The sequence below is a fragment of the Streptococcus sp. 1453 genome (assembly GCF_013276955.1).
Classification (GTDB): Bacteria; Bacillota; Bacilli; order Lactobacillales; family Streptococcaceae; genus Streptococcus.
This window is the reverse complement of the sequence record NZ_VMLZ01000001.1, coordinates 1-115,343: the sequence shown is the minus strand read 5'-3', so window position 1 is coordinate 115,343 and position 115,343 is coordinate 1. Positions and strand designations below refer to the sequence as shown.

Genomic DNA, 115,343 nt, shown 5'->3' with positions numbered 1-115,343 from the left:
TTCATCACCAGCTTGGATTTCGATGACTTTATTTGAAAGGAAGTGAGCTTCCGCATCAAAGATATCTACGCCTGTACCAGCAACAGTAGCATAGTTTTTACCGTTAAGGCGACCAGTGATAGTGTTTTTGGTAGCAATGACTTCTTCAAAAGACAAGCCCTTCTCAGCAGCAACTAGCAAGGTTTTAGTTGGGATACAACCGATGTTGATACAAGTTCCACCGTACATAGCTTTGCTACGTTCAACGAGGGCAACTTTTTTGCCAGCTGAAGCCAATTTACCTGCTAGTGTTTTACCAGCTTTACCAAATCCGATAACGATTAAATCATAAGTTAACATTTATCTTCCTCCTATTCGAATTTCATTCTAGCACAAGAAAAAAACTTTTGCACAATTCTGCTACGAAAAAGACAGAAAAAGATAAAAACGCTTTCCAGACAAAAAACTAGTAATTTTTTGACAAGCTTGATAAACTAAAATCCTATCTATTTTTATATAAGATAGAATAAATGTTCGAAAATAGGAGGTTTTATGAAATCGAATCGTTATATTATTGCCTTTGCTGGGGTCATTTTACACTTAATGCTGGGTTCGACTTATGCTTGGAGTGTTTATCGCAACCCTATTATTGAAAAAACGGGATGGGATCAGGCTTCTGTTGCCTTTGCCTTTAGTCTAGCAATCTTTTGTTTGGGCTTATCGGCTGCATTTATGGGGCGTTTGGTAGAAAAATTTGGTCCGAGAGTCATGGGGAGTCTATCTGCCTTTCTATACGCAGGTGGAAATATCTTAACAGGATTTGCAATAGACCGTCAGGAACTGTGGTTGTTGTATCTCGCTTATGGTATTTTAGGTGGGCTTGGTTTGGGAGCCGGCTATATTACTCCTGTGTCAACGATTATAAAATGGTTTCCTGATAAACGTGGTCTCGCAACAGGTTTAGCGATTATGGGGTTTGGTTTTGCTTCTTTATTGACTAGTCCCATAGCGCAACATCTCATCGCAGGGGTAGGGCTTGTAGAAACTTTTTATATTTTAGGTGCAAGTTACTTTATTATCATGCTCCTAGCTTCACAATTCATTAAGCGTCCAAATGAGCAAGAGCTTGCAATTTTATCTGTTTCAGGGAAAGAAAAAATAGCCTCTTTGACGCAAGGAATGGCTGCAAATCAGGCCCTGAAAAGCAATCGGTTTTATATACTCTGGATTATTTTCTTTATCAATATAGCTTGTGGTTTAGGCTTAATTTCAGCGGCATCGCCAATGGCACAGGAGATGGCTGGCTTGTCTACAAGTCATGCAGCAGTAATGGTGGGCGTTTTGGGGATTTTCAATGGGTTTGGTCGCTTGCTCTGGGCGAGCTTATCTGACTATATCGGTCGCCCCCTAACCTTTAGTATATTACTGCTTGTCAATCTTTTCTTTTCTCTCTCACTTTGGCTCTTTACAGATTCCGTTTTATTTGTAGTCGCTATGTCTATTTTGATGACTTGCTATGGAGCTGGTTTTTCATTGATTCCAGCTTATCTCAGTGATATTTTTGGAACAAAGGAATTGGCCGCTCTGCATGGTTATATTTTAACAGCTTGGGCAATGGCTGGTTTAGCAGGACCTATTTTATTAGCAGAGACTTATAAAATGGCTCATTCTTACACACAAACCTTGTTCGTTTTTATCATTTTATATAGTATTGCCTTGGCTTTGTCTTATTATTTAGGTCGTTCAATCAAAAAGGAAAGCCAAAAACCGCTTACATGATTTTCTAGAGAAATTGGGCTATCTTTTGCTCTGGTCTTGTGTTATACTAGATAAGTTGCAAAGAAAACAGTACTTTTCTTTTGTGGAAAAGAAGCAACACGATTTTGTATCCAGTATATGAAAATACGTCATAAAAAGAAAAGTATAAACTAAGCCCTATAGGGTGGCTTCGCACCACCTTTAGAAAGAAGAATAACGTGAAATTTAATGAATTAAACTTGTCTGCTGATTTGCTAGCAGAGATTGAAAAAGCTGGTTTTGTAGAAGCCAGTCCGATCCAAGAACAAACTATTCCCTTGGCCCTTGAAAGCAAGGACGTTATCGGTCAAGCTCAGACTGGTACAGGAAAAACTGCAGCCTTTGGCTTGCCAACCCTTGAAAAAATCCGTACAGAAGAAGCGACCATCCAAGCTTTGGTTATCGCTCCAACTCGTGAATTAGCTGTGCAAAGTCAAGAAGAACTCTTCCGATTTGGTCGTAGTAAGGGAGTCAAAGTACGCTCAGTATATGGCGGATCAAGCATTGAAAAACAGATTAAGGCTCTTAAATCTGGTGCCCATATCGTGGTGGGAACTCCAGGTCGCCTCTTGGACTTGATTAAACGCAAGGCCTTGAAATTACAAGATATTGAAACTCTTATCCTTGACGAAGCCGATGAAATGCTCAACATGGGCTTCCTTGAAGATATCGAAGCTATCATCTCCCGTGTCCCTGAAAACCGTCAAACCTTACTTTTCTCAGCAACTATGCCAGATGCTATCAAACGTATCGGTGTTCAGTTTATGAAAGAACCTGAGCATGTCAAGATTGCGGCTAAGGAATTGACAACAGAATTGGTTGACCAATACTATATCCGTGTTAAGGAACAAGAAAAATTTGATACTATGACTCGTCTTATGGATGTGGAACAGCCTGAGCTTGCTATCGTATTTGGTCGTACAAAACGCCGTGTAGATGAATTGACTCGTGGTTTGAAAATTCGTGGCTTCCGTGCAGAAGGAATTCATGGCGACCTAGACCAAAACAAACGTCTTCGTGTCCTTCGTGATTTTAAAAACGGTAATCTGGATGTTCTAGTTGCGACGGACGTTGCAGCGCGTGGCTTGGATATTTCAGGTGTGACCCATGTCTATAACTACGATATTCCACAAGATCCTGAAAGTTATGTTCACCGTATCGGTCGTACAGGTCGTGCTGGTAAGTCAGGTCAGTCTATTACTTTTGTTGCTCCAAACGAAATGGGCTACCTCCAAATCATTGAAAACTTGACTAAGAAACGCATGAAAGGTCTCAAACCTGCAAGTGCAGAAGAAGCCTTCCAAGCAAAAAAACACGTAGCTCTCAAGAAAATTGAACGTGATTTTGCAGATGAGACTATCCGTGCCAACTTTGAGAAATTTGGTAAGGATGCTCGTAAGTTAGCTGCCGAATTTACTCCAGAAGAATTGGCAATGTATATTTTGAGTCTGACAGTCCAAGACCCAGATAGCCTTCCTGAAGTGGAGATTGCGCGTGAAAAACCACTACCGTTTAAACCGTCAGGTAATGGCTTTGGTGGTAAAGCTAAGGGAGGTCGTCGTGGAGATGACCGTCGTGATAATCGCCGTGGAGACAACCGTCGTGGTGGTCGCCGTGATGATTTCAAAAAAGGAAGTCGTGTCAATGACCGTTTTGATAAAGACAGACGTTACCGTAATAAAGACAATAAAAAACCACGCAATACTTCAAGTGAAAAGCAAACAGGCTTTGTTATTCGTAACAAGGGCGATAAATAAGAAAAAGCGATTCAAAATGAATCGCTTTTTTATATAAGGAGACCGAATGTGAAAAAAGATAAATAAAATTGTTGTATTATCTTTTTATAATGTTATGATACACAAAAACAGGCAACTTGTCAATAGAAAAGGGAAAATTTAATTAAAAATATTCTGGTTTTTAAAAATTGCAAGTCAATAAGGAATTTTCAGATAATTATTGAAAAAGAGACGTTTTTATGTTATAATGATAGCGATTAAATTCGAGGTGAAAAATGGCACATTTATTAGAAAAAACAAGAAAGATTACATCAATTTTGAAGCGCTCAGAGGAGCAGTTGCAGGATGAGCTTCCTTACAACGCTATTACGCGTCAGTTAGCGGATATTATTCATTGCAATGCCTGCATTATCAATAGTAAGGGACGTCTGCTTGGCTATTTTATGCGTTATAAAACAAATACAGATCGCGTAGAGCAATTCTTCCAAACTAAGATTTTCCCAGATGACTACGTTCAAGGGGCTAATATGATTTACGAAACAGAAGCAAACTTGCCTGTTGAGCATGATATGAGTATTTTCCCTGTTGAGAGTAGAGATGATTTTCCAGATGGCTTGACGACCATTGCACCGATTCATGTATCGGGGATTCGCCTTGGTTCTTTGATTATTTGGCGTAATGATAAAAAATTCGAAGATGAAGATTTGATTTTGGTTGAGATTGCCAGTACCGTTGTTGGGATTCAGCTTCTTAACTTCCAGCGTGAAGAAGATGAGAAAAATATCCGTCGCCGTACTGCTGTTACCATGGCGGTTAATACCCTTTCTTACTCCGAACTCCGTGCTGTTTCAGCAATTTTAGGGGAGTTAAATGGAAATGAAGGGCAGTTAACTGCGTCTGTAATTGCAGACCGTATCGGAATTACCCGCTCTGTGATTGTCAATGCCCTTCGTAAACTTGAGTCTGCGGGAATTATTGAAAGTCGATCACTTGGAATGAAGGGAACCTACCTTAAGGTCTTGATTTCAGATATTTTTGAAGAAGTGAAGAAAAGAGATTACTAATGACTAAAGCTTTGATTTCGATTGATTATACAGAAGATTTTGTTGCCGACAGTGGTAAATTGACAGCAGGTGCTCCAGCTCAAGCTATTTCGGAAGTCATTAGCAAGGTGACTCGATTAGCTTTTGAACGCGGTGATTACATCTTCTTTACCATTGATGCTCACGAAGAAAACGATTGTTTTCATCCAGAAAGTAAACTATTTCCTCCTCATAATCTGATTGGGACTAGTGGACGCAATTTATACGGAGACTTGGGGACCTTTTATCAAGAGTATGGTTCAGACAGTCGTGTCTTTTGGATGGATAAACGCCATTACTCAGCTTTTTCAGGGACTGACCTGGATATCCGTTTGAGAGAGCGTCGAATTTCTACAGTTATCTTAACAGGAGTCTTGACGGATATCTGTGTCCTGCATACAGCTATCGATGCCTATAATCTAGGTTATGATATCGAGATTGTTCAACCAGCTGTTGCTTCCATCTGGCCTGAAAATCACCAATTTGCCCTAGGTCATTTCAAAAATACACTTGGAGCTAAGTTAGTAGATGAAAATCTAAATGAACTTTCTGAGCAATTTGGTTGATGAAATAGAAAATTTTTGAAAAAAAGTGTTGACAAGGATCCCAAAAGTTGATATACTAGTAAAGTAATCGACGCGGGGATGGCGGAATTGGCAGACGCGCAGGACTAAGGATCCTGTGACCGCTTTAGGTCGTGAGGGTTCAAGTCCCTCTCTCCGCATAGGAAAAGAGTTAGCTTAGGCTAGCTCTTTTGTATTTCTCTAAAAAATTAGAATCCAGTCAAATGTAGTGGAGAATCAGCGAAAATATGGGAAAACTAATCCTTGTTTCTGCTTTTGTATAGAAGAATAATAAAGATTATCTTCTTCAAATTCTCCGATATTCTCTAAAGTTTTGTGCAAGTTGCACAGAACTTTTTTGTTTTTTTGGTCACCTTGCCATAGAAATGTAAAGCGTTTTCATATATAATGTAATTATCAAAAGACAAAAGGAGTTCACCTCATGGTAGAATTAAATCTTAAAAATATTTACAAAAAATATCCAAACAGCGAACACTATTCAGTTGAAGATTTCAACTTGAACATCAAAGATAAAGAATTTATCGTTTTCGTAGGACCTTCAGGATGTGGTAAATCAACTACACTTCGTATGATTGCTGGTCTTGAAGACATCACAGAAGGTACTGCATCTATTGATGGCGTGGTTGTCAACGACGTAGCTCCAAAAGACCGCGACATCGCCATGGTATTCCAAAACTACGCTCTTTACCCACACATGACTGTTTACGATAACATGGCTTTCGGTTTGAAATTGCGTAAATACAGCAAGGAAGATATCGATAAACGTGTGCAAGAAGCAGCTGAAATTCTTGGATTGAAAGAATTTTTGGAACGTAAACCAGCTGACCTTTCAGGTGGTCAACGTCAACGTGTTGCCATGGGTCGTGCGATCGTCCGTGATGCAAAAGTATTCTTGATGGACGAACCTTTGTCAAACTTGGATGCTAAACTTCGTGTATCAATGCGTGCTGAAATTGCGAAAATCCACCGTCGTATCGGAGCTACAACTATCTACGTAACTCACGACCAAACAGAAGCGATGACACTTGCAGACCGTATCGTTATCATGTCAGCAACTAAGAACCCTGCTGGTACAGGTACTATCGGACGTGTAGAACAAATCGGTACTCCTCAAGAAGTTTACAAAAATCCAGTGAACAAATTCGTTGCAGGATTCATCGGAAGCCCAGCTATGAACTTCATCAACGTGAAATTGGTTGGAAGCGAAATTATTTCAGACGGTTTCCGTTTGAAAGTTCCAGAAGGAGCATTGAAAGTTCTTCGCGAAAAAGGCTACGAAGGTAAAGAATTGATCTTCGGTATCCGTCCAGAAGACGTGAATGCAGAACCTGCTTTCCTTGAAACATTCCCAGACTGTGTTGTAAAAGCGACTATCTCTGTATCAGAACTGCTTGGTTCAGAATCTCACCTATACTGCCAAGTTGGTAAAGACGAATTTGTTGCTAAAGTTGATGCTCGTGACTACTTGCAGACAGGTGCAACAGTTGAGCTTGGATTTGACTTGAACAAAGCACACTTCTTTGATGTAGAAACTGAAAAAACAGTCTATTAAAATAAATAAAATTCAAAGCACTACAAGAAAAGATATCTCTTTATCAATTGTAGTGGAGAGATATCAGTTAATCTAGGGAGAGAAACAAAATGCTTCTCTCCTTTTTGCTAGGGAAGTCATATTATGCATCTATCTTGTGATGTCCCTGAGATAAAAATGATCATCTTATTTGGCTTATAGGGTGACTAGCAGATGAAATACGGTTTTCTCTTTCTTCTTTACTAGAAAATATGGTATAATAGAGAGTAAAAACTTTGAAAGAAAGAAAAAGATGAATTTAAAAGATTACATTGCAACAATTGAAAATTATCCAAAGGAAGGGATTACCTTCCGTGATATTAGTCCTTTGATGGCTGATGGGAATGCTTATAGCTACGCTGTTCGTGAAATTGTTCAGTATGCTACTGACAAGAAAATCGACATGATCGTGGGACCTGAGGCTCGTGGTTTTATCGTGGGCTGTCCAGTTGCCTTTGAGTTGGGAATTGGTTTTGCGCCTGTTCGTAAGCCAGGAAAATTGCCACGCGAAGTCATTTCTGCTGACTATGAAAAAGAGTACGGTGTTGATACCTTGACTATGCATGCGGATGCCATCAAGCCAGGTCAACGTGTTCTTATTGTAGATGACCTCTTGGCAACAGGTGGAACTGTTAAGGCAACCATCGAGATGATTGAAAAACTTGGTGGTGTTGTAGCAGGTTGTGCCTTCCTTGTTGAATTGGATGAATTGAACGGCCGTGAAAAAATCGGAGACTACGATTACAAAGTTTTGATGCATTATTAATGAAAAACAGTCCCTAGGGCTGTTTTCTCTACATTAGGATATAAAAATAGACTATAGCTAGTTAGAGAAAAACTATAATTGAAAACTATATCTTCTTACAGTATAATAAAAGGAACAAGTGTTTGAGATTTAGTTTCATACTCAATGAAAATCAAAGAGCAAACTAGGAAACTAGCCGTAAGCTGCTCAAAGTACAGCTTTGAGGTTGCAGATAAAACTGACGAAGTCAGTAACATATACGTACGGCAAGGCAACGTTGACGCGGTTTGAAGAGATTTTCGAAGAGTTTCAAACATATGCAATGATTCCTGAAAGAATACAGTTAGGAGAGGGTTATGCCGATTCGAATTGATAAAAAATTGCCAGCTGTTGAGATTTTGCGGACAGAGAATATCTTTGTCATGGATGATCAACGTGCTGCCCACCAAGATATTCGCCCTTTGAAGATTTTAATTTTAAATCTCATGCCACAGAAAATGGTCACAGAAACCCAGTTGTTGCGCCATTTGGCTAATACACCCTTGCAACTGGATATTGATTTTCTCTATATGGAAAGTCATCGATCTAAAACAACTCGTTCAGAGCACATGGAGACCTTTTATAAAACCTTTCCTGAAGTCAAGGATGAGTATTTTGATGGGATGATTATCACGGGTGCTCCAGTTGAGCATTTACCATTTGAGGAAGTGGATTATTGGGAAGAATTTAGCCAGGTGCTTGAGTGGTCCAAGACCCATGTCTATTCGACCCTTCATATCTGTTGGGGTGCTCAGGCTGGGCTTTATCTGCGCTATGGAGTGGAAAAATACCAGATGAACAGTAAGTTATCGGGTATCTATCCTCAGGACACCTTAAAGGAAGGTCATCTTCTTTTTAGAGGCTTTGACGATAGCTACGTAGCTCCTCATTCTCGGCATACGGAGATTTCTAAGGAAGAGATTCTGAATAAGACCAATCTCGAGATTTTATCAGAGGGACCTCAGGTTGGGGTTTCGATTTTGGCCAGTCGTGATTTGCGAGAAATTTATAGTTTTGGGCATTTGGAATATGACCGTGATACCTTGGCAAAAGAGTATTTCAGAGATTGTGATGCAGGTTTAGATCCTCATATTCCAGAAAATTATTTTAAGGATGATGATGTTAATCAGACGCCTTGTCTTTGTTGGTCTTCATCGGCAGCCCTCTTTTTCAGTAACTGGGTGAACTATGCGGTCTATCAGGAAACTCCTTTTGACTGGAGAAAAATAGAAGATGATGCATCTGCATTTGGGTATTTATAAGAGGAATTATGACATATTTAGACGCTTTTAAATCAGGGAACTTGGTTTTACCGAGTACCCTGCTCTTGCATTTTAAGGAACTCTTTCCTTCTAGCGACGATTTTCTGGTCTGGCAATTTTTCTATTTGCAAAATACGACAGGCTTAGAAGAAATGTCACCAAGCCAGATTGCTGAAAGGATTGGCAAGGAAATTTCAGATGTCAACCAGTCCATTTCCAATCTGACGGAGAGGGGACTGCTTCAGTACCGTACTATCGAATTAAATGGCGAAATCGAATTGCTTTTTGATGCTAGTTTGGCTTTGGAACGTTTGGATGACTTGCTTGGAGCTAGTGCTTCGAGTTCAGACCAGTTGACACCTCAGAATCAGCTTAAGGATTTGGTGGAAACCTTCCAGCAGGAGTTGGGACGCTTGTTGACACCTTTTGAGATTGAGGATTTGACCAAGACACTAAAGGAAGATGGGACCAGTGCTGACTTGATTAAGGAGGCTCTTCGTGAAGCTGTTTTAAATGGAAAAGCAAACTGGAAGTACATTCAGGCGATTTTGAGAAACTGGCGCCATGAAGGTATCAAAAGTGTGGCTCAAATCGAGGCTAAGCGGGCAGAAAGAGAAGCAAGCAATCCTCAGTTGACACAGGTATCTGCAGATTTCAGAAATGCTATGGATCTCTGGAAGGATTAATCCATGCAAGCAGGCTTGAAATCCGAGTAAGATTTGCAAGCTGTGTCTAATTGTGATAAAATAAATAGAAAATAAATTGAAAAAAGAGGTATGTGAAATGTCACGTAAACCATTTATCGCTGGTAACTGGAAAATGAACAAAAATCCAGAAGAAGCTAAAGCATTTGTTGAAGCAGTTGCATCAAAACTTCCTTCATCAGATCTTGTTGAAGCAGGTATCGCTGCTCCAGCTCTTGATTTGACAACTGTTCTTGCTGCTGCTAAAGGTTCAAACCTTAAAGTTGCTGCTCAAAACTGCTACTTTGAAAATGCAGGTGCCTTCACTGGTGAAACAAGCCCACAAGTTTTGAAAGAAATCGGTACTGACTACGTTGTTATCGGTCACTCAGAACGCCGTGACTACTTCCATGAAACTGACGAAGATATCAACAAAAAAGCAAAAGCAATCTTTGCAAACGGTATGCTTCCAATCATCTGTTGTGGTGAGTCACTTGAAACTTACGAAGCTGGTAAAGCTGCTGAATTCGTAGGTGCTCAAGTATCTGCTGCATTGGCTGGATTGACTGCTGAACAAGTTGCTGCCTCAGTTATCGCTTATGAGCCAATCTGGGCTATCGGTACTGGTAAATCAGCTTCACAAGACGACGCACAAAAAATGTGTAAAGTTGTTCGTGACGTTGTAGCTGCTGACTTTGGTCAAGAAGTTGCGGACAAAGTTCGTGTTCAATACGGTGGTTCTGTTAAACCTGAAAACGTTGCTTCATACATGGCTTGCCCAGACGTTGACGGTGCCCTTGTAGGTGGTGCGTCACTTGAAGCTGAAAGCTTCTTGGCTTTGCTTGACTTTGTAAAATAATCAGTAAGTAGCAAAAGCTAGGTGGAACAGCATTCAGGTGCCTGTTCCATTTTTTATAGGAGAGGAAAGATTGAAAACAAAATTTGTATGTATAGGGCTAGCAAGTCTTTGCTTACTTGGCGCAAGAGTTTCAGGAATTGCGGCAGATGAAACAAGTGGAAGCACAGTTTCAGAAAAATCTAGTTTATCAACAGGAACTTCATCAACTAGTAGCAATGAACAGAGAAACAGTGTCTCTGCCCACTGGGATGGAGATTATTATGTAAAGGCTGATGGTTCTAAAGCTCAAAGTGAATGGATTTTTGACAACTACTATAAGGCTTGGTTTTATATTAATTCAGATGGTCGTTACGCGCAGAATGAATGGCATGGAAATTACTACCTGAAATCAGGTGGATATATGGCCCAAAACGAGTGGATCTATGACAGTAATTACAAGAGTTGGTTTTATCTCAAGTCAGATGGGGCTTATGCTCATCAAGAATGGCAATTGATTGGAAATAAGTGGTATTACTTCAAGGAGTGGGGTTACATGGCTAAAAGCCAATGGCAAGGAAGTTATTTCTTGAATGGTCAAGGTGCCATGATGCAAAATGAATGGCTTTATGATCCGGCTTATTCTGCTTATTTTTATCTAAAATCCGATGGAACTTATGCCAACCAAGAGTGGCAAAAAGTGGGCGGCAAATGGTACTATTTCAAGAAGTGGGGCTATATGGCTCGGAATGAGTGGCAAGGCAACTACTATTTGACTGGAAGTGGTGCCATGGCGACTGACGAAGTGATTATGGATGGTGCTCGCTATATCTTTGCGGCTTCTGGTGAGCTCAAAGAAAAGAAAGATTTGAATGTCGGCTGGGTTCACAAAGATGGTAAACGCTATTTCTTTAATAATAGAGAAGAACAAGTAGGAACCGAACATGCTAAGAAAGTTATTGATATTAGTGAACACAATGGTCGTATCAATGATTGGAAAAAGGTTATTGATGAAAATGAAGTAGATGGTGTCATTGTTCGTCTAGGTTATAGCGGTAAAGAAGACAAGGAATTGGCGCATAACATTAAGGAGTTAAACCGTCTGGGAATTCCTTATGGTGTCTATCTCTATACCTATGCTGAAAATGAGACCGATGCTGAGAATGACGCTGAACAGACCATTGAACTTCTGAAGAAATACAATATGAACTTGTCTTACCCTATCTACTATGATGTTGAGAACTGGGAGTATGTAAATAAAAGTAAGCGTGCTCCGAGTGATACAGGTACTTGGGTTAAGATTATTAACAAGTACATGGAGACGATGAAGCAGGCTGGTTATCAAAATGTGTATGTCTATAGCTATCGTAGTTTATTACAGACGCGTTTAAAACACCCAGATATTTTAAAACATGTAAACTGGGTAGCGGCCTATACCAATGCTTTAGAATGGGAAAACCCTCATTATTCAGGAGAAAAAGGTTGGCAGTATACCTCTTCTGAATACATGAAAGGAATCCAAGGGCGCGTAGATGTCAGCGTTTGGTATTAAGCGATGATTTGAAAGAGGGATGTGATACTAGCACCCTCTTTTTCTTTGTTTTATGATAGTTTATCCTCGAGTAAATTCAAGATCTTGCTAGGAAATGAATCTTATATAGTAGATTGAATATAGACCAGGACATTGCGGTTGCTAAAATATTTTTAGAAATTCATTTGTCTTTCCTAATCGACTTGGCTCCATCTTATTTCAATCTATTATAGTCTTGGGGAATTTCTTCAAACCACATCAGCGTGCTCAGTTCTACCTGCGACCTCAAAACTTGTGCTTTGGTCAAGCTGGGTTTGGCTTCCTAGTTTGCTGATGGATTTCCATGGACTATAAGCATCCAGACCTCTTTTTCGTCTTCTAAAGAATTCTTAAATTATCAGTCTATTGCAACTTTTCTCATGTGGGTCATTTGGCTTGCTATTGTCTTTCCTTAGTAGTATACTAAGGTAGTAATCATTAAGAAGTGGTTACAAAAAATAATGAACGAGGTAAAATAAAATGGTAGAATTGAAAAAAGAAGCAGCAAAAGATGTCGCAACATTAACAAAAGCAGCGCCAGTAGCATTGGCAAAAACAAAGGAAGTTTTGAATCAAGCTGTTGCAGATTTGTATGTAGCGCATATTGCTCTTCATCAAGTACACTGGTATATGCGTGGTCGTGGTTTCCTTGTATGGCATCCAAAAATGGATGAGTATATGGAAGCTCTTGACGGTCAATTGGATGAAATCAGCGAACGCTTGATCACACTTGGTGGAAGCCCATTCTCTACATTGACAGAATTCCTTCAAAACAGTGAAATCGAAGAAGAAGCTGGTGAATACCGCAATGTTGAAGAAAGCTTGGAACGTGTTCTTGCTATCTACCGTTACTTGTCAGAACTTTTCCAAAAAGGTTTGGATGCCACTGATGAAGAAGGTGACGATGTGACAAACGGTATCTTTGCAGATGCTAAAACTGAAACGGATAAAACAATCTGGATGCTTGCAGCAGAACTTGGACAAGCACCTGGTTTGTAAGAAACAAGGCAACATAGATAAATCTGTAGGAAATTTCTTACAGATTTTTTCTATTTTGTAAGCTATTCCAAACCAGTCTTTTTTTGAGTTTTTTGATAAAATAGTACTATCAGTAAAAAGGATGGAAGCATGACTAAGAAAATCGTAGCTATTTGGGCCCAGGATGAAGAGGGTGTGATTGGTAAGGACAATCGTCTGCCTTGGCATTTGCCAGCAGAACTGCAACATTTCAAGGAAACAACTCTGAATCATGCTATCTTGATGGGGCGCGTGACCTTTGATGGGATGGGGCGTCGCTTGCTTCCAAAACGTGAGACCTTGATTTTGACACGTAACCTAGAAGAAAAGATAGATGGGGTTGCTACTTTTCACGATGTCCAGTCTGTCTTGGACTGGTATCAGGTTCAAGAAAAGAATCTCTACATTCTCGGTGGGAAGCAGATTTTTCAGGCTTTTGAGTCCTATTTGGATGAAGTGATTGTGACTCACATTCATGCTCGGGTGGAGGGAGATACCTATTTTCCTGAGGAGTTTGACTTATCTCTTTTTGAGACAGTTTCAAGCAAATCCTATACCAAAGATGAGAAAAATCCTTATGATTTTACCATCCAATACCGCAAGAGAAAGGAAGTCTAATGGAACGGAGTTTATTTGGTTTATTCACGGCTTTTCTGTGTTTCATCTGCCTTCTGGCAGGAGCACAGGCTTTTCGTAAAAAGCGTTACGGGCTTTCTATCCTGCTCTGGTTAAATGCCTTTACCAATTTGGTCAATAGTGTCCATGCCTTTTACATGACCTTATTTTAGATAGAATGACAGTATAGAATAGAACGGAAGGAAATCATGCCTACAACTAGGAAAAATGATATGATGGTTTATTGCTCATTTTGTGGCAAAAGCCAAGAAGAAGTACAAAAAATAATCGCTGGCAACAATGCCTTTATCTGTAATGAATGTGTGGAGTTGGCCCAGGAAATCATTCGGGAAGAGTTGGCTGAGGAAGTCTTGGCAGACTTGTCAGAAGTTCCAAAACCAATCGAACTCCTCCATATCTTGAATCACTATGTAATCGGTCAAGATCGTGCCAAGCGTGCTTTGGCAGTGGCGGTTTACAACCACTACAAACGTATCAATTTCCACGATACGCGTGAAGAGTCGGAAGATGTGGATTTGCAGAAGTCAAATATCTTGATGATTGGCCCAACTGGTTCGGGGAAAACTTTCCTTGCTCAGACCTTGGCTAAGAGTTTGAATGTACCTTTTGCGATTGCAGATGCGACAGCTCTGACGGAGGCTGGTTATGTGGGTGAGGACGTGGAAAATATCCTCCTCAAACTCCTGCAGGCTGCTGACTTTAATATTGAACGTGCAGAGCGTGGGATTATCTACGTGGATGAAATTGACAAGATTGCCAAGAAGAGCGAGAACGTGTCTATCACACGTGATGTTTCTGGTGAAGGGGTGCAACAAGTCCTTCTCAAAATTATCGAGGGAACTGTTGCTAGCGTACCACCTCAAGGTGGACGCAAACATCCGCAACAAGAGATGATTCAAGTGGATACCAAAAATATCCTCTTCATCGTGGGTGGTGCTTTTGATGGTATTGAAGAAATTGTCAAACAACGTCTGGGTGAAAAAGTCATCGGATTTGGTCAAAATAATAAGGCTATCGATGAAAATAGCTCTTACATGCAAGAAATCATCGCAGAAGATATTCAAAAATTTGGTATTATCCCTGAATTGATTGGACGCTTGCCAGTCTTTGCAGCTCTTGAACAGTTGACAGTAGATGATTTGGTTCGTATCTTGAAGGAACCAAGAAATGCTTTGGTGAAACAGTACCAAACCTTGTTATCTTATGATGATGTTGAGTTGGAATTTGACGACGAAGCTCTTCAAGAGATTGCCAATAAAGCCATTGAACGGAAGACAGGGGCGCGTGGTCTTCGCTCCATCATCGAAGAAACCATGCTAGATGTCATGTTTGAAGTACCGAGTCAGGAAAATGTGAAATTGGTCCGCATCACTAAAGAAGCTGTCGATGGAACGGATAAACCAATCCTAGAAACAGCCTAGAGGTGACTATGGAACTTAATATACACAATGCTGAAATCTTGCTCAGTGCGGCTAACAAGTCCCACTATCCGCAGGATGAACTGCCAGAGATTGCTCTTGCAGGGCGTTCAAATGTTGGCAAGTCTAGCTTTATCAATACTATGCTGAATCGTAAGAATCTAGCCCGAACATCAGGGAAACCTGGTAAAACTCAGCTGCTCAACTTCTTTAATATCGACGACAAGATGCGCTTTGTGGATGTGCCTGGTTATGGTTATGCCCGTGTTTCCAAAAAGGAACGTGAAAAGTGGGGGCGCATGATTGAGGAGTACCTAACGACTCGGGAAAATCTCCGTGCGGTAGTCAGTTTAGTTGACCTTCGTCATGACCCGTCAGCAGATGATGTACAGATGTACGAATTTCTTAAGTATTATGAGATTCCAGTCATCATTGTGGCGACTAAGGCGGACAAGATTCCTCGTGGTAAATGGAACAAGCACGAATCAGCAATCAAAAAAAAATTAAACTTTGACCCAAGTGACGACTTCATTCTCTTTTCATCTGTCAGCAAGGCAGGGATGGATGAGGCTTGGGATGCAATCTTAGAAAAATTGTGAGGAAAAGAAAATGGCAAAAACAATTCATACAGACAAAGCTCCAAAGGCTATCGGACCATATGTTCAAGGAAAAATCGTTGGCAACCTTTTGTTTGCTAGTGGTCAAGTTCCTCTCTCTCCTGAAACTGGGGAAATCGTTGGAGAAACGATTCAAGAACAGACAGAACAAGTCTTGAAAAACATTGGTGCTATTTTGGCAGAAGCAGGAACAGACTTTGACCATGTTGTTAAAACAACTTGCTTCTTGAGCGATATGAACGACTTCGTTCCTTTTAATGAGGTTTACCAAACGGCCTTTAAAGAGGAATTTCCAGCTCGTTCAGCTGTGGAGGTAGCTCGTCTTCCTCGTGATGTAAAAGTCGAAATCGAAGTCATCGCAGAGATTGGATAAGCTAGTTGAAGTTTGGTGTTGCCAAACTTCTTTTGATATAAGGAGAAAAAGATGACAAAGAAACAACTTCACTTGGTGATTGTAACAGGGATGAGTGGTGCTGGGAAAACCGTGGCCATTCAGTCCTTTGAGGATTTGGGTTATTTTACTATTGATAATATGCCGCCAGCCCTCTTGCCTAAGTTTTTGCAGTTGGTGGAAACAAAGGAAGACGACCATAAGTTGGCCTTGGTAGTGGATATGCGTAGCCGTTCTTTCTTCTCAGAGATTCAAGCTGTTTTGGATGAGCTGGAAAATAAGGAAGAACTGGACTTTAAAATTCTCTTTTTGGACGCAGCAGATAAGGAATTGGTAGCCCGTTACAAGGAAACCAGACGAAGTCACCCACTAGCAGCAGACGGTCGGATTTTGGATGGAATCAAGCTGGAACGTGAGCTCTTGGCACCTTTGAAAAATATGAGTCAAAATGTGGTGGATACGACTGAACTCACTCCACGTGAGCTGCGTAAAACCCTTGCAGAGCAGTTTTCAGATCAAGAACAAGCCCAGTCTTTCCGTATCGAAGTCATGTCTTTCGGCTTTAAATATGGAATCCCAATTGATGCGGACTTGGTTTTTGATGTGCGCTTTTTGCCAAATCCATATTACCTTCCAGAGCTGAGAAACCAAACGGGTGTGGATGAACCTGTTTATGACTATGTCATGAATCATCCTGAGTCAGAAGATTTTTATCAGCATTTATTGGCTTTGATTGAGCCGATTTTGCCAAGTTACCAAAAGGAAGGGAAGTCCGTTTTGACCATTGCCATGGGTTGTACGGGCGGACAACACCGTAGTGTAGCCTTTGCTAAACGCTTGGCGCAGGACTTATCCAAGAATTGGCCTGTTAATGAAGGGCATCGCGACAAAGAGCGAAGAAAGGAAACGGTAAACCGTTCATGAGAAAACCAAAGATAACGGTGATTGGTGGAGGAACTGGGATCCCCGTCATTCTTAAAAGTCTGCGTGAAAAAGATGTGGAAATTGCTGCTATCGTAACGGTGGCGGATGATGGTGGTTCATCAGGTGAACTCCGAAAAAATATGCAGCAATTGACACCGCCAGGTGATCTTCGTAATGTCCTTGTGGCCATGTCGGATATGCCTAAGTTTTATGAGAAAGTCTTTCAGTATCGCTTTTCCGAGGATGCCGGAGCCTTTGCTGGCCATCCATTGGGCAATCTCATTATTGCAGGTCTGTCAGAGATGCAGGGTTCGACCTATAATGCCATGCAGTTATTGAGCAAATTTTTCCATACAACTGGGAAGATTTATCCTTCCAGTGATCATCCTTTGACCCTTCATGCAGTCTTTCAGGATGGAACAGAAGTGGCTGGAGAGAGCCATATTGCAGACCATCCAGGCATGATTGACCATGTCTATGTGACCAATACCCTCAACGCTGATACGCCTCTGGCTAGCCGTCGAGTAGTCCAGACCATTCTTGAAAGTGACATGATTGTCCTCGGGCCTGGTTCACTCTTTACCTCAATTTTACCCAATATCGTGATTAAGGAAATTGGGCAGGCGCTTTTGGAAACTAAGGCAGAAATCGCCTATGTCTGCAATATCATGACCCAACGTGGGGAGACAGAACACTTTACAGATAGTGATCACGTGGAAGTCTTGCATCGTCACCTTGGCCGACCTTTTATCGACACTGTCTTGGTGAATATCGAAAAAGTGCCTCAGGAATACATGAATTCCAACCGTTTTGATGAATACTTGGTGCAGGTGGAACACGATTTTTCTGGTCTTTGTAAGCAAGTTCCGCGTGTGATTTCATCCAACTTCCTTCGTCTGGAAAATGGAGGTGCCTTCCACGATGGGAATTTGATTGTAGACGAGTTGATGCGGATTATACAGGTGAGAAAATGAGTTTCACAGTAGCAGTAAAAGAAGAAATCTTAGGTCAGCACCATCTGAGCCGGCATGAATTATCTGCCATTATCAAGATGTCTGGCAGTATCGGTCTCTCGACATCGGGCTTGACCTTGTCCGTCGTGACAGAAAATGCTAAACTAGCTCGTCACCTCTATGAGTCCTTTCTCCATTTCTACGGAATCAAATCAGAAATTCGCCATCACCAACGGAGCAATCTTCGTAAGAATCGGGTCTATACCGTTTTTACAGATGAAAAGGTGCAGGATTTGTTGAGTGATTTGCACTTGGCAGACTCCTTTTTTGGTTTGGAAACAGGTATTGATGAGGAGATTTTATCAGACGAGGAAGCAGGCCGTGCCTATCTCTGTGGTGCTTTCTTGGCAAATGGAAGTATTCGTGACCCTGAGTCAGGCAAGTACCAGTTGGAAATCAGTTCGGTTTATTTGGACCACGCGCAAGGGATTGCCTCTCTACTCCAGCAGTTTTTGCTGGATGCCAAGGTGCTTGAGCGCAAGAAGGGAGCTGTGACCTATCTCCAGCGTGCCGAAGACATTATGGACTTCTTGATAGTCATCGGAGCCATGCAGGCGCGTGATGATTTCGAGCGGGTTAAGATTTTGCGAGAAACCCGTAACGATCTCAATCGGGCCAATAATGCCGAGACAGCTAATATAGCTCGGACAGTTTCTGCCAGCATGAAGACTATCAACAATATCAGCAAAATCAAAGATATTATGGGCTTAGAAAATCTGCCAGTGGATTTGCAGGAAGTAGCGCAGTTGCGGATTCAGCACCCAGACTACTCTATCCAGCAGTTAGCAGATAGCCTCAGCACCCCTCTGACCAAAAGTGGTGTCAACCACAGACTCAGAAAAATCAATAAGATAGCCGATGAACTATAAAACCAGGCTCTTGTTTTGCGAGGTTCTTTTTTGAAATAAAAAGAGGTTGGGCAAAAGCAATGTCATTAAGTTAAGAAATTTGGCTCTTTAAAATCAAAAACGCATAATATCCGGTGTTGACTTGAACCGTAATACTATGCGTTTTATTGTGAGAAAATTTATTTCATTTTCTCCTGAAATTGAGTTTTTACCCAGTCTCTAATGAGTTATTTCCAAGTGACCAGTTCGCTCCAAACGCTAACATTCGATATAGTAGAGGTTTCACCAGCTGGAACCCATTTGTTGGTGCCTAAGTATCTAACTTCTAGTTTACGAACGTTTACTGTGTAAGATGCTTTTAGTCTAATATAACCATAAGTGTAGGGTGGTACGTTATGGGAGACTGAGTGATTTAAACTAAGTCCAGCTCCAGACTCCGGAGCAGAAAAGCTAACACCTGCACCTACAGTCAGAGTAGCTCCAGCTTTTCCACCATAGGCAGTTGAACTTACAGGACCTGATGTGGTGCTTTTCTTGTAAGAGTGAGAGTATTTAGTTCTATAGTCTGCAACACCAGTTGCATTAGAACGAGTCTGATACGTAGATTTAGACTCTAAATAGGCGTCTCTAAGTTCAGTCGTATAAAATGACAATAACTCTCCTGTGTTGATATCTTTTACAATACGATTAGATACAATTTCATAATTTGTACCAGGATAGACATCAGCAAAAACCGTAGATGTTGTGACTAAGAATAATAGACTTGATAGTAGAGAGAAAAACAATAGTTTCAGTTTAATCATAACAAATTTTCTTTCTTCATGAGTAAAAGATTATTTTTTCAATCCTTTGAAAGTTATAATGCAACCCGAAATAATACTGAGAGTTCCTACAGGTCTCCAATATAGTTGCCAAAAGAATAAATTTATTCTTTCTTTCAGTGTCGCATAGGGTTCGGCATAATAGGGGTTGATGTGAAATAATAAAAAACCAAAACATAAAACTATGATTCCAGTTAAGAATAAAATGTCCTTATTTACTTTCCTCATAAAACCTCCTTTTATTTTATTTAAAGCGCTTTCTATTATTAGTATACGTCAAAAAAAGAAAAAAACAAGTCTATTTATTTATTTTTTTATATGGTATAATAGAATAGTTGGAGAGTTTTTATATAGCTTTAAAAGGCTGATATGAATACTTTGTATAATCTAATGATTCTTCAAAAAATTTCTTATTCAAACAAGAGCAAAGAGAAGGTGGGCTGCATATCAGAAGTTAGATGTATTTCTGTCTAACTTTTGAGGTGTAGTTCATTTTAAAACCACGAATCCTATGTGACTCGTGGTTCTTTTTTATAAACTAGTAGAGTGTTTTGGTTGTACTTTTTGTTCAGGGTCAATGTAGTTGATGGCATTATTGACAGCAGTTGGAGCTTCTCCAAGCCCTGTCGCAATCAGATCAATTTTTCCGTCATAGTAGCAGCAGTCACCGATAGCATAGATACCTGCTTGGCTGGATTCCTGTTTGCTGTTGACAATAATCTTGTGGCGGTTGAGGTCGAGGCCCCAGTTTTTAAGATTACCAACAGAAGATTTGAAACCATAGTTGACAAAGAGGTGATCTAAGTCAATCATTTCTGTTTCATCAGATTTGACTTTTGTGATTTCAAGTTTATCAAGCGTTTTTCCATCTCCAAGGAGTTGGCTAGGGACGAATGGTGTCTTGATGGTTACAGATGATTCTTGCAAGGCTTGAACACTGTGCTCCAAGGCACGGAAATTATCTCTGCGGTGAACAAGGGTAGTTGGTGCAATTTTTTCAAAAGCCAAAGCCCAATCAACAGCCGAGTCTCCTCCACCAAGAATCGTCACTTTCTTACCAGCATATTGCTGGATGTTGGAAACGTGGTAGTGGATATTTTCATAGCCCTCAACCCCTTCTAGTTCCAAAGGACGTGGTTTGAAAGCACCGCCACCCATAGCGATGATAACTGTTTTAGTCAGGTGACTTCCTTTAGAAGTCGTGATAGTAAATCCTTCTTCTTGTTTTTCAATCTCAAGAACCGTTTCATTGAGATGAATAGGGGTATCAAATCCATTTAGCTGTTCAATCAAGCGATTAGTCAACTCTTCTCCAGTCAGGTTTGGGAAGCCTGGGACGTCTAGGATTTCCTTTTCAGGATAGAGAATAGCAGGTTGTCCACCTAGTTGGGGAAGGGAGTCGATGATTTGGACCTTGGCTTGGCGTAGGTGGGCATAAAAGGATGCAAAAAGCCCGACAGGACCACCACCTACAATGGTAATATCATAGAGTTGAGACATAGTTTCTCCTTTGTTTTTTCTAGTCAGTTTATTTTATCATATTTTTGCTCAATGTAAAATGAACTAGGATAGGGAAAAAAATGCCAGAAAATGGTATAATAGGACGAAAGTGTTTTGATAGGGAGGATATCAGGGATGAATTTTCAACAATTATCCAATCTGCAATATTGGACCAGTTTGTTTGCAAGTCCATGGACGATAGCTATCAATCTGATTGATATTTTGATTGTTGCTTATATTTTATACCATTTTACAAAAGCTATTGCAGGAACCAAGATTATGATTTTGGTACGTGGAGTTTTGGTGTTTATTTTAGCTCAAATCCTTGCAAATATGATTGGCTTGACTACGATTTCTTGGTTGATCAATCAAATTATTACTTATGGGGTTATTGCGGCGGTTGTTATCTTCTCTCCAGAGATTCGGACTGGTTTGGAACGTTTGGGAAGAGCGACAGATTTCTTTTCCAATGCCCCTATTAGTGCTGAGGAACAGATGATTCGTGCCTTTGTTAAGTCTGTTGAATACATGAGTCCTCGTAAAATCGGTGCCTTGGTTGCTATTCAGCGTGTACGTACCTTGCAGGAGTATATTTCGACAGGAATTCCCTTGGATGCTAAGATTTCTGCAGAACTTCTCATTAACATTTTTATTCCCAACACACCCCTACATGATGGTGCGGTGATTATTAGAGAAGAACGTATCGCTGTGACGTCTGCCTATCTGCCCTTGACAGAAAGTACAGGAATTTCCAAGGAATTTGGGACCAGACACCGGGCGGCTATCGGTTTATCAGAAGTCTCAGATGCCTTGACTTTTGTCGTATCAGAGGAAACGGGAGGAATTTCGATAACCTATAATGGAAGCTTTAAGCACAACCTAACACTTGATGAATTTGAAACAGAATTACGTGAAATCTTACTTCCAAAAGAGGAAGCAGGTCTTAGTTTTAAAGAACGATTGCTAGGAGGATGGAAACATGAGAAAAAATAGTTTATACATCATATCCTCACTCTTTTTTGCTTGTGTCTTATTTGTCTATGCTACGGCGACGAATTTTCAAAACAGTACCAGTGCTAGGCAGGTAAAAACGGAAACCTATACGAATACAGTAACAAATGTCCCTATTGACATACGCTATAATAGTGATGAGTATTTTATTAGCGGTTTTGCTTCAGAAGTATCAGTGGTCTTGACTGGTGCAAATCGCCTATCGCTAGCTAGTGAAATGCAAGAAAGCACACGTAAATTCAAGGTTACTGCTGACCTAACAGATGCCAGTGTTGGAACGATTGAAGTTCCTTTGAGCATTGAAGATTTACCCAATGGGCTGACCGCTGTGGCGACTCCGCAAAAAATTACAGTCAAGATTGGTAAGAAGGCTCAGAAGGATAAGGTAAAGGTTGTACCAGAGATTGACCCTAGTCAAATTGATAGTCGGGTACAAATTGAAAATGTCACAGTGTCAGATGAAGAAGTGTCGATTACGAGTGACCAAGAGACATTGGATAGAATTGATAAGATTATCGCTGTCTTGCCAACTAGCGAACGCATAACAGGTAATTACAGTGGTTCGGTACCTTTGCAGGCAATCGACCGCAATGGTGTTGTCTTACCGGCAGTTATCACTCCGTTTGATACAATAATGAAGGTGACTACAAAACCAGTAGCACCAAGTTCAAGTACATCAAATTCAAGTGCAAGTAGTTCATCGGAGACATCTTCGTCAACGAAAGCAACTAGTTCAAAAACGAATTAAAAATAGAAAAAGGATTTTATAAAAATGGGTAAATATTTTGGGACTGATGGAGTCCGTGGAGAAGCTAATGTAGAACTTACTCCAGAATTAGCTTTTAAGCTAGGACGTTTTGGAGGCTATGTTCTCAGTCAACATGAAACGGAAGCACCGAAAGTCTTTGTAGGACGTGACACACGTATTTCAGGGGAAATGCTGGAATCTGCCCTGGTAGCTGGTCTTCTTTCAGTTGGTATTCACGTATACAAACTAGGCGTTTTGGCAACACCAGCAGTAGCTTACTTGGTTAAAACTGAAGGAGCAAGCGCAGGTGTCATGATTTCTGCTAGCCACAACCCAGCCCTTGATAACGGAATCAAGTTCTTTGGTGGTGACGGCTTCAAACTAGATGACGAAAAAGAAGCAGAAATTGAAGCCTTGCTAGACGCTGCAGAAGACACTCTGCCACGTCCAAGTGCAGAAGGCTTGGGAACCTTGGTAGATTACCCAGAAGGCTTGCGTAAGTATGAAGGCTACCTTGTTTCAACTGGAACTCCTCTTGATGGAATGAAGGTTGCCTTGGATACAGCTAATGGAGCAGCTTCTACCAGTGCCCGTCAGATTTTTGCTGATCTTGGTGCTCAGTTGACGGTTATCGGAGAAACACCAGATGGTCTTAACATCAACCTTAATGTTGGTTCAACCCATCCAGAAGCCCTTCAAGAAGTGGTCAAAGAAAGCGGGTCAGCGATTGGTTTGGCCTTTGATGGAGACAGTGACCGTTTGATTGCTGTCGATGAGAATGGCGACATTGTCGATGGTGATAAGATCATGTACATCATAGGAAAATACCTTTCTGAAAAAGGACAATTGGCCCAAAATACAATTGTGACAACTGTTATGTCCAACCTTGGCTTCCACAAGGCCTTGGATCGTGAAGGCATTAACAAGGCAGTCACTGCAGTTGGCGACCGCTACGTTGTTGAAGAAATGCGAAAATCAGGCTACAACCTTGGTGGTGAGCAGTCTGGGCACGTTATCTTGATGGATTACAATACCACTGGTGATGGTCAATTATCTGCTGTCCAATTGACAAAAATCATGAAGGAAACTGGTAAGAGCTTGTCAGAGTTGGCAGCAGAAGTAACCATTTACCCACAAAAATTAGTTAATATCCGAGTGGAAAATGCCATGAAGGAAAAGGCTATGGAAGTGCCAGCTATCAAGGTTATCATCGAGAAGATGGAAGCTGAAATGGCGGGGAATGGACGTATCCTTGTTCGCCCAAGTGGAACAGAGCCTCTCTTGCGTGTTATGGCAGAAGCTCCTACAACAGAAGAAGTGGACTACTATGTTGATACCATCGCAGACGTAGTTCGAGCTGAAATCGGGATTGACTAAATCCTAGAAAACTAGATGAAAATAAAAAATTATGGTACAATAGCTTATAATATTGTAGCCAAGGGAGAAAGACATGAATCTTAAACGTGAACAAGAATTTGTTAGTCAGTATCATTTTGATGCGCGTAATTTTGAATGGGAAAATGAAAATGGAGCTCCTGAAACTAAGGTGGATGTGAACTTCCAATTGCTCCAACATGATCAAGAAAATCAAGTGACTTCCTTGATTGTCATCTTGACCTTTATGATTGTATTTGATAAGTTTGTCATCAGTGGAACCATTTCACAGGTAAATCATATCGATGGCCGTATTGTCAATGAACCAAGTGAATTGAGCCAAGAAGAAGTGGAAACTTTGGCTCGCCCAAGTTTGAACATGCTCAACCGTTTGACTTACGAAGTAACTGAAATTGCATTAGACTTACCAGGAATCAATTTGGAGTTCTAATATGAAACTAGCTGTTATCACAGATTCCTCTGCCTATCTCAGTGCAGAGACCTTGCAAAGAGAAGATTTATTTGTCTTGGATATTCCTGTCAATATTGATGGTGAGGAATATGTCGAAGGTATCAATCTGACTGCTGAGGAATTTTACCAAAAAATGGCTCAGGCTTCTGAATTGCCTAAGACTAGTCAACCAAGTATTGCCAAGTTAGATGAAATCTTGACTTCGCTCAAAGAACAAGGCTATACCCATGCCTTGGGGCTTTTCCTATCTTCTGGAATTTCAGGTTTTTACCAAAATATCCAGTATATGATAGATGACTATGAGGGCTTAACCATTGCTTTTCCAGACACTTTGATTACAAGTGCTCCTCTGGGTATCATGGTTGAAAGTGTCTTTAATTGGCGTGACCAGGGCGATGATTTTGTCAGCATTCAGGATAAGCTAGCCATTCAAATCAGTCGTACGTCAGCCTTTATCATGGTAGATGATTTGGATCATTTGGTGAAAGGTGGACGCCTTTCAAATGGGGCTGCTATTTTGGGCAATTTGCTTAGTATTAAGCCAATCCTTTATTTCAACGACCAAGGTGTGATTGAAGTTTACGAAAAAGTTCGTACTGAAAAGAAAGCAACCAAGCGCTTAATTGAAATTATCAAGGAAGCAACAGCTTCAGGGCAATACCGGGTCATTGTTATTCACGGAAATGCCCCTGAAAAGGCTGAGGAATTGCGCCAGCACTTGCTAGAATCTGGAGTGGGTTCGGATATTTCACTTGCTACATTTGGTAGTGTCATTGGAACTCACCTAGGAGCAGGAAGTATTGCTCTGGGGTATATTCCAGTGATTTAGTTGGCGCTTCTAGGCTAGTTAAGAAGTTAGCAATTGAACACGTCTGGAACCCTGTGTGAAAAAGATAGTTCTTCCAAGGAGTAGACACTTCTTGATCAGAACTCCTATTTTCACTTTGTGTTCCTACAGGCTTTGTATCTTAGAAATTGAACATGGACTACCTGCCTCTTGAAAAAAGATGTTTGTCTTGCCTTTTGTGGAAAGTCAGCGCCATTCCCTATTTTTCATGGGCAGCTAAGGTCCTTTGTATCTTAGACAGGAGTAGAGATGAGTATTCGAGTAATTATTGCCGGTTTTAAGGGAAAGATGGGCCAAGCTGCTTGTCAGATGGTCTTGGCTGATCCAGACTTGGACTTGGTAGCAGTTTTGGATCCTTTTGAGTCTGAGTCAGAATGGCAGGGAATTCCTGTTTTCAAGTATAAGGCTGATTTGGCCGGTTTTGAAGCGGATGTCTGGGTAGACTTTACGACACCAGCTGTTGCCTATGAAAATACACGCTTTGCTCTTGAAAATGGCTTTGCTCCAGTAGTTGGAACAACAGGCTTCACAAGTGAAGAAATTGCAGAGTTAAAAGAATTTTCCCGTGCCCAAGCCTTGGGTGGCTTGATTGCCCCTAACTTTGCCTTGGGTGCTGTCTTGCTTATGCAATTTTCAAGGCAGGCTGCCAAATATTTCCCAAATGTGGAGATTATCGAGCTCCATCATGACAAGAAAAAGGATGCTCCGAGTGGAACAGCTATTAAAACAGCTGAGTTGATGGCAGAAGTTCGAGAGTCTATTCAACAAGGTGCAGCAGATGAGGAAGAATTGATTGCAGGTGCCCGTGGTGCTGACTTTGATGGCATGCGCATCCACTCAGTTCGTTTGCCAGGCTTGGTAGCCCATCAGGAAGTCATTTTTGGCAATCAAGGAGAAGGATTGACCCTCCGTCATGACTCCTATGATCGCAGCTCCTTCATGACAGGGGTGAATTTGGGAATTAAAGAAGTTGTCAAGCGTCATGAGCTTGTCTATGGATTAGAACACTTATTATGAGATTAACGCAAATGCCTTCTGAATTTCAGAAGGCTTTACCAGTATTAGAAAAAATCAAAGAAGCAGGTTTTGAGGCCTATTTTGTTGGAGGTTCTGTTCGAGATGCCCTCCTCAATCGTCCCATCCATGATGTGGATATTGCGACGTCTTCTTATCCAGAAGAAACCAAGCAGATTTTTCCGCGAACAGCCGATATCGGAATCGAGCATGGAACCGTCTTGGTTTTAGATGGGGATGAGGAGTATGAGGTAACCACCTTTCGAACTGAAGATGTCTATGTGGACTATCGCAGACCCAGTGCGGTTTCCTTTGTTCGTTCGCTAGAAGAAGACCTCAAACGCCGTGATTTCACAGTCAACGCTTTTGCCTTGGACGAGACAAGGGAAATCATTGACTTGTTCCATGGTTTAGACGATTTGGAAAATCAAGTCTTGAGGGCAGTTGGAGTGGCAAGTGAGCGTTTCAACGAAGATGCTTTGCGGATTATGCGTGGCTTCCGTTTTCAGGCCAGTCTTGGTTTTGAACTTGAGCCAGAAACATTTAAAGCTATGAAGACCTTGACGCCACTTTTAGAGAAAATTTCTGTGGAGCGTACCTTCGTCGAGTTTGATAAACTCTTGCTGGCTCCATTTTGGAGAAGAGGTTTGGCTTCCATGATTGAGAGTCAAGCTTATGATTATCTCCCTGATATGGAATCTAGCCAGGACAAGCTCAATAGACTGTTTGATTTGGAGACTGATTTTATCTTTGAATCCTCTGAACAAGCTTGGTCGGCTCTACTGTCGGCTTTGGAGATTGAAAATGCGCAGCCATTTTTGAAAGCTTGGAAGACCTCACGTCAGTTTGCCAAGCAAGTTCAGGATTTGCTGACTATTTTGGCTCTGCGTGAAAAGGGAGAATTGAGCAAGCGAGATTGTTATCGCTTTGACTTGGATTTGCTTTTACAGGCTGAAAGTCTTCGTCAGGCCCAAGGAAAAGAAGTTAACCCGCAAGCCATCACAGAAACTTACCAGAGTTTGACCATTCATGATAAGAAAGAAATCCAAATCAACGGTGGTATTTTGATCAAGGAATATGGTTATCAGCCTGGCCCAGACTTGGGAGAGATTTTAACAGAGATTGAGTATGCCATTGTTGATGGAGAATTGGAAAATGACCGTCAAGCCATCCATGCTTATCTGAGGGAGAAAAAATGAGTGATTTTATCGTTGAAAAACTAAGTAAATCCGTCGGTGACAAGACCGTTTTTAAGGATATTTCCTTTATTATCCATGACCTAGACAGGATTGGTCTGATTGGTGTCAATGGAACTGGTAAGACCACCCTTTTAGATGTTCTTTCTGGTGTTTCTGGCTTTGATGGGGATGTCAGTCCTTTTTCAGCAAAGAACGATTACCAGATTGGTTACTTGACCCAAGATCCTGATTTTGATGATAGCAAGACGGTTTTGGATACGGTCCTATCTAGCGACCTAAAAGAAATCCAGCTCATTCGTGAGTATGAATTGATCATGCTCAACTATAGTGAGGACAAGCAGGCACGTTTGGAACGGGTCATGGCAGAAATGGACTCTCTCCAAGCTTGGGAAATTGAGAGTCAGGTCAAGACGGTTCTTAGCAAGCTGGGGATTCAGGACTTATCTACTCCTGTTGGGGAATTGTCAGGTGGTCTAAGAAGACGGGTCCAGTTGGCGCAAGTTCTTCTTGGTAATCACGACCTCTTGCTGCTGGACGAGCCGACCAACCATCTGGATATTGCGACTATTGAGTGGCTGACCCTCTTTTTGAAAAATTCTAAGAAGACGGTTCTCTTTATCACCCATGATCGCTATTTCTTGGACGCTTTGTCAACTCGGATTTTCGAGTTGGATCGCGCAGGCTTGACCGAGTACCAGGGAAATTACCAGGACTATGTTCGCCTTAAGGCGGAACAGGACGAGCGAGATGCTGCTTTACTCCACAAAAAAGAACAACTTTATAAGCAAGAATTGGCCTGGATGCGCAGACAACCGCAGGCGCGTGCGACCAAACAGCAGGCTCGTATCAATCGTTTCCACGACTTGAAGAAAGAAGTCTTAGGTGGCGTTGCTGAAACAGATTTGACCATGAACTTTGAAACCAGTCGGATTGGGAAGAAAGTCATCGAGTTTCAGGATGTTTCCTTTGCCTATGAAAACAAGCCTATTTTGCAAGATTTTAATCTCTTAGTTCAGGCCAAAGACCGTATCGGAATCGTTGGGGACAATGGTGTTGGAAAATCAACTCTCCTTAACTTGATTGCAGGCATTCTTGAGCCGACAGCAGGACAAGTTGTGATTGGGGAAACTGTTCGCATCGCCTATTTCTCTCAGCAAATTGAGGGCTTGGATGAAAGCAAGCGTGTTATCAATTACCTGCAGGAAGTGGCAGAAGAGGTCAAGACCAGTGGTGGTTCTAGTACTTCGATTGCAGAGCTGCTGGAGCAGTTCCTTTTCCCACGTTCGACGCATGGAACCTTGATTGAGAAATTGTCTGGGGGAGAGAAAAAACGTCTTTATCTCCTCAAATTGCTTTTGGAAAAACCAAATGTTCTTCTCTTGGACGAACCGACAAATGACCTAGATATTGCGACCTTGACAGTTTTGGAGAATTTCTTGCAAGGCTTTGCTGGTCCGGTTTTGACTGTTAGTCACGACCGCTATTTCTTGGATAAGGTAGCGACTAAGATTCTGGCTTTTGAGGATGGCAAGATTCGTCCTTTCTTTGGTCATTATACCGACTATCTTGATGAAAAAGCCTTTGAAACAGAGATGGCCAATCAAGTGCAAAAGGCCGAAAAGGAAAAAGTGGTCAAGGTTCGTGAAGACAAGAAACGCATGACCTACCAAGAAAAGCAGGAGTGGGCAAGCATTGAAGGTGATATTGAAACCTTGGAAAATCGTATCGCTGCGATTGAAGAGGAGATGCAGGCCAATGGTTCTGACTTTGGTAAGCTGGCTACTCTCCAAAAAGAACTGGATGAGAAAAACGAAGCACTCCTTGAAAAATACGAACGCTATGAATACCTAAGTGAGTTTGATAGCTAGAAGAATAGAAAAATCCCGTCTCATGACAGGATTTTTCTATTCTTTTTTGGTTTCTTGATGAAAGATATTTTGCCAAGTTTCGTGGCGACGCCAGATACTGGTATGGACAATTCCGTCCAATTCATAGCTGATGAGTTTTGTTTTCTGACTGATGGAAGTGATTTGGATGTCCTTGATAGCTGAATTCAAGTCTTTTTCGGCTTTATAGGCCTCTTTATCCATCTGCTCTCCATCCTGACGAATATAGACAAAATCATCAGCTAAGAGTTCTTCCAGTTGATTTCCTTGGTCAATCAATTGTTCACGCATGAGCAATTTTTTATAGACATTGTCTAAAACTTCATCCTCAGGGATAGGTGCTGGCTCGATATGGACATCGGTATCAAAGACGCCAAAACGTTCCTCCAGCATAGACTCGACTTGATCCGCGATTTCATGACTCTCAAAAACAGACAAGTCAGGATTCATTTCTAGCGTAATATCAAGGTAAATGTTGCTACCGTAGGTACGACCTCTTTGAGATTTAACCTTACTGATTTTAGGAATTTCCATAATGGCCTTTTGGTATTCCTCAAGCAGACGATCGTCAAAACCATCTGAGAGACTAAAGGAAGACTCGATAAAGATATCATAGGCAGTCTTCAAGATAAAGAAAGTGATGATAATGGCAACCAGTTTATCCACAATGGGATAATTGAAACTGCTGGCTAGGATGGCAATGGTAGTACCAAGTGAGGTGACAGCATCAGAAAGATTGTCCTTGGCGGCAGCCTTTAGTGCCTTGGAATTGGATTTCTTACTGAGGCGAGTATTGTAGAGATAGACCACAAACATAATCGCTGCAGAAATGATTCCCAGAGTTGCACCAAGAGGATCAATGACCGTTTCTTCACGACTGATAATCTTTTGAATGGTGTCCCTCAGAACATCAAAACCAACATAGAACATGATAATAGAAGTGATCAAGCTAGCCAAATCCTCAATCTTCCAGTGGCCAAAACGGTGGTCTCGGTCAGCAGGTTGGCGTGCCATTCGAATCCCGATTAAGAGGGCCACATTTCCAATGATGTCCGAGACGTTGTTAAAACCATCGGCCACCAAACTGGATGAATGAAGGAGATGACCAGTCGCTAACTTGGCTGCCGATAAGAGCAGGTAGGTCGAAATACTGATAATAGCCCCACGCTCAGCTAACTTGAGATTTGAGATAGATTGCTTCATTCAACTTCCTTTCTAGTCACATAGCATTCTACCATTATACTGGTTTTCAAGGGAAAATTCAAATAGGATGGATAAAATTAAGAAAATACAAAGCAGAAAATGCTTTTTTTTTTTAGGAAATATGATAGACTGATAAAGTGAAAAGTTGAGGTAAATAAAATTGAAAAAAATGAGTATTTTAGCGATGAGTATTTCTTTGCTCTTTACTGTTTTAGTCTGGTTCTCGATGGTAACAAATGTCAAACAAGGAATACCGTTTTCAGATGCTAGTATTTTTGAATATTTTGGGTATGCAATGAATCGAGGAGAATTGATGTATGCAGACTTATTTGATCATAAGGGGCCAGTTGTTTTTTTACTGAACTACCTAGGATATCTTATTGGTGGTGCATTAGGAATTAAATTTTTATACCTATTTTGTACATTTCTATTCTTTATAGCTAGCTATAAGATCTCAAGATTATTTACTGGGAATAAGCAAACAATTTTAACTTTAGCAATTATCTTTATAATTTATGAGTATTTTTTTGATGGCGGTTGGAGTTTAGAAGGTTTTATTTTACCTTTTTTGTCTTATTCATTATACATTTTTTTAAAATTATTTATACAAAATGATTTCAGTAAAAATGACATCGTAGTATCAGGTGCGTTTTTCGCTATTGTATTTTTTACGAAAGCAAATATGATAGGGATTTGGCTAGTATTTTGTATTTATGTATTGATTGATTTTATACTAAAGAAAGCATACAGGGAATTGTTTTCTTTGATAGGATTATTTTTCGTTGGAGTATTAATACCAACTATCCCTTTGTGCCTATATCTGTTATCAAAGGGCATCTTTATTGAAATGGTATACCAGTCGATTGGAATTAATTTTATTTATGCTACAGAGTCTAATAACGTTTCGATGTATGAGATTATCAGATGGTATATTTCCCAAACAAATCTCTTAAGTCTTAATTTATTGATGTTATTTTCCTTGATACCACTATGGAAGAAATTTGGAATAAAATCAATCTACTATCATTTTGTTTTTATTGTTTGTTTACTTCTGGCTCTTATCTCAAAAAGAAGCTATGGTCATTACATTTTAGTAATGCTCCCGATTTTGATTCCATATATTTCCTATTTATTTCATAGCATATCCAAGAAAATGTCTTTTCAAGTATTTTTTGTCTTATTCTTAGGATTTATTATTGTATACCAGAATGATGTAAAATCCATCATGAAAAGTATGAATACAAGATATCTGAATAGATCTGAGAAACAGCAACGCGTTGCTAGCTATATAGAGAAAAATACGTCGATGGATGATCGAATTTATACACACCGTCAAAATGGAACAATTTATTTGTATAGTGAACGGCTAGCTAGTACAAAATTTTTCTTTATTCCAGCTGTGACAGATGATCGAGTTATTATTGATGAGTTTAGAAAATCTATACAAGAAAATCCTCCTATCTATATTGTATTTGATACTGAATGGGATTATGGTAAGAGAACTGACTCTTTTATTAAGGATTATATTAAAGTAAATTATCACTTAGAAAAACAGATTGATACAGCTATGATTTATAGAAAAGGAGGAGAATAGCGTGAGCAGGAAAAAGCCAATTTTATATATAGTTGTTCCGTGCTACAACGAAGAAAAAGTCTTACCACATACTAATCCAATGTTTGTTGAAAAAATTGAACAATTAGTACAGAAAGAAGAAATCCATCCTCTTAGTAAAATCATGTATGTAAATGATGGTAGTAAGGATCGGACTTGGGAACTAATAGAAAGTTATGCTAATTCCATTCCTTCTGTAGTTGGTGTGTCGCAAAGTCGTAATAGGGGGCATCAGAGTAGCGTTCTTGCAGGTATGTATGAAGCTATTCAGTTTGCTGATATTGTCATTACCATTGATGCGGATGGACAAGATGATATTAACTGCATGGATAAGATGGTTTCGGAGTATAAAAGTGGTTCTGAAATTGTATACGGTGTACGTGATAATCGTGATACGGACTCTGCTTTTAAACGAATTACAGCCGAAGGTTTTTATAAAGTGCTACGCCTATTTGGAGCAGAAGTTGTTTTCAATCATGCCGACTATAGATTGGTATCAAAAAGATTTCTGCAGGAATTAGAAAAATTCACTGAAGTGAATCTTTTTCTTCGTGGTTTAATGCCTTTAGTTGGTTTTAAATATTCTTATGTTTCATATAAGCGTCATGAACGAATTGCTGGTGAGAGCCATTATCCACTGTCCAAAATGCTTGGTTTGGCTATGGATGGTATTACCAGTTTATCAATCAAACCGATTCGGTTGATTACAAGTTTTGGGGTCTTGACATCACTCTTTAGCTTTCTATTGATTATTTGGGTTTTATGGAGTAAGTTTGCTGGTACGGTTGTGGCAGGTTGGGCAAGCACCTATGCAATAGTTAGTTTACTTGGTGGAGTACAATTGATTAGTTTGGGAGTAATTGGTGAGTATATTGGAAAGATTTACCTAGAAACGAAACGTCGTCCGAGATATATTATCAGTGAACGTACTTTTGATAAGGATAGAATTTTATAGAATCTTTACTCTTTGAAAATTTTTCAAAATTTGGTATAATAGTACTACTCAAGGGAGTAGCTGGCAGAAACCTGTGATAGTGTCGTCATTCCGAATTTTATACTGAAAAGTATGCTTTCCGGCACTATCTTAAACAGCGAGACTTGTTATGATTAACAGGTCTCTTTTTGTTTGTCGTGAAAAGATATGACAGAAAGAGAGTCTGTTTTGCACACAATGTCAAGGAGGAGACACATGTCAAAAGAACAAAAACGCCAAGCGTTTTACACTCAGAGTCCTGAAGAGGTCTTGAAGGCTGTGGATGCGACCGAGCAAGGTTTGTCATCAAGTGAGGCAGAAAAGCGCCTTGCCGAATTTGGCCACAATGAACTCGAAGAAGGCGAGAAACGATCAATTCTGGTCAAGTTCATCGAGCAATTTAAGGATTTGATGATTATCATCCTAGTTGCGGCAGCTATTTTGTCAGTCGTGACTTCTGGTGGGGAAGATATCGCAGATGCCATTATCATCTTAGCCGTGGTTATCATCAACGCTGCCTTTGGTGTTTACCAAGAAGGGAAAGCAGAAGAAGCTATCGAAGCCCTCAAATCCATGTCTAGTCCAGCTGCCCGCGTTCTTCGTGATGGGCATATGGCTGAGATTGATTCTAAAGAATTGGTACCAGGTGATATTGTTGCCCTTGAAGCTGGCGACGTAGTACCTGCAGACCTACGTTTGCTAGAAGCCAACTCTCTTAAAATTGAAGAAGCAGCTCTTACAGGTGAGTCTGTGCCAGTCGAAAAAGACTTGACAGTTGAACTTGCTGCAGATGCTGGTATTGGTGACCGTGTCAATATGGCCTTCCAAAACTCAAATGTGACTTATGGTCGTGGTCTTGGTGTTGTTGTCAATACAGGGATGTACACGGAAGTTGGTCATATCGCTGGCATGCTCCAAGATGCGGATGAGACGGATACACCACTCAAACAAAACTTGAACAACCTTTCTAAGGTCTTGACCTATGCTATCTTGGTCATTGCCCTTGTTACTTTTGTAGTTGGTGTTTTCATTCAAGGCAAAAATCCACTTGGTGAGTTGATGACCTCTGTTGCGCTTGCTGTTGCAGCCATTCCAGAAGGGCTTCCAGCTATCGTAACTATCGTTCTTGCTCTTGGTACTCAAGTGTTGGCCAAACGAAACTCTATCGTTCGTAAGTTGCCGGCAGTAGAAACACTTGGTTCAACTGAAATCATTGCTTCTGATAAGACTGGTACGCTGACTATGAACAAGATGACAGTCGAAAAAGTCTTTTACGATGCGGTTCTACATGACTCAGCTGATGACATTGAACTGGGTCTTGAAATGCCCCTTCTACGTTCAGTTGTCTTGGCTAATGATACGAAAATCGATGTGGAAGGCAACCTGATTGGTGACCCAACCGAAACAGCCTTTATCCAATATGCCTTGGACAAGGGCTACGATGTTAAAGGTTTCTTAGAGAAATATCCTCGTGTGGCTGAGTTGCCATTTGACTCTGAACGTAAGCTCATGTCAACAGTTCATCCACTTGCAGATGGACGCTTCCTCGTAGCTGTTAAAGGTGCGCCAGACCAACTTTTGAAACGTTGTGTTCTTCGTGATAAGGCTGGGGATATTGCTCCGATTGACGAGAAGGTTACAAACCTCATTCACACAAACAACTCTGAAATGGCTCACCAAGCCTTGCGTGTCCTTGCAGGTGCTTATAAGATTATTGACAGCATTCCAGAAAATCTCACTTCTGAAGAACTTGAAAATGATTTAATCTTTACTGGTTTGATTGGAATGATTGATCCTGAACGTCCGGAAGCTGCTGAGGCTGTTCATGTGGCTAAGGAAGCTGGAGTCCGTCCAATCATGATTACAGGTGACCATCAAGATACTGCAGAAGCTATTGCCAAACGTTTGGGAATCATTGACGCAAACGATACCGAAGGCCACGTTTTAACTGGTGCTGAACTCAACGAACTATCTGATGAAGACTTTGAAAAAGTCGTTGGTCAATACTCTGTTTATGCCCGTGTGTCTCCAGAACACAAGGTTCGTATCGTCAAGGCTTGGCAAAAACAAGGTAAAGTCGTTGCCATGACAGGTGACGGTGTCAATGATGCTCCGGCTTTGAAAACAGCAGACATCGGTATCGGTATGGGAATCACTGGTACAGAGGTTTCTAAGGGGGCTTCTGACATGATTCTTGCAGATGATAACTTTGCGACTATCATTGTTGCAGTTGAAGAAGGACGTAAGGTCTTCTCAAACATTCAAAAGACTATTCAGTACCTACTTTCTGCCAATACTGCTGAAGTATTGACCATCTTCCTATCAACCTTGTTTGGTTGGGATGTCTTGCAGCCAGTTCATCTTTTGTGGATCAACTTGGTAACGGATACCTTCCCAGCAATTGCACTAGGTGTTGAACCTGCTGAGCCTGGTGTCATGAACCATAAACCACGTGGACGCAAGGCAAGCTTCTTCTCAGGTGGTGTTTTGAGTTCTATCATCTATCAAGGTGTACTCCAAGCAGCTATTGTTATGAGTGTTTATGGACTTGCCCTTATTTACCCGGTTCACGTGGGTGACAATCATGCCATTCATGCTGATGCCCTTACTATGGCCTTTGCAACCCTTGGTTTGATTCAGCTCTTCCATGCCTACAATGTCAAGTCTGTCTACCAATCCATCTTGACAGTTGGTCCATTCAAGTCTAAGACCTTCAACTGGTCCATCTTGGTATCCTTCATCCTTCTTATGGCAACAATCGTTGTAGAACCGCTTGAAGGAATCTTCCACGTAACCAAACTAGATTTGTCACAATGGGGAATCGTTATGGGCGGAAGCTTCTCAATGATTATTATCGTCGAAATTGTTAAGTTTGTTCAACGTAAACTCGGTTTTGACAAGAATGCGATTTAAAAAAGTCATCTTCGGATGGCTTTTTACTACAGTTGAGGGAAAGGGCTTGCAGTTATCAGCTTTTGTGCTATAATTGCTATAATATAGTAAAAAGCAAGAGGAGTGTGAGGAAGTGGAAAAGAAAATTGTGAAGGATATTTTGTTTTTATCTCAGGTATCTCAGCCGGCAAGTCAGGAAGACCTGTATCTTGCCAGAGATTTGCAGGATACACTCTTAGCAAATCGAGAAACTTGTGTTGGTCTGGCTGCCAATATGATTGGAGTGCAGAAGCGCGTGATTATCTTTAATCTGGGCTTGGTTCCTGTGGTCATGTTTAACCCAGTGCTCCTATCCTCTGAAGGACCTTATGAGACAGAGGAAGGCTGTTTGTCCTTGGTAGGTGTGAGACCTACTAAGCGTTATGAAACCATAAGGGTTGCTTATCGTGACAGCAAGTGGCAGGAACAGACCATTACTTTGACAGGTTTCCCGGCCCAGATTTGCCAGCATGAACTGGATCACTTGGAAGGACGAATCATTTAGGAGGACAGCAAATGAAACGGATAATCTTTGAACTTATTTTTATCGCAACGACCTGGTATATCTTTTTACCACCCCTTAACCTGACTAGCTGGGAATTTCTCTTTTTCCTCTGTGGGCATTTGTTAGTTGTGGCAATCTTATTTGGCTTTGGCAAGGGAATCAATCTGGTCAAAACGGTTCATGTGCGCCACGGCAAGGCGGAAGCTGCCTTAAATCTTGAGGGTTTCAAAATCAATCGGTTAGGAAAAATCCTTTTAGCTTCTATTGGAGGAATTCTTCTCTTAGCAGCCTTGGTTTCCTTGGTGACTTCCAGCATTTTTCAGGCTAAAAATTATGCCAATGTAGTCACGGTTACGGAAAAAGACTTTACTGAATTTCCTAAGACTGACACCAGTAAGGTTCCTATTTTAGATAGAAGTACTGCTGAAAAAATTGGTGACCGCTACTTGGGTTCCCTAACAGATAAGGTATCGCAGTATGTAGCGGCAGATACCTATACTCAATTGACGATTGATGGGAAGCCTTATCGGGTTACACCATTAGAATACGCAGATCCTATCAAATGGTTTAACAATCAGGCCAAGGGAATCGGCGAGTATATCAAGGTGGACATGGTAACTGGTAATGCGGACTTGGTGGACTTGAAGACACCAATCAAGTATTCTGATTCGGAGTATTTTAACCGCGATGTCAAGCGTCACCTGCGCTTGAAGTACCCAACTAAAATCTTCAAGACTCCATCTTTTGAGGTGGACGATGAGGGCAATCCTTTCTATGTGGCGACGGTTTACCAAAAGCAGTTTGGACTTGCGGTTCCTCGTCCTGTTTCAGTCATTATCTTGGATGCTACAAATGGAGAAACCAAGGAATACAGCTTGGCAGATGTTCCGGAATGGGTGGACAGAGTTTATCCAGCTGAGGAAACCATTGAGCAAATCAACTACAACGGCAAGTACAAGGATGGTTTCTGGAATGCCATGATTTCCAAGAAAAACGTGACCCAGACTACCAAGGGCTATAATTACTTGTCTATCGGCAATGACATCTATCTCTACACAGGTGTGACGTCGGCTAATGCAGATGAAAGTAATCTTGGTTTCATCCTTGAGAATATGCGAACAGGGGAAATCACTAAGTACAGCTTGGCTTCTGCGACCGAAGAATCGGCCCGTGAATCAGCCGAAGGTGCTGTTCAGGAGAAATCCTACAAGGCGACCTTCCCAATCCTTATCAATCTCAATGACAAGCCTCTCTACATCATGGGCTTGAAGGACAATGCTGGCTTGGTCAAAGAGTACGCTTTGGTAGATGCAGTCGAGTATCAAAATGTTATCGTAGCTACGACAGTGGAAGAGATGCTCAGTAAGTATGCCAATAAAAACGACCTTGAAATTGACAGTGCAACAACAGAAAGCATCAAGGGTGTGGTAGCAGACCTCAAATCAGCTGTTATCAAGGGAGACACCGTCTACTTCTTTAAAATTGATGGCAAGATATACAAGGTCAAGGCCTCTGTATCAGATGACCTTCCTTACCTTGAAAATGGTAAAAACTTTGAAGGTCAAGTAGGAAAAGACAACTATCTCAAGACCTTTAAAGTACAGTAAAAAAGGTTTATTTAAAAAATATATGTTATAATAAGGTGAATTAAGCCTAATGGAGGACAAAGAAATGGGTTTTTATTTGATGCTTGCTTCAATGCTACTCGGACTGCTTGCTTTGAAGATAGGTTTTTCTCAGTTCAAGGAGAACAAAGATAAATTCTTATCTATCTTAACAAGCTTAGCTGGGCTAGCCCTTGTTCTCGTGGCTGTCTGGTTAGGATGGCCAAAATAAATAGAGAAGCCTCGGTCAAACCGAGGTTTTTCAGATGAATTTCTTGGTTGTGGTTAAAAAATATGCTACACTATCAATATGAAAATTTTAATCCCAACAGCAAAAGAAATGAATACAGATTTGCCAAGTATTGAAGCCACTCCTTTAAAACCAGAAAGTCAGGCTGTGCTGGATGCCTTGGCTCTCTATTCTGCTAGTCAATTGGAGAGTTTTTACAAGGTATCAGTTGAAAAGGCGGCGGAAGAATGTCAACATATCCAAGCTTTGAAAAGGCAAACTGCTCAACACTACTCAGCTCTGAAACTTTTTGATGGGCTCATGTACCGCCACATCAAGCGAGATAAATTGACAGAGGCAGAACAAGCCTATCTTGAAAATCATGTCTTTATTACTTCGGCTTTGTACGGTGTCGTTCCAGCCTTGTCACCTATGGCACCTCACCGTTTGGACTTCTTGATGAAGTTAAAAGTCGCAGGTAAGACTTTGAAGAGCCATTGGAAGGCAGCCTATGATGAAGCTGTGAAGCAGGAAGAAGTGATTTTCTCCCTTTTGTCGTCCGAGTTTGAGACCGTATTTTCTAAGGAAATCAGAGAAAAGATGGTGACCTTCAAATTCATGGAGGATAGAGGCGGCCAGCTGAAAATTCACTCAACCATTTCCAAGAAAGCGCGTGGTGCTTTCTTGACAGCCCTGATAGAAAATCAAGTACAGACGGTGGAGAAAGCTCGTCGCTTAAGCTTTGCAGGATTTAACTACCGAGAAGACCTGTCACAGCCACAGGAATTGGTTTTTGTAAAGAAAGTATAGAAATCAGATATTTTGTATTTGACAATATGTATCCTCAGTTATTGTAGTTTATAAATGAGAAAAAAGCGAACAAGCTAGACTTCTGAGTGTCAGAAAAGTAGTCTTGTTCGCTTTTATTATGTTAGTTTAGTTACTTGATAGCATTGACCAAGTCTTGAGCTTGTTTTTCAAGTGAGTTTAGGACTGTTTCTTCGAGAACCAATTTTCCGTCTGCCCAGGCAGAGTCATTAACACGTGCAGCAGTAAAGTCGCCAATGACTTGTGTACGGATAAATGGCAAGAGGTCTTTGTAGATAGCAAAGAGTTGATCATGACCTGCATTGGCTACAGATGATACTGTGACAAACTTGTCTTGAAGGGCAGAAGCGCTACGTGTATCAGACAAGTCAAGGGCACGAGATAGCCAGTCAAGCAAGTTTTTCACTGTACCAGGGATAGAGAAGTTATAGACTGGAGAGAAGATCCAGATAGCATCCGCAGCGAGAACTGCTTCACGAGCAGTCGCTACAGCTGGATGTGTTGGAACTTCCAAATCTTGGCTGAAGAGAGGAAGGGCTGAATAATCAAGGTAGCTAACTTCCGCTTTACCAGCAAGTGCTTTCTCAGCTTCGAGGGCCATTTGGTGGTTGAAAGAACCTTGGCGTAGGGATCCGACGATAAATAAGACTTTTTTAGACATGATGTGTCTCCTTTTTCTTTAAATTTACGAGAATTTTCTCGTTGTTATAAAATATATTACAACAAAACAAAAGGACTTGCAAGAAATTTGCTCAAAGATAAGTAAAACTATAAAATTGCCGAAACTCTAGTCACTTGCGACTGGAATGCATTTGATTTTCGAAGAGTATTCTAACATTCTCTTGTAATGTGATGATATAAGTGATAAAATAAACAAGAAAACTCGCAATAGAAACCGCAGAACAGCTATTTTCCGATATCATTTCATAAATCATTAAAGGAATAATAATGGCATTGAAGAATGCTTCTAAAAAGGGGTGGAGATCATGTAAGGCACAGATTAACAAGTGACGGACAAAAGAAACAATAATACACTTGTTAAAGGAGAAAAGATGTTAATAAGAAATTATCGGAGAAATATTGGCCTGATGGCCGGAGTTGAGTTTTTTGCATTTTTAGGGATTACCAGTTTTTGGATTCTCTTTCTCAGTCAAAATGGAATGTCTCTTTGGCAGATTGGACTTCTGGAGAGTATTTTTCATACGACCAGTCTTCTCTGTGAAATTCCATCTGGAATGTTAGCTGATCGTTATTCCTATAAGACCAATCTTTATTTAAGTCGAATAGCGGGAATTGTGTCTTCCGTTCTCATGTTAGTAGGGCAGGGGAATTTTTGGATATATGCACTAGCTATGGCGGTAAGTGCCTTGTCTTATAATTTTGATTCAGGAACAAGCGCAGCAATGGTCTATGACTCGGCTGTAGAGGCTGGACTAAAGGAGCGTTATCTATCCATTTCAAGTTTCATATCAGGAGTGTCAGAAGGAACCCAGTCTTTGGGAACAGTGCTAGCAGGATTTTTTGTTCATGGTCAATTGCACCTGACCTACTATATCATGATTGCCACTTCTATCATAGTTCTTTTCCTGATTTGGATGCTGAAAGAACCTAGTGTCAAGCTAGAAAAAACTGATAGTGTGACCATGAAACAGATTATTTGGACTGTTAAGGAAGAGTTGGAGCGAAATCCCATGCTCTTCAACTGGATGATTTTATCTCAGATTGTCGGAACACTCATGTGCATGTTTTATTTTTACTATCAAAATCAGTTACCGGATTTAAGTAGCTGGCAAATTTCAGCAGTTATGCTACTTGGTAGTCTCCTGAATATCCTTGCAGTCTATCTAGCGAGTAAGATTGGAAAGAAATATGCTGCCTTGAAAATTTTCCCTCTTCTCGTCCTGCTGACTGGAGTCACCTATATGCTGTCCTACTTTGGAACACCTCTAATCTATATTTTGATTTATTTGATTAGTAATGCTCTATATGCTCTTTTTCAGCCGATTTTTGACAATGATTTGCAAGAGCGGCTCCCAAGTGAAGTAAGGGCAACCATGCTGAGTGTCTACTCTATGATGTTTAGCCTTAGTATGATTGTCTTCTTTCCACTGACAGGCTGGTTGATTGACCATTTAGGCTTTGTGCTAACATTTCTTTATCTAGGATCCTTTTTAGTCATGATTAGCCTTCTACTGGCTATATTTTTAGGAAAAATGGCTAAAAGAATGGATGATAAAATGATTCCATAGATCAAAAAAACTTACGAAAACTTGAGTGCCAAGCTCAGGTTTTTTAATAGGTTGATTTTGGAGCTGTCTTTACTTTTCTTGATCGGTTTTAATCAAGAAAAATCGGTTTGCTTTGAAGGAAGAAATAATATAGGTTTGTTCTTGCATTCACTTGTAATAAAGCCCAATAGATGGTAAAATAGACGAGTGAAAAAAAGACAAAACAAAGCAAAAAATAATCTACTGTGGCAGTATGGTCTAGGGATGACGATTTTGTTTGTGGTTATCAGTGCTTCCTTTCTGTATCTAGTGTTTCTGAGTATGAAACCTTATCAAACTGCTAAAAGTGAAGGAGAAAAATTAGCTCAGCAGTATGCAGGATTAGAGCAGGCTGATCAGGTTGACTTATACAATGGCTTGGAATCCTATTATAGCGTTCTTGGCCGTAATAAAAAACAAGAAGCACTTGCTGTCCTGATTGGAAAAGATGACCATAAGATTTACGTTTATCAGCTAAATCAGGGTATTTCACAAGAAAAAGCAGAAACGGTTTCTAAGGAAAAGGGAGCTGGCGAAATTGACAAGATTACCTTTGGTCGTTACCAAGACAAACCAATCTGGGAAGTCAAGTCAGGATCTGATTTTTATCTAGTAGATTTTGAAACAGGAGCATTGGTCAATAAGGAGGGCCTATGAAACTATCCAACCGTGTTTTAGAAATGGAAGAAAGTGTGACCTTGGCTGCTGGAGCCCGTGCCAAAGCACTCAAGGCTGAGGGAAGAGATATCCTGTCTCTAACCTTAGGTGAGCCAGATTTCACTACTCCGAAAAATATCCAAGATGCCGCCATTGCATCGATTCGAGATGGGCGTGCTTCTTTTTATACAGTAACCTCAGGTCTGTCAGAGCTTAAGGCGGCGGTCAATAGCTACTTTGAGCACTTTTACGGTTATTCTGTTGCACCAAATCAAGTGACAGTCGCTTCTGGAGCCAAATATTCTCTCTATACATTCTTTATGGCTGTGGTCAATCCAGGTGATGAGGTTATCATCCCAACCCCTTACTGGGTCAGCTATGGAGACCAAGTCAAGATGGCTGAGGGAGTTCCCGTCTTTGTTCCTGCTAAGGAAGACAATCACTTTAAGGTGACTGTAGAGCAGTTAGAAGCAGCTCGCACAGACAAGACCAAGGTTTTGGTGTTGAATTCACCATCTAACCCGACAGGTATGATATACACTCGTGAGGAACTCTTGGCAATCGGAAACTGGGCTGTAGAAAAGGATATTCTCATCCTAGCAGATGATATCTATGGCCGCTTGGTTTATAATGGTCATGAGTTCACACCGATTTCTAGCCTATCTGAAGCGATTCGTAAGCAAACAGTGGTCATCAATGGTGTGTCTAAGACCTATGCCATGACCGGTTGGCGGATTGGCTATGCTGTCGGTGAAGCAGATATTATTGCTGCCATGTCTAAGATTGCTGGTCAAACAACCTCTAATCCGTCAGCTGTAGCTCAGTATGCAGCAGTTGAGGCCCTATCAGGAGAGCAAGATACTGTAGAAAACATGCGTCAGGCTTTTGAAGAACGTCTCAATACTATCTATCCCCTTCTTGCGGAAGTGCCAGGATTTGAAGTAGTCAAACCGCAAGGGGCCTTCTATCTCTTCCCAAATGTCAAAAAGGCAATGGAGATGAAAGGCTATACCGATGTGACAGACTTTACAACCGCTATCTTAGAAGAAGCCGAAGTGGCCTTGGTAACAGGAGCAGGTTTTGGAGCGCCAGAAAATGTTCGCCTCAGCTATGCGACAGACCTAGATACGCTTAAAGAAGCAGTTAGTCGCTTGAAAGCATTTATGGGTAGTGAGAATGATTGATCATTTTGAAATTAAGGTAAAAGATTTACAAATTTCAGAAGGATTTTATAGGAGATTTCTCGCTCCTTTGGGCTATAAATTAGCTTTTAAGACTAGTTCTCTAATCAGTTTTCTTGCCCCAAATAGCCCTCATCCTGGTGGTGATTTTTGGCTGGCTCAGGGGACACAAGATCCTATTCACTTTGCTTTTTTAGCAGAAAATAAGGAAGAGGTTCAAGCTTGTTATGAGGCTGGCTTAGAGGCAGGTGGGCGAGACAATGGGGCTCCTGGTTATCGCAGTGAGCAACCGATTTACTACGCTGCTTTTGTGATTGACCCAGATGGGAACAATATAGAAGTGGTTTGCCATAAAGAATAAAAAAGAAAAGGAAAAATAATGACAAAACGTGTAACGATTATTGATGTAAAAGACTATGTTGGTCAGGAAGTGACGATTGGCGCTTGGGTTGCCAATAAATCAGGAAAAGGAAAAATTGCTTTCTTGCAATTGCGTGATGGAACAGCCTTCTTCCAAGGTGTAGCCTTTAAACCAAACTTTGTAGAAAAATTTGGTGAAGAAGTGGGACTTGAGAAGTTTGATGTTATCAAACGCTTGAGCCAAGAAACTTCTGTTTATGTGACAGGAATTGTCAAAGAAGACGAACGTTCTAAATTTGGTTATGAGTTGGACATTACAGACATCGAAGTGATCGGTGAATCTCAAGACTACCCAATCACACCAAAAGAACACGGAACAGACTTCTTGATGGACAACCGTCACTTGTGGCTCCGTTCTCGTAAGCAAGTGGCCGTGATGCAAATCCGTAATGCTATTATCTATGCAACTTATGAGTTCTTTGACAAGAATGGTTTCATGAAGTTTGATAGCCCAATTCTTTCAGGAAATGCAGCAGAAGATTCAACTGAACTCTTTGAAACAGACTACTTTGGAACGCCAGCTTACTTGAGCCAATCAGGTCAGCTTTACCTAGAAGCAGGCGCTATGGCTCTTAGTCGTGTCTTTGACTTTGGTCCAGTATTCCGTGCTGAAAAATCAAAAACACGCCGTCACTTGACTGAGTTCTGGATGATGGACGCAGAGTACTCATACTTGACACATGATGAGTCTCTTGACTTGCAAGAAGCTTATGTGAAAGCTCTTCTACAAGGTGTTCTTGACCGTGCGCCTCAAGCCTTGGAAACATTGGAACGTGATACAGAACTCTTGAAACGCTACATTGCAGAGCCATTCAAACGTATCACTTACGATCAAGCCATTGACCTCTTGCAAGAGCATGAAAATGATGAAGATGCTGACTACGAGCATCTTGAGCATGGTGATGACTTTGGTTCACCACACGAAACGTGGATTTCAAACCACTTTGGTGTGCCAACGTTTGTCATGAACTATCCAGCAGCCATCAAGGCCTTCTACATGAAACCAGTTCCTGGAAATCCAGAGCGCGTGCTTTGTGCAGACTTGCTTGCTCCAGAAGGCTATGGAGAAATCATCGGTGGATCTATGCGTGAGGAAGACTACGATGCTCTTGTAGCTAAGATGGATGAACTTGGCATGGATCGTACAGAGTACGAATTCTACCTTGACCTTCGTAAATACGGTACAGTTCCACACGGTGGATTTGGTATCGGTATCGAGCGTATGGTAACTTTCGCAGCAGGAACAAAACACATCCGTGAAGCTATTCCATTCCCACGTATGTTGCATCGTATTAAACCGTAAGAATGGGAAAACGCCCATGTGGCGTTTTTTCGAATTCCAGAGTTTTTACTTGCGTAAAAAATTTTTTTCTAGTATAATAGTTTATTGTGAGCGAACCTCACTTACCCCTTGCAAAGTCTTGGGGTCATTAGACCAAAAGGAGGAACATATCAATGGCTAAATACGAAATTCTTTATATCATTCGTCCAAACATTGAAGAAGAAGCTAAAAACGCTTTGGTAGCACGTTTTGACTCTATTTTGACTGACAACGGTGCAACTGTTGTTGAATCAAAAACTTGGGAAAAACGTCGTCTTGCATACGAAATCAAAGATTTCCGTGAAGGACTTTACCACATCGTTAACGTTGAAGCAAACGACGATGCAGCTCTTAAAGAGTTTGACCGTCTTTCAAAAATCAACGCTGACATTCTTCGTCACATGATCGTCAAAACTGACGCGTAAGAAGGTAAACTATGATTAACAATGTTGTACTTGTAGGGCGTATGACACGTGACGCTGAGTTGCGTTATACCCCATCAAATGTAGCAGTTGCGACTTTTACTCTTGCAGTAAACCGTACATTTAAGAGTCAAAATGGCGAACGTGAGGCTGATTTTATCAATGTCGTTATGTGGCGCCAACAGGCTGAAAACCTTGCTAACTGGGCTAAAAAAGGCTCACTTATCGGGGTGACAGGCCGTATCCAGACTCGTAGTTACGATAACCAGCAAGGACAACGTGTCTACGTGACAGAAGTCGTGGCTGAGAATTTCCAAATGTTGGAAAGCCGTAGTGTGCGTGAAGGTCATACAGGTGGAGCTTACTCTGCCCCAACTGCAAACTATTCAGCACCTACAAATTCAGTGCCAGACTTTTCACGTGATGAAAATCCATTTGGAGCAACAAATCCATTGGATATTTCAGATGATGATTTACCATTCTAATGGACAACTAAAATTATAAAGGAGAAAAAACATGGCTCAACAACGTCGTGGCGGATTCAAACGCCGTAAAAAAGTTGATTACATCGCAGCAAACAAAATTGAATATGTTGATTACAAAGATACTGAGCTTCTTAGCCGTTTCGTTTCAGAACGTGGGAAAATCCTTCCTCGTCGTGTAACAGGAACTTCAGCTAAAAACCAACGTAAAGTAACAACAGCTATCAAACGCGCTCGCGTAATGGCTTTGATGCCTTTCGTAAACGAAGATTAAAGAAAAGACCCGGTTGGGTCTTTTTTTCAGGTCCAGTGGACCTCTTTTTCACGAGATAGTTTTTTTCTGACCTTGGCGTGCTATAATAGTAATAGAAAGAGTAAAGGTGGGTAAGTCAAAGATGAATTGTACGATTAGAAATATGATTAAGTCTGATATTGAATCCTTATCTCATGGATTTATGAATCAAGGTTGGCCTGGTAGAGAGGAAATTTTGGCTAGATATTTTCTGGAACAGGAAAGTGGGGAGAGAGAAGTCTTAGTTGCAGAGATTGATGGTGCTGTAGCGGGCTACGTTACCATTTTGCCCTCTGCTAAACATGGTCCTTTTGCAGAAGTCTATCCAGAATTATCAGATTTTAATGTGTTTGAGCCTTTTCGAAATCAAGGGATTGGGAGTCAACTGCTAGAAGAAGCAGAAAAACGAGTCAAGTTTGTTTCGAGTAAGGTCACTCTTGGTGTAGGTTTGCACTTAGGCTATGGCCCTGCCCAGAGATTGTACATCAAACGAGGCTATATTCCAGATGGTTCAGGCGTTTGGTATCGAAATCACCCCTTGGAAATGAATGCTACTATTCAAAATAATGATGATTTAGTTCTGTACTTATCAAAGAAGTTCGAATAAGAGATGGCGAATTTCTTTGAAAATAGGGGATTTAGCTACTTTATGGTATAATGGAAAGAGTTAGATTGAAAGAGGTAGTGAGATGGATGCCAAATTAAGATACAAGGCAAAAAAGATTAAGATTGTCTTTTTTGATATTGATGATACATTGCGAAATTCCAAGACAGGTTTTATTCCAGCTTCAATCCCAACTGTTTTTAAGCAATTACGTGAGAAAGGAATTTTGACAGGTATTGCTTCTGGACGGGGGATTTTTGGTGTCGTTCCAGAGATTCGTGAGCTCAAGCCTGACTTTTTTGTAACCTTAAATGGTGCCTATATTGAAGATAAAAAAGGTCAGGTCATTTATCAGCATCAGATTGAGAAGTCAGATGTTGAGGAGTATATCTCTTGGGCTAAGCAAGAGGGAATTGAGTATGGTTTAGTTGGAAGTCATGCTGCCAAACTCTCCGCTCGAACTGAGATGATCAGTGAGGCTATTGATCCGATTTATCCCGACTTGGATGTGGATCCTGATTTCCATGAAAAAGTAGATATTTATCAGATGTGGACTTTTGAAGATAAAGGAGATGACTTGCACTTGCCTGATAGTCTCTCAGACAAACTTCGGATGGTTCGTTGGCACCAACATTCGTCTGATATTGTGCCGATTTCAGGCTCCAAAGCGACGGGGGTGGAAAAGGTTGTGGAACATCTTGGCTTGAAACCAGAGAACGTCATGGTTTTTGGAGATGGCCTCAACGACTTGGAACTCTTTGATTATGCTGGAATCAGCGTTGCAATGGGAATTTCTCATGATAAGATCAAAGAAAAAGCAGATTATATTACAAAAGCACTAGAAGAAGATGGCATTTTTGATGCCTTAGAAGGATTTGGTATGGTAGAAAAAGAATTGCATTTCCCACAAGTAGACATTGAAACAGTAGAAGGTCCTATCGCGACTATTAAGACCAATCACGGAGACTTGCGTATTAAACTTTTCCCTGAACATGCTCCTAAAACAGTGGCTAACTTTGTTGCACTTTCAAAAGATGGCTACTATGATGGAGTCATTTTCCACCGTATTATCAAGGACTTTATGATTCAAGGTGGAGACCCAACTGGAACTGGTATGGGTGGCGAGTCAATCTACGGCGAATCATTTGAGGATGAATTCTCAGAAGAACTTTACAATATCCGTGGTGCTCTTTCCATGGCCAATGCTGGTCCAAATACCAACGGCAGCCAGTTCTTTATCGTGCAAAATCAACATTTGCCTTATTCTAAGAAAGAAATTGCTCGTGGTGGTTGGCCAGAACCGATCGCAGAAATCTATGCCAATCAAGGTGGGACACCTCACCTAGACCGTCGACACACTGTTTTTGGTCAGCTAGCTGATGAAGCTTCTTATGCTGTCTTGGATACCATTGCTGCTGTTGAGACGGGGGCGATGGACAAGCCAGTTGAAGATGTTGTGATTGAAACAATTGAAATCGAGGACTAAGATGAAAATCGGTGATAAGCTAAAGGGGCGTATTACAGGGATTCAGCCCTACGGTGCCTTTGTTGAGCTAGAGACAGGTGATACAGGGCTGATTCACATTTCAGAGATTCGGACAGGCTTTATTGAAAATATTCATGAAGCCTTGAAAGTCGATGAAGAGGTTCAAGTTCAGGTAGTGGATTTAGATGAATTTACAGGGAAAGCCAGTCTTTCTATCCGCACTTTGGAGGAAGAAAAGCACCAGTTTCCGAGACGGAGACGCTTTTCAAGCGACCGCTTTAACTACGGCTTTGCGCCTCTTAAACGAATGATGCCAATTTGGACTAGAGAAGCCCTGCACTATTTAAAAAAGAAGAAGTAGTTTAGAATTTTATATTTTTTGTAATGTTAATATAAATCTGCTATAATAGAACCATGGAAGAAGAACAATTATTAAAATCAGGGGAGCGAATTAACCAGCTCTTCTCAACAGATATCAAAATCATTCAAAATAGAGAGGTTTTTAGCTATTCGGTGGATAGTGTTCTCTTGTCACGTTTTCCACGTTTTCCTAAAAAGGGCTTGATTGTGGATTTCTGCGCTGGAAATGGAGCAGTGGGGCTATTTGCTAGCACTCGTACTCAGGCACAGATTTTGGCTGTTGAGATTCAGGAGCGTTTGGCGGATATGGCTGAACGCTCTGTCCGTTTGAATGGTTTGGAAGAGCAGATGCAGGTCATCTGTGATGATTTGAAAAATATGCCTGCTTACATTCAGGGAAGTAAGGTGGATATGATTTTGTGTAATCCACCCTATTTCAAGGTGGATCCTCATTCAAACCTGAACGAGAGTGAACATTATCTCTTGGCGCGCCATGAAATCACGACCAATTTGCAGGAAATCTGTCGCAGTGCCCAGAGTATTCTCAAGTCTAATGGGCGTTTGGCCATGGTTCATCGTCCTGATCGACTTCTGGATATTTTGGATACGTTACAACGGCATAATCTAGCCCCTAAGCGCCTGCAGTTTGTTTATCCAAAAAGAGAAAAGGAAGCCAATATGCTTTTGATTGAGGCTATCAAGGATGGCTCGACAAGTGGCTTTAAGGTCTTGCCACCTCTCATTGTCCACAATGATGATGGCTCTTATACGCCGGAACTCGAAGAAATTTATTATGGATCATAAGGCTTTCATGTATGTAGTAGAATGTAGAGATGGTTCTTACTATACAGGATATACAACAGATATCAAGAAACGAGTAGCTGTGCACAATAGTGGTAAGGGAGCCAAATACACACGAGCACGCTTGCCAGTCAAACTTATCTATGCTCAAGGTTTTGCCAGTAAGGAAGAAGCCATGTCAGCAGAAGCCCTTCTCAAGCGTAAGACGAGGCCACAAAAGGAAAGATTTTTATCTGAAAATCAAGATAGAAATTTACTCAGTTATTTTGAAGAGTAGCGGGGAGTCCTTTGACTCCTCTTACTTTTGTCAAAAAGCGAAAAAAATGCTACAATAAAGAGAATAAACAAAATGAGGTATTATCATGTCTAAGATTCTAGTATTTGGTCACCAAAATCCAGACTCAGATGCCATCGGGTCATCTGTAGCTTTTGCCTACCTTGCAAAAGAAGCTTATGGTTTGGATACGGAAGCTGTTGCCCTTGGAACTCCAAATGAAGAAACAGCCTTTGTCTTGAACTATTTTGGTGTGGAAGCACCGCGTGTCATCACTTCTGCCAAAGCAGAAGGTGCAGAGCAAGTTATCCTGACTGACCACAATGAATTCCAACAATCTGTATCAGATATCGCTGAAGTAGAAGTTTATGGTGTTGTAGACCACCACCGTGTGGCTAACTTTGAAACTGCAAGCCCACTCTACATGCGTTTGGAGCCAGTTGGATCAGCGTCTTCAATCGTTTACCGTATGTTCAAAGAACATGGTGTAGCTGTTCCTAAAGAGATTGCTGGTTTGATGCTTTCAGGTTTGATTTCAGATACCCTTCTTTTGAAATCACCAACAACACACCCAACAGATACAGTCATTGCTCCTGAATTAGCTGAATTGGCTGGTGTCAACTTGGAAGAATATGGTCTAGCAATGTTGAAAGCTGGTACAAACTTGGCTAGCAAATCTGCTGACGAATTGATTGACATCGATGCTAAGACTTTTGAATTGAACGGAAATAATGTCCGTGTTGCCCAAGTAAACACAGTTGACATCGCGGAAGTATTGGAACGCCAAGCAGAAATTGAAGCTGCAATGCAAGCTGCGAACGAAGCAAACGGCTACTCTGACTTTGTCTTGATGATTACAGATATCGTCAACTCAAACTCAGAAATCTTGGCTCTTGGTGCTAACATGGACAAAGTTGAAGCGGCCTTCAACTTCAAACTTGAAAACAACCATGCTTTCCTTGCTGGTGCTGTTTCACGTAAGAAACAAGTGGTACCTCAATTGACTGAAAGCTTTAATGCTTAAGATTTTGAGTGTTAATTCAAATTAGGAAAGGCTAGTTTGCCTTATATCGAAAGGAGTTTCGGCTCCTTTTTTTCAAGGAGTGAAGTATGTTAGAAAATGGTGATTTGATACTCAATGAAAATCAAAGAGCAAACTAGGAAGCTAGCCGCAAGCTGTACTTGAGTACGGTAAGGCGACGCTGACGTGGTTTGAATTTGATTTTCGAAGAGTATGATTTTTGTGAGAGATGGGTCAGACATGGGACAGGCCATCCAGACTTCCACAGGCAACTATAACCATGTTGCCATTTATTTGGATGGGATGATTTACCATGCTAGTGGCAAGTCTGGTGTGGTCTGTCAAGCACCAGCAGATTTCTTTGAGTCCAATCATTTGTACGACCTCTATGTTTACCCAGAAATGGATATCCAGTCGGTGAAGGAAAGAGCTTGCAAACATCTAGGGGCTCCCTACAATGCTTCTTTCTATCCAGATGGAGTTGGTTTCTACTGTTCCCAGTATATGGCAGAAATTCTCCCCATTTTTGAAACTATTCCTATGAAATTTGGGGATAGGAAGCAGGAGATTAGTGATTTTTGGAAGGAGTATTATAGAGAACTAGGTTTGCCTGTTCCTCTGAACCAAGCTGGGACCAATCCCAGTCAGTTGGCAGCATCGCCTCTGTTAGAAAGTAAAGAAAGGAATCTTCATGATTCAGATTTTTAATCCATCTCGTTTGACGAGACAGCCATTTTTTGGAGAATTGATCCGCTATCTGGACCAGCATGAGGATGTGATTTTACGGGAAATTAAGGCCAAGTTTCCAGATGTAGCAGTTGACAAACTCATGGAAGAGTATATAAAGGCTGGCTTGATTCTACGAGAAAATAAGCGTTATTACCTCAATCTTCCTATGCTTGAGTCCCTTGATAGTCTCGAACTGGATCAAGAGATTTTTGTCAAAGAAGATAGTCCGACCTATCAAGCTTTGTTGCAGAAGAGTTTTGAGACAGAATTGCGCAATCAGACCAATGCAGCTATTTTAGTTGAAAAGACGGACTTTGCGAGATCAAAAATGACCCTGTCCAATTATTTCTACAAGGTCAAACATCAGTATCCTTTGACAGAAAAACAGCAGGAACTCTATGCCATTTTTGGGGATGTTAATCCTGAGTATGCTCTCAAATACATGACAACTTTTTTGCTAAAATTTCTCAAAAAAGATCAGCTTATGCAGAAACGCCGAGACATCTTTGTGGACAGTTTAGTTGTCCTGGGTTATATAGTCCAAAATGAAGATGGAAAGTATGAGTTGGCTGTCGATTTTGACAAGGAGAGATTAACTTTCTATTTAGTGTGATTGCTTTTTCTGAGCACATTGTTTGACTTTATCTATCGATAAGTTTATACTAATGTAACCGATAACACATATCGGAATAAAACTAAAGGAGACAATCATATGTCACTTGAAAATAAATTAGAACAAGCAACAGGCGCTGTCAAAGAAGGTTTTGGTAAAGTTACTGGAGACAGCAAGACAGAACTTGAAGGAGCTGTTGAAAAAACAGTTGCTAAGGCAAAAGACGTTGTAGAAGACGCTAAAGGTGCTGTAGAAGGTGCCGTTGAAGGTTTGAAAAACGTTTTTACTAAATAATAGTAAAAAATCAAGGGTTTCATTTTCCCTTGATTTTTTCTATTCTTATAAATAATTTTCTGCGACGGCTGCATCCCCAGGATAGTCTTCTTTCTTTCCTTGGACGATTTGGTAGCAATCGGCTCCCTTACCCGCAATAATAACTGCATCTAATTCGTGATTTGTGATAGCCATTGCCACCTTGATGGCCTCTTGGCGATTCGCAATTTTTTCAACAGGATGATTGATGTAGCTACTGATTTCATCTGCAATGGCCATTGGATCCTCATAGTTGGGATCATCAGCAGTCAGAAAGACTTGAATCTCAGGATGCTGATTAAGGAGGAGACCAAAGTCCTTACGACGGCTTTCTCCTTTATTTCCTGTTGAACCCAGAACCAGAGCAATTTTTCCAGTTTGATGAGTCTCTACAACCTTGATTAGTTTTTTGAGACTATCCCCATTGTGGGCGTAGTCGATGAAAACCTTGGCTCCATTTTTCTGAGTCAGGACTTCCATACGACCAGGAACCCGGGTTGCAGCGATGCCTTTTTTGATGTCCTCAAGACTAGCTCCGAGACGGAGACAAGCAAGTCCAGCAGCAACGGCATTTTCTTGGTTGAAGTGGCCAATCAGTTGAATATCATAATCACCAGCGAGTTTACCCGTAGCTGAAAAACTAAAGGCTTTAGAGTTCTCGATTTGATTACTTGACTGGCTACCATAGAAGTCATGTTCTTGATCTGCCACTTGTTCTTTTAAGACAGAGAAGTGGTCCATGTCACTGTTAATGATGACTGCTCGGCTATTTTCCATCAAGAGACGCTTGTGGTAGAAGTAGTCTTCAAAGCTAGGGTGTTCAATCGGGCCGATATGGTCTGGGCTGATATTGAGGAAAACTCCCACATCAAAGGTTAGACCATAGACACGTTTGACCAGATAGGCTTGACTGGAGACTTCCATGATGAGGTGGGTACGGTCATTTTGCACAGCCTGATGCATCATATCAAAGAGGTCAATGCTCTCAGGAGTTGTCAATGCAGACTTAAAAAAAGTCTTGCCATCTAGAGTTGTGTTCATGGTCGACAACATTGCAGGTCGGTGCCCTTGAGATAAAATGTTATAGGCGAAATAGGCTGCTGTTGTCTTACCCTTAGTACCAGTAAAGGCAAGAAGTTTAAGTTTTTTCTGTGGATTGCCATAAAACTCCATGGCAATCAAACTCATAGCTTTCTTGGTATCACTGACGATAATGGCAGGAATACCAACCTCATAGTCTTTTTCAGCCACATACCAATCGAGCCCTTGAGAGATGGCTGAAAGAAGAAATTCCTTCTTAAAGGCAGCACCTTTGACGAAAAAGAGGCTCTTCTCTTTAGCCTTGCGGCTGTCATAGCAGATGGTGTCAAAGACGACATGGCTGTAGTTGTAGTGATAATGTCCTTGGTCAATAATCTCGCGGAAGAGACCATCTTTCTTTAAAATATCTAATACGGTTTCAATCTTAATCATACTTTCTATTGTAAACCGAAAGTCGCAAATTTACAAGTAACAAGGAAAAGTTTATAATGGAAGATAAGGAGTTTTTCCTAGTTATCAAAATTGAATGAGGAATCTATGTCGCACGAAAACAATCACCAGCAGGCCCAGATGTTACGGGGGACTGCTTGGTTAACGGCTAGTAACTTTATCAGTCGCCTGCTTGGGGCTATTTACATTATCCCTTGGTACATCTGGATGGGGTCTTATGCGGCTACAGCAAATGGACTCTTTACCATGGGATACAATATCTATGCCTGGTTCTTGCTGGTTTCAACAGCAGGGATTCCAGTTGCGGTGGCCAAGCAAGTTGCAAAGTATAATACCATGAGAGAAGAGGAGCATAGCTTTGCCCTGATTCGGAGCTTTTTAGGATTTATGACAGGACTTGGCCTGGTTTTTGCCCTAATCTTGTATGTCTTTGCTCCTTGGCTAGCAGACTTGTCTGGCGTGGGCAAAGACTTGATCCCAATCATGCAAAGCTTGGCTTGGGGAGTCTTGATTTTCCCATCTATGAGTGTTATCCGAGGATTTTTCCAAGGGATGAATAACCTCAAACCTTATGCCATGAGTCAAATTGCTGAGCAGGTCATTCGGGTTATCTGGATGCTTCTAGCAACCTTTATCATTATGAAGCTTGGTTCGGGAGACTATCTAGCAGCAGTCACCCAGTCTACCTTTGCGGCCTTTGTCGGTATGGTAGCCAGTTTTGCAGTTTTGATTTATTTCCTTGCTCAAGAAGGTTTACTCAAAAGAGTCTTTGAAACACGAGATAAGATTGATAGCAAACACCTGTTAATGGATACGATTAAGGAAGCTATTCCTTTTATCTTGACTGGTTCGGCTATTCAGCTTTTCCAAATCTTGGACCAAAATACCTTTATCAATAGCATGAAGTGGTTTAGCAACTACAGTAATGAAGACTTAATTGTCATGTTTTCTTATTTCTCAGCCAATCCTAATAAAATCACGATGATTTTGATTTCTGTAGGGGTTTCAATTGGGGGTGTCGGTTTGCCACTTTTGACTGAAAACTATGTCAAGGGGGACTTGAAGGCAGCTTCTCGTCTCGTTCAGGACAGCATTACCATGCTTTTCGTATTCCTGCTACCAGCAACGGTTGGAGTGGTTATGGTAGGAGAACCCCTCTACACAGTCTTTTATGGGAAGCCAGATAGTTTGGCTATGGGCTTGTTTGTCTTTGCAGTTTTGCAGTCTACTATTTTAGGTCTGTACATGGTCTTGTCTCCAATGCTTCAGGCCATGTTCCGTAACCGCAAGGCTGTTCTCTATTTTATCTATGGTTCTATTGCCAAGCTAGTCTTGCAAATACCTACCATCGCCCTCTTCCACAGTTATGGTCCTTTGATTTCCACAACCATCGGTCTTATTATTCCTAACGTCTTGATGTATCGGGATATTTGTAAGGTAACTGGTGTTAAGCGCAAGGTGATTTTGAAACGAACCATTTTAATCAGTTTGTTGACTCTTGTTATGTTCATCGGTGTCGGTGCCATCCAGTGGATTTTAGGATTTGTATTCCAACCAAGTGGACGTTTGTGGAGCTTCCTTTATGTAGCTCTTGTTGGTGCCATGGGTGGAGGAGTATATGGAGCCATGAGTCTCCGTACTCGTTTATTGGATAAGGTGATTGGAAAAGCCCAGGCAGATCGCCTGCGAGTAAAATTTAGAATTTCTCAATAATTTTTATAAATAAAAGGGATAATTTGAACATTTCTATCATGAAATGCTTGAATTATTCTCTTTTTTATTATTTTGTAGAATAATTTCTATAGTTTGTAGATGTAATGATTAATTTTTTTAAAAAACCCATTGACTAAATAAAATACGAGTTGTATAATAAAACAAATATTTAAATCAGGAGGTTCTGGAGATGAAAAAGTCTAAGGCCAAGTATGCAACGCTTGCAGGTGTCGTGTTAAGTGCAGGTATTTTGTTAAGTGCCTGTGGAAATTCTAGCACAGCATCAAAAACATACAATTATGTTTATTCAAGTGATCCATCTAGTTTGAACTATCTAGCAGAAAACCGTGCAACAACCAGTGATATCGTGGTTAATTTGGTAGATGGGCTCATGGAAAATGACCAGTACGGAAACTATATTCCATCCTTGGCAGAGGATTGGAGTGTTTCTAAGGACGGTTTGACCTATACCTACAAACTGCGTAAAGATGCTAAATGGTATACTGCAGATGGAGATGAGTATTCTCCTGTTACTGCCCAAGATTTTGTCACTGGTTTGAAATATGCGGCTGATAAAAAATCAGAAGCCTTGTACTTAGTGCAAGAATCCGTTGCTGGTTTAGATGACTATATCACTGGTAAAACAAGCGACTTTTCAACTGTCGGAGTCAAGGCTCTTGATGACCAAACCGTTCAATATACCTTGGCACGACCAGAACCTTACTGGAACTCAAAAACAACCTCAACGATTCTTTTTCCAGTCAATGCGGATTTCTTGAAATCAAAAGGGGATGATTTTGGGAAGGTAGACCCATCTAGCATTTTGTACAATGGACCTTTCTTGATGAAATCCTTTGTTTCAAAATCGGTCATCGAATACAAGAAAAATCCTAACTACTGGGATGCTAAAAATGTCTTTATAGATGATGTCAAATTGACTTATTTTGATGGTAGTGACCAAGATGCGTTAGCACGTAATTTTACCGAAGGTGTTTATAGCTATGCTCGTCTCTATCCGAACAGTTCAAGTTTTGAAGGGATTAAAGAAAAGAATAAGGACAATATCATCTATAGCATGCAAGATGCTACTTCTTACTTCTTAAACTTCAACTTGGATAGAAAATCTTATAAATTTACTTCAAAAACAAGTGATGCTGAGAAGAAGTCTACACAAGAAGCGGTTCTTAACAAAAACTTCCGTCAAGCCATTAACTTTGCTTATGACCGTACAGCCTACGGGGCTCAATCTCAGGGAGAAGAGGGTGCAACTAAGATTTTGCGTAACCTCGTCGTTCCTCCAACATTTGTAAGTATCAATGGAAAAGACTTTGGTGAAGTAGTAGCCTCTAAGATGGTGAATTACGGTAAGGAATGGCAAGGAATCAACTTTGCAGATGCCCAGGATCCATACTACAATCCAGAAAAAGCTAAAGCTAAATTTGCTGAAGCTAAGAAAGAACTCCAAGCCAAAGGAGTCCAATTCCCTATACACTTAGATAAAACTATAGATTTGGCTAATAAGGCTGAAATTCAAGGAATCAATTCCATGAAGCAATCAATAGAATCTGTCTTAGGTGCAGATAATGTTGTGATTGATGTTCATCAACTTTCTACAGAGGACTATGATAGTTCAGGTTATCTTGCTCAAACTGCAGCTCAGAAAGATTATGATCTTTACAATGGTGGTTGGACTGCAGACTATCAAGATCCTTCAACCTATCTTGACGTCTTTAACGTTAATTCTGGTGGTTTGATGCAAAATCTAGGTATAGAGCCAGGTGAAGCCAATGACAAGGCCAAGGCTGTTGGATTGGATGTCTACACTCAAATGTTGGAAGAAGCTAATAAGGAGCAAGATCCAGCTAAACGTTATGAAAAATATGCAGATGCCCAAGCTTGGTTAGTAGATAGCTCTCTAGCAATTCCAAATGTTTCACTAGGCGGAACACCAACATTGAGAAAAATTGTTCCTTTCTCAACACCATATTCATTGGCTGGTAATAAAGGGGTCGAATCCTATAAATACCTCAAATTACAAGATAAGACAGTTACAAAAGACGAATATGAAAAAGCTAAAGAAAAATGGTTGAAAGAAAAAGAAGAATCTAATAAAAAAGCTCAAGAAGAGTTGGCAAAACATGTCAAATAAGAATTTTTCAAGAAAAACGATGGTTTCGAAAGAAGCTGTCGTTTTTTAATAGAATGATGGTAAATTTGGAAGAAAAATCTCACATTTTTTTCTTTGTTTCTTGAATTTATGTTATAATGAATATAATATAAATATGAGGAGCTATTTTCGAAAATCTACCCAATGTTGATTGAAGTATGCACATGCTAGGATGATTTTATAGGAGGGATGTTATTTACTGAAAAAGTAAGATAAAATGTAACAAATGATAAGTTCTTCTTTTATGTGAAGAGTTCTTATCTGCCTATTTACTAATCGTTATGGAGGTAACATCATGGGCGCTATTATGGAGTTTGCAACAGAAAAACAGATTGAATCCTTTCTCTCAACTTGCCACATTGAAGGGCAAAAGAATTTTCTGATGGCTTTCAAGAAAAAGACATGGTTGAAATCCTTTATTGATTTTTTCATAATAGGTGGTTCCTACTATGTTCAGTCGAGCGTGAAGCCTAAGATTTTGGCATTCACACCTAAGGGTATCTACTTGATGGACATCAGTGATGTGATTGAGAATCGTTCTAATCACGTCGTAGAGATGCCTTGGAATCAAGTCAAAGATTTTACTTATAAGTCAGTCTTGAATACAGTTAGGCTGAACTGGAACTATCAAAATGAAGACTATATTTTTTCTGTGGATGTCGGTCAGATTAGTCAGCGTATAGGTCAGTATCAATTTAACAAAGACCATTGTGACTATTTAGCCCAACACGATTTCTTTCGTTCCAAGTAAACCCTAGCAATCATTTTCACAAAAGAATCTGGAGTGTTTTCTGGATTCTTTTTAGCTTTACTCGATAAGTCTATAGTTTGAAACTATAACTAGCTCTTGAAAAGAAGAAAATGAGTTGGTGAAAATAAGTGGTACAATAGTTACTATAGATTTGGAGGAATTGTATGAGCAAGGAATTACACATTAACACAATTTTGGCCCAGGCGGGTATTAAGTCAGATGAAGCGACAGGTGCATTGGTGACACCGCTTCATTTTTCAACGACCTATCAGCATCCAGAGTTTGGTGAATCTACTGGATTTGACTATACGCGTACCAAAAATCCAACTCGCAGTAAGGCTGAAGAAGTCTTGGCGGCTATTGAGTCTGCAGACTATGCCCTAGCTACTAGCTCAGGAATGTCAGCTATTGTACTGGCCTTTAGTGTCTTCCCAGTAGGAAGTAAGGTCTTGGCTGTCCGTGACCTTTATGGTGGTTCTTTCCGCTGGTTCAACCAAGTGGAGCAGGAAGGCCGTTTCCATTTTACCTATGCCAATACAGAAGAAGAGTTGATTGCTGAGTTAGAAAAGGATGTTGACGTTCTCTATATCGAAACGCCAACCAATCCCTTGATGTTGGAATTTGATATTGAAAAACTGGCAAAATTGGCTCATGCTAAGGGTGCCAAAGTGGTGGTTGACAATACCTTCTACAGCCCTATTTACCAACGTCCGATTGAAGATGGAGCAGATATCGTTCTCCATTCAGCAACCAAGTATCTAGCAGGCCACAATGATGTCTTGGCTGGAGTGGTTGTGACCAATAGTGTAGAACTATACGAAAAGCTTTTCTACAATCTCAATACGACAGGAGCAGTCTTGTCGCCATTTGACAGTTATCAATTGATTCGTGGTCTCAAGACCTTGTCTCTTCGTATGGAGCGCTCAACAGCTAACGCCCAAGAAGTGGTTGCCTTTTTGAAGGATTCTCCAGCAGTCAAGGAGGTTCTCTATACTGGTCGTGGGGGGATGATTTCCTTTAAAGTAGTCGATGAAACGCGCATTCCTCATATTTTGAACAGTCTCAAGGTCTTCTCTTTTGCGGAAAGTTTAGGTGGGGTAGAAAGTCTCATTACCTATCCAACGACACAAACTCACGCTGATATTCCAGCAGAAGTGCGCCATTCTTATGGTTTGACAGATGACCTCTTGCGCTTGTCGATTGGGATTGAAGATGCTAGGGATTTGATTGCAGATTTGCGCCAAGCCTTGGAAGGATAAGACAAAGATGGGAAAATATGATTTTACAAGCCTGCCCAATCGTTTAGGGCACCATACCTATAAATGGAAAGAAGCCGAAACGGATAGTGAAGTCCTACCGGCTTGGATAGCGGATATGGACTTTGTAGTCTTGCCTGAAATCCGCCAAGCCGTGCAGACTTATGCTGATCAACTGGTTTATGGCTATACCTATGCCAGTGAAGAGTTAATTAAGGAAGTTCAAAAGTGGGAAGCCACACAACACGGTTACCACTTTGACAAAGAGGCTCTTGTCTTTATCGAGGGTGTGGTACCAGCTATCTCAACAGCTATTCAAGCCTTTACAAAAGAAGGCGAGGCGATTTTGATTAACACACCTGTCTATCCACCCTTTGCTCGCAGTGTCAAGTTGAACAACCGTAGATTGATTACCAATTCTTTGGTGGAAAAGGATGGTCTGTTTGAGATTGACTTTGACCAACTTGAGAAGGATTTGGTGGAAGAGGAGGTCAAACTCTATATTCTTTGCAACCCTCACAATCCTGGTGGACGTGTGTGGGAAAAGGAAGTCTTGGAAAAGATTGGGCAACTCTGCCAAAAACACGGTGTTTTCTTGGTTTCGGATGAGATTCACCAAGATTTGGCCCTCTTTGGTCACAAACACCAGTCTTTCAATACTGTCAACCCTGACTTTAAAGAATTTGCTATCGTCTTGACCAGTGCCACTAAAACCTTTAATATTGCTGGGACAAAAAATTCCTATGCAATCATTGAAAATCCTAAGTTGAGAGTGGCCTACCAGAAACGCCAGTTGGCCAATAACCAGCATGAAATTTCAGGATTGGGTTATTTGGCGACAGAAGCTGCCTATCGATACGGTAAAGATTGGTTAGAGGAACTCAAGCAAGTCTTTGAAGACCATATTAATTATGTGGTAGATTTATTTGGAAAAGAGACTAAAATCAAGGTCATGAAGCCGCAAGGAACCTACTTGATTTGGCTTGATTTTTCAGCCTATGACCTGACTGATGAAAGATTGCAAGAGCTGTTGAGAAATGAAGCCAAGGTTATTCTCAACCGTGGTTTGGATTTTGGAGAGGAAGGAAGTCTCCATGCCCGCCTCAATGTAGCCATGCCCAAATCTCTACTGCAAGAAGTTTGTCAGCGGATTGTGACGACTTTTGCTAAACTTTAAAAATCCAGCCTTCTAGGAGAAAAGTATCCCTAGAAGGCTATTTTCATAGGGGAAAATATGGTATAATAAAAAGATAAGGTAAAGGTGAAAATATGGCTAAATTGATTCCGGGGAAAGTCCGTATCGAAGGCGTTGCCCTTTATGAAACTGGTAAGGTTGACATCATCAAAGAAAAGAATAATCGACTCTACGCTCGCGTTGCAGAAGAAGAACTGCGCTATAGTTTAGAGGATGATTTGGTTTTTTGTGCCTGCGATTTTTTCCAAAAGAGGGGCTACTGTGTGCATTTGGCAGCGTTGGAGCATTTTCTAAAAAATGATGAGCGTGGTCAGGAAATCTTGCAGAGTCTGGAAGAAGGTCATGAAGAAAAAGAGGCCGTTGAAACCAAGGTGACCTTGGGTGGCAAATTTTTGGACCGAATCTTATCTCCAAAATCAGAACGTGCCTATGAATTATCAGCTGTGGGTCAGGTGGAAGCAGGAACCAATCATATCTTGTGGACCCTGAGAATCGGCCAAATCAATAGCCAAAAATACTATGTCATTCGAGACATTCTACTCTTTTTAAGGATTGTCGAGCAGAGAAAGTCTTATATGATTGGCAAGATTTATGAGGAGTCTCTTTCTTGGGAAGCCTTTGATGATGCTAGCCACGAACTTCTGATTTTCTTGCGTGGACTGATGGAGGAAGGACAGGCTCCAGATCTCTTTTTCCAAAACCAAGGTCGGCACCTCTTTTTCCCTCTGACTTTTTTTGAGCAGGGTGTGAATTTACTGATGACCTTGCCGCATTTTCAATTTGACCATCAAGTGGATAGCTATCAGACCCTGCTTTTTCAGGATATGCATGCTGATGCCAATCTATTTGCCTTTACAGTAACAGCATACTCGGACTATTTTGAAATGGAAATCAGTGAGAGTCCTAGGGTCAATGTCTTTTATCAGGGAGCTGTGCTTTTCCATAAAGGTCAGGTTTATTTTCAAACAGACCAGCAGATGCGTCTTCTCAAGGAAATCAAAGCGCTACCTGTGGATCAACAAGGAAAGAAATACCTGCAATTTGATAGCAGTGACCGCGATAAGTTAGCTTCCTGTCTGACTCTTTTTAACCAGATGGGGACCGTTTCAGCTCCAGAACGGTTACAAATCAAAACTTTTGCGCCCTCTTTTTACTTTGACAGGGAAGAAGATAATCGGATTCGTTTAGAAATTCAGTTTGATTATGGAGATAAGCAGGTATCTAGCCGAAAAGAGCTAGAAGAATTACCATTTTCGAGTGATGCTGACTTAGAAGAAAGAGTTTTCCAAGTCTGTTTGGCAGCTGGTTTTGAAGCAGACTTTCAATCTTGGCGTCAGGCCCTAAAAGCGGAGTCTGTTTATCATTTCTTCCATGAAATCATTCCAGTCTTTGAAAAACTCGGGAATGTTGATTTATCAGACAAGTTAGAAGAACTCTATAACCTAGCAAGCCCTCAAGTGCAGATTGCTTCCAAGGGAGGCCTCTTGGAAATCCAATTTGATTTTCAAGATATCGCCCAAGAGGAAATTGACCAAGCCATGCAGGCCTTGGTTGCCAATCAAGATTTTTATATTGATTCGTCTAATCAAGTCTACTTTTTCGATGAAGAAACCAAGAAAATTCGCCAAAATCTACAGGAACTGGGGCAATTTGAACTAAAAGATGGCTCCTTGCAGACTCGGAAATCCTTGGCCTACAGTTTAGCTCATCTTTTTGAAGGGCGAGACCGTGTTTCTTTTTCACAAGAATTCCAGAATCTGGCTCATGATTTGACGCATCCAGAGGACTTCCCTAGACAGGCAACTCAGGTTCAGGCTGATTTGCGAGATTATCAGGAAAAGGGAATCGGCTGGCTGCAAATGCTCCATCATTATGGTTTTGGTGGGATTTTGGCTGATGATATGGGACTTGGTAAAACCCTGCAGACTATTGCTTTTTTGACCAGTCAAGTGACAAAAGAAAGTCGGGTTTTGATTCTCGCTCCGTCAGGTTTAATCTACAACTGGGCAGATGAATTTCAGAAGTTTGCCCCACAGTTGGATGTAGCTGTTGTTCATGGCTTGAAAGCTAGTCGTGAAGAGATTCTTGCTGAAAGCCATCAAATCTATGTGACGAGTTATGCTACCTTCCGTCAGGACAGTGAGCTTTATCAGGGGCTGGCCTTTGACTTTCTTTTCTTAGATGAAGCTCAGGTTATGAAAAATGCCCAAACCAAGATTGCTCAGACCTTGAGACAATTTGTGGTGCCGTCGGTCTTTGCCTTGTCAGGAACTCCTATTGAAAACCATCTAGGTGAGCTGTGGTCTATTTTCCAAATCGTCATGCCAGGACTTCTGCCAAGCAAGAAAGAATTTATGAAATTACCAGCTGAGCGCGTGGCTCAGTTTATCAAGCCTTTCGTTATGCGGCGCAAGAAAGAAGAAGTGCTGACTGAATTACCAGACTTGATTGAAGTGGTTTATAAGAATGAACTAGAAGACCAGCAAAAGGTTATTTACCTAGCCCAGTTGCAACAGATGAGAGACCGTCTGGCTCAAGTTTCAGATCAGGAATTTCAGCGAAGTCGAGTGGAAATCTTATCTGGTCTGATGCGCTTGCGTCAAATCTGTGACACTCCTGCCCTCTTTATGGAAGATTATCAGGGTGCTAGTGGTAAACTGGATAGTCTTCGAGACCTGCTGGTACAGGTGGCAGACGGCGGACACCGTGTCTTGATTTTCTCTCAGTTCAAGGGAATGTTGGAGAAAATTGAACAAGAATTGCCAGACTTGGGCATGACATCTTTTAAAATTACAGGTTCAACCCCAGCCAAGGAAAGACAAGACATGACCAAGGCCTTTAACCAAGGGGAAAGAGATGCCTTTCTGATTTCCCTCAAGGCTGGTGGTGTCGGTCTGAATCTGACAGGTGCTGATACAGTTATCTTGGTTGACCTTTGGTGGAATCCTGCAGTAGAGGCGCAAGCCATTGGCCGTGCCCATCGGATGGGACAGGAAGAAACGGTTGAGGTCTATCGCTTGGTGACCAAGGGAACCATTGAAGAAAAAATTCAGGAACTCCAAGAACAGAAGAAACATCTGGTGTCACAAGTATTGGATGGCACAGAGTCACGTGGCAGTCTGACCCTAGCAGAAATTAGAGAAATTTTGGGAATTTCTGAAGCCAGTACTTGAAAAATCAAGACAATACGCTATAATGAAGTGTTGAAAGGAAATAGAAAATGAAACAAGAACGATTTCCATTGGTGTCAGATGACGAGGTCATGTTGACTGAAATGCCAGTCATGAACTTGTATGATGAGTCTGATCTGATCAGTAATATCAAGGGTGAGTATCGAGATAAAAATTATTTAGAATGGGCTCCTATTGCTGAAGAAACACCAGTCAAACCGATTGAAAAGCAAGTCGAGAAACCTAAAAAAGCTCCTTTAGGGGTTAAAAAAGAAGGAAAGAGTTATGCAGAGGTGGCGCGTGAAGAAGCGCGTGCAGACTTGAAAAAGAAACGCTCTGCTAACTATCTAACTCAGGATTTCAGCCGTGCGAGACGTCATTCTAAATCAGGCCTTATTAGACAGGACAATCAACCGACAGCTCCTTTCCAAAAGGAAAATCCTGGTGAATTTGTCAAATATAGCCAAAAATTGACCCAGTCTCATTATATCTTGGCGGAAGAAGTTCATTCTATCCCTACCAAGAATGAAGAAGTGTCAGCACCTGCTCCAAAGAAAAACAACTATGATTTTCTAAAGAAGAGCCAAATCTACAATAAAAAAAGTAAACAAACAGAACAAGAACGTCGGGTTGCCCAAGAGTTGAATCTGACCAGAATTACAGAATAGGGGAGAAAACATGCCAAAGACATATCATTTTATCGGAATTAAGGGGTCAGGGATGAGTGCCTTGGCCTTGATGTTGCACCAAATGGGGCATAAGGTTCAAGGATCAGATGTTGAAAAATACTACTTTACTCAACGTGGTCTTGAGCAGGCAGGCATTACCATTCTTCCTTTTGATGAAAAGAACCTAGACGGTGATATGGAAATTATCGCTGGAAATGCTTTTCGTCCAGATAACAACGTCGAAATTGCCTATGCAGACCAAAATGGTATCAGCTACAAACGTTACCATGAGTTTCTAGGTAGCTTTATGCGTGACTTTGTTAGCATGGGAGTAGCTGGAGCGCATGGAAAAACTTCAACGACAGGTATGTTGTCTCATGTCTTGTCTCACATCACAGACACTAGCTTCTTGATTGGGGATGGGACAGGTCGTGGTTCGGCCAATGCCAAATATTTTGTCTTTGAATCTGACGAATATGAGCGCCACTTTATGCCTTACCACCCAGAATACTCTATTATTACCAACATTGACTTTGACCATCCAGACTATTTCACAAGCCTAGAGGATGTTTTCAATGCCTTTAATGACTATGCTAAACAAATTACCAAGGGTCTTTTTGTCTATGGTGAAGATGCAGAATTGCGTAAAATTACGTCTGATGCACCAATTTATTACTATGGTTTTGAAGCAGAAGGTAATGACTTTGTAGCTAGCGATCTTCTTCGTTCTACAACTGGGTCAACTTTCACGGTTCATTTCCGTGGACAAGACTTGGGTCAATTCCACATCCCAACCTTTGGTCGTCACAATATCATGAATGCGACAGCCGTTATTGGTCTTCTTTACACGGCAGGATTTGATTTGAACTTGGTGCGTGAGCACTTGAAAACATTTGCCGGTGTTAAGCGTCGTTTCACTGAGAAAATTGTCAATGACACAGTGATTATCGATGACTTTGCTCACCATCCAACAGAAATTATTGCGACCTTGGATGCGGCTCGTCAGAAATACCCAAGCAAGGAAATTGTAGCAGTCTTCCAACCGCATACCTTTACAAGAACCATTGCCTTGTTGGATGACTTTGCTCATGCTTTAAACCAAGCAGATGCTGTTTACCTAGCGCAAATTTATGGGTCAGCTCGTGAAGTAGATCATGGTGACGTTAAGGTAGAAGACCTAGCCAAAAAAATCAACAAAAAACACCAAGTGATTACTGTTGAAAATGTTTCTCCCCTCCTAGACCATGACAATGCTGTCTATGTCTTTATGGGAGCAGGAGACATCCAAACCTATGAATACTCATTCGAGCGTCTCTTGTCTAACTTGACCAGTAATGTTCAATAGGATGTTCTTATGGAAATTCCAATTAAGATCATTCAGGCAAGCAAGTCTGATTTGGCTGAGATAGAGGCGATTCAAACTTCGTCTTTTCCAGCTGAAAAGCAGCAACCTTCCCATATTTTAGAAGAAAGTATCCGTAAGTGTGCGGATACCTTTCTTCTAGCTAGGGATGAAAATCAACTTTTAGGCTATATTCTATCAAGTCCCCAGTCAGACAATCCGCAATGTCTAGAAATACATTCTTTAGTCATTGAGTCTGACCATCAGAGACAGGGCTTGGGAACACTTCTTCTTGCAGCCTTGAAAGAGATGGCAGTTGAGCTGGATTACAAAGGGATTCGTTTGGAGAGCCCTGATGAGCTGCTTTCCTATTTTGAAATGAACGGTTTTATTGATGAAGAAACTTCGCTTTATGCAACTAGCCAGGGATTTAGTATGATTTGGTTTAATCCCTTTTATCTGGAGGCACAATGAAGATCAGACAAGCAAAATTAGAAGATTTGGATCGGATTGTCGAAATCGAACTAGAAAATTTCTCGATTGAAGAAGCCATTCCTCGCTCTGTTTTTGAGGCACATTTGCGAGAAATTCAGACCTCTTTTCTGGTTGCAGAAAAAGAAGGTAGGATCATGGGTTATATCGAAGGGCCAGTTGCCCCTCACCGCTATCTGCAAGACCCCTCTTTTACAGAAGACATAAAAGACTATAGTCATGAGACTGGTGGCTATATCTCTGTGACCTGTCTCTCTATTGCCAAGGAAGCACAGGGACTCGGACTGGGTCAGAAATTGCTAACAGCCTTGAAAGAAGTTGCTCTTGAGGATAATAGAGATGGCATTAACCTAACCTGTCATGACTATCTCATCGCCTACTATGAAAAACACGGATTTGTCAATGAAGGCTTGTCCCAGTCAACCTTTGCAGGGGAAACTTGGTATGATATGGTCTGGGAAGCTAATACTCTTCGAAAATCAAATTCAAACCACGTCAGCGTCGCCTTACCGTATATATGTGACTGACTTCGTCAGTCTTATCTACAACCTCAAAACAGTGTTTTGAGCAACCTGCGGCTAGCTTCCTAGTTTGCTCTTTGATTTTCATTGAGTATAAAAAATAAGCTAGGAAAAGTATCATAGGTTGCTTTTCTTGGACTTTTAAGATATAATATTATGGATTGTCAACAAGGAGGAAAAACTTTTGAGTGAAAAGTCAAGAGAAGAAGAGAAATTAAGCTTTAAAGAGCAGATTCTGAGAGATTTAGAAAAAGTAAAAGGCTATGATGAAGTTCTGAGAGAAGATAAGGGAGTAGTTCGCACTCCTGCAAATGAACCTTCAGCTGAAGAACTCATGGCTGATTCCTTGTCAACGGTAGAGGAGATTATGAGAAAAGCTCCTATCGTGCCTACTCACCCAAGTCAAGATGTACCTTCTTCTCCAGCGGAAGAAAGTGGTTCAAGACCAGGTCCAGGTCCTGTTAGACCTAAGAAATTTGAAAGAGAATACAATGAAACCCCAACAAGGGTAGCTGTTTCCTATAAGACGGCAGAGAAAAAAGCAGAACAAGCAGGTCCAGAAACACCTACGCCTGCTACAGAAACAGTGGATATCATCAGCGATACACCACGTCGTAGCCGTAGAGAAGGAGCAAAATCCGTTAAGCCTAAGAAAGAGAAGAAGTCACATGTGAAAGCCTTTGTGATTTCATTCCTTGTATTCCTTGCCTTGCTCTCAGCAGGTGGTTACTTTGGTTATCAGTACGTGCTAGATTCTTTGTTACCTATTGATGCTAATTCTAAGAAATATGTGACGGTTCAAATTCCTGACGGTTCAAACGTTCAAGAAATTGGTACGACGCTTGAAAAAGCTGGTTTGGTGAAGCATGGTCTGATTTTTAGCTTTTATGCCAAGTATAAAAATTATACCGACTTGAAAGCAGGTTACTACAATTTGCAAAAGAGTATGAGTACAGAAGACTTACTCAAAGAGTTGCAAAAAGGTGGAACAGCTGAACCACAAGAACCTGTCCTTGCGACTTTGACAATTCCAGAAGGTTATACCTTGGATCAGATTGCTCAAGCGGTAGGTCAATTGCAAGGTGACTTCAAAGAGCCTTTGACAGCGGATGCTTTCCTAGCAAAAGTTCAAGATGAGAACTTTATCAGTCAAGAAGTTGCCAAATATCCGAGTCTACTTGAAAGCTTGCCTACAAAAGACAGCGGTGCGCGTTATCGTTTGGAAGGATACCTTTTCCCAGCTACTTACTCTATCAAGGAAAGCACAACTATTGAGAGCTTGATTGATGAGATGTTAGCTGCTATGGATAAGAACCTATCTCCTTACTATAGTACTATCAAATCTAAAAACTTGACTGTCAATGAGTTGTTGACCATTGCTTCCTTGGTCGAAAAAGAAGGTGCCAAGACAGAAGATCGTAAGCTCATTGCAGGTGTATTCTACAATCGTTTGAATCGTGATATGCCACTTCAAAGTAATATTGCAATCTTGTATGCCCAAGGAAAACTGGGGCAAAATATCAGTCTAGCTGAGGATGTTGCGATTGATACCAACATTGATTCACCTTATAATGTTTATAAAAATGTAGGTCTCATGCCTGGTCCAGTCGATAGTCCAAGTCTGGATGCGATTGAGTCAAGCATCAATCAAACTAAGAGCGATAACCTCTACTTTGTAGCAGATGTCACAGATGGCAAGGTCTACTATGCTAACAATCAAGAAGACCACGATCGCAATGTTGCTGAACATGTCAACAGCAAATTAAACCAAACAAACTAAAATTATGTGATACTTCACATAATTTTCTTTCGAAAATATCATCAGAAGAAAGTTGAGAAAAATGGCAGAAAAAACATATCCTATGACCCTTGAGGAAAAGGAAAAACTTGAAAAAGAATTAGAAGAATTGAAATTGGTCCGTCGACCAGAAGTGGTAGAACGCATTAAGATTGCCCGTTCATACGGTGACCTTTCAGAAAACAGTGAGTACGAAGCAGCTAAGGATGAACAAGCCTTTGTTGAAGGACAAATCTCTAGCTTGGAAACAAAAATTCGCTATGCTGAAATCGTCAATAGCGACGCAGTTGCCCAAGACGAAGTAGCGATTGGTAAAACAGTCACCATCCAAGAAATTGGTGAGGACGAAGAAGAAGTTTATATTATTGTAGGTTCAGCTGGTGCGGATGCCTTTGCAGGTAAAGTTTCAAATGAAAGCCCAATTGGACAAGCCTTGATTGGCAAGAAAACAGGTGACACAGCAACCATTGAAACACCTGTTGGTAGCTATGATGTAAAAATCTTAAAGGTTGAAAAAACAGCCTAAAAACAGAAAAAAGGAGTGGGGAGGCTGTGCGCTTCACTCACTCCTTTTTCCATTTTGCTACTCTTCGAAAATCAAATTCAAACCACGTCAGCGTCGCCTTGCCGTATGTATGGTTACTGACTTCGTCAGTTTCATCTACAACCTCAAAACAGTGTTTTGAGCAACCTACGGCTAGCTTACTAGTTTGCTCTTTGATTTTCATTGAGTATAAATTAAATTGAAATTGGAGACTATATGAGTTCAAAGAAGAAAAATAAGATGGAGCGTGGTCTGACCAATCGTCATGTGCAGGTTATGGCCATTGCGGGAACAATCGGAACAGGACTCTTTTTGGGAGCGGGTCGCTCTATTAGCCTGACAGGTCCTTCCATTGTACTGATTTATATGATTACAGGGGCTTTCATGTTCCTCATGATGCGTGCTGTTGGGGAAATGCTCTACCAAGATCCTGAACAACATACCTTTATCAACTTTATCACGCGCCATTTGGGTAAGGGCTGGGGCTATTTCTCGGTTTGGTCTTACTGGCTATCTGTTGTCTTTATCGGTATGGCGGAAATCACTGCTATCGCACATTATGTGCAATTTTGGTTCCCAACTTGGCCAAGTTGGATGATTGAGATTGGATTTTTGACCATTCTAGCCTTGGTTAATCTGATTGCGGTTAAGCTCTTTGGGGAAGTTGAGTTTTGGTTTGCGATGGTTAAGATTGTGGCTATTTTAGCTATGATTGCAACAGGAGTCTTTATGGTCTTGACAGGCTTTAAGACACCTCATGGAGTAGCAAGCTTAGCTAATATCGCCGACAATTTCTCCCTCTTCCCAAATGGAGGTGTCAACTTTGTCATGGCCTTCCAGATGGTCTTTTTTGCCTACCTTATGATTGAGTTTATCGGGGTCACAACTTCTGAAACCAAAAATCCACGTCAGGTCTTGCCAAAAGCTGTTAAGGAAATTCCTCTACGAATCGTCTTTTTCTATGGCGGAGCCCTCTTGGCCATTATGTCCATCATTCCATGGCGTGAACTGGCTTCTGCTGATTCACCTTTTGTTACAGTATTTGAATTGGCCGGTGTCAAGTGGGCAGCAGCCTTGATTAACTTCGTCGTTTTGACCTCAGCAGCATCTGCTCTTAACTCAACCCTTTATTCAACAGGGCGCCATTTGTATCAGATTGCTCATGATTCGCCAAATCGCTTCCTAAAGGCTATCAAGGCAGATACTCTTTCTCGCCACAATGTACCACAAAATGCCATCATTGCCTCAGCGATTTTGATTGCCCTAGCAGCCTTTATCAACGTCTTGCCAGGAGTTTCGGATGCCTTTGCCTTGATTACGGCATCGTCATCTGGTGTCTATATCGCTATTTATATCTTGATCATGGTGGCTCACCTTAAATACCGCAAGTCACCAGACTTTATGGAGGATGGCTATCTCATGCCCCATTATCGTTTCCTAAATCCTTTAACCATGCTCTTCTTTGCCTTTGTCTTTGTAACCCTCTTTTTACAGGAGTCTACATTTGTAGGAGCAATTGGTTCAGCTATCTGGATTATCGGTTTTGGGATTTACAGCCAGTGGAAATTTAGAAAATAGATTAAATACTCATCAACTCAGGTTGGTGGGTTTTTGCTAGTTTGACAGTCTTTTGAAATAAGACTATAATACAAGCTGTATCAGTTTTCAAGGAGGTTTGGATGTACTTTAGATTGGAAAATAAGGAGTCTCAGAAAGCACAAGAAATTGGGAATTTGATTCGTGCTTATAACCGTTCAAAAAGAGAAGAGGCTGAAAGTGAGCCACTTAATCTTTATGTTGAAGATGAAAATGGCAATCTCCTGGCAGGTTTGATAGCAGAGACTTTTGGAAATTGGCTCGAAATCGAGTATTTATTTGTAAAAGAGGAACTGAGAGGGCAAGGAATCGGTTCAAAACTATTGCAGCAAGCAGAAACTGAAGCTAAGAATCGTAACTGTCGTTTTGCTTTTGTCAATACTTACCAGTTTCAGGCTCCAGATTTTTATAAAAGGCATGGCTACAAGGAAGTCTTTGCTTTGCAAGACTATCCCTACACAGGAAAAAGATTTTATTACCAAAAAGATTTGTAAGGTGAATATGGAGGTGGACTGATGGATATGAGTAACTATCGATAAATACCAGTTAAATCCTACAAATTGTGTCTTTCTAGACGATATTGAGGACAATACAATCGCAGCTGAGAAATTGGGAATCAAGTCCTATCAGGTTAAGAAAAAAAGTGATGTTGTTGATATTTTAAAACAATTTATTTAAACTAAAAACTCTCTATCTTTTTAAATTGACCTTAATCCGAGATTCCCCTCTCGGATTTTGTGTTGCTTTCATTAAATTTACAGGTAAGACTTACTAGCTTCAGTAAATATACACAAGTTTTTCAGAATAGAGTGAAATACGCGAGAAAATAGAGGTAATTTTCATTAAACGCTTCCAATGTGCAAAAAAAGTTGACAAATCGAAATTTTAGGACTACACTAAGTAAGTAAGTTTTAATTCAAAAGGAGAATTTATCATGAATTTAACATTTTTTGGTCTATGTCTTGCCTGTATGGGTGTATCCCTTGCGGAAGGCTTTTTGATGAACGGTTTGCTTAAATCTGCAGCTCGCCAGCCAGATATTATTTCTGAATTGCGTAGCTTGATGATTATGGGGATTGCCTTTATTGAAGGAACGTTCTTGGTTACCCTCGTCTTTTCATTCATCATCAAATAGACAAACGGAACGAGAAGAAAAGGGAGGATTTTAGATGGAAGAAAGTATTACTCCAACCATCTCTATTGGTCCTGTTACCTTTGATTTGACCATGTTAGCCATGACCTTGTTGATTGTGGGAGTTATTTTTGTCTTTATTTATTGGGCGAGTCGCAATATGACCTTGAAACCCAAAGGAAAGCAAAATGTACTTGAGTATTTCTATGACTTTGTTATTGGATTTACAGAACCTAACATTGGTAAAAGCTACATGAAAGACTACTCGCTCTTTTTCCTTTGTCTATTTCTGTTTATGGTACTGGCAAATAACCTCGGTTTGATGGCTAAGATACAGTCTACAGATGGAACCAATCTTTGGACATCTCCAACTGCAAATTTACAGTATGACTTGGCCTTATCATTCGGCATTATTTTATTGACACATATCGAGGGTATTCGTCGTCGTGGGATTAAAAAATATCTAAAAGCCTATATCACACCTGGCTTTATGACTCCCATGAACATCTTAGAAGAGTTTACCAACTTTTTATCACTTGCCTTGCGGGTGTTCGGAAATATTTTTGCAGGAGAGGTGATGGCTAGTCTGCTGATCACTCTATCTCATCAAGCTCTATATTGGTATCCAGTTGCTTTTGGTGCTAACTTGGCTTGGACAGCCTTTTCTGTCTTTATTTCCTGCATCCAAGCCTATGTGTTTACCATGTTGTCTTCTATGTACCTAGGAAATAAGATAAATGATGGAGAAGAGTAGAAAGGAGTAACTGATGCACGTTACAGTAGGTGAATTGATTGGTAACTTTATTTTAATCGCTGGCTCTTTTATTCTTTTGCTAGTCTTGATTAAAAAATTTGCATGGTCTAATATTACAGGCATTTTCGAAGAAAGAGCTGAAAAAATCGCTACTGATATTGACAGTGCTGAACAGGCACGTCAAAAAGCAGAAGCCTTAGCTCAGAAACGTGAAGATGAATTGGCAGGCAGTCGCAAAGAAGCCAAGACAATCATTGAAAATGCAAAGGAAACAGCTGAGCAAAGTAAGGCTAGTATTTTAGCAGATGCTAAACTAGAAGCAGGACGCTTAAAAGAAAAAGCAAACCAAGAAATTGCTCAAAACAAAGCTGAAGCTTTACAAAGCGTTAAGGGTGAGGTCGCAGATTTGACCATCAGCTTGGCTGGTAAAATCATCTCACAAAACCTTGACGGTCATGCCCATAAAGCACTCATTGATCAGTATATCGATCAGCTAGGAGAAGCTTAATGGACAAGAAAACAGTAAAGGTAATTGAAAAATACAGCATGCCTTTTGTCCAATTGGTACTTGAAAAAGGAGAAGAAGACCGTATCTTTTCAGACTTGACTCAAATCAAGCAAGTTGCTGAAGAAACAGGTCTGCCTTCTTTTTTAAAACAAGTGGCAGTAGACGAGTCGGATAAGGAAAAAACAATTGCTTTTTTCCAAGACTCTGTGTCACCTTTAATACAAAACTTTATTCAGGTTCTGGCCTACAATCACAGAGCAAATCTTTTTTATGATGTGCTTGTAGATTGCTTGAACCGACTTGAAAAAGAAACAAATCGATTTGAAGTGATGATTACTTCTGCTCATCCTCTGACTGATGAACAGAAGAGTCGCTTGCTCCCTTTGATTGAGAAAAAAATGTCTCTGAAAGTAAGGAGTGTAAAAGAACAAATCGATGAAAGTCTCATTGGTGGTTTTGTCATTTTTGCCAATCACAAGACAATTGATGTGAGTATTAAACAACAACTTAAAGTTGTTAAAGAAAATTTGAAATAGAAAGTGGTGTTCTTTTGGCAATTAACGCACAAGAAATCAGCGCTTTAATTAAGCAACAAATTGAAAATTTCAAACCCAATTTTGATGTGACTGAAACAGGTGTTGTAACCTATATCGGGGACGGTATCGCACGTGCTCATGGCCTTGAAAATGCCATGAGTGGAGAGTTGTTGATTTTTGAAAACGGCTCTTATGGTATGGCTCAAAACTTGGAGTCAACAGACGTTGGTATTATCATCCTGGGTGACTTTACAGATATCCGTGAAGGCGATACAATCCGCCGTACAGGGAAAATCATGGAAGTCCCAGTAGGTGAAAGTCTGATTGGTCGTGTTGTGGATCCGCTTGGTCGTCCAGTTGACGGTCTTGGAGAAATTCACACTGATAAAACTCGTCCAGTAGAAGCACCAGCTCCTGGTGTTATGCAACGTAAGTCAGTCTCAGAACCATTGCAAACTGGTTTGAAAGCTATTGACGCCCTTGTACCGATTGGTCGTGGTCAACGTGAGTTGATTATCGGTGACCGTCAGACAGGGAAAACAACCATTGCGATTGATACAATCTTGAACCAAAAAGGTCAAGATATGATCTGTATCTATGTTGCGATCGGACAAAAAGAATCAACAGTTCGTACGCAAGTAGAAACACTACGTCAGTACGGTGCCTTGGACTACACAATCGTTGTGACAGCTTCTGCTTCACAACCATCTCCATTGCTCTTCCTAGCTCCTTATGCTGGGGTTGCTATGGCGGAAGAATTTATGTACCAAGGGAAGCATGTTTTGATTGTATACGATGATCTATCAAAACAAGCGGTAGCTTATCGTGAACTTTCGCTCTTGCTTCGTCGTCCTCCAGGTCGTGAAGCCTTTCCAGGGGATGTTTTCTACCTTCACAGCCGTTTGCTTGAGCGCTCAGCTAAAGTTTCTGATGAACTTGGTGGTGGATCAATTACAGCCCTACCATTTATCGAGACACAAGCAGGAGATATCTCTGCCTATATCGCAACCAACGTGATTTCTATCACTGATGGACAAATCTTCCTTGGCGATGGTCTCTTCAATGCGGGTATTCGTCCAGCCATCGATGCGGGTTCATCTGTATCACGTGTAGGTGGTTCTGCGCAAATCAAAGCCATGAAGAAAGTTGCTGGTACACTTCGTATCGACCTTGCTTCATACCGTGAATTGGAAGCCTTCACTAAGTTTGGTTCTGACTTAGACGCAGCAACACAGGCTAAGTTGAACCGTGGACGTCGTACCGTTGAGGTCTTGAAACAACCTGTTCACAAACCATTACCTGTTGAGAAACAAGTAACCATTCTTTATGCTTTGACACATGGTTTCTTGGATACTGTTCCAGTAGATGATATTGTTCGTTTCGAGGAAGAGTTCCATGCCTTCTTTGATGCTCAACATCCAGAGATTTTAGAAACCATTCGTGATACAAAAGACTTGCCAGAAGAAGCAGTCTTGGATGCTGCGATTACAGAGTTTCTCAATCAATCTAGCTTCCAATAAGAATAGAGGTGTCAGATGGCAGTATCTCTAAATGATATTAAAACAAAAATCGCCTCAACAAAAAATACGAGTCAAATCACTAATGCCATGCAAATGGTATCGGCTGCTAAGCTTGGTCGCTCTGAAGAAGCTGCTCGCAACTTCCAAGTTTACGCTCAGAAAGTGCGTAAACTTTTGACAGATATCCTTCATGGTAATGGAGCTGGTGGTTCAACTAATCCCATGTTGATTAGCCGTCCTGTGAAGAAGACAGGCTATATCGTTATTACTTCAGACCGTGGTTTAGTTGGAGGTTATAATTCCTCTATTCTGAAAGCCGTTATGGAGTTGAAAGAAGAATACCACCCAGACGGTACAGGTTTTGAAATGATCTGTATTGGTGGAATGGGAGCTGATTTCTTTAAGGCTCGTGGTATTCAACCACTTTATGAATTACGTGGCTTGGCAGACCAACCTAGCTTTGATCAAGTTCGTAAGATTATTTCAAAAACTGTTGAAATGTACCAAAATGAACTTTTTGATGAGCTTTATGTTTGCTACAACCACCATGTCAATACGCTAACCAGTCAAATGCGTGTGGAACAAATGCTTCCGATTGTTGACTTGGATCCCAATGAAGCGGATGAAGACTACAGCTTGACTTTTGAATTGGAAACCAGCCGAGAAGAAATTTTGGAGCAGTTGTTGCCTCAGTTTGCAGAAAGTATGATTTACGGGGCTATTATCGATGCCAAGACAGCTGAAAATGCTGCTGGTATGACAGCCATGCAAACAGCGACAGATAATGCTAAGAAAGTCATCAATGATTTGACAATTCAGTATAACCGTGCCAGACAGGCGGCGATTACACAAGAAATTACAGAAATCGTAGCAGGAGCTAGTGCCTTAGAATAGGCTCTAGTCCAGCTCGTATGAAAATGAACTTAGGACCTAGTTGAACTAGGAACCGACAGTATCTTATATAGAATAGGAGAAGGAGATGAGTTCAGGTAAAATTGCTCAGGTTATCGGTCCCGTTGTAGACGTCTTGTTTGCAGCAGGGGAAAAACTTCCTGAGATTAACAATGCACTTGTCGTCTACAAAAATGACGAAAGAAAAACAAAAATCGTCCTTGAAGTAGCCTTAGAGTTGGGAGATGGTATGGTCCGTACTATCGCCATGGAATCAACAGATGGTTTGACTCGTGGAATGGAAGTATTGGACACAGGTCGTCCAATCTCTGTACCAGTAGGTAAAGAAACTTTGGGACGTGTCTTCAACGTTTTGGGAGATACCATTGACTTGGAAGCTCCTTTTACAGAAGATGCAGAGCGCCAGCCAATTCATAAAAAAGCTCCAACTTTTGATGAGTTGTCTACCTCTTCTGAAATCCTTGAAACAGGGATCAAGGTTATCGACCTTCTTGCCCCTTACCTTAAAGGTGGTAAAGTTGGACTCTTCGGTGGTGCCGGAGTTGGTAAAACCGTCTTAATCCAAGAATTGATTCACAACATTGCCCAAGAACATGGTGGTATTTCAGTATTTACCGGTGTTGGGGAACGTACTCGTGAGGGGAATGACCTTTACTGGGAAATGAAAGAATCAGGCGTTATCGAGAAAACAGCTATGGTATTTGGTCAGATGAATGAGCCACCAGGAGCACGTATGCGTGTTGCCCTTACTGGTTTGACAATCGCTGAATACTTCCGTGATGTGGAAGGCCAAGATGTGCTTCTTTTTATCGATAATATCTTCCGTTTCACTCAGGCTGGTTCAGAAGTATCTGCCCTTTTGGGTCGTATGCCATCAGCCGTTGGTTACCAACCAACACTTGCTACAGAAATGGGTCAATTGCAAGAACGTATCACATCAACCAAGAAGGGTTCTGTAACCTCTATTCAGGCTATCTATGTGCCAGCGGATGACTATACTGACCCTGCGCCAGCAACAGCCTTTGCTCACTTGGATTCAACAACCAACTTGGAACGTAAGTTGGTACAATTGGGTATCTACCCAGCCGTTGACCCACTTGCTTCAAGTTCACGTGCCTTGGCGCCTGAAATCGTTGGAGAAGAGCACTATGCAGTTGCTGCAGAAGTAAAACGTGTCCTTCAACGTTACCATGAATTGCAAGATATCATTGCTATCCTTGGTATGGATGAGCTTTCTGATGAAGAAAAGACCTTGGTTGCACGTGCCCGTCGTATCCAGTTCTTCTTGTCACAAAACTTCAACGTTGCGGAACAATTTACTGGTCAGCCAGGTTCATATGTTCCAGTTGCTGAAACTGTACGTGGCTTTAAGGAAATCCTTGATGGTAAATACGACCACTTGCCAGAAGATGCCTTCCGTGGTGTAGGTTCTATCGAAGATGTGATTGCAAAAGCTGAAAAAATGGGATTTTAAGAGGTGATCTATGGCTCAGTTAACTGTCCAGATCGTGACACCAGATGGCCTCGTCTATGATCACCATGCCAGCTATGTATCGGTTCGAACTCTGGATGGTGAGATGGGGATCTTGCCACGACATGAAAATATGATTGCGGTTTTAGCAGTTGATGAAGTAAAGGTAAAACGTATTGATGATGAAGATCACGTGAACTGGATTGCAGTAAACGGTGGCGTTATTGAAATTGCCAATGATATGATTACAATCGTCGCTGATTCTGCAGAACGTGCTCGTGATATCGATATCAGTCGTGCAGAACGTGCCAAACTTCGTGCAGAACGTGCAATTGAAGAAGCACAAGACAAACACTTGATTGACCAAGAACGTCGTGCGAAGATTGCACTGCAACGTGCCATTAACCGTATAAATGTCGGAAATAGACTATAAGAAAAAATGAACTTGAGTTACCAAGTTCATTTTTTATGTTTTCTTAAGGAGCAAAACGGATGCAGACTGCTTCGGGAATATGGAAGTCGTTGGAGAGTTCTGCTAGACGACCATTGTTACAATTACGTTTAAAGACAGTTGCATTGTCAGAGTCTTGGTGGACAGCAATGAGAAATTTTTGGTCAGGTGTCAAATCAAAATCTCGCGGAGTCTTACCATGTGTTGGAACGATTTCTAATAACTCTAGACTACCGTCCGCAAGGATGGTATATACTGCGATAGAATCATGGCCACGGTTAGAAGCGTAGAGGTATCTACCGTCTTTAGAGAGACGAATAGCAGCGGTTCCATTAAAGCCTTTGTAAGCTTCTGGTAAAGTTGAAATAACTTGCATGCGTTCAAATTCGCCAACGCCATCGTAGATTAAAACCTCGATAGTACTATTGAGTTCACAAATGAGATAAGCGATTTTATAGTGGTTATGGAAAACGATATGACGAGAACCAGCTCCAGGAATACTATTGTAGGTATAGAGTTTAGATAATTTCCCTTCTCGATCAAGGTCATAGGTGATAACTTGGTCAGTTCCTAAGTCACAGGTCACTAGATAGTGGTCAGGTGTTAAATCTGTATAGTGAACATGGGGGGAAGCTTGATTTTCATGTGGACCTTGGCCACTGTGTTGATCTACATCACTAAGTAAAAGACTACCATCTTCCTGACGTTTATAAACAAGGACCTGTCCCTTGTGATAGTTGGCTGCATAGACCAAATTACGCTTTTCATCGACAGCAACATAACAGTGGGGGGCTCCTTTTTCAACGACGTGATTTAATAAAGTCCCGTCAGTTTGATAGGCTGCAATTCCCCCCTTATCGTCTTGACTACCAACGGTGTATAAATGTTGGTGCTGGTCAAAGGCAAGGTAGGTTGGACTTGGCTCAGCTGTAAAAAGTTCTAGGTTTGAAAGCTGACCAGTTTCTGTATCAAAGTCAGCCTTGTAAATCCCTTGGGAAGTACGACGTGTGTAAGTTCCAAAATAAACAGTTTCTTTCATAACGTTACCTCTATATAAAGATAAGACTATTATATCACAAAAACAAGCCAATTAAAGACATCCAATTAGATGTAAGCACTTTAAAAAATAATTGATTGGTTTTTTGAAAAATATAATAATATAGAGATTGTTTTCCTTACTTTTCTTCTTAAAAGTGCTATAATGAACTCATAAAATGTTTAAAGGAGTCCTTACTATGAAAAAACGAGTTTTTCTAGCAGCTGGTGTAGCTATACTCTCGGCGGCTATGCTAGCAGCGTGTTCAACAGGTGGTAAAGATGCTACTAAACCTGTTACCTATACCTATGTCTTCTCTACAGATCCTACGACTCTGGATTATACAGTTTCTGGGAATGTCAGCACTAAACAAATTACAGGTAATGTTATTGATGGTCTACTTGAAAATGACCAATATGGGAATCTGATTCCATCAGTTGCAGAAGATTGGACTGTTTCAAAAGATGGTTTGACCTATACCTATAAAATTCGCCAGGGTGTCAAATGGTATACTAATGAGGGCGAAGAATATGGTGAAGTCAAAGCTCAGGACTTTGTAACTGGTCTGAAGCACGCAGCTGATAAGAAATCACAGGCTCTTTATCTGGTTCAAGACTCAGTTCAAGGTTTGGACGATTATGTCAATGGGAAAACAACAGATTTCTCTACTGTTGGTGTAAAAGCGACAGATGATTATACGGTTGTTTACACTTTGAACCATCCAGAATCTTTCTGGAATTCCAAGACAACAATGGGCGTTCTTGCCCCAATTAGCGAGGACTTTTTGGCTTCTAAAGGAGATGACTTTGGGAAGGCGACTGATGTAACAAGCATTCTTTATAATGGTGCCTATCTCCTCAAGGGATTGACATCTAAATCTTCTATTGAGATGACCAAAAATCAAAACTATTGGGATAAGCAAAATGTCTTTATTGATGATATTAAATTGTCTTTCTTTGATGGTCAAGACGCCGATTCTCTTGGACGTGGCTTTGATGAAGGACATTATCCAGCGGCGCCTCTCTTTAAAAATTCTGCCAACTATGAACGTCTAAAAGAAAAATACAAGGATAATATTGTGTATGGGCCACAAAGAGGCGGAACTTTCTATATCTCAACTAATATCGATCGTGTAGCTTATAACCATACTGCTAAAACAAGTGATGCGGAAAAATCATCCACTAAAAAGGCTTTGTTGAATAAAGATTTCCGTCAATCCTTGGCTTTCGCTGCAGATCGTACGGCTGCAGTATCTCAAGTATTTGGGGACGAAGTGGCACCTCGTAAATTACGTACAAGTTTTACCCCTCCAACATTTGTCCAAGTTGGAGAGCAGTCATTTGGGCAAGTAGCTAAGTCAGAACTGGATAAGTTAGATAGCGCTTGGAAAGACGTGAGTCTTGATGATGCACAAGATTCACTTCATAATGTAGACAAGGCTAAAGCTAAATTTGAAGTTGCTAAGAAAACACTTCAAGCCGATGGAGTACAGTTCCCCGTTCATTTAGACCTTCCAGTTTCCTCTACTCAGACAGATTTTATTCGTCAAGCCCAATCTTATAAACAATCCATTGAGGAAGCCTTAGGCTCTGAAAATATAGTGATTGACATTCAACAAGTTTCTGATGATGAATTGGGAAATATGACAGTATTTGCAACATCAACTAACAATACTGATTGGGATATCAATGTAAATAGTGGTTGGAGTCCTGATTATGCAGATCCATCAACCTATTTAGATGTATTTGATCCAACATCTGGTCCAACTCTTCTAGGAGCACTTGGTGTAGCACCAGGTACAGATAATCCGGCAATCAAAGCTGTTGGTTTAGATAAGTTTAAAGAGTTAATTACTGATGCTAGTGGTGAAAAAATAGATCTGCAAAAACGTTATTCTAAATATGCTAAGGCTCAAGCTTGGTTAACAGATAGTGCTCTGGTTATTCCTGTACACTCAGACGGTGCCCAAATGCTTGTAACGAAGAAAGTATTAGGCAGTGGTGCTGATGGTTGGGTTGGTGACAAAACAGGCGACAACAGTTATAAATATCTTAAACTCCAAGATAAGATTGTCACTTCTAAAGAAATGGATGAGTTCCGCAAGAAATTTGCTGATGAAAAAGCCAAATCCAATGCTGATTATCAGAAGAACTTAGACCGTCATATTCAAGACTAATCAAATCTCCTCTTTTGAGGGGATTTTTTATATCGCTGTCTCCATGTAAGCACTTTAAAAAAGAGTTATTTTGGTCTAAAAATGGTATAATGAAAGGACGACAGAAAGGAATTATATATGGAACAAAAAGAGAAACATTTTAGCCTATCTTGGTTTTTTAAGTGGTTTTTGGATAACAAGGCCATTACGGTATTTTTGGTAACCTTATTATTGGGACTCAATCTTTTTATTTTAAGTAAGATTAGTTTTTTATTTTCACCTGTTTTAGACTTTTTGGCAGTCGTGATGTTGCCAGTCATTCTGTCTGGCTTGTTATATTATTTGTTGAATCCTATTGTTGATTGGATGGAGAAGCATAAGGTTAATCGTGTTATAGCTATCACTATTGTCTTTGTTATCATCGCTCTCTTTATCATTTGGGGTTTGGCAGTCGCCATTCCAAATCTGCAACGCCAGGTTTTGACCTTTGCAAGAAACGTTCCTGTTTACTTAGAAGATATAGATAGGATTGTTAATGGATTGGTAGCCCAGCACCTGCCAGATGATTTCAGACCTCAGTTAGAACAAGTTTTGACCAATTTTTCTAGCCAGGCTACAGTTTGGGCAAGTAAGGTTTCATCTCAGGCAGTCAACTGGGTGAGTGCCTTTATTAGCGGAGCTTCTCAAGTGATTGTTGCCTTGATTATCGTTCCTTTCATGCTCTTTTATCTCTTGCGTGATGGGAAAGGCTTGCGTAACTATTTGACCCAATTTATGCCGACAAAATTGAAAGAACCTGTTGGACAAGTTTTATCAGATGTGAATCAACAGTTGTCCAACTATGTTCGAGGGCAAGTGACAGTGGCTATTATTGTAGCAGTAATGTTTATGATCTTCTTTAAGATCATTGGTCTCCGTTATGCGGTTACGCTTGGTGTTACTGCTGGTATTTTAAATCTGGTTCCTTATCTTGGTAGCTTTCTAGCCATGCTTCCTGCCTTAGTTCTGGGCTTGATTGCTGGGCCAGTTATGTTGTTGAAAGTAGTGATTGTCTTTGTCGTAGAACAAACTATTGAAGGCCGTTTTGTCTCTCCATTGATTTTGGGAAGCCAATTAAACATCCATCCTATTAATGTTCTCTTTGTTTTGTTAACTTCAGGATCTATGTTTGGTATCTGGGGAGTTTTACTTGGTATTCCGGTTTATGCCTCTGCTAAGGTTGTCATTTCAGCCATTTTCGAATGGTATAAGGTAGTCAGTGGTCTATATGAAGTAGAGGGCGAGGAAGTCAAGAGTGAACAATAGTCAACAGATGTTACAGGCTTTGGAAGAGCAAGATTTAACCAAGGCAGAGCACTATTTCGTCAAAGCTTTAGAAAATGATCCAAGTGACCTTCTGTATGAGTTGGCAACTTATCTTGAAGGAATTGGTTTTTATCCTCAGGCCAAGGAAATTTACCTGAAAATCGTAGAGGATTTCCCAGAGCTTCATCTTAATCTAGCAGCAATCGCTAGCGAGGATGGTCAAATCGAAGAAGCCTTTGCTTATCTTGAGGAAATCCAAGCTGACAGTGACTGGTATGTCTCGTCTTTGCTTCTTAAGGCAGATCTTTACCAGATGGAAGGTTTGACAGATGTGGCGCGTGAGAAATTGCTGGAGGCCTTGAGTTATTCAGAGGATCCTCTCTTGATATTAGGATTGGCAGAATTGGATAGTGAGTTGGAAAATTACCAAGAGGCTATTCAAGGCTATGCCCAGTTAGATAATCGCTCGATTTATGAGCAAACAGGGATTTCCACCTATCAACGAATTGGCTTTGCCTATGCCCAGTTAGGGAAATTTGAAACGGCCACAGAGTTTTTAGAAAAAGCTCTGGAGTTAGAATACGATGACCTAACAGCTTTTGAGTTAGCCAGTCTTTACTTTGATCAAGAAGAATACCAAAAAGCTGTCCTCTATTTTAAGCAGATCGATACCATTTCTCCTGACTTTGAAGGCTATGAGTATGGATACAGTCAGGCCTTACATAAGGAACATCAAGTTCAAGAAGCTCTGCGTATCGCTAAGCAAGGCTTGGAGAAAAATCCTTTTGAAACAAGACTCTTATTAGCAGCTTCACAATTTTCTTATGAATTGCATGATGCTAGTGGAGCAGAGAACTACCTCCTTACTGCTAAAGAAGATGCTGAGGATACGGAAGAAATCTTACTCCGTCTAGCAACTATTTATCTGGAGCAGGAGCGTTATGAGGATATTCTAGACTTGCAAAGTGAGGAGCCAGAAAATCTTTTGACCAAGTGGATGATTGCTCGTTCCTATCAAGAAATGGACGATTTGGATACTGCCTATGAGCATTACCAAGAGTTGGCAGGAGATTTGAAGGACAATCCAGAATTTCTGGAACACTATATCTATCTCTTGCGTGAATTGGGCTACTTTGAAGAAGCAAAAGTCCATGCACAAGCTTACTTAAAACTGGTTCCAGATGATGTGCAAATGCAAGAATTGTTTGAGAGATTGTAAGAATGTTTAAACATATAGAACTGTAGTTTATCTCTTTTGATAGCTACGGTTTTTATTTGTATATGATAGAATTTTTTTGCAAAAATGGTTGGTTATTTTGTTTATTCATGCTATAATAGGAACAATTACTTTTAGGAGGTGCAGTATGTCTTATTTATTTGAGATATTACCGAGTTTACTGAATGGTGCGAGCACGACTGTACAGGTCTTTGCACTGGTCTTGCTATTTTCGATTCCTTTGGGCGTTTTGATTGCCTTTGCCTTGCAAGTCCATTGGAAGCCCCTCCATTATCTGATTAACATTTACATCTGGGTTATGCGAGGAACCCCCTTACTCTTGCAACTGATTTTTATTTATTATGTGCTCCCAAGTATTGGGATTCGCTTAGATCGCCTTCCTGCTGCTATTATTGCCTTTGTTCTCAACTATGCAGCTTACTTTGCAGAAATTTTCCGTGGGGGAATTGACACTATTCCAAGAGGACAGTATGAGGCTGCCAAGGTCTTGAAGTTTAGCCCTTTTGACACAGTGCGCTATATTATCTTGCCCCAAGTGACTAAAATCGTTCTTCCTAGTGTCTTTAATGAAGTTATGAGTTTGGTCAAGGATACTTCTTTGGTCTATGCTCTCGGAATTTCAGACCTTATCTTGGCTAGTCGAACAGCTGCCAACCGTGACGCCAGTCTGGTTCCTATGTTCTTGGCAGGAGCCATTTACTTGATTTTGATTGGGATTGTGACAATTATTTCCAAAAAAGTTGAGAAGAAGTATAGTTATTATAGATAGGAGGCTGCCATGTTAGAATTACGAAATATCAATAAGAAATTTGGAGACAAACAAATCCTGTCTAATTTCAGTCTAAGTATTCCTGAAAAGCAAATCCTGGCTATCGTTGGGCCTTCCGGTGGCGGTAAGACAACTCTTTTACGTATGCTTGCGGGTCTTGAAACCATTGATTCAGGGCAAATCTTTTATAATGGACAACCTTTAGAGCTGGATGAATTGCAGAAGCGAAACCTACTGGGATTTGTCTTCCAAGATTTTCAACTGTTCCCTCATTTATCAGTTCTGGACAATTTGACCTTATCGCCTGTGAAGACCATGGGAATGAAGCAGGAGGAGGCTGATAAGAAGGCGCGTGGTCTCTTGGAACAATTAGGACTAGCAGGACACGCAGATGCCTATCCTTTCTCACTATCTGGTGGGCAAAAGCAGCGTGTGGCCTTGGCGCGTGCTATGATGATCGACCCAGAAATCATAGGATACGATGAACCAACTTCTGCCCTGGATCCAGAATTACGCTTGGAAGTGGAAAAACTAATCTTGCAAAATAGGGAACTTGGGATGACCCAGATTGTGGTTACCCATGATTTGCAGTTCGCTGAAAATATCGCAGATGTATTATTGAAAGTAGAACCTAAATAGGAGGAAAAATGGATGAAAAAATGGATGCTTGTATTAGTCAGTCTGATGACTGCTTTGTTCTTAGTAGCTTGTGGGAAAAATTCTAGCGAAACTAGTGGAGATAATTGGTCTAAGTACGAGTCTAACAAGTCTATTACTATTGGATTTGATAGCACTTTTGTTCCAATGGGATTTGCTCAGAAAGATGGTTCTTATGCAGGATTTGATATTGATTTAGCTACAGCTGTTTTTGAAAAATACGGAATTACGGTAAATTGGCAACCGATTGATTGGGATTTGAAAGAAGCTGAATTGACAAAAGGAACGATTGATCTGATTTGGAATGGCTATTCCGCTACAGATGAACGCCGTGAAAAGGTAGCATTCAGTAACTCATATATGAAGAATGAGCAGGTATTGGTTACCAAGAAATCATCTGGTATCACGACTGCAAAGGATATGGCTGGAAAGACATTAGGAGCTCAAGCTGGTTCATCTGGTTATGCGGACTTTGAAGCAAACCCAGCGATTTTAAAGGATATTGTCGCTAATAAGGAAGCGAATCAATACCAAACCTTTAATGAAGCCTTGATTGATTTGAAAAATGATCGAATTGACGGTCTATTGATTGACCGTGTCTATGCAAACTATTATTTAGAAGCAGAAGGCGTTTTAAACGATTATAATGTCTTTACAGTTGGACTAGAAACAGAAGCTTTTGCGGTTGGAGCCCGTAAGGAAGATACAACTCTGGTTAAGAAGATAAATGAAGCTTTTTCTAGTCTTTACAAGGACGGAAAGTTCCAAGAAATCAGCCAAAAATGGTTTGGAGAAGATGTAGCAACCAAAGAAGTAAAAGAAGGACAGTAAGATAAAATAGTGGCTGAGACTGCGTTTTGATTAGCAAAACGTAGTTTTTTTGTAATCTAGGAAAACGATAATAGCGATTGAATCTGGATAATTGAATATGGAATAGCCCACTGTGATTTCTAAACCATTGTTAAAAATTGATTTGACTTCCAAAATTAAAATGTTCTGTAATGAAATGCTGATGCAACTGTTTTAGGAACAATAAAACGCATAATATCAAGGTTTTCGAACCTTATATTATGCGTTTTGTGATTGTTAGCTGATTTTTTACAATCCAGCAAAGTCCTTGATTTCTTGTGCTGACATTGAAGAGTCGCAACGGACGTTGATTTGTCCATCTGCAACGTGAATAAAGCCTGGTACAGTTGGGATTCCATAGCGTGAGCGGAATGCTTGCAACTCATTGAGTTGGCTTGGTTCTTCACTATTGATGAAGTAGATGTGAGCTTTGGTTTCAGCTACGACACCTGCTAATGTACCTGCAAATTTACGGCAGTAAGGGCAAGTTTTGCGACCGATAAAGAAGGTTGCAGTTTCTTTTTTATCAAGAGCTTCTTGCGCACGCGCTACTGTAGTGACTTCAAGGTCTTTGATGTTATCTAAAAATTGTTCCATGAGATTACCTCGCTTTCATTGATAAGTCTAGTATGCCATAAAGTTTCTAAAATTGCTTAGATTTGATACGAAAAAAAGATGAGATTGGTTGGTCTCATCTTTTATAGGGCCTTATTTTACAAAAGCATTGATTTCTGCTTCGATATTAGCAATCTTAGCTTGTGATTCTTCGTTAGTTTCACCTACAACTGCAATGTAGAACTTGATTTTTGGTTCTGTACCTGAAGGGCGAACGGCAATCCATGAACCGTCAGCAAGTGTGTATTTCAACACGTCACTTGGAGGAGTTGTCAAGTTTGTAACAGTACCGTCAGCAGCAGTAGCTGTTTGAGCTTTGAAGTCTTCTACGACAGTGATAGCTGTTGCGTTCCATTATTTTGGAGCATTGTTACGGAATTTAGCCATAATCGCTTTGATTTGTTCAGCACCATCGACACCTGAAAGGGTAACAGAGATTGTCTTTTCTGCGTAGTAGCCGTACTCTTTGTAGATTTCTTCGATACCGTCAGCAAGTGTCAAACCACGTGAACGGTAGTAGGCAGCAAGTTCAGCAACGACAAGAACGGCTTGGATAGCATCTTTATCACGTACGAATGGTTTAATCAAGTAACCGAAGCTTTCTTCAAATCCCATCATGTATGTGTGATTGTGTTTTTCTTCGAATTCTTGGATTTTTTCAGCGATAAATTTGAAACCAGTCAGAACGTTGAACATGGTTGCGCCGTAGCTTTCAGCAATCTTCGTTACCAAGTCAGTTGATACGATAGATTTACATAGGGCTGCATTTTCAGGAAGAGTTCCAGCGTTTTTGTGGGCTTCCAAGATGTATTTTGCCATGATAGCACCGATTTGGTTACCTGATAGGTTAAGGTAGCTACCATCTTTTTGAAGAACTTCAACACCAACACGGTCAGCATCAGGGTCAGTTGCGACAAGAACGTCTGCACCAACTTGACGACCAAGTTCTTCAGCAAGTGCAAAGGCTGCTTGGCTTTCTGGGTTTGGAGATTTTACAGTTGAGAAGTCAGGATCAGCAGTTGCTTGCGCTTCAACGACTTGAACAGAGTCAAATCCTGCTTGGGCAAGGGCACGACGAGCCAACATTTCACCAGTACCATGAAGTGGTGTGTAGACAATCTTCATGTCTTTACCAAATTCTTCAATCAAGGCTGGGTTGATGTTAACGTCCTTAACTTCTTTAAGGTATTCTACGTCAACAGCTTCGCCGATAACTTCAATCAAGCCAGAAGCTTTTTCAGCTTCCACATCAGCAACTTCTACCGCAAATGGGTTTTCGATTGCGCGGATATAAGTAGTCAAAGCGTCCGCGTCGTGTGGAGGCATTTGTCCACCGTCTTCACCGTAAACCTTGTAACCGTTAAATGGAGCAGGGTTGTGGCTGGCTGTGACCATGATACCTGCGAAACAGTTGAGGTGACGAACTGCAAATGATAGTTCTGGAGTTGGACGAAGGCTTTCAAATACGTAAGATTTGATACCGTGTTTAGCAAGAACTGCCGCAGATTCAAAGGCAAACTCAGGTGAGAAGTGACGGCTATCGTAGGCGATTGCTACACCGCGTTCTTTCTCGTTTCCACCTTTTGACTCAATCAAACGAGCCAATCCCTCAGTAGCTTGACGAACAACATAGATGTTGATGCGGTTTGTACCAGCGCCAATCAAGCCACGCATCCCTGCAGTACCAAATTCAAGATTTGTATAGAAGGCATCTTCCTTCGTTTTTTCATCCATATTTTCCAAATCTTGACGAAGATAGTCAGGAAGATCCGCAAAATCAACCCATTTCTGGTAATTTTCTTGGTAAGACATTCAAATTCTCCTTTATTTTTAAAACATTTAATCAGTTTGATTATATCATTTTTTTTAGTTTTAGTAAAACCTTATCTGCTTCGAAAATATCTTCAAACCAGGTCAGATTGAATTTTGGGTTTATATGATGTTGAGGCTAGGAAAAATTCAATTTCAGTAAAAAAGTAAGTCTTCTCATAATAAAACATTGATACCAAACGTTTTATTATGAGAAGACTTTTACCCAGCCTCTTTATATACAACCTCAAAACAGTGTTTTGAGTAATCTGTGACTAGACGTTTAGTTCTAAGAATGCCATCTTGACCAGATGGTTTTCTTTACCGTTATTGGTGATAATCTTCCAGCAAGGCTTCAAACTCAGATACTGACATACCCAGCTGATGGCTGGCAACCTCAGGTGTTAGAAGACCTTGACGTACTAGATTTGCTAAACCTACTTTTAATCCCTGTTCGATGCCTTCAGCTCGTCCACGCTCTAAACCTTGTTCAATCCCCTCTGCACGACCACGTTCCAACCCTTTTTCCTCAGCTTGTTCCAAAGCATAGTCCTGTGCTAACAAGGCTTGTTCTTCTCGCATACGTAGTTGGCTAAACATTTTCCTGTCCTCCTCGGACCAGCTCTTGTAGTCCAGCAGTTGGTCTGCTTGGCTGATGGCTCGCTCGGGTTGTTGAGTAAAGGGTTTGTTACCAAAAAACTCCAACCACGGTTTGCGAACCTTGTCTTTGCTGGTTTCTCTGTATTTTTTAGGTCTTATTTATGATGGTCTTTCAATAATTCTTCAAACTCAGCGACAGTCATGCCTAATTGCTTACTGGCTACCTCAGAAGTCAGAAGACCTTGGCGGACCATATCTAGGAAGGCAAAGAGTTTTCCACGTTCAAGTCCTTGTTCTAAACCTTTTTCGATGCCTTGTTCAATACCTTCAGCTCGCCCACGCTCTAGTCCCCGCTCTAAGCCCTTTTCTTCAGCTTGTTCCAAGGCATAGTCCTGAGCTAACAATGCCTGTTCTTCTCGCATACGTAGTTGACTAAACATTTTCCTGTCCTCCTCGGACCAGCTCTTGTAGTCCAGCAGTTGGTCTGCTTGGCTGATGGCTCGCTCGGGGTGTTGGGTAAAGGGCTTGTTGCCGAAAAACTCCAACCATGGCTTGCGAACCTCGTCTTTGCTGGTTTCTCTGTATTTTTTTAGTTCTAAGAACGCCATCTTAACCAAATGGTTTTCTTGTCCGTTATTGGTGATGGTTAAAACTTCACCTGTCGTATCCTCTCGCATACTAAAGCTATGAAAAGCTAGGTCATCTGAAAAGTAATTGCTGTCCACGATTGCGATAGCGTATACTGGTGCGATGTGTTTATAGCTCTGGTGAGTGTCACCTTCACGCTGACGAATTTTTTCAAGATTTTGATTAACCTGACTGCAAAGGTAAGCCCATAGGCGATTGATGAAAAAATTCTGATGATGTACCTGAATCTCAATGATAACTTGGGTTCCATTGTCCAACTCAGCTAAGACATCAATACTGGTATAGAAATCCTGCGCTGAATAGGACATGGAAGGCAAGACGTGAATATTGCTACCCTCCAAAATCGTCACATTTTTTGCTGGCAAGTCCAGCATATCGCGAATAAATTGACAAGTGATTTCTGGATTGCTAAAGATTTTCTTAGCAACCAAATCATTGGTTGGGCTGATGCCCGGATGACGTACAGTCATATTTCTTCTCCTCTCATTATAGCACATTTTTTAATCTAATTTACTAGATTTGATGCTTCTATCTATTTATTCGGAAAAGAAAGTGAAAAGTTCAAACTTTCTTGAAAATAACAATACATTAAGTAAAAAAATAGCCAAACTCTTTACATCAAGAAATTTAGCTATCTTTTTTAGGTTGTTTTAAGATTGCATAACGCTTACAGATTTCTCACTTATGTTCTTTCAACAGCACTTCAAACTCAGCCACAGTCATTCCCAATTGCTGACTTGCAACCTCAGCGGTTAAAAGATGCTGGCGAACGAGATTTACTAATCCTTTTTTCAGTCCCTTTTCTTCAGCTTGTTCCAAGGCATAGTCCTGTGCTAACAAGGCTTGTTCTTCACGCATACGTAGTTGACTAAACATTTTCCTGTCCTCCTCGGACCAGCTCTTGTAGTCCAGCAGTTGGTCTGCTTGGCTGATGGCTCGCTCGGGTTGCTGGGTAAAGGGTTTGTTCCCAAAAAACTCCAACCAGGGCTTGCGAACCTTGTCTTTGCTGGTTTCTCTGTATTTTTTTAATTCCAAGAATGCCATCTTGACTAGATGGTTTTCTTGACCATTGTTTGTGATGGTTAAGACTTCACCTGTCGTGTCCTCTCGCATACTAAAACTGTGGAAAGCCAAGTCATCTGAGAAGTAGTTGCTGTCCACAATTGCGATAGCGTATACTGGTGAGATGTGTTTATAGCTCTGGTGTGTATCACCTTCTCGTTGGCGAATTTTTTCAAGGTTTTGATTGACCTGACTGCACAGATAAGCCCATAAACGATTGATGAAAAAATTCTGATGATGAACCTGAATCTCAATGATAACTTGAGTGCCGTTGTCCAACTCCGCTAAAACATCTATACTGGTATAGAAATCCTGTGCCGAGTAGGGCATGGAAGGCAAGACATGAATGTTACTTCCCTCCAAAATCGTCACATTTTTTGCTGGTAAATCCAACATATCGCGAATAAATTGACAAGTGATTTCTGGATTGCTGAAAATTTTCTTAGCAACCAAATCGTTAGTTGGGCTGATGCCCGGATGACGTAAGGTCATATTCTTTCTCCTTTCATTATAGCACATTTTTTAATCTAATTTGCTAGATTCTATGCTTCTATCTATTTATTCGGAAAAGAGAGTGAAAAGTTCAAACTTTCCTGAAAATAACAATATCTTAGATAAAAAAGATAGCTAAACTCTTTACATCAAGAAATTTAGCTATCCTTTTTAGTTGTTTTTGTATAGTGTAATATTTACAGATTTCTTACTCATATCTTGCCAATAACGCCTCAAACTCAGCGACAGTCATGCCTAATTGCTGGCTGGCTACCTCAGAAGTCAGAAGACCTTGGCGGACCATATCTAGGAAGGCAAAAAGTTTTCCACGTTCAAGTCCTTGTTCTAAACCTTTTTCGATGCCTTGTTCAATCCCCTCTGCACGACCACGCTCCAAGCCCTTTTCTTCAGCTTGTTCCAAGGCATAGTCCTGGGCCAATAAGGCTTGTTCTTCACGCATACGTAGTTGACTAAACATCTTCCTGTCCTCCTCGGACCAGCTCTTATAGTCCAGTAGTTGATCTGCCTGGCTGATGGCTCGCTCGGGTTGCTGGGTAAAGGGCTTGTTGCCAAAAAACTCCAACCACGGCTTGCGAACCTCGTCCTTGCTGGTTTCTCTGTATTTTCTTAATTCTAAGAACGCCATCTTGACCAGATGGTTTTCTTGAACCGTTATTGGTGATAATCTTCCAGCAGTGCCTCAAACTCAGCGATAGTCATTCCCAACTGCTGGCTGGCAACCTCGGAAGTCAGAATACCTTGACGAACTAGATTTACTAAACCTACTTTTAATCCTTCTTCTCGTCCTTGTTCACGACCCTCTGCACGACCACGTTCAAGACCACGCTCTAAACCTTGTTCAATCCCCTCTGCGCGACCACGTTCAATACCACGTTCAAGACCACGTTCTAATCCTCTTTCCTCAGCTTGTTCCAAGGCATAGTCCTGTGCTAACAATGCTTGTTCTTCACGCATACGTAGTTGACTAAACATTTTCCTGTCCTCCTCGGACCAGCTCTTGTAGTCCAGCAGTTGATCTGCTTGACTGATGGCTCGCTCGGGTTCTTGAGTAAAGGGTTTGTTGCCGAAAAACTCTAACCATGGTTTGCGAATACTATCTTTGCTGGTTTCTCTATATTTTTTTAATTCCAAGAACGCCATCTTAACCAGATGGTTTTCCTGTCCATTGTTTGTAATTGTTAAAGCCTCTCCCGTCGTATCCTCTCGCATGCTAAAACTATGAAAAGCCAGGTCATCTGAGAAGTAATTGCTATCCACAATAGCGATAGCGTATACTGGTGCGATGTGTTTATAGCTCTGATGAGTATCACCTTCTCGTTGACGGATTTTTTCTAGGTTTTGATTGACCTGACTGCATAGGTAAGCCCATAGGCGATTGATGAAAAAATTCTGATGATGGACTTGAATCTCAATGATAACTTGTGTCCCATTATCTAACTCCGCTAAAACATCTATACTGGTATAGAAATCCTGCGCCGAATAGGGCATGGAAGGCAAGACGTGAATGTTGCTTCCCTCCAAAATGGTCACATTTTTTGCTGGCAAGTCCAACATATCGCGAATAAATTGACAAGTGATTTCTGGGTTGCTAAAAATCTTCTTAGCAACCAAGTCATTAGTTGGGCTAATGCCCGGATGTCTTAGAATCATCCTTTTCCTCCTTCTATTATAGCACATTTTTTAATCTAATTTGCTAGATTCACTGCTTCTATCTATTTATTCGGAAAAAGTAGAAAAAGAGTAGAAAAAATGTCAAATTGTCTCAGTTTTAAAGAAATAAGTGTAAAAGTTAATGGGAATCCTAAAGCAAGCTGAAAAGGTCTCAAAGCACAGCGCTGAGCTTGCTGATAAAAGGAAGTGCGTCCATAAGATGCACACGACAAGGCAAGGATAATGAGGCTTCATCTTTGGTGTTGGCTTACTGATGATGGACTTCTAACCTAGCTTTGGTCTTAGTAAAAAGAGTCGTCTTTCCATTCAAAAAATTTGAAGTTTCAAGCCGACTGGTGTATAATATATTCATGAATTGTATTCTATTATATAGGAAGTAATAGGGCACAATATATATATATATATATGGAGTGTAAGAATGAATCATCCAGAAAAACAATTAAAATACAGTATTCGGAAAGTGAGTGTCGGTGCAGCTAGTGTTGTCATTGGGGCGCTCTATCTTTTGATGGGAGCTGGGATTGCTCATGCTGAGGGCGTGGAGTCAGCGAGGGAAACTGAGAGGGCAGCAAACCCGACAGATGCAGAACAGTCTGGAAATGGAGAGACAGGAAACAAGCCTGACCTCAGCAATACTGATGCAGCAGCAAATACCTATAATGCTCCCGTAGCTGAAAATCCGCTAGTAGCTCCAGAAGCTGCCAAACCTCGTCGGACTAAAAGAGCGTTACCTGATGGGGACGAAAGTAATCCATCGAGTGGAGCTACAGGAACTGAATCAGGAGAGAACCAGCCAACAGGTGAAAATTCACCTGTACTGGATGCCAATCGTAAAGGTGAGACAGTAAAAACTGACCAGCCTGGGGTACATGTACCTAAAGATGGAGAAGAGGGTGGGGATGATAAGAATGCCCACTTAACATTTGATACTCCTGGTGAGAATGCTACAGTTGAGTACATGTACAAAATCATCCAAAATATGCCGGATGACTTCCAAAATAATGAGCGTTCATACTTGAGAAATATGAACACCCTTGGTGATGCACTTAGATTTGATGGAAATGGTAATGTTACTAAGGATGAAAGCGGCAAACAACTACAAGATGGTGAAATTCGTGAAATTAACGAGTTCGGTGGTTGGAAAGCTATAGACGGTGGAACATTCGCCATCGGTAAGAAAAATGCTCAAGGGTATTTCACTGGTTGGTACTATAAAAAGGGTTCAACCACAGAAAAAGAGCAAGGCGGGATGCTTGGTTCTGATGCACTTGACCGAGTCTACCTTCACGAGCAAGCATTAGACCGTCGCTTCAAATATATGTTAATGCTTGCTAAAGGGCGTACTATCGCCAATAGAACTGATACAGCACAAGATGGATCTCGGTTTGAAATAGAAACAGAAAATAGAACAGGAAATAAGGAACATCTTAATAGCTTACCTGTAAAAGAGAAGGAAGATATTCTCCAACATTCTCCAAATATTGAGGGATTCAATGGAATAGAAAAAACCTTTACTGCCTTTTCTACCAAATATGGAAGTCGCTTGAAAATCGACTTTGTGACAGGGTATATCTCAGACTATGAAGGGTCAAAAGGGACTTATCGTATCGTTGTTACAGCGATTAAAAAGGATAAGAATGATACTTCAAAAGAAGTGGAAGAGACCATTTATGACCACACTATTAACCGAATTGACGGTGTTGTAGAGAATGAAGAACGCTACAGCCAGGGTGTGGATTTAAAAGCGTTGAATAGAGAAATTAAAAAGATTTTTCAGGATGAATACAATAAAAAAGTCAATGCTCTTGCAAATCCTAAATATAAAGAAAAATATCCGGACGACAAAAAAATAGATAAACAGAAACTAGACGCTTTAAAAGAGGAAGTAAAACAAGAACTTGCCAAAAAAGGCGACGTTATATATGAGTTGCCTATCGATAAGGACGAATTGCATGAAGTAGAAAAAAACGGAAAACTAACTAATAAGTTTAAAGAAGAACTTAATATCCAAGCTAACTATGCAACTGTAGCCAATAAACTCAACAATATATTAAGGAACATAACGGATATCGAGGTGCAAAAAAAATCTGCAATATGGGTGGTTAGTACTGAGAAAAATTCAGATGGAATAACAAAAAGTAAAGACCCAGATCGTGTCTATAAATTATTAGATTTTGTATTGCCAACTGCTAAAAAAATTATCTATCATGCAGATACAGACCAATTAGAACTCCAAACAGACCCAAAAAAAGTGAAGAGTCATCGTGAAAAACTTAAGGCTGAGCTAGCAGAAAAAGAAGCTCTTTTAAAGACTACTACGACTAAGGATGAAACAGCTAAACTTAAAAAAGAAATCTCTGCCTTAAACTCAGCCCTTGGATCCACAAACGCCTACACTTACCTGGAAGCAAGAAACGGTAGTAAAGAAGCAAAAATCCTTGGCTCACATATGGAAGCAACTGAACAACCTGAGGATCTAACAGAAGCTGATTACAATAGAATAAGGACGAATGATCTTGCTGCGAAGGAAAACGATGGTCTTCCAAAATTCACGCACTATTTTGTTGAAAAAGAAAAAGTTAGACGTTCAGGTGTGCTAGCTGATGCTGAATTATCCAAAAAAATTACTGAGGAAATTGGTGGAGATCAGGATAAACTAGGTAAAGGTGGATACTTCTCAACAGGGGATATTCCATTGGATAAAGATGTCGTAGCCTACAAGATACAAGTGTTTGCTGAAAACAAAAAACGCGTTGGGGTTAATAAGCAAAGTCCAAGACTTCAATATAACTTACCTATCCTAGCCGACTTCTCAGTTATTCAAGATACGGTAGAACCATCTAAAGAAGTAGCCAAACGGATCATTGATAAACAGGTGAAAGAGAAGAAAATTCCACCAGAAGAAGGGGAAAAACTCAAAGGAAAAATCGATGAAAGTAAGAAAACATCGGAAGTTAGAAAAGCTATCTCTGGTAATGTAAAGGTTCGTTATGTCGATGAACAGGGACAAGATATACCACTATCTGATGAAGAAGCTAAAAAAGTTGGAGAAAAATCTGATAATGGTACCTACCTTGTAGAAAAAGAAGCCCTTATTGGGTCAAGCTATGATGTAACAAGTAAGAAATTACGTGGGATTAACACAGGTGAGAAAAAATACCGCCTAAAAAGATCCCTAAATAATGGGCTATATAATAACTCAGCAGCTGTCACAGGTTCAGTAACTTCGGCTGATAAGGTTGTAACCTTTGTCTATGAAGAAGGGGAAGCCACCAAAGCAAAAGCAGTTGTTCATGTGATGAAACAACAAGGTGGAGGAACAGCTGTTGAATTACCAGAACATAAGATCAACCTTGAAACAGAAGTAGGTGAAGACTTCCCATCAACAGATGTTGATGCCAAAGTTGCTGCCTTGAAAAAAGCAGGTTATGAAATTGTCAGCAATACTTTCACAAATGGAACTGCAGACGAGCGAAAAGGTGATGACAAAGAGGACGTAGACGGACAAGAGCCAACGCAGTCTTATACGATTACAGTACAAGAGCGTACAAAAGAAGTAACAGAACCGCCAACTCCAAATGATCCAGTCGATCCAGAAATTCCAGACGGACCAAAATGGCCAGAAACAGGACTAAAAGAGTCAGATCTTACAAAAGAAGTAACACGTACCATTACGTACCTTAAGAAAGAAAGTCCAGACGGAGCTGAGGAGCCAAGTGGAGTAGCAAGTAAGATAGATAAGGTTCTATTCAAACGGAGTGCTACCTATAATCTAGTTACAAAAGCAGTTACCTATAGCGACTGGAAAGAAACGAAAGATACTAGCCACACGTTAACGAATTTCCCAGAAGTCAAGACGCCATTATTAAAAGGCTACCTAGCAGATAAGAAAGTGGTGACAGAGGAAACAGCAACAAAGCCTACTGAGGCAGGGGCAGTCACGGATATTACAAGAACAGTTGTATATACTAAAATCGGGTCTTGGGTTCCAAAAGTTCCGGATAAAGAAGTACCGACACCGATTCCATATCCGAATGACCCAGACGATCCAACTAAGCCTAAAACTCCAACTTATCCAGAAACACCTGAGACTCCAGGAGAGACACCAAACCCTCAGCCGGGAGATCCAGGGACACCTGAAACTCCAGCAACCCCACCAGTCATTCCATATGTACCAGGCTACACACCAAAAGTACCGACGGATCCAACAAAACCGGAAACTCCAGATACAAATCCTTTAAAACCATTAGAACCATTGGATCCAAATGATCCTAAAAAGGGATACAAGGTGCCAGAAATACCTAGTGATCCTAAGAAGAATAAAGAGATAGAGTATGTGCCAAATCCACAAAAAATCCTGATAAAAGTTGTCAATATCACGACAGGGAAAGAAGTGGAAATGCCAACAGAAAAGCTGGAATTCAGTGGCGTATCCGATCAAGTAGTTGGGGATGACAATAAAACGAAAGTTGATGACAAGATAAAAGCCTTGAAACAACGTGGTTATAATGTAGAGAGCACCAATCCTATCACGGCAACTACCAAGTACGATAGAGTGGACGATGCCACTACGGGAGAACCATCTCAGACTTATAAGATAGTTGTTAAAGAACCGATCAGCATAGACACTGACAGTAAAACTGTAACACGTACGATTACATACGTGAAAAAAGACCTTGTAGATGGTGTAGAAGTTTCGACAGAAGCACATGAGACAGTGACGGATAGGGCGACATTTAACCGTGAAGTCAAGTTCAACCTTGTTACAGGGGAAACAACCTATGGTAAATGGAGTGAAGCACAAACCTTAAATAAAGTCGCATCGCCAGTCCTATCAGGCTATATAGCAGATAGAGCGGAAGTTGGAGAACGTGAAGTAACAGCTACGACGGAAGATATTCAAGAAGAAGTTGTTTATACTAAGATTGGGACTTGGGTACCAAATCTCCCAGTAGGAGAAACTCCAATTGACCCAATCCCTTATCCAAACCATCCAACCGATCCAACCAAACCAGGTGATCCGACACCAGGAGTGATTCCGCATGTGCCAGGATATACACCTAAAGTAGGGGATAAACCATTGGTTCCGAAAAATCCAAAAGATTTAACGGAAGGATATACACCACCAACACCGACAGACCCTAAGTCTAACACAACTGTCATCTATGAACCAGATCCACAAAAGGCATTGGTCAAAGTCGTCAATACCACAACTGGAGTGGAAGTGCGCTTACCAGCAGAAGATGTCAATCTTGAAGGTAGGACTGCAGAAAAGATTTCAACAGAGAAAGTGCTTGCCAAGATTACGAACTTGGAAAAACGTGGCTTTGTTGTGGATAATAAGGATGAGGTAATCGCTGAGATTACCAAGTCAAGCTTTGATAAGCAAAAAGACGAAGAAGGGAAAGACCCTTCCCAAGTATTCACGCTAAAAATTCATGAAAAAGTGGTAGAAGTAACAGAACCACCAAGTCCAGAGACGCCAATCGATCCAGATACTCCAGATGATCCTAATGATCCAAGTATTCCAAGATGGACAGATGAGTTAGTGAACCAATTGTCACTTAAGAAAGATGTTACACGTACCATTACTTATGTTAAGAAAGACACTCCAAATGGAGAAGAAATTCCAAACGCAAAACCAACTGTAACTCAAACAGCACACTTTAAACGTACTGTAAAAGTAAACGTAGCAACTAGAACAGTTGTAGAGTATACAGACTGGACAAGTACGGACAACAACTTAGCAGAAGTAACAACAAAAAAACTAGATGGATATGTAGCAGATAAGCTATCCGTAGCTAGTGTAACAGTTTCTGAAACTTCAAATAATTTAGTAGAAAAAGTTATTTATACCAAATTAGGCGCGTGGATTCCGAAAATACCAAAAGGTGTAGTGCCACCAGAAGGAACTGATACGAATCCAAAACCTTACCCTAACCACCCAACCGATCCAACCAAACCAGGTAATCCAACAGATCCAAATGTTCCGGTGATTCCGTATATCCCAGGATATACACCAAAAATTGGGGAAACTCCGTTACAACCAAAAGTACCAGGAGACCCAACAAAAGGCTATATTCCACCAGCAGTACCGATAGAACCTAATACAAATACGGAGATAAGCTATCTTGCTGATCCACAAAGAGCTGTCGTTAAAGTCGTAAACGTTAAAGAAGGAAAAGAAATACCATTACCAAACGATACGGTAGCTATTGGTAACGGCTCAACAGATGCAGATATTCCGAAAGATGACGTTAACAAGAAGATTGCAGACTTGGAAAAACGTGGCTATGTCGTAGAAAATAAAGACTTATTAGATAATCAAAAATTTGATAATGTTAAGGATCCAGATGATGGAGACCCAACGCAAGTCTTTACACTGAAAGTTCATGAAAAAGTGGTGCCAGTAACACCGCCAACGCCAGATAAGCCAATCGAACCTGGAACACCAATTGATCCAACGACCCCAGTTGATCCAGACAAACCAAATGATCCAACCATCCCACGATGGACAGAGGACTTAGTGAAACAGTTGGATACCAAGAAGGAAGTGACACGTACAATTACGTATGTGGACGAAGAGGGAGCTAAGGTCACCTATACAGCTAATGGTCAAGAAACGACAGATGCAGTGACAGATAAAGTAACCTTTACTAGAACAGCGTCCATCAATGTCGTAACCAAAACCATTACTTATGGAGAATGGATGGCTGTAGATAATGACACTACATTTGATGCGGTACTATCTCCGATGGTTAAAGGTTATGTCTTAAAGGCCAACCAAGATACACAAGGTGGTTTAGTAGAGGCAAGTGGAGCAAGTGTAGTAGCAAGTGAACATCTAAAAGCAGACTCTGCAAATCAAGAACTGAAGGTAGTCTATAGGAAATTAGGTTCGTGGATTCCGAAAGTCCCAGGTGAAGACACACCAACACCACTACCATATCCAAACCATCCAACAGATCCAACTAAACCAGGTGATCCAACAGATCCAAATACACCAAACGTCCCAGTAATTCCGTATGTACCAGGATACACACCGAAAATTGGGGAAACTCCATTACAACCAAAAGTTCCAGGAGACCCAACAAAAGGTTATATTCCGCCATCAATACCGACAGAACCAGGAACAAATACAGAGATTAGTTATGTTCCTGATTCGCAACGAGCATTGGTCAAAGTGTACAATGTGAAAGATGGAGTGAAGATACCATTAGAAAACGATACTGTAGGTATCAATGATGGTAAAACGGATCAAGCTATTCCAACTAAATCTTTAGAAGATAAAATTAAAGAATTAGAAAAACGTGGATACACTGTTGATAACAAGGACTTGTTGAAAGGTAAAGTTTTTGATAACCAAAAAGATCCAGAAAATGGAGACCCAACACAGGTATATGATCTCCTCGTTAGAGAACGGATAAGCCTTGATACAGAGACAAAAGCAGTTACAAGAACGATTAAATACGTTAAAATTGAAGAACAAAATGGCGTAGAAGTAGAAGTTGAGAATGCACAACCAACCAATACTCAGACTGTAAACTTTAGCCGTGACATCAGTATAAACTTGGCTACAGGTCGGATTAGTAATGGAAAATGGAGTGAAAAACAAATACTAGGAGAAGTGAAGACTCCAGTGTTAGAAGGCTATCTAGCGGATAAAGCCAAGGTAGAATCTCGTGAAGTGACAGGAGATAGTGAATCATTCGAGGAAAAAGTGGTATACAGAAAAATCGGTTCATGGGTGCCAAAAGTACCAGGCAAAGACAAACCAACACCAATTCCGTATCCAAATGATCCAGATGATCCAACTAAGCCTAAGAATCCGGAATATCCAGAAACACCAGGTGGTAATGAGACACCAGGAACTCCAACGGATCCTAATAAACCAACGCCACCAGTAATTCCATATGTACCAGGATATACACCAATGGTTCCTACAGATCCAACAAAACCAGTAAATCCAAATACAAATCCACTGAAACCGTTGGTGCCAGTAGATCCAGAACATCCAGAAAAAGGATATAAGGTGCCACCGGTTCCCGAAACGCCAAATGATCCTAAGATGGATACACCAATTACTTATGAAGGAAATCCGCAAAAGATTTTAATTAAAGTAGTTAATGTAACAACAGGGATAGAAGTACCACTAGATAATGAAAAATTAGAATTTAATGGAAAATCTGGTGAAACGGTTAAAGAATCAGATAAAAATTCTGTTGATGATAAAATAACTTCACTAAGAAATCGTGGATACATTGTAGATACAGCAAACCCAATAACTGCAACTACAAAATATGACACAGAGTCTGACGAAGGAAAACAAGAACCAACGCAGACATATAAATTAGTAGTAAGAGAAAAAATCTCAATAGATAAAGAATCTACAACTGTAATACGTACGATTAAATACGTTAAAATTGATGTTCAAGATGGAAATGAAGTCAGAACAGAACTTAATACGGAAAAAATCAAAACAAAAGTAGATAAGGTTGAGTTTTCAAGAAATACAACCACAAGCTTAACAACAGGTTTAACAAAAATTGGTACTTGGGATACTGAAACAAAAGAGTTATCAAAAGTTAATACACCTGTATTAGATGGATACCTTGCAAGTGTCGCTTCTGTAGAAAATAAATCTGTTTCACCTGATACAGAATCATATGAGGTGACAGTTGAATACAGAAAAATCGGTTCATGGGTGCCAAAAGTACCAGGAAAAGACAAACCGACACCAATTCCGTATCCAAATGATCCAGATGATCCAACTAAGCCTAAAACTCCAGATTATCCAACCACTCCGCCACAACCAGGTCAACCAGTACCAAAAGTGCCAGTGATTCCATACGTTCCAGGCTATACACCTAAGACACCAAACGGAACTCCATTAGTACCTATAGATCCGGAACATCCAGAAAAAGGATATAAGGTGCCACCAGTTCCAGAAACGCCAAATGATCCTAAGATGGATACACCAATCAAGTATACACCAGATGGACAAAGAGCTATTGTCAAATTTGTTGTCATAGGCGAAGATGGAAAAGAAACGGAGCTTGTCGCTTCAAGGATGTCGCTGACAGGTAAAACTGGAGAGGAAATCCCAACAGAAAACTTTAATGATACATTGAAGAAACTAACAGGTGACCCAGTTAATAATGGTGACTACGAGTTAGTAGACAATCCTCTGAAAGATGGAGCAACATTTGATAACGTAAAAGATGAAGAAGGAAAAGATCCGTCTCAAGTCTTTGTTGTGAAGTTACGTCAAATCTATGTTATTCCACCGACACCGAGAATTGTCGAACGTCCAAGCGGTAATACTGTAGAAGTTGACGTGCCAAATAAAGATGCTGATACTTTATCTATTACATTTACAAAACGAAACAGTACTGAAAAAGAAACTATCGTTACGAAGAAAGATAAAGATGGTACGTGGAAAATTGAAAAATCTCCAGTTGGAGTGACTATCAATCCGACGAATGGTCGTGTTTACATTCCAAGTGAACAAGTTCAACCGAAGACATGGGTAGATACGCAAACAAAACATAAGTACAAACAAAGTAAGATTGTTAGTGTTATGCCGAATATTCTTGATGTACCTAAATTTGAAGGAACAACAGAATGGATTGACGTAAATGGAAATGTCTTAAGACCAACTGAAAATGGTTTACATGAAAAAGGTCGAATTGCAAATCATGTTTGGTTGGAAAGTCGTTTGGAAGGAAATAAAGTCACACATATTTTCTTTGCAGGTTCTCCATCTGTAGACAAGCCAGAATATAAAATTACAGTCTGGTTTGATAAAGATGGTAATCCACTTAAACCAGATCAACCAGGTACTCATGAAGCTGGAAATATTCCAGGATACAGATATATTACAACTGTAACGGAGGATGGTATTACGATTCATCGATTTGAAAAGATACCGCCAGTTCTTCCTAACGAACCAATTCCAGATAGACCTGGGGAGCCAAACCCACAACCAAATCCAGAGCATCCAAGTGCTCCGACACCAAGCCCAGAACTACCAAATCAAGAGACTCCAATTCCAGAACCAGATACTCCAAGACCTGAAACTCCAGTGAGTCCAGATCCAGAAGTTCCGACTTATGTGACAGGTAAGAGAGAGGAGTTGCCAAATACAGGTACAGAGGCTAATGCTGGCTTAGCTGGGGCAGGATTGTTGACCTTGTTAGCAGGTTTGGGACTAGGATTCTTCAAGAAAAAAGAAGATGAATCCGAATAATATAAAAACGTTGCTTCTTGCCAAAAGTTGGATGAGTTATCTGGCTTTTGGCTCGGAGTCAACAATCTATAAACTAAAATAAATATTAAATTGAGGAAAATATGTCAAGACAATCAACTAGAAATAAGAAATATGCTCTACGCAAAATAGGAAAAGTTTTCGGTTCCTGTGTAGTGGCTACTGTCATTACCCTAGGTGGTGTTGCAATAATGGCACCAAATGTTACAGTTTATGCTTCAGATACTGAAGCGGACCCCGGAGAGAATAAAATTGGTGAATTGTCTAGTGCTACTGAGGGTTACCAAGTTTTTGTTCCTAAAGGTAAAAAATATGTAAGAAATGATGATGTGGATTATGAACCTAATGCTCAACCTAAATTGATCACAGAGGGTCATAATGGTAATAGTTACATTTTAAAAGCAAAGCCAAATGAGAATTTGACAGAGGACGAGATAACAGATCATTTTGATGAAGAGGGTAATGAACTAGAAAATTTATTCACAAAATTATATGATGAAGATGGTGATGGTGAAGTTGATCCTAAGTATAAAAGAGCTGATGCTGATACTATAAATGAGCATGCAGGTAACGAAATTGCTGGTACACAATTTGTTGAACCTAAAGTGAGTGAGGTTAACCCTAAGTATCCTCATCGTCTTGACTCAGGTATATATACTCCAGATAAAGATGACAGTAACCACGATGGTAAACCAGATGGGGCTAGTGGTGAAATTGATAGTGATGATAGTGTCGTAGAATCGAATAAACCCCTAACAGTAAATCCAGATGCAGAAGAAAATGTGGTAACAGAAGATGGTAATGTTGTACTATCTAAGTATTATCGTATCCATGTGAATGCAGGAGAAGATGCTAATAAAGTAGACGACGTTTACGAAATCGGAACAAAACCGAAAGTTGTAGAAACACCGATTGATTACCCAACACGTTATGAACGTGATGACAATATCCCAGAAGGTGAAGAACATGTTGAAGTAGCTGGTAAAGCTGGTAAAACAGTTACGACAACAACGTATAAGCTAAACGAAACTACAGGCGAAGTAACACCAAATGAACCAGAAACAGTAACAACAGATCCAGTAACGAAAGTTGTTAAACGTGGAACTCAACCAAAAGTTGTAGAAACACCGATTGATTACCCAACACGTTATGAACGTGATGACAATATCCCAGAAGGTGAAGAACATGTTGAAGTAGCTGGTAAAGCTGGTAAAACAGTTACGACAACAACGTATAAGCTAAACGAAACTACAGGCGAAGTAACACCAAATGAACCAGAAACAGTAACAACAGATCCAGTAACGAAAGTTGTTAAACGTGGTACACAACCAAAACCGGGAGAAACACCAGAGACTCCACAACCGAAACCAGAAGAAACACCGGAGACTCCACAACCAGAACAACCAACCGCTCCTGAGGAAGCACCAGCTCAACCAGGACAGCCATCTGATCCTGCAGACCAACCAGATCTTAAGGTAGCTCCGCCGACTATCGCTATTGTGGAAGAACCAAATAAAGCAAGTTTCGAAGTAAAAGCTCCTAAAAAAGATGCAGATACAGTCAAAATTATCTATCCTAAGAGTGATGGCTCTGGTAATGAAGTTCTAACTCTTACCAAGCAACCTAGTGGCGAATGGACTTTAGACAAACAACCTGAAAATGTTACATTAGACAAGAAAACAGGTACTGTAACCATTCCACGAGAATCAGTTGTCAACAAACAAAAAGTCCAAGCTCGAGCCAAGCATAAAACGAGTGCTTATACTCCGTTTGTATACGCTGCTTTATCAATCGAAGCAGCAAACCCAGAGCATCCAGTAACGCTATGGGTAGATACAGCAGGAACTGAGCTTAAGAAACCAGTAGTTGGTAAGAAAGAACTTGCTGGCGAGATTGCAGGCTACAAGTGGCTATCTAGTCGCTTAGAAGAAGGTATTTTAACGCATACATTTGAGAAAGTAGCGAATGGAACTCCAATTTTACCAGAAAGCTCAACTAGTCATCCAATGCCTCCATCAAGTTCGCCATCAACTTCAACGCCAGAAAAACCAAACAAAGCTGAAACTCCAGCGGTTCGTACAGTATGGCGCGATGAAAACGGAAAAGACTTGAAAGTGCCATCAGTTGATAAGCAAGAAGCAGGTGAAGTTCCAGGCTATGAATTTGTTGAGAGTCACCGTGAGGGAGATAACTTGATAGTTCATGTGTTTAGAACCAAGCAAGCTCAAACTCCTGCTCCAAAAGACCAAACTCCAAGTCCAGAACAGGCTGCAAGCCCAGCACCATCTAAAGTTTCAGAACAAAAAGGTGAAGCAGTGGCTACAGCTACATCAGAAAAGACAGTAGATAGTGTAACATCTGCCAAAACATCTGATAAAGCAGAATTGCCAAACACAGGTACAGAAGCGAATGCTACCTTGGCTAGCGCTGGTATCATGACCTTGTTAGCAGGTCTAGGACTAGGATTCTTCAAGAAAAAAGAAGACTAAAAACTCATAGTTTTTAAGAAGATGATTCGTCATCTTCTTTTTTTGGCTCATTGTCAACTGTAGTGGGGTGGAGAAAAGCTAAGATTAAGAAGAGGTTGAGAAAAAAGCCTCTCAAATCAGAAAAACGCATAGTATCAGGTATTGAAAAACTTGAGACTATGCGTTTTATTGTGGGAAGATTTACTTCATTTTCTCCAGAAGTTGAGTTTTGGTCCAGTCTCTTTAAATTATATGTTATCTTAAATTCAGAATAGAACATTATAACTTATAAAACATTGCTAGAAATTGATTCGACTTTACTATCCTATTTGTTCAGAGTTTATTTCCTTTTGCTATAAAGTTTGAATTTCTTTTGTTTTTTCTACTCTTTTTCCGAATAAATAGATAGAAGCATCAAATCTAGTAAATTAGATTAAAAAATGTGCTATAATGAAAGGAGAGCAAACATGACTGTACGTCATCCGGGCATTAGCCCAACCAATGACTTGGTTGCTAAGAAAATCTTTAGCAATCCAGAAATCACTTGTCAATTTATTCGCGATATGCTGGACTTGCCAGCTAAAAATGTGACCATTTTGGAGGGGAGCAATATTCATGTCTTGCCCTCCCTGCCATACTCGGCGCAGGATTTTTATACCAGTATAGACGTCTTGGCGGAGTTGGATAATGGAACACAAGTAATCATTGAGATTCAGGTACATCATCAGAATTTTTTCATCAATCGCCTGTGGGCTTACTTGTGCAGTCAGGTCAATCAAAATCTTGAAAAAATTCGCCAACGTGAAGGTGATACCCACCAGAGTTACAAGCATATCGCACCTGTTTACGCAATAGCTATTGTGGATAGTAATTATTTCCAAGATGATCTAGCTTTCCACAGTTTCAGTATGCGCGAAGACACGACAGGTGAAGTCTTAACCATCACAAATAACGGTCAAGAAAACCATCTAGTCAAGATGGCGTTCTTGGAACTAAAAAAATATAGAGAAACCAGCAAAGACAAGGTTCGCAAGCCATGGTTGGAGTTTTTCGGGAATAAACCCTTTACTCAACAACCCGAGCGAGCCATCAGCCAAGCAGACCAACTGCTGGACTACAAGAGCTGGTCCGAGGAGGACAGAAAAATGTTTAGTCAACTACGTATGCGCGAAGAACAAGCCTTACTCGCTCAGGACTATGCCTTGGAACAAGCTGAGGAAAAGGGCTTAGAACGTGGTCGTGCAGAAGGTATTGAACAAGGTTTAGAGCGTGGTCTTGAACGTGGGCGAGCTGAGGGCATTGAACAGGGACTTGAACGTGGAAAACTCTTTGCCTTCCTAGACATGGTTCGTCAAGGTCTTCTGACTTCGGAGATAGCCAGTCAGCAGTTGGGTATGACTGTCTCTGAATTTGAAGAACTATTGAGAGACCATCACAAATAAGAACTAAAAAAATATAGAGAAACCAGCAAAGATAGCATTCGCAAGCCGTGGTTGGAGTTTTTTGGGAACAAGCCCTTTACTCAACAATCCGAGCGAGCCATCAGCCAAGCAGACCAACTGCTGGACTACAAGAGCTGGTCTGAGGAGGACAGAAAAATGTTTAGTCAACTACGTATGCGCGAAGAACAAGCCTTGTTAGCACAGGACTATGCTTTGGAAACCGCTAGGGCTGAGGGGGTTGAACAAGGTTTAGAACGTGGAAAACTTTTTGCCTTCTTAGACATGGTTCGTCAACATGTTTTAACTTCTGAATTTGCCAGCCAGCAGTTAGGAATGACTGTCGCTGAGTTTGAGTCACTTTTGTAAACGAGCGAAAATGTTTAGCTAGCTATCTTGCAAAAAAATAAGTAGAGTTTATAATCCAAATACTTTTTAATACCAAGAATAAGCAGAGCCGGTTTTTCTAGGATATTTGAGTTAAGACGATTGTCTTGAATGCCTTAGGGAAACATGCTATACTACTTGCATGATTATTTTACAAGCTAATAAAATTGAACGTTCTTTTGCAGGAGAGGTTCTTTTTGATAATATCAACCTGCAGGTTGATGAACGAGATCGGATTGCCCTTGTTGGGAAAAATGGTGCAGGTAAGTCTACTCTTTTGAAGATTTTAGTTGGAGAAGAGGAGCCAACTAGCGGAGAAATCAATAAGAAAAAAGATATTTCTCTGTCTTACCTAGCCCAAGATAGCCGTTTTGAGGTTGCAGATAAGACTGACGAAGTCAGCTCAAAACACCGTTTTGAGGTTGCAGATAAGACTGACGAAGTCAGCTCAAAACACCGTTTTGAGGTTGCAGATAAGACTGACGAAGTCAGCTCAAAACACCGTTTTGAGGTTGCAGATAAGACTGACGAAGTCAGCTCAAAACACCGTTTTGAGGTTGCAGATAAGACTGACGAAGTCAGTATCATATACATACGGCAAGGCGACGTTGACGTGGTTTGAAGAGATTTTCGAAGAGTATTATTTTTAAAAAATCTTTCCAGAAACTAGTTGCTAAATAGGCTAAAAATTGATAAAATAAGGAATATCTAAAAAATTTTAAGGAGAATCTAGCAAATGGATTTCACATGGGCACTGAAGTATGCCACTGAATTTTTGGGAACTGCCATTTTGATCATTCTTGGGAATGGTGCAGTTGCCAATGTTGAACTTAAAGGTACGAAAGGTCACCAAAGTGGCTGGATCGTCATCGCTGTTGGTTATGGTATGGGGGTTATGATCCCAGCCTTGATGTTTGGTAACGTATCTGGGAACCACATCAACCCTGCTTTCACTCTAGGACTTGCAGTTAGCGGTCTTTTCCCTTGGGCACAAGTGGTACCTTACATTATCGCGCAAGTCTTGGGGGCTATCTTTGGTCAAGCCTTGGTTGTGGCAACACACCGCCCATTCTACTTGAAAACTGAAAACTCAAATAACATCTTGGGAACTTTCTCAACTATTTCAAGTATTGACCATGGTACAAAAGAAAGTCGCTATGCAGCAACTGTTAATGGTTTTGTAAACGAGTTTGTTGGTTCATTTGTTTTGTTCTTTGCAGCTCTTGGTTTGACTAAAAACTTCTTTGGTGCTGAAGTGCTTCAATACATGAAACAAATGGCAACACAAGCAGGACAAACAGTTGATTTTTCTGACTTGGCTATTAAAGCACAGGTGGCTCCACACACTGCTTCAGGACTTTCTGTGGCTCACTTGGCACTTGGATTCCTCGTTATGGCTTTGGTAACATCACTTGGAGGACCTACAGGACCTGCCTTGAACCCAGCTCGTGACTTGGGACCACGTCTCCTTCATGCTTTCCTTCCAAAATCAGTTCTTGGTGAGCATAAAGGCGATTCAAAATGGTGGTATTCTTGGGTACCAGTAGTAGCACCTATTGCAGCAGCAATTGCGGCAGTAGCTGTATTCAAATTCCTTTATCTCTAAGAAATAGCTCCTTTAACATTTGAGTGAGCACCATCTATAAGTAAGAGAGGATCAGACTGGTTCTCTCTTTTTGATTTTCTAGGAAATGAAAGAAAGTCTAAACAAACTCCTCTCCAGCAGTGGTTTAGAAGTCTCAGTGGGCTATTCAGCTTTAATGGGCTATAGTAGGTTGTAGTTGAAATAATAGACCCTTGTTTCTAAAACATTGTGAGAAATTGGTTTGAATTCCCCAATAAAATTGTGCAGTTTTCATTCTACTATATATTATCGGAGATGGGTTCCCTATCTTGTAAGTCTGCTTTATAGTGGGTTGAAGTTGGAATAGTCTGCCCTTCTTTCTCAAATATTGTGAGGAATTGATTTGCCTTCCTCAACAAAATGTTCAGTTTCTATTTCATTTCGCTATAAAATAAGCGATTAGGGGGGCTATTCTTCGACCGACATTGGCTCTGCTGTGTCCTATGATTGTTATCGTTTTATCTGCAATCTTATACTCAATGAAAATCAAAGAGTAAACTAGGAAGCTAGCCGCAGGTTGTTCAAAGCACTGCTTTGAGGTTGTAGATAGAACTGATGAAGTCAGCTCAAAATAGTGTTTTGAGGTTGTAGATGAAGAGGTTGGGCAAAAACTTGACTTTAGGAGAAAATGAAGTAAATCGTCCCACAATAAAACGCATAGTACCAAGGTTTCTCAAGACCTGATATTATATGTTTTTCTGATTGCAAAGACTTTTTGACCAGTTTCAACTATACCTACGGTAAGGCGACGCTGACGTGGTTTGAAGAGATTTTCGAAGAGTATTAAACCGATGTTGTGAGTAACTTTTACCTAGCTTTCTAGTTTGCTTTTGTAGTATAAACCAGAGACTGTTTATATTCTCAGCAAGTGAGTGGATGAATAATGCTGAAAACTCCTTGAAGGCTAAGTCTATTTAGTACTTTCTATTGGTTAGTTAAATTTTTACCAAGAATAATTCACAAAAACGTTGTAAAACACTTGCAATTTAGCTGAAATTTGATAAAATAGTAAGGAAAGTTAGACTGTATTGCCTACTGTCTATCTATAAAATATATTTTATTGGAGGCTTTTACTCAAATGGCAAAAGAAAAATACGATCGTAGTAAACCACACGTTAACATTGGTACTATCGGACACGTTGACCACGGTAAAACTACCCTAACTGCAGCTATCACAACTGTTTTGGCACGTCGCTTGCCTTCATCAGTTAACCAACCTAAAGACTATGCGTCTATCGATGCTGCTCCAGAAGAACGCGAACGCGGTATCACTATCAACACTGCGCACGTTGAGTACGAAACTGAAAAACGTCACTACGCTCACATCGACGCTCCAGGACACGCGGACTACGTTAAAAACATGATCACTGGTGCCGCTCAAATGGACGGTGCTATCCTTGTAGTAGCTTCAACTGACGGACCAATGCCACAAACTCGTGAGCACATCCTTCTTTCACGTCAGGTTGGTGTTAAACACCTTATCGTCTTCATGAACAAAGTTGACTTGGTTGACGACGAAGAATTGCTTGAATTGGTTGAGATGGAAATCCGTGACCTATTGTCAGAATACGACTTCCCAGGTGACGATCTTCCAGTTATCCAAGGTTCAGCTCTTAAAGCTCTTGAAGGTGACTCTAAATACGAAGACATCGTTATGGAATTGATGAACACAGTTGATGAGTACATCCCAGAACCAGAACGTGACACTGACAAACCATTGCTTCTTCCAGTCGAAGACGTATTCTCAATCACTGGACGTGGTACAGTTGCTTCAGGACGTATCGACCGTGGTATCGTTAAAGTCAACGACGAAATCGAAATCGTTGGTATCAAAGAAGAAACTCAAAAAGCAGTTGTTACTGGTGTTGAAATGTTCCGTAAACAACTTGACGAAGGTCTTGCCGGAGATAACGTAGGTGTCCTTCTTCGTGGTGTTCAACGTGACGAAATCGAACGTGGACAAGTTATCGCTAAACCAGGTTCAATCAACCCACACACTAAATTCAAAGGTGAAGTCTACATCCTTACTAAAGAAGAAGGTGGACGTCACACTCCATTCTTCAACAACTACCGTCCACAATTCTACTTCCGTACTACTGACGTTACAGGTTCAATCGAACTTCCAGCAGGTACTGAAATGGTAATGCCTGGTGATAACGTGACAATCGACGTTGAGTTGATCCACCCAATCGCCGTAGAACAAGGTACTACATTCTCTATCCGTGAGGGTGGACGTACTGTTGGTTCAGGTATGGTTACAGAAATCGAAGCTTAATTCGATTTAGTTCCCAGAAGAACAATTATTTAAGTCAGACACTAAAAGAATCTTGCTTTGCAAGGTTCTTTTTTTTTTCAGATATTGAACTAATACTCAATGAAAATCAAAGAGCAAACTAGGAAGCTAGCTGCAGGCTACTCAAAACACTGTTTTGAGGTTGTAGATAGAACTGACGAAGTTAGCTCAAAACACTGTCTTGAGGTTGCAGATAGAACTGACGAAGTCAGCTCAAAACACCGTTTTGAGGTTGTAGATAAGACTGACGAAGTCAGCTCAAAACACCGTTTTGAGGTTGTAGATAGAACTGACGAAGTCAGTAACCATACATACGACAAGGCGAAGCTGACGCGGTTTGAAGGAGATTTTCGAAGAGTATAAAATTGAATTGCTTATAAAAAAGCTCCATACACTGGATGTGTATAGAGCAATGGGGCTTTATTTAATATAGAGTTCTTGATTTTTCAAGACAATTTCACGTATGCTCGCAAATTTCTTGAGTTTTTTAAGCTCTTCTGGATGAGTGACGAGAGTGATAACATAGCCTTCTTTACCCATGCGACCAGTACGTCCAGCACGGTGTGTGTAGGTTTCAATATCTCTAGGAACATCAAAGTTTACGACGCATTCTAGGCTATCGATATCAATTCCACGTGCCAGAAGATCTGTTGCAAGAAGCAGGGTTAGTTGCTTGTCTTTAAACTTTTCTAAGATGACTTTTCTAAATTTGACATTGACATCACTAGCTAGAGAAACAGCCAAGATATCCCGATACTGTAGTTTTTCTTCTGCACTTCCAAGGTCTGATAGGCTGTTAAAGAAGACAAGACCTCGGAAATCCTCTACATGAGCCAGTTTTCGTAGCATATCCACTCGGTGACGTTGGTCTACCTGCATATAGAAATGTTGGATGTTGTCTAGTTTTTGGTCAGAGAGATCAATGGTACGTGTGTTTGGCGCAATCTTTTCTTGGTCAAACTTGGTTGTGGCACTCATGTAGACCAGTTGGTGATCACGAGGTGCGTAGTGAGTGATTTTCTCAACAAAGTGAATCTGAGAATCATCTAGTAATTGGTCGAATTCATCCAGGATGATGGTTTCCACATTCATCATCTTGATTTTTTTAAGTTTAATGAGTTCAAAGATACGACCAGGAGTTCCAATCAGAATTTCTGGTCCTTTTTTTAGGCGTTCAATCTGGCGTTTCTGACTTGAACCTGATAGGAAGAGTTGGGCTGTCAAACCGATAGCTTCAGCCCACGTTTTACATACATCAAAAATCTGTCCAGCAAGTTCTGTATTTGGTGCTAAAATCAAGAGTTGTTGGGCTTTTTTCTTTTGTAGTCTGAGAAGACTTGGTAGAAGGTAAGCTAGGGTCTTACCAGTTCCTGTTGGGCTCACTCCTAGGAGGTTTTCTCCAGCAAGAAGGGGCTCAAATAGTTGAGTTTGAATGGGGGTGAATTCATGGAAACCGAGTTGGTCACTCAGTTCTTGCCATTCAGTCGGTAGTTTGTTTTTCATTTTTCTGCCTCAAATCTAATGCCAGCAGTCTGGCGCATGGTAAATAGTAGTTCATGAACAGAACTTGCATCTTCCAGCCAAGTTTGGTAGAGATTCAGATCTGGTTGCTGGATCATGTGTGCAAATGCAGCGACTTCCTCAGTCATCGTATGAGGAGCCTGTTGGATAGGGAGCTGGACTTGATTGCCTTGGTGGTCGGTAAAAATAGCTGAGCGGATATGCTCGATGGTGTTGAGGGTCAAGGTTCCGTCTGTCGTATAAATCTCGCAAGGAAGATTGGAAGTGATGTTTTTCCCAGCTTTGATGTGAACTTGAAAGTCAGGGTAGAAGAGGATACCATCTCCATTTAGGTCAATGCTATTGTCAAGCTGTTGAGCCTGGTAAGTCGCGTCATTAGCTTTTCCAAAAAGGCGAACGGCAGCGTAGAGAGGATAAATCCCCAAATCCATAAGAGCTCCACCAGCAAAACGGTCTGAAAAGACATTTGGTGTCTCCCCAGCCAACAAGTTAGGCATTTTGGAAGAATACTTGGCATAGTTGAAATCTGCCCCTAAAATTTGCTTGTCTGCTAAAAAGTTTTTGATAGTTGTAAAAGCTTTTTCATGGTAATTGCGAGCTGCTTCAAAGATAAAACAGCGATTTTTCTTAGCTGTTTGAATCAAATTCAGCCATTCTTGTGGCTGAGTGACAGCTGGTTTTTCAAGAATAACATGTTTACCAGCAGACAAGGCATCTTTTGCCTGAGCAAAATGCAAGGAGTTTGGACTAGCAATATAGACCACATCAAAGGAACTCTTGAAGAAGTTCTCTACTTGATCAAAGAGTTGGATGTCCTGATAGTGAGAAGCAAAGGTTGCTGCGGTTTCAAGTTTCCTAGAATAGACTGCGACCAGTTGGTATTCTCCGCTAGCATGGGCTGCTTCTATGAAGTGATGGATGATAGCACCTGTTCCGATGACACCTAATTTAAGCATAGATACTCCTTTTCCGATTTTAAATCCTTCTTTCATTATAACATAGATGGACGAGACTATCCAACAGAGGAGAAAAAATTTCAAATAAGCGATTAGCTTTCTTCTGAAGAAAAGCTTTCTTTTACGAATAAATAGATAGAAGCAGATAATCTAGCAAACCTAGATTAAAAAATGTGCTATAATAGAAGGAGAAGAAATATGACCTTACGTCATCCGGGCATCAGCCCAACTAACGATTTGGTTGCTAAGAAAATTTTTAGCAATCCAGAAATCACTTGTCAATTTATCCGCGATATGCTGGATTTACCAGCCAAAAATGTAACCATTTTGGAAGGAAGTAATATTCATGTCTTACCTTCCCTGCCGTACTCGGCGAAGGATTTCTATACAAGTATAGATGTTTTGGCTGAGTTGGATAACGGCACTCAAGTAATTATTGAGATTCAGGTGCATCATCAGAATTTTTTCATCAATCGCCTATGGGCTTATCTATGTAGTCAGGTCAATCAAAACCTCGAAAAAATTCGCCAACGTGAAGGTGATACCCACCAGAGTTACAAGCATATCGCACCTGTTTACGCTATCGCAATTGTGGATAGTAACTACTTCTCAGATGACTTGGCTTTTCATAGCTTTAGCATGCGCGAGGACACGACAGGTGAAGTTTTAACAATTACAAACAATGGACAGGAAAACCATCTAGTAAAGATGGCATTCTTGGAATTAAAA

Annotated in this window: 102 protein-coding genes, 1 tRNA gene and 4 pseudogenes (1 of these 107 running past the window's edge); 90 read left to right on the top strand and 17 right to left on the bottom strand. The window is 40.7% G+C overall.

Annotation, left to right across the window (positions count from 1 at the left end; translation table 11 throughout):
• On the bottom strand, window positions 1-339 hold the beginning of the coding sequence (locus HW098_RS00530) for an FAD-containing oxidoreductase (protein ID WP_000958960.1). It extends 978 nt beyond the left edge of the window; the window shows 339 of its 1,317 coding nt (coding positions 1-339); the start codon lies at window positions 337-339; its stop codon lies off the left edge, out of view.
• A 192-nt stretch (window positions 340-531) separates the two neighbouring features.
• Between HW098_RS00530 and HW098_RS00525 the strand changes: the two genes are divergently transcribed.
• The 21 genes from HW098_RS00525 (at window position 532) to whiA (ending at window position 18,767) form a co-directional block, all read left to right on the top strand.
• Complete coding sequence (locus HW098_RS00525) at window positions 532-1,758, top strand: OFA family MFS transporter (protein ID WP_101514714.1); 1,227 nt, start codon at window positions 532-534, stop codon at window positions 1,756-1,758.
• Between the two features lie 197 nt (window positions 1,759-1,955).
• Window positions 1,956-3,533 carry a DEAD/DEAH box helicase gene (locus HW098_RS00520; RefSeq protein ID WP_176138945.1) on the top strand — a complete coding sequence of 526 codons (1,578 nt, stop codon included), beginning with the start codon at window positions 1,956-1,958 and terminating at the stop codon, window positions 3,531-3,533.
• A gap of 254 nt (window positions 3,534-3,787) precedes the next feature.
• The gene (codY, locus tag HW098_RS00515; protein ID WP_000940732.1) at window positions 3,788-4,576 is read left to right on the top strand and encodes a GTP-sensing pleiotropic transcriptional regulator CodY; all 789 of its coding nucleotides are present in this window, start codon (window positions 3,788-3,790) and stop codon (window positions 4,574-4,576) included.
• Window positions 4,576-5,160, top strand: a complete 585-nt coding sequence (locus HW098_RS00510) for a cysteine hydrolase family protein (protein ID WP_176138944.1) — start codon at window positions 4,576-4,578, stop codon at window positions 5,158-5,160. Before codY ends, HW098_RS00510 begins: the two co-directional genes overlap by 1 nt.
• Window positions 5,161-5,232: 72 nt before the next feature.
• Window positions 5,233-5,318: transfer RNA gene (locus HW098_RS00505), tRNA-Leu, on the top strand.
• A 281-nt stretch (window positions 5,319-5,599) separates the two neighbouring features.
• The gene (gene ugpC / locus HW098_RS00500) at window positions 5,600-6,730 is read left to right on the top strand and encodes a sn-glycerol-3-phosphate ABC transporter ATP-binding protein UgpC (RefSeq protein ID WP_000229957.1); all 1,131 of its coding nucleotides are present in this window, start codon (window positions 5,600-5,602) and stop codon (window positions 6,728-6,730) included.
• Window positions 6,731-7,001: 271 nt separating this feature from the next.
• Window positions 7,002-7,514, top strand: coding sequence for an adenine phosphoribosyltransferase (locus HW098_RS00495; protein WP_001049318.1), 513 nt, complete (start codon window positions 7,002-7,004; stop codon window positions 7,512-7,514).
• Between the two features lie 144 nt (window positions 7,515-7,658).
• Window positions 7,659-7,784 (top strand): hypothetical protein, encoded by a 126-nt coding sequence (locus tag HW098_RS10690; RefSeq protein ID WP_275690321.1) that lies wholly within the window; start codon window positions 7,659-7,661, stop codon window positions 7,782-7,784.
• A gap of 65 nt (window positions 7,785-7,849) precedes the next feature.
• Window positions 7,850-8,794, top strand: a complete 945-nt coding sequence (metA, locus tag HW098_RS00490) for a homoserine O-succinyltransferase (protein WP_057487093.1) — start codon at window positions 7,850-7,852, stop codon at window positions 8,792-8,794.
• Between the two features lie 8 nt (window positions 8,795-8,802).
• Window positions 8,803-9,480: a DnaD domain-containing protein gene (locus HW098_RS00485; RefSeq protein WP_176138943.1), complete on the top strand. Its 678-nt coding sequence runs from the start codon at window positions 8,803-8,805 to the stop codon at window positions 9,478-9,480.
• Between the two features lie 97 nt (window positions 9,481-9,577).
• Window positions 9,578-10,336 carry a triose-phosphate isomerase gene (gene tpiA / locus HW098_RS00480; protein ID WP_000087893.1) on the top strand — a complete coding sequence of 253 codons (759 nt, stop codon included), beginning with the start codon at window positions 9,578-9,580 and terminating at the stop codon, window positions 10,334-10,336.
• Between the two features lie 37 nt (window positions 10,337-10,373).
• Window positions 10,374-11,864, top strand: a complete 1,491-nt coding sequence (lytC, locus tag HW098_RS00475) for a choline binding-anchored murein hydrolase LytC (RefSeq protein WP_137996073.1) — start codon at window positions 10,374-10,376, stop codon at window positions 11,862-11,864.
• 498 nt (window positions 11,865-12,362) lie between these two features.
• Window positions 12,363-12,881 carry a Dps family protein gene (locus tag HW098_RS00470; protein ID WP_176138942.1) on the top strand — a complete coding sequence of 173 codons (519 nt, stop codon included), beginning with the start codon at window positions 12,363-12,365 and terminating at the stop codon, window positions 12,879-12,881.
• A gap of 129 nt (window positions 12,882-13,010) precedes the next feature.
• Window positions 13,011-13,517, top strand: coding sequence for a dihydrofolate reductase (locus tag HW098_RS00465; RefSeq protein ID WP_024475379.1), 507 nt, complete (start codon window positions 13,011-13,013; stop codon window positions 13,515-13,517).
• Window positions 13,517-13,687, top strand: coding sequence for a hypothetical protein (locus tag HW098_RS00460; RefSeq protein WP_000442277.1), 171 nt, complete (start codon window positions 13,517-13,519; stop codon window positions 13,685-13,687). The genes HW098_RS00465 and HW098_RS00460 overlap by 1 nt, the downstream gene beginning before the upstream one ends.
• 36 nt (window positions 13,688-13,723) lie before the next feature.
• Window positions 13,724-14,956 (top strand): ATP-dependent Clp protease ATP-binding subunit ClpX, encoded by a 1,233-nt coding sequence (gene clpX / locus HW098_RS00455; protein ID WP_176138941.1) that lies wholly within the window; start codon window positions 13,724-13,726, stop codon window positions 14,954-14,956.
• Between the two features lie 8 nt (window positions 14,957-14,964).
• Window positions 14,965-15,552 carry a ribosome biogenesis GTP-binding protein YihA/YsxC gene (yihA, locus tag HW098_RS00450; RefSeq protein WP_000422410.1) on the top strand — a complete coding sequence of 196 codons (588 nt, stop codon included), beginning with the start codon at window positions 14,965-14,967 and terminating at the stop codon, window positions 15,550-15,552.
• A 10-nt stretch (window positions 15,553-15,562) separates the two neighbouring features.
• Window positions 15,563-15,943: a RidA family protein gene (locus HW098_RS00445; protein WP_001140420.1), complete on the top strand. Its 381-nt coding sequence runs from the start codon at window positions 15,563-15,565 to the stop codon at window positions 15,941-15,943.
• A gap of 51 nt (window positions 15,944-15,994) precedes the next feature.
• Complete coding sequence (gene rapZ, locus HW098_RS00440) at window positions 15,995-16,885, top strand: RNase adapter RapZ (RefSeq protein ID WP_176138940.1); 891 nt, start codon at window positions 15,995-15,997, stop codon at window positions 16,883-16,885.
• The gene (locus HW098_RS00435) at window positions 16,882-17,859 is read left to right on the top strand and encodes a YvcK family protein (RefSeq protein ID WP_176138939.1); all 978 of its coding nucleotides are present in this window, start codon (window positions 16,882-16,884) and stop codon (window positions 17,857-17,859) included. Before rapZ ends, HW098_RS00435 begins: the two co-directional genes overlap by 4 nt.
• Window positions 17,856-18,767, top strand: coding sequence for a DNA-binding protein WhiA (whiA, locus tag HW098_RS00430; RefSeq protein ID WP_176138938.1), 912 nt, complete (start codon window positions 17,856-17,858; stop codon window positions 18,765-18,767). Before HW098_RS00435 ends, whiA begins: the two co-directional genes overlap by 4 nt.
• A gap of 206 nt (window positions 18,768-18,973) precedes the next feature.
• On the opposite strand, the gene HW098_RS00425 is transcribed toward whiA, so the two are convergent.
• Together HW098_RS00425 and HW098_RS00420 are read right to left on the bottom strand one after the other, a co-directional pair.
• Window positions 18,974-19,549 (bottom strand): hypothetical protein, encoded by a 576-nt coding sequence (locus HW098_RS00425; RefSeq protein WP_000593540.1) that lies wholly within the window; start codon window positions 19,547-19,549, stop codon window positions 18,974-18,976.
• 549 nt (window positions 19,550-20,098) lie between these two features.
• Window positions 20,099-21,067 carry an NAD(P)/FAD-dependent oxidoreductase gene (locus HW098_RS00420; protein WP_176138937.1) on the bottom strand — a complete coding sequence of 323 codons (969 nt, stop codon included), beginning with the start codon at window positions 21,065-21,067 and terminating at the stop codon, window positions 20,099-20,101.
• A 135-nt stretch (window positions 21,068-21,202) separates the two neighbouring features.
• Here HW098_RS00420 and cdaA point away from each other — a divergent pair, with 135 nt between their 5' ends.
• The 8 genes from cdaA (at window position 21,203) to HW098_RS00380 (ending at window position 29,600) form a co-directional block, all read left to right on the top strand.
• A complete protein-coding gene (cdaA, locus tag HW098_RS00415) occupies window positions 21,203-22,060 on the top strand; it encodes a diadenylate cyclase CdaA (RefSeq protein WP_050089436.1) in 858 nt (285 codons plus the stop codon).
• Window positions 22,047-22,826 (top strand): CdaR family protein, encoded by a 780-nt coding sequence (locus HW098_RS00410; protein WP_176138936.1) that lies wholly within the window; start codon window positions 22,047-22,049, stop codon window positions 22,824-22,826. Before cdaA ends, HW098_RS00410 begins: the two co-directional genes overlap by 14 nt.
• 24 nt (window positions 22,827-22,850) lie before the next feature.
• Window positions 22,851-24,203 carry a phosphoglucosamine mutase gene (gene glmM, locus HW098_RS00405; RefSeq protein WP_176138935.1) on the top strand — a complete coding sequence of 451 codons (1,353 nt, stop codon included), beginning with the start codon at window positions 22,851-22,853 and terminating at the stop codon, window positions 24,201-24,203.
• A gap of 73 nt (window positions 24,204-24,276) precedes the next feature.
• Window positions 24,277-24,651: a DUF1149 family protein gene (locus tag HW098_RS00400; RefSeq protein ID WP_001050088.1), complete on the top strand. Its 375-nt coding sequence runs from the start codon at window positions 24,277-24,279 to the stop codon at window positions 24,649-24,651.
• A 1-nt stretch (window position 24,652) separates the two neighbouring features.
• Window positions 24,653-25,501, top strand: coding sequence for a DegV family protein (locus HW098_RS00395; protein WP_176138934.1), 849 nt, complete (start codon window positions 24,653-24,655; stop codon window positions 25,499-25,501).
• A gap of 267 nt (window positions 25,502-25,768) precedes the next feature.
• Window positions 25,769-26,536 carry a 4-hydroxy-tetrahydrodipicolinate reductase gene (dapB, locus tag HW098_RS00390; RefSeq protein WP_176138933.1) on the top strand — a complete coding sequence of 256 codons (768 nt, stop codon included), beginning with the start codon at window positions 25,769-25,771 and terminating at the stop codon, window positions 26,534-26,536.
• Window positions 26,533-27,732, top strand: a complete 1,200-nt coding sequence (locus HW098_RS00385; RefSeq protein ID WP_345789764.1) for a CCA tRNA nucleotidyltransferase — start codon at window positions 26,533-26,535, stop codon at window positions 27,730-27,732. The genes dapB and HW098_RS00385 overlap by 4 nt, the downstream gene beginning before the upstream one ends.
• Window positions 27,729-29,600, top strand: a complete 1,872-nt coding sequence (locus tag HW098_RS00380) for an ABC-F family ATP-binding cassette domain-containing protein (RefSeq protein WP_176138932.1) — start codon at window positions 27,729-27,731, stop codon at window positions 29,598-29,600. The genes HW098_RS00385 and HW098_RS00380 overlap by 4 nt, the downstream gene beginning before the upstream one ends.
• 36 nt (window positions 29,601-29,636) lie before the next feature.
• Here the strand turns inward: HW098_RS00380 and mntE are convergent, their stop codons facing one another.
• Complete coding sequence (gene mntE, locus HW098_RS00375) at window positions 29,637-30,821, bottom strand: CDF family manganese efflux transporter MntE (protein ID WP_176138931.1); 1,185 nt, start codon at window positions 30,819-30,821, stop codon at window positions 29,637-29,639.
• 160 nt (window positions 30,822-30,981) lie between these two features.
• Here mntE and HW098_RS10345 point away from each other — a divergent pair, with 160 nt between their 5' ends.
• From HW098_RS10345 to yaaA, 7 genes are all read left to right on the top strand, one after another.
• A complete protein-coding gene (locus HW098_RS10345) occupies window positions 30,982-32,415 on the top strand; it encodes a hypothetical protein (RefSeq protein ID WP_240149432.1) in 1,434 nt (477 codons plus the stop codon).
• Between the two features lies 1 nt (window position 32,416).
• Window positions 32,417-33,388 (top strand): glycosyltransferase, encoded by a 972-nt coding sequence (locus HW098_RS00365; protein ID WP_176138930.1) that lies wholly within the window; start codon window positions 32,417-32,419, stop codon window positions 33,386-33,388.
• Window positions 33,389-33,622: 234 nt separating this feature from the next.
• Window positions 33,623-36,319, top strand: a complete 2,697-nt coding sequence (locus tag HW098_RS00360) for a cation-translocating P-type ATPase (RefSeq protein WP_176138929.1) — start codon at window positions 33,623-33,625, stop codon at window positions 36,317-36,319.
• Between the two features lie 112 nt (window positions 36,320-36,431).
• A complete protein-coding gene (locus HW098_RS00355; RefSeq protein WP_173234768.1) occupies window positions 36,432-36,842 on the top strand; it encodes a peptide deformylase in 411 nt (136 codons plus the stop codon).
• Between the two features lie 11 nt (window positions 36,843-36,853).
• Window positions 36,854-38,449: a hypothetical protein gene (locus tag HW098_RS00350; RefSeq protein ID WP_176138928.1), complete on the top strand. Its 1,596-nt coding sequence runs from the start codon at window positions 36,854-36,856 to the stop codon at window positions 38,447-38,449.
• A 64-nt stretch (window positions 38,450-38,513) separates the two neighbouring features.
• Window positions 38,514-38,678: a YczI family protein gene (locus tag HW098_RS00345; protein WP_057487076.1), complete on the top strand. Its 165-nt coding sequence runs from the start codon at window positions 38,514-38,516 to the stop codon at window positions 38,676-38,678.
• A 78-nt stretch (window positions 38,679-38,756) separates the two neighbouring features.
• Entirely contained in the window at window positions 38,757-39,485 is a 729-nt protein-coding gene (yaaA, locus tag HW098_RS00340) for a peroxide stress protein YaaA (protein ID WP_176138927.1), read from the top strand.
• Window positions 39,486-39,615: 130 nt separating this feature from the next.
• Here the strand turns inward: yaaA and HW098_RS00335 are convergent, their stop codons facing one another.
• The gene (locus HW098_RS00335; protein WP_176138926.1) at window positions 39,616-40,164 is read right to left on the bottom strand and encodes an NADPH-dependent FMN reductase; all 549 of its coding nucleotides are present in this window, start codon (window positions 40,162-40,164) and stop codon (window positions 39,616-39,618) included.
• Window positions 40,165-40,555: 391 nt separating this feature from the next.
• Here HW098_RS00335 and HW098_RS00330 point away from each other — a divergent pair, with 391 nt between their 5' ends.
• The 17 genes from HW098_RS00330 to HW098_RS00250 all read left to right on the top strand — a co-directional run bounded on the left by HW098_RS00330 (window position 40,556) and on the right by HW098_RS00250 (window position 52,727).
• On the top strand, window positions 40,556-41,752 hold the full coding sequence (locus tag HW098_RS00330; RefSeq protein ID WP_176138925.1) for an MFS transporter: 1,197 nt from the start codon (window positions 40,556-40,558) through the stop codon (window positions 41,750-41,752).
• A 186-nt stretch (window positions 41,753-41,938) separates the two neighbouring features.
• The gene (locus HW098_RS00325; RefSeq protein WP_176138924.1) at window positions 41,939-42,427 is read left to right on the top strand and encodes a DUF5590 domain-containing protein; all 489 of its coding nucleotides are present in this window, start codon (window positions 41,939-41,941) and stop codon (window positions 42,425-42,427) included.
• Window positions 42,424-43,611: a pyridoxal phosphate-dependent aminotransferase gene (locus tag HW098_RS00320; protein ID WP_050890141.1), complete on the top strand. Its 1,188-nt coding sequence runs from the start codon at window positions 42,424-42,426 to the stop codon at window positions 43,609-43,611. Before HW098_RS00325 ends, HW098_RS00320 begins: the two co-directional genes overlap by 4 nt.
• Window positions 43,604-43,969, top strand: coding sequence for a VOC family protein (locus HW098_RS00315; RefSeq protein ID WP_176138923.1), 366 nt, complete (start codon window positions 43,604-43,606; stop codon window positions 43,967-43,969). Before HW098_RS00320 ends, HW098_RS00315 begins: the two co-directional genes overlap by 8 nt.
• Window positions 43,970-43,984: 15 nt before the next feature.
• A complete protein-coding gene (gene asnS, locus HW098_RS00310; protein WP_176138984.1) occupies window positions 43,985-45,331 on the top strand; it encodes an asparagine--tRNA ligase in 1,347 nt (448 codons plus the stop codon).
• A 152-nt stretch (window positions 45,332-45,483) separates the two neighbouring features.
• Window positions 45,484-45,774: a 30S ribosomal protein S6 gene (rpsF, locus tag HW098_RS00305; protein ID WP_001151784.1), complete on the top strand. Its 291-nt coding sequence runs from the start codon at window positions 45,484-45,486 to the stop codon at window positions 45,772-45,774.
• Between the two features lie 11 nt (window positions 45,775-45,785).
• Window positions 45,786-46,256, top strand: a complete 471-nt coding sequence (gene ssbA / locus HW098_RS00300; RefSeq protein ID WP_000609606.1) for a single-stranded DNA-binding protein SsbA — start codon at window positions 45,786-45,788, stop codon at window positions 46,254-46,256.
• A gap of 31 nt (window positions 46,257-46,287) precedes the next feature.
• A complete protein-coding gene (gene rpsR, locus HW098_RS00295) occupies window positions 46,288-46,527 on the top strand; it encodes a 30S ribosomal protein S18 (RefSeq protein ID WP_000068664.1) in 240 nt (79 codons plus the stop codon).
• Between the two features lie 121 nt (window positions 46,528-46,648).
• Complete coding sequence (locus HW098_RS00290) at window positions 46,649-47,152, top strand: GNAT family N-acetyltransferase (protein WP_176138922.1); 504 nt, start codon at window positions 46,649-46,651, stop codon at window positions 47,150-47,152.
• Window positions 47,153-47,234: 82 nt separating this feature from the next.
• Complete coding sequence (locus HW098_RS00285; RefSeq protein ID WP_176138921.1) at window positions 47,235-48,635, top strand: bifunctional Cof-type HAD-IIB family hydrolase/peptidylprolyl isomerase; 1,401 nt, start codon at window positions 47,235-47,237, stop codon at window positions 48,633-48,635.
• A 1-nt stretch (window position 48,636) separates the two neighbouring features.
• Complete coding sequence (locus HW098_RS00280; RefSeq protein WP_000689593.1) at window positions 48,637-48,996, top strand: S1 RNA-binding domain-containing protein; 360 nt, start codon at window positions 48,637-48,639, stop codon at window positions 48,994-48,996.
• Between the two features lie 53 nt (window positions 48,997-49,049).
• On the top strand, window positions 49,050-49,799 hold the full coding sequence (locus tag HW098_RS00275; protein WP_000390778.1) for a tRNA1(Val) (adenine(37)-N6)-methyltransferase: 750 nt from the start codon (window positions 49,050-49,052) through the stop codon (window positions 49,797-49,799).
• Window positions 49,789-50,073, top strand: coding sequence for a GIY-YIG nuclease family protein (locus HW098_RS00270; RefSeq protein ID WP_176138920.1), 285 nt, complete (start codon window positions 49,789-49,791; stop codon window positions 50,071-50,073). The genes HW098_RS00275 and HW098_RS00270 overlap by 11 nt, the downstream gene beginning before the upstream one ends.
• An 85-nt stretch (window positions 50,074-50,158) precedes the next feature.
• Entirely contained in the window at window positions 50,159-51,094 is a 936-nt protein-coding gene (locus tag HW098_RS00265; RefSeq protein WP_172934173.1) for a manganese-dependent inorganic pyrophosphatase, read from the top strand.
• Window positions 51,095-51,304: 210 nt separating this feature from the next.
• Entirely contained in the window at window positions 51,305-51,799 is a 495-nt protein-coding gene (locus tag HW098_RS00260) for a YiiX/YebB-like N1pC/P60 family cysteine hydrolase (RefSeq protein ID WP_176138919.1), read from the top strand.
• Window positions 51,783-52,433 carry a DUF1803 domain-containing protein gene (locus HW098_RS00255; RefSeq protein WP_176138918.1) on the top strand — a complete coding sequence of 217 codons (651 nt, stop codon included), beginning with the start codon at window positions 51,783-51,785 and terminating at the stop codon, window positions 52,431-52,433. The genes HW098_RS00260 and HW098_RS00255 overlap by 17 nt, the downstream gene beginning before the upstream one ends.
• Before the next feature lie 99 nt (window positions 52,434-52,532).
• A complete protein-coding gene (locus HW098_RS00250; protein ID WP_000051195.1) occupies window positions 52,533-52,727 on the top strand; it encodes a CsbD family protein in 195 nt (64 codons plus the stop codon).
• 45 nt (window positions 52,728-52,772) lie between these two features.
• Here the strand turns inward: HW098_RS00250 and HW098_RS00245 are convergent, their stop codons facing one another.
• A complete protein-coding gene (locus HW098_RS00245) occupies window positions 52,773-54,218 on the bottom strand; it encodes a UDP-N-acetylmuramoyl-L-alanyl-D-glutamate--L-lysine ligase (RefSeq protein WP_176138917.1) in 1,446 nt (481 codons plus the stop codon).
• A gap of 105 nt (window positions 54,219-54,323) precedes the next feature.
• Between HW098_RS00245 and HW098_RS00240 the strand changes: the two genes are divergently transcribed.
• The 12 genes from HW098_RS00240 (at window position 54,324) to greA (ending at window position 69,835) form a co-directional block, all read left to right on the top strand.
• Window positions 54,324-55,949, top strand: a complete 1,626-nt coding sequence (locus HW098_RS00240; RefSeq protein WP_176138916.1) for a polysaccharide biosynthesis protein — start codon at window positions 54,324-54,326, stop codon at window positions 55,947-55,949.
• A gap of 190 nt (window positions 55,950-56,139) precedes the next feature.
• A complete protein-coding gene (locus HW098_RS00235) occupies window positions 56,140-58,098 on the top strand; it encodes a peptide ABC transporter substrate-binding protein (RefSeq protein ID WP_176138915.1) in 1,959 nt (652 codons plus the stop codon).
• Window positions 58,099-58,411: 313 nt separating this feature from the next.
• Window positions 58,412-58,867: a hypothetical protein gene (locus HW098_RS00230; RefSeq protein WP_176138914.1), complete on the top strand. Its 456-nt coding sequence runs from the start codon at window positions 58,412-58,414 to the stop codon at window positions 58,865-58,867.
• Window positions 58,868-59,031: 164 nt separating this feature from the next.
• Window positions 59,032-60,126 (top strand): cystathionine gamma-synthase, encoded by a 1,095-nt coding sequence (locus HW098_RS00225; RefSeq protein WP_176138913.1) that lies wholly within the window; start codon window positions 59,032-59,034, stop codon window positions 60,124-60,126.
• Between the two features lie 7 nt (window positions 60,127-60,133).
• A complete protein-coding gene (locus tag HW098_RS00220) occupies window positions 60,134-61,300 on the top strand; it encodes a MalY/PatB family protein (RefSeq protein WP_176138912.1) in 1,167 nt (388 codons plus the stop codon).
• Window positions 61,301-61,392: 92 nt separating this feature from the next.
• Window positions 61,393-64,491, top strand: coding sequence for a DEAD/DEAH box helicase (locus tag HW098_RS00215; RefSeq protein ID WP_176138911.1), 3,099 nt, complete (start codon window positions 61,393-61,395; stop codon window positions 64,489-64,491).
• Between the two features lie 47 nt (window positions 64,492-64,538).
• The gene (locus tag HW098_RS00210; RefSeq protein WP_176138910.1) at window positions 64,539-65,156 is read left to right on the top strand and encodes a cystathionine gamma-synthase; all 618 of its coding nucleotides are present in this window, start codon (window positions 64,539-64,541) and stop codon (window positions 65,154-65,156) included.
• A 10-nt stretch (window positions 65,157-65,166) separates the two neighbouring features.
• Entirely contained in the window at window positions 65,167-66,501 is a 1,335-nt protein-coding gene (gene murC / locus HW098_RS00205) for a UDP-N-acetylmuramate--L-alanine ligase (protein ID WP_176138909.1), read from the top strand.
• 9 nt (window positions 66,502-66,510) lie between these two features.
• Window positions 66,511-66,972: a GNAT family N-acetyltransferase gene (locus tag HW098_RS00200; protein ID WP_176138908.1), complete on the top strand. Its 462-nt coding sequence runs from the start codon at window positions 66,511-66,513 to the stop codon at window positions 66,970-66,972.
• A complete protein-coding gene (locus HW098_RS00195; RefSeq protein ID WP_240149431.1) occupies window positions 66,969-67,517 on the top strand; it encodes a GNAT family N-acetyltransferase in 549 nt (182 codons plus the stop codon). The genes HW098_RS00200 and HW098_RS00195 overlap by 4 nt, the downstream gene beginning before the upstream one ends.
• 178 nt (window positions 67,518-67,695) lie before the next feature.
• Complete coding sequence (mltG, locus tag HW098_RS00190; RefSeq protein ID WP_176138907.1) at window positions 67,696-69,291, top strand: endolytic transglycosylase MltG; 1,596 nt, start codon at window positions 67,696-67,698, stop codon at window positions 69,289-69,291.
• A 61-nt stretch (window positions 69,292-69,352) separates the two neighbouring features.
• Window positions 69,353-69,835 (top strand): transcription elongation factor GreA, encoded by a 483-nt coding sequence (gene greA / locus HW098_RS00185; protein ID WP_000818760.1) that lies wholly within the window; start codon window positions 69,353-69,355, stop codon window positions 69,833-69,835.
• A gap of 37 nt (window positions 69,836-69,872) precedes the next feature.
• On the opposite strand, the gene HW098_RS00180 is transcribed toward greA, so the two are convergent.
• Window positions 69,873-70,037 carry a hypothetical protein gene (locus HW098_RS00180; RefSeq protein ID WP_176138906.1) on the bottom strand — a complete coding sequence of 55 codons (165 nt, stop codon included), beginning with the start codon at window positions 70,035-70,037 and terminating at the stop codon, window positions 69,873-69,875.
• 32 nt (window positions 70,038-70,069) lie between these two features.
• On the opposite strand from HW098_RS00180, the gene HW098_RS00175 reads away from it, so the two are divergent.
• The 10 genes from HW098_RS00175 to HW098_RS00130 all read left to right on the top strand — a co-directional run bounded on the left by HW098_RS00175 (window position 70,070) and on the right by HW098_RS00130 (window position 78,715).
• Window positions 70,070-71,431 (top strand): amino acid permease, encoded by a 1,362-nt coding sequence (locus HW098_RS00175; protein ID WP_176138905.1) that lies wholly within the window; start codon window positions 70,070-70,072, stop codon window positions 71,429-71,431.
• A gap of 101 nt (window positions 71,432-71,532) precedes the next feature.
• Window positions 71,533-71,943, top strand: a complete 411-nt coding sequence (locus HW098_RS00170; RefSeq protein WP_176138904.1) for a GNAT family N-acetyltransferase — start codon at window positions 71,533-71,535, stop codon at window positions 71,941-71,943.
• Window positions 71,944-72,383: 440 nt separating this feature from the next.
• A complete protein-coding gene (locus tag HW098_RS00165; RefSeq protein WP_175880936.1) occupies window positions 72,384-72,584 on the top strand; it encodes a F0F1 ATP synthase subunit C in 201 nt (66 codons plus the stop codon).
• A gap of 34 nt (window positions 72,585-72,618) precedes the next feature.
• Complete coding sequence (gene atpB, locus HW098_RS00160; RefSeq protein ID WP_175880935.1) at window positions 72,619-73,335, top strand: F0F1 ATP synthase subunit A; 717 nt, start codon at window positions 72,619-72,621, stop codon at window positions 73,333-73,335.
• 13 nt (window positions 73,336-73,348) lie between these two features.
• Window positions 73,349-73,843 carry a F0F1 ATP synthase subunit B gene (gene atpF / locus HW098_RS00155; protein ID WP_176138903.1) on the top strand — a complete coding sequence of 165 codons (495 nt, stop codon included), beginning with the start codon at window positions 73,349-73,351 and terminating at the stop codon, window positions 73,841-73,843.
• Entirely contained in the window at window positions 73,843-74,379 is a 537-nt protein-coding gene (locus HW098_RS00150) for a F0F1 ATP synthase subunit delta (RefSeq protein WP_176138902.1), read from the top strand. Before atpF ends, HW098_RS00150 begins: the two co-directional genes overlap by 1 nt.
• A gap of 14 nt (window positions 74,380-74,393) precedes the next feature.
• Window positions 74,394-75,899: a F0F1 ATP synthase subunit alpha gene (gene atpA, locus HW098_RS00145; RefSeq protein ID WP_023942963.1), complete on the top strand. Its 1,506-nt coding sequence runs from the start codon at window positions 74,394-74,396 to the stop codon at window positions 75,897-75,899.
• A 15-nt stretch (window positions 75,900-75,914) separates the two neighbouring features.
• Entirely contained in the window at window positions 75,915-76,793 is an 879-nt protein-coding gene (locus HW098_RS00140) for a F0F1 ATP synthase subunit gamma (RefSeq protein ID WP_000301222.1), read from the top strand.
• 85 nt (window positions 76,794-76,878) lie between these two features.
• A complete protein-coding gene (gene atpD / locus HW098_RS00135) occupies window positions 76,879-78,285 on the top strand; it encodes a F0F1 ATP synthase subunit beta (protein WP_000094360.1) in 1,407 nt (468 codons plus the stop codon).
• Window positions 78,286-78,295: 10 nt separating this feature from the next.
• Window positions 78,296-78,715, top strand: coding sequence for a F0F1 ATP synthase subunit epsilon (locus HW098_RS00130; protein WP_000068041.1), 420 nt, complete (start codon window positions 78,296-78,298; stop codon window positions 78,713-78,715).
• A gap of 43 nt (window positions 78,716-78,758) precedes the next feature.
• Here HW098_RS00130 and HW098_RS00125 read toward each other — a convergent pair whose 3' ends face one another.
• Window positions 78,759-79,772 carry a lactonase family protein gene (locus HW098_RS00125; RefSeq protein ID WP_176138901.1) on the bottom strand — a complete coding sequence of 338 codons (1,014 nt, stop codon included), beginning with the start codon at window positions 79,770-79,772 and terminating at the stop codon, window positions 78,759-78,761.
• A gap of 196 nt (window positions 79,773-79,968) precedes the next feature.
• Here HW098_RS00125 and HW098_RS00120 point away from each other — a divergent pair, with 196 nt between their 5' ends.
• The 6 genes from HW098_RS00120 (at window position 79,969) to HW098_RS00095 (ending at window position 86,723) form a co-directional block, all read left to right on the top strand.
• Complete coding sequence (locus HW098_RS00120) at window positions 79,969-81,945, top strand: peptide ABC transporter substrate-binding protein (RefSeq protein WP_176138900.1); 1,977 nt, start codon at window positions 79,969-79,971, stop codon at window positions 81,943-81,945.
• Window positions 81,946-82,062: 117 nt separating this feature from the next.
• Window positions 82,063-83,229, top strand: coding sequence for an AI-2E family transporter (locus HW098_RS00115; protein WP_176138899.1), 1,167 nt, complete (start codon window positions 82,063-82,065; stop codon window positions 83,227-83,229).
• Window positions 83,219-84,448 (top strand): tetratricopeptide repeat protein, encoded by a 1,230-nt coding sequence (locus HW098_RS00110; protein WP_176138898.1) that lies wholly within the window; start codon window positions 83,219-83,221, stop codon window positions 84,446-84,448. The genes HW098_RS00115 and HW098_RS00110 overlap by 11 nt, the downstream gene beginning before the upstream one ends.
• A 145-nt stretch (window positions 84,449-84,593) precedes the next feature.
• Window positions 84,594-85,235 (top strand): amino acid ABC transporter permease, encoded by a 642-nt coding sequence (locus tag HW098_RS00105; protein WP_000120831.1) that lies wholly within the window; start codon window positions 84,594-84,596, stop codon window positions 85,233-85,235.
• Between the two features lie 9 nt (window positions 85,236-85,244).
• Window positions 85,245-85,874: an amino acid ABC transporter ATP-binding protein gene (locus HW098_RS00100; RefSeq protein ID WP_176138897.1), complete on the top strand. Its 630-nt coding sequence runs from the start codon at window positions 85,245-85,247 to the stop codon at window positions 85,872-85,874.
• A 12-nt stretch (window positions 85,875-85,886) separates the two neighbouring features.
• Window positions 85,887-86,723, top strand: a complete 837-nt coding sequence (locus tag HW098_RS00095) for an amino acid ABC transporter substrate-binding protein (RefSeq protein ID WP_050220771.1) — start codon at window positions 85,887-85,889, stop codon at window positions 86,721-86,723.
• A gap of 267 nt (window positions 86,724-86,990) precedes the next feature.
• On the opposite strand, the gene HW098_RS00090 is transcribed toward HW098_RS00095, so the two are convergent.
• From HW098_RS00090 to HW098_RS00060, 7 genes and pseudogenes are all read right to left on the bottom strand, one after another.
• Window positions 86,991-87,338 carry a PedC/BrcD family bacteriocin maturation disulfide isomerase gene (locus HW098_RS00090; protein ID WP_176138896.1) on the bottom strand — a complete coding sequence of 116 codons (348 nt, stop codon included), beginning with the start codon at window positions 87,336-87,338 and terminating at the stop codon, window positions 86,991-86,993.
• 111 nt (window positions 87,339-87,449) lie between these two features.
• A pseudogene (locus HW098_RS00085) lies at window positions 87,450-89,168 on the bottom strand (phospho-sugar mutase).
• 324 nt (window positions 89,169-89,492) lie between these two features.
• Window positions 89,493-89,915: pseudogene (locus tag HW098_RS00080) on the bottom strand (hypothetical protein); the annotation flags it as partial.
• Window positions 89,916-89,920: 5 nt separating this feature from the next.
• The gene (locus tag HW098_RS00075; RefSeq protein WP_176138895.1) at window positions 89,921-90,883 is read right to left on the bottom strand and encodes an Rpn family recombination-promoting nuclease/putative transposase; all 963 of its coding nucleotides are present in this window, start codon (window positions 90,881-90,883) and stop codon (window positions 89,921-89,923) included.
• A gap of 208 nt (window positions 90,884-91,091) precedes the next feature.
• Window positions 91,092-91,967 (bottom strand): Rpn family recombination-promoting nuclease/putative transposase, encoded by an 876-nt coding sequence (locus tag HW098_RS00070; RefSeq protein ID WP_176138894.1) that lies wholly within the window; start codon window positions 91,965-91,967, stop codon window positions 91,092-91,094.
• A 208-nt stretch (window positions 91,968-92,175) separates the two neighbouring features.
• Window positions 92,176-92,634: pseudogene (locus HW098_RS10340) on the bottom strand (hypothetical protein); the annotation flags it as partial.
• Window positions 92,635-92,639: 5 nt separating this feature from the next.
• The gene (locus HW098_RS00060) at window positions 92,640-93,638 is read right to left on the bottom strand and encodes an Rpn family recombination-promoting nuclease/putative transposase (protein ID WP_176138892.1); all 999 of its coding nucleotides are present in this window, start codon (window positions 93,636-93,638) and stop codon (window positions 92,640-92,642) included.
• A 439-nt stretch (window positions 93,639-94,077) separates the two neighbouring features.
• On the opposite strand from HW098_RS00060, the gene HW098_RS10685 reads away from it, so the two are divergent.
• The 8 genes and pseudogenes from HW098_RS10685 (at window position 94,078) to HW098_RS10315 (ending at window position 112,500) form a co-directional block, all read left to right on the top strand.
• Entirely contained in the window at window positions 94,078-103,908 is a 9,831-nt protein-coding gene (locus tag HW098_RS10685; RefSeq protein WP_176138891.1) for a YSIRK-type signal peptide-containing protein, read from the top strand.
• 101 nt (window positions 103,909-104,009) lie between these two features.
• Window positions 104,010-106,415 (top strand): G5 domain-containing protein, encoded by a 2,406-nt coding sequence (locus HW098_RS00050; protein WP_176138890.1) that lies wholly within the window; start codon window positions 104,010-104,012, stop codon window positions 106,413-106,415.
• Window positions 106,416-106,861: 446 nt separating this feature from the next.
• On the top strand, window positions 106,862-107,836 hold the full coding sequence (locus HW098_RS00045; RefSeq protein WP_176138889.1) for an Rpn family recombination-promoting nuclease/putative transposase: 975 nt from the start codon (window positions 106,862-106,864) through the stop codon (window positions 107,834-107,836).
• Window positions 107,837-108,202 (top strand): annotated as a pseudogene (locus HW098_RS00040) (hypothetical protein); the annotation flags it as partial. It lies immediately after the preceding gene.
• A gap of 160 nt (window positions 108,203-108,362) precedes the next feature.
• Window positions 108,363-108,842, top strand: a complete 480-nt coding sequence (locus HW098_RS10320; protein ID WP_240149430.1) for an ATP-binding cassette domain-containing protein — start codon at window positions 108,363-108,365, stop codon at window positions 108,840-108,842.
• A gap of 114 nt (window positions 108,843-108,956) precedes the next feature.
• Window positions 108,957-109,826, top strand: a complete 870-nt coding sequence (gla, locus tag HW098_RS00030) for an aquaglyceroporin Gla (protein WP_112444212.1) — start codon at window positions 108,957-108,959, stop codon at window positions 109,824-109,826.
• A gap of 1,096 nt (window positions 109,827-110,922) precedes the next feature.
• Entirely contained in the window at window positions 110,923-112,119 is a 1,197-nt protein-coding gene (gene tuf, locus HW098_RS00025; RefSeq protein ID WP_001040724.1) for an elongation factor Tu, read from the top strand.
• A gap of 99 nt (window positions 112,120-112,218) precedes the next feature.
• Entirely contained in the window at window positions 112,219-112,500 is a 282-nt protein-coding gene (locus HW098_RS10315) for a hypothetical protein (protein ID WP_240149429.1), read from the top strand.
• 57 nt (window positions 112,501-112,557) lie between these two features.
• Here the strand turns inward: HW098_RS10315 and HW098_RS00015 are convergent, their stop codons facing one another.
• Both HW098_RS00015 and HW098_RS00010 read right to left on the bottom strand, forming a co-directional pair.
• Window positions 112,558-113,640, bottom strand: coding sequence for a DEAD/DEAH box helicase (locus HW098_RS00015; protein WP_176138887.1), 1,083 nt, complete (start codon window positions 113,638-113,640; stop codon window positions 112,558-112,560).
• A complete protein-coding gene (locus HW098_RS00010) occupies window positions 113,637-114,614 on the bottom strand; it encodes a Gfo/Idh/MocA family oxidoreductase (RefSeq protein WP_176138886.1) in 978 nt (325 codons plus the stop codon). Before HW098_RS00010 ends, HW098_RS00015 begins: the two co-directional genes overlap by 4 nt.
• 198 nt (window positions 114,615-114,812) lie before the next feature.
• Here HW098_RS00010 and HW098_RS00005 point away from each other — a divergent pair.
• Window positions 114,813-115,343, top strand: a 531-nt coding sequence (locus HW098_RS00005) for a PD-(D/E)XK nuclease family transposase (protein WP_176138885.1), incomplete at its 3' end; no start/stop codon positions are given.

Coding starts and splice junctions, on each gene's coding strand:
- HW098_RS00525 (WP_101514714.1), top strand. CDS start 532: ATGAAATCGAATCGTTATATTATTGCCTTTGCTGGGGTCATTTTACAC.
- codY (WP_000940732.1), top strand. CDS start 3,788: ATGGCACATTTATTAGAAAAAACAAGAAAGATTACATCAATTTTGAAG.
- HW098_RS00510 (WP_176138944.1), top strand. CDS start 4,576: ATGACTAAAGCTTTGATTTCGATTGATTATACAGAAGATTTTGTTGCC.
- ugpC (WP_000229957.1), top strand. CDS start 5,600: ATGGTAGAATTAAATCTTAAAAATATTTACAAAAAATATCCAAACAGC.
- HW098_RS00495 (WP_001049318.1), top strand. CDS start 7,002: ATGAATTTAAAAGATTACATTGCAACAATTGAAAATTATCCAAAGGAA.
- HW098_RS10690 (WP_275690321.1), top strand. CDS start 7,659: ATGAAAATCAAAGAGCAAACTAGGAAACTAGCCGTAAGCTGCTCAAAG.
- metA (WP_057487093.1), top strand. CDS start 7,850: ATGCCGATTCGAATTGATAAAAAATTGCCAGCTGTTGAGATTTTGCGG.
- HW098_RS00485 (WP_176138943.1), top strand. CDS start 8,803: ATGACATATTTAGACGCTTTTAAATCAGGGAACTTGGTTTTACCGAGT.
- tpiA (WP_000087893.1), top strand. CDS start 9,578: ATGTCACGTAAACCATTTATCGCTGGTAACTGGAAAATGAACAAAAAT.
- HW098_RS00470 (WP_176138942.1), top strand. CDS start 12,363: ATGGTAGAATTGAAAAAAGAAGCAGCAAAAGATGTCGCAACATTAACA.
- HW098_RS00465 (WP_024475379.1), top strand. CDS start 13,011: ATGACTAAGAAAATCGTAGCTATTTGGGCCCAGGATGAAGAGGGTGTG.
- HW098_RS00460 (WP_000442277.1), top strand. CDS start 13,517: ATGGAACGGAGTTTATTTGGTTTATTCACGGCTTTTCTGTGTTTCATC.
- clpX (WP_176138941.1), top strand. CDS start 13,724: ATGCCTACAACTAGGAAAAATGATATGATGGTTTATTGCTCATTTTGT.
- yihA (WP_000422410.1), top strand. CDS start 14,965: ATGGAACTTAATATACACAATGCTGAAATCTTGCTCAGTGCGGCTAAC.
- HW098_RS00445 (WP_001140420.1), top strand. CDS start 15,563: ATGGCAAAAACAATTCATACAGACAAAGCTCCAAAGGCTATCGGACCA.
- rapZ (WP_176138940.1), top strand. CDS start 15,995: ATGACAAAGAAACAACTTCACTTGGTGATTGTAACAGGGATGAGTGGT.
- HW098_RS00435 (WP_176138939.1), top strand. CDS start 16,882: ATGAGAAAACCAAAGATAACGGTGATTGGTGGAGGAACTGGGATCCCC.
- whiA (WP_176138938.1), top strand. CDS start 17,856: ATGAGTTTCACAGTAGCAGTAAAAGAAGAAATCTTAGGTCAGCACCAT.
- HW098_RS00425 (WP_000593540.1), bottom strand. CDS start 19,549: ATGATTAAACTGAAACTATTGTTTTTCTCTCTACTATCAAGTCTATTA.
- HW098_RS00420 (WP_176138937.1), bottom strand. CDS start 21,067: ATGTCTCAACTCTATGATATTACCATTGTAGGTGGTGGTCCTGTCGGG.
- cdaA (WP_050089436.1), top strand. CDS start 21,203: ATGAATTTTCAACAATTATCCAATCTGCAATATTGGACCAGTTTGTTT.
- HW098_RS00410 (WP_176138936.1), top strand. CDS start 22,047: ATGAGAAAAAATAGTTTATACATCATATCCTCACTCTTTTTTGCTTGT.
- glmM (WP_176138935.1), top strand. CDS start 22,851: ATGGGTAAATATTTTGGGACTGATGGAGTCCGTGGAGAAGCTAATGTA.
- HW098_RS00400 (WP_001050088.1), top strand. CDS start 24,277: ATGAATCTTAAACGTGAACAAGAATTTGTTAGTCAGTATCATTTTGAT.
- HW098_RS00395 (WP_176138934.1), top strand. CDS start 24,653: ATGAAACTAGCTGTTATCACAGATTCCTCTGCCTATCTCAGTGCAGAG.
- dapB (WP_176138933.1), top strand. CDS start 25,769: ATGAGTATTCGAGTAATTATTGCCGGTTTTAAGGGAAAGATGGGCCAA.
- HW098_RS00385 (WP_345789764.1), top strand. CDS start 26,533: ATGAGATTAACGCAAATGCCTTCTGAATTTCAGAAGGCTTTACCAGTA.
- HW098_RS00380 (WP_176138932.1), top strand. CDS start 27,729: ATGAGTGATTTTATCGTTGAAAAACTAAGTAAATCCGTCGGTGACAAG.
- mntE (WP_176138931.1), bottom strand. CDS start 30,821: ATGAAGCAATCTATCTCAAATCTCAAGTTAGCTGAGCGTGGGGCTATT.
- HW098_RS00360 (WP_176138929.1), top strand. CDS start 33,623: ATGTCAAAAGAACAAAAACGCCAAGCGTTTTACACTCAGAGTCCTGAA.
- HW098_RS00350 (WP_176138928.1), top strand. CDS start 36,854: ATGAAACGGATAATCTTTGAACTTATTTTTATCGCAACGACCTGGTAT.
- HW098_RS00345 (WP_057487076.1), top strand. CDS start 38,514: ATGGGTTTTTATTTGATGCTTGCTTCAATGCTACTCGGACTGCTTGCT.
- yaaA (WP_176138927.1), top strand. CDS start 38,757: ATGAAAATTTTAATCCCAACAGCAAAAGAAATGAATACAGATTTGCCA.
- HW098_RS00335 (WP_176138926.1), bottom strand. CDS start 40,164: ATGTCTAAAAAAGTCTTATTTATCGTCGGATCCCTACGCCAAGGTTCT.
- HW098_RS00330 (WP_176138925.1), top strand. CDS start 40,556: ATGTTAATAAGAAATTATCGGAGAAATATTGGCCTGATGGCCGGAGTT.
- HW098_RS00320 (WP_050890141.1), top strand. CDS start 42,424: ATGAAACTATCCAACCGTGTTTTAGAAATGGAAGAAAGTGTGACCTTG.
- HW098_RS00315 (WP_176138923.1), top strand. CDS start 43,604: ATGATTGATCATTTTGAAATTAAGGTAAAAGATTTACAAATTTCAGAA.
- rpsF (WP_001151784.1), top strand. CDS start 45,484: ATGGCTAAATACGAAATTCTTTATATCATTCGTCCAAACATTGAAGAA.
- ssbA (WP_000609606.1), top strand. CDS start 45,786: ATGATTAACAATGTTGTACTTGTAGGGCGTATGACACGTGACGCTGAG.
- rpsR (WP_000068664.1), top strand. CDS start 46,288: ATGGCTCAACAACGTCGTGGCGGATTCAAACGCCGTAAAAAAGTTGAT.
- HW098_RS00290 (WP_176138922.1), top strand. CDS start 46,649: ATGAATTGTACGATTAGAAATATGATTAAGTCTGATATTGAATCCTTA.
- HW098_RS00285 (WP_176138921.1), top strand. CDS start 47,235: ATGGATGCCAAATTAAGATACAAGGCAAAAAAGATTAAGATTGTCTTT.
- HW098_RS00280 (WP_000689593.1), top strand. CDS start 48,637: ATGAAAATCGGTGATAAGCTAAAGGGGCGTATTACAGGGATTCAGCCC.
- HW098_RS00275 (WP_000390778.1), top strand. CDS start 49,050: ATGGAAGAAGAACAATTATTAAAATCAGGGGAGCGAATTAACCAGCTC.
- HW098_RS00270 (WP_176138920.1), top strand. CDS start 49,789: ATGGATCATAAGGCTTTCATGTATGTAGTAGAATGTAGAGATGGTTCT.
- HW098_RS00265 (WP_172934173.1), top strand. CDS start 50,159: ATGTCTAAGATTCTAGTATTTGGTCACCAAAATCCAGACTCAGATGCC.
- HW098_RS00260 (WP_176138919.1), top strand. CDS start 51,305: ATGATTTTTGTGAGAGATGGGTCAGACATGGGACAGGCCATCCAGACT.
- HW098_RS00255 (WP_176138918.1), top strand. CDS start 51,783: ATGATTCAGATTTTTAATCCATCTCGTTTGACGAGACAGCCATTTTTT.
- HW098_RS00250 (WP_000051195.1), top strand. CDS start 52,533: ATGTCACTTGAAAATAAATTAGAACAAGCAACAGGCGCTGTCAAAGAA.
- HW098_RS00245 (WP_176138917.1), bottom strand. CDS start 54,218: ATGATTAAGATTGAAACCGTATTAGATATTTTAAAGAAAGATGGTCTC.
- HW098_RS00240 (WP_176138916.1), top strand. CDS start 54,324: ATGTCGCACGAAAACAATCACCAGCAGGCCCAGATGTTACGGGGGACT.
- HW098_RS00235 (WP_176138915.1), top strand. CDS start 56,140: ATGAAAAAGTCTAAGGCCAAGTATGCAACGCTTGCAGGTGTCGTGTTA.
- HW098_RS00230 (WP_176138914.1), top strand. CDS start 58,412: ATGGGCGCTATTATGGAGTTTGCAACAGAAAAACAGATTGAATCCTTT.
- HW098_RS00225 (WP_176138913.1), top strand. CDS start 59,032: ATGAGCAAGGAATTACACATTAACACAATTTTGGCCCAGGCGGGTATT.
- HW098_RS00220 (WP_176138912.1), top strand. CDS start 60,134: ATGGGAAAATATGATTTTACAAGCCTGCCCAATCGTTTAGGGCACCAT.
- HW098_RS00215 (WP_176138911.1), top strand. CDS start 61,393: ATGGCTAAATTGATTCCGGGGAAAGTCCGTATCGAAGGCGTTGCCCTT.
- HW098_RS00210 (WP_176138910.1), top strand. CDS start 64,539: ATGAAACAAGAACGATTTCCATTGGTGTCAGATGACGAGGTCATGTTG.
- murC (WP_176138909.1), top strand. CDS start 65,167: ATGCCAAAGACATATCATTTTATCGGAATTAAGGGGTCAGGGATGAGT.
- HW098_RS00200 (WP_176138908.1), top strand. CDS start 66,511: ATGGAAATTCCAATTAAGATCATTCAGGCAAGCAAGTCTGATTTGGCT.
- HW098_RS00195 (WP_240149431.1), top strand. CDS start 66,969: ATGAAGATCAGACAAGCAAAATTAGAAGATTTGGATCGGATTGTCGAA.
- greA (WP_000818760.1), top strand. CDS start 69,353: ATGGCAGAAAAAACATATCCTATGACCCTTGAGGAAAAGGAAAAACTT.
- HW098_RS00180 (WP_176138906.1), bottom strand. CDS start 70,037: ATGAAAATCAAAGAGCAAACTAGTAAGCTAGCCGTAGGTTGCTCAAAA.
- HW098_RS00175 (WP_176138905.1), top strand. CDS start 70,070: ATGAGTTCAAAGAAGAAAAATAAGATGGAGCGTGGTCTGACCAATCGT.
- HW098_RS00170 (WP_176138904.1), top strand. CDS start 71,533: ATGTACTTTAGATTGGAAAATAAGGAGTCTCAGAAAGCACAAGAAATT.
- HW098_RS00165 (WP_175880936.1), top strand. CDS start 72,384: ATGAATTTAACATTTTTTGGTCTATGTCTTGCCTGTATGGGTGTATCC.
- atpB (WP_175880935.1), top strand. CDS start 72,619: ATGGAAGAAAGTATTACTCCAACCATCTCTATTGGTCCTGTTACCTTT.
- atpF (WP_176138903.1), top strand. CDS start 73,349: ATGCACGTTACAGTAGGTGAATTGATTGGTAACTTTATTTTAATCGCT.
- HW098_RS00150 (WP_176138902.1), top strand. CDS start 73,843: ATGGACAAGAAAACAGTAAAGGTAATTGAAAAATACAGCATGCCTTTT.
- HW098_RS00140 (WP_000301222.1), top strand. CDS start 75,915: ATGGCAGTATCTCTAAATGATATTAAAACAAAAATCGCCTCAACAAAA.
- atpD (WP_000094360.1), top strand. CDS start 76,879: ATGAGTTCAGGTAAAATTGCTCAGGTTATCGGTCCCGTTGTAGACGTC.
- HW098_RS00130 (WP_000068041.1), top strand. CDS start 78,296: ATGGCTCAGTTAACTGTCCAGATCGTGACACCAGATGGCCTCGTCTAT.
- HW098_RS00125 (WP_176138901.1), bottom strand. CDS start 79,772: ATGAAAGAAACTGTTTATTTTGGAACTTACACACGTCGTACTTCCCAA.
- HW098_RS00120 (WP_176138900.1), top strand. CDS start 79,969: ATGAAAAAACGAGTTTTTCTAGCAGCTGGTGTAGCTATACTCTCGGCG.
- HW098_RS00115 (WP_176138899.1), top strand. CDS start 82,063: ATGGAACAAAAAGAGAAACATTTTAGCCTATCTTGGTTTTTTAAGTGG.
- HW098_RS00105 (WP_000120831.1), top strand. CDS start 84,594: ATGTCTTATTTATTTGAGATATTACCGAGTTTACTGAATGGTGCGAGC.
- HW098_RS00100 (WP_176138897.1), top strand. CDS start 85,245: ATGTTAGAATTACGAAATATCAATAAGAAATTTGGAGACAAACAAATC.
- HW098_RS00095 (WP_050220771.1), top strand. CDS start 85,887: ATGAAAAAATGGATGCTTGTATTAGTCAGTCTGATGACTGCTTTGTTC.
- HW098_RS00090 (WP_176138896.1), bottom strand. CDS start 87,338: ATGGAACAATTTTTAGATAACATCAAAGACCTTGAAGTCACTACAGTA.
- HW098_RS00075 (WP_176138895.1), bottom strand. CDS start 90,883: ATGACTGTACGTCATCCGGGCATCAGCCCAACCAATGATTTGGTTGCT.
- HW098_RS00070 (WP_176138894.1), bottom strand. CDS start 91,967: ATGACCTTACGTCATCCGGGCATCAGCCCAACTAACGATTTGGTTGCT.
- HW098_RS00060 (WP_176138892.1), bottom strand. CDS start 93,638: ATGATTCTAAGACATCCGGGCATTAGCCCAACTAATGACTTGGTTGCT.
- HW098_RS10685 (WP_176138891.1), top strand. CDS start 94,078: ATGAATCATCCAGAAAAACAATTAAAATACAGTATTCGGAAAGTGAGT.
- HW098_RS00050 (WP_176138890.1), top strand. CDS start 104,010: ATGTCAAGACAATCAACTAGAAATAAGAAATATGCTCTACGCAAAATA.
- HW098_RS00045 (WP_176138889.1), top strand. CDS start 106,862: ATGACTGTACGTCATCCGGGCATTAGCCCAACCAATGACTTGGTTGCT.
- HW098_RS10320 (WP_240149430.1), top strand. CDS start 108,363: ATGATTATTTTACAAGCTAATAAAATTGAACGTTCTTTTGCAGGAGAG.
- gla (WP_112444212.1), top strand. CDS start 108,957: ATGGATTTCACATGGGCACTGAAGTATGCCACTGAATTTTTGGGAACT.
- tuf (WP_001040724.1), top strand. CDS start 110,923: ATGGCAAAAGAAAAATACGATCGTAGTAAACCACACGTTAACATTGGT.
- HW098_RS10315 (WP_240149429.1), top strand. CDS start 112,219: ATGAAAATCAAAGAGCAAACTAGGAAGCTAGCTGCAGGCTACTCAAAA.
- HW098_RS00015 (WP_176138887.1), bottom strand. CDS start 113,640: ATGAAAAACAAACTACCGACTGAATGGCAAGAACTGAGTGACCAACTC.
- HW098_RS00010 (WP_176138886.1), bottom strand. CDS start 114,614: ATGCTTAAATTAGGTGTCATCGGAACAGGTGCTATCATCCATCACTTC.